Here is a 115,343-nt window from a genome sequence, read left to right on the forward strand (position 1 = left end):
CGAAAAATTCAAGCGCGTGGCAACAGCCCTGGCCCAAACAAGCAAAATGACTTTTCGGGAAATCATGCTGACATTTGGGATATGGACGTCCATCGCCCTTGGTACGTGGTGTATTGCCGCAGCGATACATCTACCCATCGCTTTTAAAGAAATCGTTTTTCTAATTGCGCTTCAACTGGTTATGCAACTCATGCCTATACAAGGGTTCGCCAATTCAGGAAATCATGAAAGCGGTTGGGTAGGTGCGTTGGTTCTTATGGGGGTTCCCGCCGATATGGCATTAAGGTTTGCACTCACCTCCCATGCCATTATATTGGTTTACGTTCTAATAATTGGTTTGATTGCACTGGTATTAAGACACACGTTTATCAGATAATACAAATCGGTTAGATTCGAGCAGACGCCCCGGTGAAAAAGCCCCGCAAATCCACCTTGACAAGTCCCCTTTTTCTGAATAGCTTTATAAAAGCTTAAAATTTAAAGGCAAAACCTTAAAATCATAACCTTTTCGTGCCGACCGAAAGCCTGCGCCCCGCAAGGGGAATCGCTTCCACCTTGGTAAACGCAGACAGCCGTTTTGTCTGTGTGGTTCTTGCAATACAGCATAATTTTCCCTATCCGCCGGACATCGCATCACTGTTTGACGGGGAGACAAAAAAAGAATGGGATCGGACCGTGGATATTACTGAAACTTGTCCCTCTTTGATCAATTGCCTTGAAACAGGTAATAATGGTTTGTTCCTCGATCTGAGTGAATCATCAGGTGGAGCGGCCGATTGGGTCGCATCGGCTTCGTGCATCAGTCCATTCTCCGAGACCATTCCCGGTAGCATCAACACCGATGGTGACAGCGTCGTTCAACAGGTTCTTTTGATCCTGCAGAGGGATCAATACGATGCGCCCGGTTCGCTTTCGCCGGTCAACAACCGTGGCGTGGAAGCCGCCTGGCAAAACGCGTATGCCTTTTACCGCAACCGCCGCCCCGCAAAAACACCGATCTTTTTCAAACACCAGATCAATACCAACGGTGAATTTGAGCCGTTTCAACCGTTGTTTTTCTGCCGTAAAACCGCTCACTGGTTTCATCCGGTCTGCCCGCAATGCGGCTTGGCGCTGACCCTTTGCCGGGATGACGCGCTGTTGAAAAAGAGGAAGTTGCCGACCTATTCTGAATCGCTGGAGCGCTTCTTGTATTGCGAATCCTGTGCGACGCTCTCGGATGCGTCCCCGTTTTTCAGTCGTGAAAAAGCGGCCGGCATGCCGGATAATGTCTTTGATGCAAGCGCTCTGGTGGCCCAATGGAAGCAGCTGCTTACCAAATTTCCCGACGATACGGACCTTCCCTGCAGGGGGTGCCCCGACAGGGAAGCGTGCTACGGCCCTGAATCCCTGGATTCCGGTCGTATCGTGCCATTCCGCTTCTTTCCGTTTTACATGATGATGGTGCCTGCACCGTCGTGCCTGGCTACGGATTTTATTCCCCTTATTTCAGGCGCTGTGGCAGCTTCGCCAGGCGCCGCAAACGCGGCCGCCCCGCCTGCCGGGGAAGGCCGGTTCCTCTTCCAGGACGCGGAACGGCAATTTCTTGAAATCCTCTATCTGAAGCTCACCTTTCTAGACCAGGTCTGCCGGCAGTTCATGACGGCAGACGAACAGGAGGCGATTCAGGAGGTCGACCTCTCCCTGGAAGGCATAGGCGTCGATCTTAACCCGTCCGGCACGGGACTTCCCGCCTACTGGAATTTCAGCGTCCGCATCCTGGATGCCGTTGGTGCGTTTCAAGTCAGCCCTTTTGCTCCCAGCATGCCAGAGGCACCGCGGCTTCATTTTATGGGTGCCCTCTGGTTTCGAACGCTGCTGGCCAATTCCGGCCAGGGGGTCGACGCGGTTTACACTGAAGTGGGGCGGGTGCTGCGCCAGATGGATAGTGAAAAAGGCATCCCTGCCCTTGGGATCGAGCCGTCTTCGCCGCTGGACGTGTTCGCTGGCAGGCAGATTTTCTGGACGCCGGATCAACGCACCCTTGACGATAACTGGCCGGTTCATTGGCAACAGGCCGTGCATATGGGCTTTGAATTGGTTCATGCCGGATTGAAAACCGGCGTTGCCTGGGATCACGGCCGCTTTCTCTCTACCCTTGACGCCTTGCGAAATCAGATTCGCGACGAGATGTTCTCCGGACCCGCCATCATCTCGGCAGGCAAAGAGAAGGACGTGGTTACGGAGAAGATGCGTACCGTCCTTCACGGTATCCTTCAAAAATGGAAGGCTGAGTCGGCGTCCGTCATTCGTCAACCCGGCCTTGAGGTGGACCCGGAACGTACGGGTGTCGACGAAACCGTCATATTGACATCCGCCGCGCAAAAGCCGATTTACCCATCAAACAACGGAACGCCAGCAGCTGCCGACCTGCATGCCAAGGATACACCCGGCATGCCGCCGCAGGGAACGGACTGGGATTCGGACGTCCAGGAAACCGTTGTTTTTTCGGCAGCCGGTGAGTCGCCGCCATCCGATTTCACACCGCGGGGTGTAGCACCGCCGCAGGAGCCGGCTTCGCAATGGGAAGATGATAGTGAAAAAACGGTGATCATACGAACCGAACCCACCGCAACTCCACCAAAGAAGGTGCCTCCCGATGACGACATGGAACCGACGGTGATCATTTCAGCGCCATCGATGACAGGCAACGCGGAGGATCTTTCCGCCACGATGGTCCAGAATACCCCCGTTCCGCCGCCGTCGCCACTCGGCGGTTTTGATGAGGATCTGGAGCCAACGGTTGTTCTCAACGCCGGCGTCATGCCGGATGCCAAAAAAGAAGCGTCACGGGGAGATGACGATCCGGCAGCCACCCTGTGTCAAGGTTCCACCGGACGTCAACCGGCGCCAACTCAGGGAACTGGCATTGCCGTTCCGCCTGCTTCAGCCGGCTCATCTGCTTCCGAACGATCAGACATTGATGACGCGCTCGAGGCCACGGTGATCATCAGTCCGTCCGGCAACCATCCGCCGGCGTATCCTTCAGCTGAAAAACCTTCCGGGCCGGTGGAAGAATACGTTGCCGCCACCCGGGTCACCACCCAACCCAGCGACACGCATTTCCGCGCTGAAAAGGCGTCCACGACAGGTGTACCATCCACAATGCCGGAACCACCGCATCTGCCGGCCGGGGCCGTGCAATCAGGGGCAGGGGATGATTCCCGACGCGTGGCGGCGGATCGGGCAGAAGACAGTGATGATATCATGGAGCAGACCATCATTATCCGATCCGACGTGAAAAAGGAGTAGCAAGGATATGGGCGATGAGACAATGATCAACCGCATTTCCTCCGGCCTCGCCGCCCGGGTTGAAGCCGATGAGGCGGTCTCCGCCGATGCGGTCGAGGCTTACCTGAACGAACAGCTGGCCGGGCTGGGCCGTCAGGCGCGGATCGATGCCCTGCAGGCGGTTGTTGACCGGTTGGGCGATTCCTGCCCGCCATGTCTGCCTGACGAGACCGACGAGGCGGTTTTGACGCAGGTCTGTTCCCTGCTGTTGGGGCGCAAGGTTTCTATGGACGACCTCTCTTCCAGCGAACTATTGGAGAAACTGGCCGAATCACTCAACACCATATTTAACACGCTGAACCAACTGATCAGCGTGATCAACATGACCTTTACCGGAGAGGGGACGCCGGAGCAGACGATCCGCCAGGTGATCGGGTACCGTTTGGAAGGGGAAGGGGAGGGGCGTTCGCTGGAAACCTATTTGGATCAGATCCGCCTTGCGTTTCTAACGGCTCAGCAGTCATTTAAAGAATCGGCCCACGCCACGGTCAAACAGGTGCTGACTGTTCTGGACCCCGAGCAAGTGGCTTCGGAGGTGGGAAAGGGACTTAAATTCGGGCCGATGAAAAAGGCCGAAATGTTTGACATATACGAAGAACGCTACGAGAAGATTCATAAATGGTTCAGCTCCGGCCGTTTCATGGAAGATTTTTTACGGGAATTTGAAAAGAACTGCCAGACCAAATTCGGAAAATAAGGAGGCTGATTTGAAACGATTGCTTATACTATTGACCGCCGGGTCGCTGTTCTGGCTAACCGCATGCGCCGCCAAACAACTGCCGCCGCCCCAGTGGGGCTACGAAAAGGAAGCCATCCGCATGCACATCAAGGCGGACAGCAAGCTCAACTTGGACGAGGGCGAAGCGCACACCTTGCTCTTGTGTGCCTACCAGTTGTCCGATCCCAACACCTTCAACCAATTGTCCAATGATCAAGACGGGCTTTATAAGTTATTGGAGTGCGGTCTATTCGGAAATGGGGCGGCTGCATCAAAACGGCTGATTCTGCAGCCCGGCCAGGATATCAACCTGACCCTGGATCGGGCGGAAGGCGCCCGCTATGTGGCCGTTGTGGCAGGCTATTATCTCCTGGAAAAGGACCGGATGGTCAGGATGGTAGAAATACCTGAAATAGTAGAAAAAAAAGGTGTTATCCGAGTGAAAAAGACCAGAAAGCCGGCTCATCTCGGTGTCGATCTGGTCCTGGGACCGCAACAGATTACCACGGTGACGACGTCAACGATAGAAGGGCAGTGATTCATGGATAAACCTCTTTTTTGGCATCAGGGCCTATTCCTTCAACCGCAGCATTTCCAACTGCAGGACCGTTATACCCGGTCATTGATCGAACCGCTTCACCGGATGCTGATGCCTCATTTCTGGGGGGTAGGCAGCATGGCGATCGAGCAGGCAGCACTGGGGACCCGCTCCTTCAGCCTCTCCGGGGGGAGTTTTTTGTTTGCGGACACCACGTATGCCGTACTCAACGAAAATGCGATCATTCACCCCCGGTCATTCGAAACCGCCTGGGAGGACGGCGGCAACGCATTCATGGTCTTTATTGGCGTCAGAAAATTCAATACGTCCAGTGAGAATGTAACGATTGTTGACAATCTGAGCGACCTAAGAGAGGTCCGGACCCGGTACGTCGCCACCAATGAGCCTGAAGATATCCGAGATTTACACGGCAATGGACCAAACGCCAATATTCGTCGCATGCGATTGGTATTGAAACTGTTCTGGCAAACAGAGATGGAGCAATTCGGAGACTATGAATCGATCCCCGTGGCGATGCTTGAGCGTGATGGAGAGAATGTGGTCCTGAGCGACCGTTTCATCCCGCCCTGTTTGACGATCGACGGATCCCAATTCTTGGCACGACTTATCAAGGAAGTACGTGACCAGATCTCTGCCCGTTGCCGCCAGCTGGAGGCTTTCAAAAGAGACAGAGGAATCCATAGCGCTGAATTCGGGTCCCGTGACATGATGTTCCTTTTGGCATTGCGGTCGCTGAACCGTTATGTTTCCCAACTGATCCATATTACTGAATCCACTCAGGTTCACCCATGGACCGCCTACGGCATCCTACGTCAACTCATGGGGGAGCTATCCACATTCTCCGAGCGGGTTTCCGTCACCGGAGAGGAAGCGGGCGGCAAGGTGCTGATGCCCGGCTATGATCATCAACAGCTCTGGCAGTGCTTTTCATCGGCACAAAGCCTGATCACCCGTTTGTTGGATGAAATTACGGCGGGTCCCGAATACATGATTGCATTGCATTTCGACGGCACTTACTATTCGACAGAACTGCCGCCGGCCATCTTCGAAGGCCGAAACCGATTTTTCATTGCCGTTGAAACGGAATCCGATCCGCAGCCTATTTTGCAGTCGATGGAGCAGATCGCCAAAATCAGTTCCCGGGAGTATTTGCCAATTTTAATCGCCAGGGCGTTGCCAGGCATTCGGCTTGAGCATCTGCAGGCAGTGCCACAGGAGCTTCCGCGCAGAGCGAACACCCTTTACTTTCAGGTTGATCATCACGGCGAGCAATGGCAACACGTGCAAAAAGGAAACAATCTAGCCCTTTACTGGGATAGTGCGCCTGATGATCTAAAAGCGGAGCTGATGATCGTAGGGAGAAACTGATATGCGCTTAGCCGACTGTTTCACCGATTTGATCGCCTACACCGCTTTCGTGACCCAATCTCCCGGCTCCGGCCAGGCCTCCTTCGAGCAGGTGGATGCCAACATTCGGCGATTGGTGGCCGACAGCGAATCCATGTGCGAAAAGGGAGGATTCCCACCCGGCGACTGCGACCTGGCGCGCTTCGCTGTGTTTGCCTGGGTTGACGAAACCATCCTGTCATCATCTTGGCAAGGCAGGGATCGTTGGCTGGGAGAACAGCTGCAACGCCGGTACTATCAAACCTCGGATGCCGGCAAACAGTTTTTTGAACGGCTTAACACCATCGGCCCCCACCAGATTGAGGTGAGGGAGGTGTATTACATCTGCCTGTCTATGGGTTTTTCCGGGCAGTACATCAACGAAGGGGATGATTACCTTTTGGATCAACTCCGGAATTCGAATCTCAAGCTGCTCACCGGCAGTTCCATGGGCGTCCCCGATATCCGCAAGATGAGGCTATTCCCCAACGGGTATCAGTCGGACAAGTCCTTCAGCGATTCACAGATGCCCAGAATGAGGCGCTTTACGCCTTTTACGCTGATGTGCGCGGTTGCACCGTTGGTGCTCTATGGTGTGCTGTTTCTCGTTTATCGTTTCATCCTTGGTAACATCGGACAATCACTCATCAACACGGTGCCGTAAATGCAATCACTCATCATGAAGACGCTCAAAGTGATTCTCCTGCTTTTTTTGGCCGCTTTGGCTCTTCTTTTTATCTTCGGATTGGTCTTAATGGCGGGTTGGCCGTGGTGGGTTGGATTTTTCTTCCTAATCGGTATCCTGGGCATCATCCTTTTTGTGATCTTCCTCAAAAAACTGTTGGCCAGAAAAAGTGAAAAAAATTTCATCCATCAGGTGATTGCCGCAGATGAATCGCGCATCAAATCGATGGATAAGGGCCAACAGGCCGGATATCACGAACTCCAGGACCGCTGGAAGGAAGCGATCAGCGCCCTTCGCAAGTCGCACCTCAAGAAGTACGGCAATCCGCTTTACGTGCTGCCATGGTACATGGTCATCGGTGAAAGCGGTTCTGGAAAGACAACCGCCATTCAGGGCGCCGACCTCTCCTCACCGTTTGCCGAAGTGAGTCGCGTCTCCGGCATCTCGGGTACACGGAATTGCGACTGGTGGTTTTTCGAACAGGCCGTGCTGATTGACACCGCCGGCCGTTACGCCATTCCGGTGGACGAGGGCAGGGACAAGGATGAATGGCAAAAGTTCCTCTCGCTGCTCGTGCGCTTCCGCAAAAAGGAGCCCCTCAATGGACTGGTGGTCACGGTGGCCGCCGATCAATTGTTGCAGGAAGGTGTTTCCGCTGCAGAGAATGCCGGAAAAAGCATCCGCAGAAGAATCGATGAATTGATGCGTGTGCTGGGTGCCAAATTCCCCGTGTTCATCATGGTGACCAAATGCGACCTGATCCAGGGCGCAGTGAAGTTCTGCGATCGACTGGAAGAATCCTCGCTGCACCAGGCCATGGGACGAATCAATGCCAATCTCACCGTCGACATGGCCGCCTTTTGCAAAGACAGTGTCGATGAAATCGGCGAACGGCTCAAGGAACTGCGTCTGCTGATGCTCAATCATAATCGTGCCAATGGAAAAGCGGCAGATCCGTCCCTGCTTCTGTTTCCCCAGGAGTTTGAGAAGATCGAGTCCGGCCTGGCCGCCTTCATGCGAGGCGCTTTTCAGGAAAACCCCTACCAGGAGACCCCGATACTCAGGGGGATCTATTTCAGCAGCGGACGCCAGGAAGGCACACCGTATTCCCATTTTCTCAGTCAACTTGGGCTCATCGGCGAAAACGAGGTCCTCCCGGGCACGAATCGCGGTCTTTTCCTGCACGATTTTTTCTCCACCATCCTGCCCGGCGACCGAAAACTGTTTGCCCCCACCCAGAAAACCATTCAATGGAGCCGGTTGACCCGCAGCCTGGGCCTTACCGCCTGGGTGGCGGTTGTGATTGCCGCCTGCGGTCTGCTCAGCTTTTCTTTTGTGAAAAATCTGAAAACACTGCGGGACGTTTCCCAATCATTTTCCACCGCACCGATTTTGCAAGGTGACATCACGACGGACACGCTGATCGTGGAACGATTCAAACAGGCGATCCTCAAGATCGAAGCCCAGAACGACAACTGGTGGATTCCCCGTTTGGGGCTTTACGAAAGCAATCGTGTCGAGTCCGGCTTGAAGCAAAAATATTGTCAGGTGTTCGAGTCCGGTTTTCTGAACAATTTCGACAAACAGATGAGTTATCGGATGACCCGATTCTCTGCGGCTACAGCCCCTGAGGCCATCGGAAGCCACGCCATGCATCTGGTCAGGCGCATCAATCTGCTCAAAGCGAGGTTGCAGGGAAAGGATAGGGACGCGTTGGCCGCGATGCCTGCGGTTGGTTATACGGGGGATCTGATGGGAACGGCGGTGATCGATGAAATTACCGACCAGATCGGTGGGCATTACCTCTATTACTTAATGTGGCGGCGCGAAAATTCCTTGCTCAATGACGAATTGAACGACCTGCAGACCTGGCTCAAGCATATTCTGACCCTATCAGGTGTCAAACTCAATTGGTTGGTCGATTGGGTGAACAGCAACGGCACCTTACCCGGCGTGTACGTGGAGGATTTCTGGAAGGGTCTTTCGCCTGATTCAAAAGCAGTCATTGTGCCTCCCGGTTTTACCCCTGAAGGCAGAGACGCCATCAATGGCACGATTGCCGAAATTGAATCGGCCCTGTTCGAGCCTCTCTCCATCGGATCGCAGAAGCTCGATTTTCAGATCTGGTATGCGAATGCCTACATCGACCAATGGGAAGCTTTCGCCAGGTATTTTCCCAATGGGCCCCTTCGACTGGATGGTCGTGAGGTGTGGCAGCAAATCGGAATGGATATGGCCACCGACGAGGGGCCCTATTCTCAGCTGTTGGCCAAGATGGCCGAAGCGTTGACCCCGGTCAAGGATCAGGAAAAGGTTCCCGAATGGGTCGATCTCATTTACCGGATTCGCGACACCCGGATCCAGGCAAAAGCACTAGACATCGAGGGTATCGCCCCGGGCGGAATCATCAAACGGACGACGGACCGGGTAAAGTCAAACCTCAGTCGTCTCGAAAACCAGACCGGGATTCAGACCGAAGGCACATTACCGTTCGAAGCGCGCCAGCAAGCCGCCAAGGCGTATAAACAATACCAGGACGCACTGAAGGCGATCAGTGTTGTTGCCGATTCAAGAAAGATAGCATTTAAGGTGGCAAGCGACCTGTACCGGGAAGATCAGCTCAACGAGGAAACCCCATTTTTCCTGGTACGCCAGGGCGAGAAGAAGCTGCGATTGATGCTGGGTAAAAAAAATAAGGAGACTGATCTCATTTGGGATCTTATCAACGGCCCGATCCAATTTTATCATGAATACGTGATCCGGGAAGCCCAGTGCCAGCTGCAAAGTATCTGGGAAAAAGAGGTCTTCCTTGAGGTTCAGTATATCCCCAGTGGGATGGACCTGAATAAACTCCTGATGGGCGATGATGGGGTCGCCATCAAATTTCTCAAAGGACCTGCCGCTCCGTTCATTGATCGAAGTCGCGGCAAGGGCTACCATGCCAAGTATGTTGACGGTCGAGCCTTGGATTTCAACACCAATTTTCTGACGTTTTTAACCCGCGGAGAAAGCGTTGCCAAACCCGTTGTTGCCAATTATCCGGTGACCATCAAGGCATACCCCACCGCCGCCAATGCTGAGGCAGCGATCAAGCCCCATGCCACGAAGCTGGAGCTTAAGTGCGGCAATGAACGAAATCAGCTGATCAACCTGCATTATCCGGTAAGAAAAACATTTAACTGGTCGGCACAAAGCTGCGGCGATGTGATCTTTAAAATCGAAATCGGGAACCTCGTGCTGACCACCGTCTATGACGGTTATCTCGGTTTTCCCCGATTTTTAAGCGATTTCAACACCGGGCAGCGAACCTTCCGTCCTGAGGACTTTCCTGAACAGGCCGCCGCACTGAAACGAATGCGGATTAAGAACATCACCGCAAAATATCAGTTCTCCGGGCATCGGCCAGTGCTCCGTTTTCTCCAAGCGTCTCCGGGTAGCGTCCCCCAGGAAATCGCCACATGCTGGGCAAACTGATCGGCGCGTCCAGGTGGAACTGGACGGTATTCGGCAAGCACCCCGTGGCCAAAGACTATTTTCAGATCAATCTGACCTCGCCGATGGCCAGCGCCTTTGCCCAATGGGTGGATGCCGGTTTTCGGCAGCTTCCTGAACACTCGCGCCGCACCACGGTATGCTCATGGCGTTTCTGGGCCAAGGGGCAGAAAAAAGGGACCACACTGTGTGGCTTGGGAAAAAGCAGCAGTGACAGCCTTGGAAGGCCCTACCCCATGATGATTATCGGGGAAGGTGCATTGGACCAATGGGAGAAATCCTGGCATTTAATGCTGGTTGGTCTGGGACCGACCTGGGAGACACTCGAGTATGCTTCCACACGACGGCTGAGAAGCCTTGACCAGTTGGAAGCCGATATCAACCACCTGGAGACGCCCCGCAAACAATGGCGGCGGGCAAGAGAGACGAACCACGAGGAGCCGTTCGAAGATCTGCCGGAATGGAAAAACAATAAAATCATCTTTTCCGGTGTCAGAGAGAAGGTGCAAGCGCTTGAAACAGACGGCAGGCTGTTGATTCCACTGGACAGCCAGGGCGTCACGGACCCCTTTCAACTGGCCCTGGCATGGCACCTGGCCTTGAAGGATTGTCTATCGCCGGTTCCGAGCACCGTGTTCATGGGCGGCAGTCCGGAAAAGACCCTTCTTGCACTTTACTGCCGACCGCTATCGTCGGACGACTTTTCCGTGCTGTGGTCGGTTTAACTTGCCATTTATGGTGCGCGTGAGAAATGATGGTCTTGCTTTCAGGATCGCCGAGGGGTGTTTTTGCCTGAATAAATCATTGTATCGATTCCAGCAATCAGGTCAACCGTCTCCTCGCCGTCACTTAGGCAGGCGGTCAATTCAGCAGCGACCCGCGCATCGTTGTGCTGTGGCCGGGATCGCAACAATCCGCGAAAAACCGAAGCGGCCTCCCCACGTTCAGAACCGGAATAGGAGGTGAAGAATAAAGGTTTACAGTTCGACCCCTAAATGATATAAATGATATAATAATAGTAAGTTATTTGATATTATCATGTTCGACACCCTATATCCATACGGAATCCTTGAAACCGATGGATACATGCCGCATCCTGATAGCCCTCGCTGACCTATATCCCTTTAGGTGAGAAAGGGTGGCAAAAGTCACATATTCAAGCAACAACGATCATCCATTCATAGAGGTTAGCCGTGACCCATTTCAGCGTTGACGCACTCCTCAGCGAAATTTCACCTGACGCCCCCTGCGGAGAGGACATTTCCTATGATGTTGCCTTTCTGGAACTCGAGCGAATCGCCCAGGGCAAGGCGGAGACACAGGTGGGTGACTATGTTCAGGAAAGTGAGGAACCCGATTGGAAGCAGGTCTTTCGCCGGAGTCTCGAACTACTCGCCCGCAGCCGGGATCTCAGACTAATCCTTTACTTGACCGCCGCGTCGCTCCGATTGACCGGTTTATCGGGTTTCCGCGATGGCCTCGCCTTGCTATGCGGTGTGCTGGAGCACAACTGGGAGCACGTCTTTCCACAGCTGGATCCCGAAGATGACAATGACCCGTTGGAGCGGATCAATATCATCAGTGCCTTGTCACCGCCATCGACGACGATGAGCGATCAGGACCCGATGAAATTCATTTCCCGGTTGATGGAGATCCCACTGTGCGTACCAAAGGACACGCGCCTACCCCGGGTGAGCCTGCGTCACATGCTGATGGCATCTGGTGAACTGCCGACCCCCGAAACAGAAGCCAATGCGATACCTTCACCGCAGATCATCGACGCCGCTTTCGAACAAACCGACATCGAAGATCTGCAGACCACGGGTCAGATGCTGCGCGGGTGTATCGACCATCTCGCCGCCTTGGATGCCCTGCTGATTGAGCGGGTGGGAACAGCAGCGGCTCCCAATTTCAGCAGGCTGGAGCATCTTTTGCAGCAGATGCAATCCAAAACAGCCATGTACATGGAGCGCAGGGGATATGGCCCGGATGCATCACTGCCCAAGCAGACCGAGGAAAAAATGGAAAGCGACGCAGACAGGAATCGATCCCGTTCAAGCGAATCCCAGGCAGGCACCGACGACCAGGCAGTTCCTACCGGTGATGCCTCTGGACGGGCGTTGTCCGGTCGGATCACATCGAATCACGATGTGCTTAGGGCCTTGGACATGATTATCAATCACTACGAACAGAAGGAACCATCCAGCCCGGTACCACTGCTGATCAAGCGGGCCAAGCGTCTTGTCGGTAGAAGTTTCGTGGACATCATTCGCGACCTTTCACCGGATGCCATGTCTCAAGTGCAATTGGTCAGTGGGGAGGCGGATCCGCCCGAAGATTGATTGACAATATCGGGGTTCGTAGACATCTTAAAAAACAATGCAACCCATCGGTATCAATGGGTACCGGGTAGATAAAAGAAGGGAGAAACCATCATGGCCAAAGGAAAAGCAAGCAGCCAGAAATTTATTGCACGCAATCGAGCACCGCGGGTACAGATCGAGTATGATTTGGAGACCTACGGCGCGGAGCAGACCATCAACCTGCCTTTCGTGATGGGCGTGATGGCCGATCTATCCGGAAAGCCGGAAGAGGCGCTACCCGCCGTTGCCGAACGAAAATTTTTGGAAATCGATGTGGATAATTTTGATGAACGCATGAAGTCAGCCAAACCGCGGGTTGCATTCCAGGTTCCCAACACCTTGACCGGTGAGGGCAACCTCAACGTCGACCTGACGTTTGAGAGTATGGATGATTTCTCACCAGCTGCAGTGGCCCAGAAGGTCGATGCCCTGAGCAATCTGCTCAAGGCCCGCACGCAATTGGCCAACTTGGTGACCTATATGGATGGCAAAGGGGGCGCCGAAGAGCTGGTTGCCAAGCTTCTCAGCGATCCGGCGCTCATGCAGGCGTTGTCCTCGACCCCCAAACCGGATGAAGGGTCTGAAAAGAAGGAAGGGGAAGGTTGATCATGGCAGAGTTAAAAAAAGATACTGCTGCAGAAGCGGCAGCCGCGCAACCCATGGAGATGAGTGAGTTTGAGGGGCTGCTTCAAAAGGAGTTCAAACCCAAGACGGATCGGGCACGCGAGGCGGTGCAAACCGCTGTGCAGACCTTGGCGGCACAGGCGCTGGAAAAGACGGCATTGATCTCAGACGATGCCATCCGGACAATAGAAAACATGGTCGCCGAAATCGATAAGAAGCTCAGCGAACAGATCAATCTGATCATGCATCATGCGGATTTTCAGCAGTTGGAAGGCACCTGGCGCGGCTTATCCCACCTGGTCAACAATACCGAGACGGATGAACAGCTCAAGATCAGGGTGTTCAACCTGTCCAAGAAAGATCTGGGCAAGACCCTTAAAAAATACAAGGGGACCGCCTGGGATCAGAGTCCCATTTTCAAGAAGTTGTACGAGGACGAATACGGTACACCCGGCGGCGAACCCTATGGTTGCATCATCGGCGACTATCAATTCGATCACACGCCAAAAAATGTAGAGATGTTAAGTGGCATGGCCCAGATTGCCGCGGCAGCCCATGCACCGTTCATTTCGGCCGCCGCGCCGGGACTGATGAACATGGATACCTGGCAGGAGTTGGGGAATCCCCGGGATTTGACCAAGATTCTACAAACCGCCGAGTATGCTTCCTGGCGTTCCCTCCGGGATTCGGATGACTCCCGGTACATCGGGCTGACGATGCCCAGGTTTTTGTCACGCATTCCTTACGGCGCAAAAACCGAGCCGGTGGAGGAGTTTGATTTCGAAGAAGACACCGAAGGGGCCGATCATTCCAAATACTGCTGGTCCAATTCGGCCTATGCCATGGGAGTCAACATCAACCGGGCGTTCAAACTCTACGGCTGGTGTTCGCGAATCCGTGGAGCCGAGAGCGGCGGCATGGTGGAGGGATTGCCGACCCATACGTTTCCCACGGATGATGGTGGCGTAGACATGAAATGTCCGACCGAAATCGCCATCACCGACCGTCGGGAAGCCGAATTGGCCAGGAATGGCTTAATGCCTCTCTCCCACTGGAAGAATACCGACTATGCGGTATTTGTGGGCGCCCAATCATTACATAAACCGGCGGAGTTCGATGACCCCGATGCCACGGCCAATGCAGCCCTGGGTGCACGGTTGCCGTATCTATTTGCGACCTGTCGCTTTGCCCACTACCTGAAGTGCATCGTGCGCGACAAAGTGGGATCCTTTGCGGAACGAAACGAAGTGGAATCCTGGCTGAACAACTGGATCACCAAATATGTCACCACGGACCCGACCGCTTCGGAAAGTGTCAAGTCCCGGTACCCCCTGTCTGCCGCGGAAGTGGTGGTCGAAGATATTGAGGGCAATCCGGGATACTACAGCGCCAAGTTCTTCTTGCGTCCCCATTATCAGTTAGAAGGCCTGAGCGTATCCCTGAGACTGGTCTCCAAGCTCCCATCGGCCAAGGGAGGAGCGTAATTCCATTTTTTTCCGAACCCGTTTCAAAAAACCTAACTTCTGCCGGAACCGGCCATGGTTCGCAGTTCAATCCTGAATTGCTGAATGTAATCCTGCGATTGAAATGATCGGCCACCTTGGCCGCAGCCGCCTGGCACCGTTCTGGTATGGGTTGATCACGTTTCTCATATTTAAGTGGGGGGGCTATGCAAGCTGAACACTATCTTCAAACCGGCGACCTTGAAAAGGCGCTGGCTGCCCTCACGGAGACGATCCGCAGTGACCCCTCAAAAGTGGAACTGCGTATCTTTTTATTCCAGCTGCTCAGTGTCCTTGGACAATGGGACAGGGCCATTACGCAGCTGAACGTTGCCGCCGAGATGGATTCAGACGCTTCGCTCATGGCCCAGGTCTATCGTCCTGCACTGAACTGTGAGGTGTTACGTTCGGCTGTCTTTCAAGGCCAACGAACCCCTTTGATTTTTGGTGAGCCGTTGGAATGGATGGTTTGGCTGACCCAGGTGCCCGGCCTTATCGCTGCCGGTAAACACGAAGCGGCAGCTGATCTGCGCGATCGCGCCTTTGAATCGGCCCCCGCCATCTCGGGCCGCATTGACGGTCAGCAATTCGCCTGGATTGCGGATGCCGACACAAGGCTCGGGCCGACCCTTGAAGCCATCGTCAACGGAAAGTATTATTGGATCCCTTTCGAGCGGATTCGAGAGATTCGGATCAACAAGCCGGTCAACCTCCGTGATGTAATCTGGGCCACGGCAACGTTCACCTGGGTCAACCAGGGGCAGGCGGTGGGCCTGATACCCAGTCGCTATCCCGGTTCGGAAGCCGCGGAAGACAGTTCTTATCGGATGGGTCGAAAAACCGACTGGCAGGATTCCGGAGACAATCTCATTTTTGGAATCGGCCAGCGCATGCTGGCCACCGACCAGGGGGAGTATCCGCTGTTGGAGATTCGGGAGCTGTTCCTCGACCCTTCCGACGGCCAATCTGAGGAGAAGCCAGCGCATGGCTGAATTGACGCCGTCGGAAAAACTGCAGCCATGCCTGCTGGACCGGTTGACTGACGATGAGCCTCACAAGCAGCAGGAGAGCAGGAATCAACGCGTGATGAGCACGCAACGATATCGCCAGGCGGTGCTTCGCGATCTGGCATGGCTGCTGAACACATACGCCAATGCGGAACAAGACGGTTTGGACGAGTTCGAGGAAGTCCCATCGTCGGTCTTGAACTTTGGGGTGCAGAATGCGGCGGGGTTGACAGCGTCCAGCCTGAGTGTAGATGAAATGCGCTATCGATTGGCCGAAGCGCTTCGACGCTTTGAGCCACGCATCATTCCCAATACCATCTCCATCGTCATGTCGGCTGACAAGGAGGAGATGAACAGTCGCTCCATTCGCTTCGAGATCCGTGGGAGCCTCTGGAGTCAACCCATCCCCGAATCGCTTTTTATCAAAACCGAATTGGATCTCGAAACGGGCAAGTGTAAACTCAATCGGTGAAACTGTGGACAGACGACTATTAAGGTATTACAACCGTGAACTTCAGCACTTGCGGGGTACAGCCGGCGAATTTGCACGGGAATTTCCCAAGGTTGCCGGTCGTCTCTCGCTAGATGAATTCGCCTGCGGCGACCCTTACGTGGAACGGTTGCTGGAAGGGTTTGCTTTTCTTGCTGCGCGAGTTCACTTGAAATTGGATTCCGAGTTTCCCCAGTTTACCCAATCCATGCTGGAGACGGTTTATCCCCACTACCTGTCGCCGACACCTTCGATGGGCGTTGTGGCGTTCAAGGTTGACCCGGCGCGGAGTGACCTGGAAAATGGGTTCGAGATTCCGCGTGGTACGGTGCTTCGATCGGTGATCGGCAATGATAACAGCACCTCGTGTGAGTACCGTCCGGGACATTCGGTTATGCTTTGGCCGGTCAAGGTCATCGACGCCGAGTATCTCGCCCGTGACCTTGGCACGCTGGCGCCTCCCTCCTCAATCGCCTCGCCCAAGGCAGCTATTCGAATTCGTCTTGAGACCCCGGCTGATTCTTCTTTTTCCAATTTCAACATCGACGCGTTGACCTTTTTCATTCGCGGTGCGGAAGATTTTCCTACGCAGGTCTATGAACAGATTTTTGCCCACGGGATGAATGTATTGGTCCAGCCGACAGAAAAACCCTTTGCCTGGCGGACGGTTCTGCCGGCTGCCAATATCTGCCAAGTTGGATTTACCGATGAAGAAGCACTCCTGCCCGTCGGGCCCCGTTCATTCATCGGCTATCGATTGTTGCAAGAGTATTTCGCTTTTCCCCAGCGGTTTTTATTCTTCCAAATTAAAGGCCTGCGTGAAGGGTTCAAACGTTGTGGAAGCAACGTTGTCGATCTGGTTATTCTACTTGATGATGAAGCGTTGGAACTTGAAAACCAGGTTGATGCCGGCAATTTTTTGTTGCACTGCGCACCGGTGGTCAACCTGTTTCCGAAACGGGCCGATCCCATTCACCTGTCCGATAAAGTCTCCGAGTTTCACGTCGTGCCCAGTCGGACACGCCCAATGGATTTTGAGGTCTACCAGGTGCAACGGGTCACCGGTTATGGCGTGCGCGCCGAAGAGAAGCGGGAGTTTACTCCTTTTTACGCGCTCAACGATATTGAAGAGACAAATGGCAGCGGCGCATACTTCACGGTAAACCGCATCCCCCGCTTGATGTCGAGCAAGGAAAAGCAGCAAGGACGTCGTTCCAGCTATGGGGGCAGTGAAGTATTTTTATCCCTCGTCGACGCTGCGTCAGCACCCTACCGGTCCGATTTGCGCCAACTCTCTGTAAAAACCCTCTGCACCAACCGTGATCTTCCCATCCAAATGAGTATTGGCCGGGGAAAAACGGATTTCAACCTCGACATCAGTTCGCCGGTGGATTCCGTGCGTTGTGTATCGGGACCCACCACGCCGCGCCCTTCCAATAGCGAGGGCGAGGTCAGCTGGCGAATGATCAATCACCTGAGCCTTAATTATCTCTCCCTGGTGGACAGCCCTGATGGCAAAGGATCCGGGGCAATTCGTAACCTTTTCAGCCTCTATTGTGACCCCAGCGACCATCAATCCAGAAAACAGATTGAGGGGGTGTTGGCGATCAACAGCCGGCCGATTACCCGCCGGATCAGCGACCGGGGGCAGATCGCTTTTATCCGTGGTCTGGAGATTGTCCTGGAATTTGACGAAGCGGCCTTCGAGGGAACCGGGGTTTTTCTACTGGGGGCCGTGATGAACGTCTTCTTTTCGAAATATGTCTCCATCAACTCGTTCACCGAAACGGTGATCAAAACCCGCGAACGCGGAGAAATCATGCGATGGCCAGCAAACCTGGGAACCAGGCACACCCTATAGATCTGCGGTTCCTCGAGAACCCTGCCGGACTCAGTTTTTATCAGGTCGCCCGACGGGTGGAATGCGGGTTCTCGGATAAACCCCGTCTGGGCTACGCGACCCGCGCGGCGGACGATCCCATTCAATTTTGTCAGGAGCCTTCCCTGAGTTTTGCACCCGCCACGCTCCAGCGCTTTGAACGTCATCAGAAGACCGGCAAGCCCCGTCTCTTGGTATCCTTCCTGGGTTTGCTCGGGCCCCAGGGTCCCATGCCGTTGCATGTTACCGATTACGTTCATGACCGTAATCTGAATCATGACGACCCGACGCTGGCCCGTTTTTTCGATATCTTCAATCACCGCATGATCAGCCTGTTCTACCGGGCGTGGGCCTGCAATCGTCAGGCGGTGAGCCACGACCGGCCCGATGAAGACCGCTTCGCTGCCTACATCGGAAGCCTGATTGGCATCGGCCATGACTCCCTCAATAATCGCGATGCGGTCCCCGATGCGGCCAAACTGCATTTTTCCGGGCACCTTGCCTGCCAGACACGCCATGCCGAGGGACTGCGCGCCATCCTGAAGAACTATTTCGGCATCGAGACAACCATTGAAGAGTTTATCGGCCTTTGGATCAGGGTGCCTGACCGATACCGGTGCCGATTGGGCCAATCGCCCGACACGGCCACGGTGGGTGTCAACGCGGTCGTCGGTTCGCAGGTCTGGAGCTGCCAGCAAAAGTTCAGGATCGTGATGGGCCCCATGAACCTGGATGACTACGAGCGGATGTTGCCCGGGAGCGAGAGCTTTGCCAGATTAAAGGCCTGGGTGAGAAATTATGTGGGCGATGAACTGAGCTGGGAATTGCAGCTGATCCTCAAGGCAGCCGAGGTGCCGGCGGTGCGTCTCGGAGAATCGGGAAGCCTGGGGAGGACCACGTGGCTCAAAAACCTGCCTTTTGAAAAAGACGTCGACGACCTGATCGTTGAAGCCGATGCGGCCTGAAAATAGGGCATTGGAAAAACAAATCACTGGCAACCCTTCCCGCACGGTTAAGGAATGAATGAACTTACAATAGGTTGAACAAAACAACAAAGGAGCCACTATGGCGGAGATAAGCCGTACAGCCCTGTTTGGTAAATTGAACAGCCTCGCCTACAAATCGATTGAGAGCGCTACGGTATTTTGCAAGATGCGGGGCAACCCCTATGTGGAGCTGCTGCACTGGCTGCACATGGTCCTGCAGCTGCAGGATTCGGACATGCATCATATTATCAACCACTACGATCTCAACCCGTCGCGGCTGGCGTCCGACATGACTGCGTCCCTGGACAGCCTGCCGCGGGGGGCCACATCCATTTCCGATTTCTCACCCCACCTGGAGGAAGCGGTCGAAAGGGCGTGGGTCTACAGCACGCTGCTCTTTAACGAATCCCAGGTTCGCACCGGACACATGGTGATCGCGCTGTTGAAGGCGCCGGGCCTGAAGGCCGTATTGCCCGGAATTTCTCCTGAATTCAGCAAGATCAAGCTCGAAGACCTGTCGGATAAGTTTGCCTCCATCGTTGACGGTTCACCCGAGGATACTCTGGCGGCCCAGGACGGTTCCCGGGTGGGAGGCGGTGTTGCCCCCGGAGAGGCCAGCGGTGCGGTGGCGCCGGCTGTCATGGGCAAACAGGAGGCGCTGGCCCAGTTCTCCGTGGACCTGACGGAGACCGCCCGCAAGGGGTCGCTCGACCCGATCCTGGGCCGGGATGATGAGATCCGGCAGATTATCGATATCCTCATGCGCCGCCGCCAGAACAACCCCATCCTCACCGGCGAGGCCGGCGTTGGCAAGACAGCGGTTGTGGAGGGCTTTGCCCAGCGTATCGTTTCGGGGGACATCCCACCGCCGCTGCGGGACGTCTCCGTGCGCACCCTCGACCTGGGACTGCTCCAGGCCGGTGCGAGCATGAAGGGAGAGTTCGAGAACCGGCTGCGCCAGGTAATTGAAGAGGTCCAGGGGTCGCCCAAACCGATCATTCTCTTCATCGATGAAGCCCACACCCTGATTGGGGCCGGCGGGGCCGCGGGTTCAGGGGATGCGGCCAATCTGCTCAAGCCTGCCCTGGCACGAGGGACATTGAGAACGATTGCGGCGACCACATGGGCCGAGTACAAAAAATATTTTGAAAAGGACGCCGCCCTGACCCGACGATTCCAGGTGGTGAAAATCGACGAACCGTCCGAAGAGAAGGCGATTATCATGATGCGGGGCCTGGCCGGCGTCAGTGAAAAACATCACCGGGTGCAGATACTCGACGAAGCGCTGGTGGCTTCGGTCAAGCTTTCCCATCGCTATATCCCCGCACGCCAGCTGCCCGATAAATCGGTCAGCCTGTTGGACACGGCTTGTGCCCGGGTTGCCGTGAGCCTGCATGCCACCCCACCAGCGGTGGAAGCATGCCGACGGCGCATCTCCGCCCTGGAAATGGAAAATGAGATCCTGGCCCGCGAAGAGGCCCTGGGGATGGTTCGCCAGGCACGGCGACGCGAGATTGACGATCAGTTGACCTGTGAGGTCGAGGCGCTGAAACAGCTTGAAGATGGATGGCAGAAGGAAAAGGACCTCGTCGACCAAATTCTTGAGTTGAGAGGCAGCCTTCGTGCCGGTACCGGGCAGCCCATCGACGGCAAGCTGGCCCAAGGCGATCCTGCGGAAGAGGGGACCGAGGTCGAACCGGAAATGGAGGGGACGGCGCAAACGAAAAATAAAAACGGTACGCTCAGCCCAGACGAACGCGAGGCCATGGTGGCTGAACTCAAGGGCCTGATGGCCACGCTCAGTGAACTCCAGGGCGAATCGCCGTTGATTCTGCCCAGCGTTGATGAACAGGCCGTGGCCTCCGTTGTCGCCGATTGGACCGGGGTTCCCGTTGGCCGGATGGTGAAAAATGAGATCGACGCCATTATGCACCTGGCCGACACGCTTGAGCAGCGCGTCATCGGACAGCGACACGCTTTAGACACGATCGCCCTGCGCATGCGGACCTCGCGGGCGAAATTGGAGAACCCGGGAAGGCCGATCGGCGTCTTTATGTTGGTGGGACCCAGCGGGGTCGGCAAGACGGAATCCGCGCTTGCCTTGGCCGAGGCGCTTTACGGGGGCGAGCAGAACGTGATCACCATCAACATGAGTGAATTTCAAGAAGCCCACACCGTCTCGACCCTTAAAGGATCGCCGCCGGGTTATGTCGGATACGGAGAGGGCGGCGTGCTCACCGAAGCGGTGCGCAGGCGGCCGTATAGTATCGTGCTGCTCGACGAAGTGGAAAAGGCCCACAAGGACGTTCACGAAATATTTTTTCAGGTTTTTGACAAGGGGCGCATGGAAGACGGAGAGGGGCGGATGATCGACTTCAAGAATACGATTATCCTGCTCACCAGCAATGTGGGCTCCGATCTGATCATCAACATGTGCAAGGATCCTGAACTCATGCCGAACCCCGAGGGGATTGGCAAGGCGCTGCGCGAACCCCTGCTGAAAGCTTTTCCCGCGGCATTTCTGGGCCGGCTGGTCGTGGTGCCGTTTTATCCTTTAGGTGACGAGGTGCTGCGTAAAATTGTAAGGCTACAACTGGGTCGCATTGAAAAACGAATCCAGGAGAACCACGGCATACCGTTTACCTATGACGATGCGGTTGTCGAGCTGGTCAACAGCCGCTGTACGGAGGTGGAGAGCGGCGCACGTACGGTGGATGCCATTTTATCCCATACCCTGTTGCCCGAAATCAGCAGTGAAATTCTTGCGCGCATGCTGGAAGGCCATCCGTTGACCCGGATTCACGTCGGGGTAGAAGACGCCGGCTTTGCCTATTCATTTACCTGAGCCGCAGGGCATGGTTAGTTGATCAATGGCCAAGGCGATTCAATGCTTAGCCGGCGGCCGGATCCCAGCGAAAATTCCTTAACACGCACAAAGGAGGTAACGATGGCAGCTTACATTAAATTCGACGGCGTGGACGGTGAGGCAATGGACAAGGATCATAAGGGCTGGAGTGATCTCCTCTCCTTCGGCCAGGGACTGCACCAGCCGGGGGGCGGCGCCGCTGGACCGACGCGACGCCGGGGGGATGTCATCCTCGAGGACATTGTTTTAACCAAAGCGCTGGATAAATCCGGCCCCAAGATTGCCGAGGGATTGTGCAAAGGCAAAGTCTACCCCAAGGTGGAGATTCACCAGACAGCGTCCTACACCGATGCCGGCCGGGTGACCTACTATAAATATGAGCTGAAGAACGCGTTGGTGACCAGCTACAACGTCAGTGGCAGCGGCCAGTCGGATGAGGTTCCGACGGAGCAATTTGCATTGAACTTCGAGGAGATCAAAGTCACCTACACCGAGACGGATAGAGCAGGCAAATCGAAAGGCAACGTGGAGTATTCCTGGAAGGTGGAGGAAGGCGAGGCCTAAGAAAATCGCGATTTTCGCTCCGCTGGGCGACAATGGTGACCTGGCTGTGGTTTCTGACCCGCACGTCCGATTGCCGCATCGACTAGGAAAAATGGTACCGGAGATCGTCAAGCAGGTGTTCAGCGATCGTGGATTCAGTGACATTCAGGATCGGCTTTCTGTCAGCTGCCGCACGTGGACCTGCTGCGTGCATTACTGCGAGACGGATTTCAACTTCGGCAATCGCTTGATGGAGCAGGAAGGGATATAGGATTACTTTCTGCACGAAAAAGATAAATGCACGATTTGAAATCTGTTCTGCCGTCCAATTCCGGCCGGCGCGCTCAGCCACGAAACCGTTGATCCATGGTGCCCAGACCGCCGTGGTCACGGGGGCGTGATATCGGTCACCTTGCCGGGCGGGTGACCACGGATATTCCATGTAATGAAAACGCACCAATCTGCTTGGATGGCCTTGCCTCCCACCGCGATACTTTCCACCTGATGATTACTTTAGCGAACCGTTGCTACCATCCGATGACGCGGCCATGGGTAACGTCGGTTGCCACCGGATGGCGACATTGATTACTTGAATAAACAACGGTGAAGGTACGATAACGGTTTTTAGGGCTTTGCCCAGTGAACCGTTTAGGAAGGAATCCGGCAGTCAGTCGTGAAATGCGTTTGCGCAAAAGGGAATACAAGGCTCAGGCCTGGATTGACGTTGGGGAAAATACGTTAAATTTGTCAATTCATTTGCATGCGCCATGAAACGTGTTTATTTTTTGTTTCAACTTAGCCTTTATCATCTGCAGCCTGCCATAATGCATCGGACGTCCCAATGCCAGGCATGACGGTTCTAAAAACTGCAGATGGCACAGTTCTATATATCTTTCGTTTACTGCTGTTGAGTAGGGACACAGTAAAAGCAACCAATCACAGATCTACCACCTAATATCGTTAGTGTTCGTGGCGCATTGCATGTTTCGAGTCAATGCGCTGCAACCAGCTCATCAATTGACGAACACGCAACAAACGACAAACAATAGCAATCCTTTTTGTTTGCCGCATGCATCTAACCAGTTCGCAGAGAAGGAGGAAAGCATGGCAGCTTTTATTAAATTTGATGGCGTGGACGGTGAGGCAAAGGATAAAGATCATAAAGCCTGGAGCGATCTGTTATCCTTCGGACAGGGACTGCATAAGCCGGGTGCTGCCGCCACCGGGGCGACGCGTCGCCGGGGCAGCGTCGTCTTTGACGACATTCAAGCAACCAAAGGGTTGGACAAGTCGAGCCCAAAAATTGCCGAGGCGGTATGCAAAGGCAAGGTCTTCCCCAAGGTGGAAATCGACGTGACGGCATCTTTCACCGATGCCGGACGAGCAACTTACTATCGATATGAACTGAAAAACGTTATGGTCACAAGCTACAACGTCGGCGGCAGTGGCCAGGCGGAAGAGGTGCCGGTGGAGGATTTTGCGTTGAACTTCGAGGAGATCAAAGTCACCTACACCGAAAATGACAGTGCGGGCAAGAAAAAAGGCAACGTCGAGTACAGTTGGAAAGTGGAAAAAGGCGAGGCCTAAGCAATAGGTGAACGCATTAAACGGCGGGGCGCTGTGATCCAGGCCCCGCAACTAAGTGCCCCTATTCGTCAACCATTCGTTGCATAACTGCTGCGGCTGTTTTTTTAAGGCAGCGCACCGCTGCTTTGTACCCCCGTGCCGGATTCCATTTTCTACATAGTAAAAATCGTCTGATTCAATCACCTTAGTTTCAGGAGGGTCGTATCATGCCGCAAGCCACTCAGGCCACTCGACATATCGCAATAGAGAGTCCTTTGGGCGAAGATGTGCTGCTGCTCCAGCGTTTTTCCGGCCGTGAAGCGATCAGTGGCCTGTTCGAATTCGATCTCGACCTGTTGAGCGAAAACCATGAGATCGACTTCGATGACATCATCGGTCAGAATGTAACCATCAGCATGGTCCTGAAGGAGGGAGGCAAGCGCTATTGGAACGGATTCATCAGCCGTTTCGTGCAGGGCGTGTCTACCAGCACCAAGTTCGCCCAATACCGGGCGACGATGGTGCCCTGGCTCTGGTTTCTGACCCGCACGTCCGATTGCCGCATTTTCCAGGAGAAAACGGTGCCGGAGATTGTCAAGCAGATGTTCAACGACCAGGGGTTCAGCGATATCGAGGATCGGCTCTCCGGCAGCTATCCAACATTGATCTACTGCGTGCAGTACCGGGAGACGGATTTCGCCTTTGTCAGCCGGTTGATGGAGCAGGAAGGCATCTACTATTATTTTAGGCACAAAAGGGGCAAATGCACCCTCGTCCTTTGCGATTCCCTGAGCAAGCATGACCCGTATGGCGGTTACGAACAGATCGATTTCGCGCCCGACGCAAACAGCTCGGCGATTCCGGAGCGGATCACGGCCTGGACAGTGGACAAACAGGTCCGGTCGGGGAAATTCGCCCACACCGACTACAACTTCACCAAGCCAAGCACCTCCCTGATGAGTGCCGAAGAGAACCCCAAAGGACATGCCCGGGCCAACTACGAAATCTATGAGTACCCAGGCAGGTATCCGGAAAAAGCCGACGGCGATAAATATGCCAAGGTGCGCATGGAAGCGCTGGCCCGACCTCACGAAGTCTGCAGCGGAAAGACGGACGCACGCGGCGTTTGTGCGGGCCATCTGTTTTCCCTGGCCAAGCATACACGCGGGGACCAGAACCGGCAGTACCTGGTTCTCTCCACCCACCACCAGGTCGCCGCCGAAGGCTATGAGACATCCGGCGGGCAGGAGGAGTCGTGTGCCTGCGCCTTTACGGCCATCCCGGGTAACGTCCAATTCCGGCCGGCGCGCACGACCCCCAAACCGGCCATCCACGGCACCCAGACCGCCGTCGTCACCGGTCCCTCCGGGGAAGCGATCCACACGGACGAACACGGGCGGGTCAAGGTTCAGTTCCACTGGGACCGGGAAGGCAACTTCGATGAGAACAGCTCCTGCTGGATCCGGGTCAGTCAGCAATGGGCCGGGGCCGGTTGGGGGGCCATGTTCATTCCGCACATCGGCCAAGAGGTAATCGTCGACTTCGAGGAGGGCGATCCGGACCGGCCGCTCATTACCGGCCGCGTCTACAACGGCAACAACAAACCGGCCGATGCCCTGCCGGATGAAAAGACCAAGAGCGTTGTACGTAGCAGGAATGACAACGATATCGTCATCGAAGACAAGGAAGGCGAGAAGTTCATCCAGATCAAACAGGCCAACGGCAACGAGATCTACCTGCACGAAGAGACGCCGGACATCGAGATCAAGCAGGAGTGCGGCAACAAGATCCACATGAAAGCCTCCGGGCCCGACATCGAAATTACCCAGGAGTGCGGCAACCAGATCCTCATGCGCGAAGAAGAGGGGATCCAGATCCGGGATAAATACGGCAACGAGGTGGTGTTGAATGCCGCCGACGGCTTTATGCGGCTGGCCTCACCCAGCCACAATTCATTTATCGAACTCGGCAAAAGCATTGTATTCTCAACCGACAGCAATAACGAAAGCCTGATATCTGGGGATGCAAAATTCACCGTTTTGGGTGCCACGAATGAAGTTTTTATTGGGGCAAAAGGATCACAGACGGTAGGGCTGCAATCGGAAATATTCGCGGGTGGCAAGCACGAGACGATGCTCGGGGCAAAGATCGGCTTGAACGCTGCCAAGGAATACACCTATAATATTCTAAATCGTACTAGGGAAGGGAAAGGAGATTTAACCTATAGAGCGATAGATGAATTGATACTGAGCGGTGGTGAAGGTACGTCTGAAGTGGTTTTAAATAAGCGTAAGGCCCGCATGAAATCAGGCTCAAATTCAATAAAAATCCGTCCGGACGGAGATCTTAAAATCAGGCATAAGGAAGGTAGTGGGGACCTGATGCTTTACAGCAATAACAATATTGTTATCGAAACGTCCAAGGAAATCCATATTAAAGGCAGCAAGGTTTACTCAAAAAAAGGCGAATTTCGTACCAAGAGTATTAAGAGTTCTTGAATGGTTGCAGAACTTTCAATGCGTTCAAACCGTAACCCTGCTCAGCAGCGAATTTGCCGGGGCGGCCGAACCTCCAGATCTTTCTGGTCAATCGAAGAAGGTATGCAGCATGGATGTCAAGGGAATTGCAGTATTGGTTATCGGTTTATTGGTTGCCGGCTCAGCTTTGTACGTTGGATTGTGGAAGTTTCTTTACATCGATTTGACAATGCGTGGGTGGACAGCCGCGAAAACCAACTACCCGCGACTGGCTGAAAAAATGAATCTGGCCTTTAAGCAAGCCGCCCTCAATCATCATATCGGCGAGATCAGCGGCGTGTTCAATGGCTGCCAGGTGGCAGTCAAACCAGACGAAAATGCAGCCATCGAAGTGCGTTTTCACGCCACACCGGATCTGTTCCTGTCATCGATCGATCCAGAAAATATGGATCCTTATCACGGAATGGTGCGTTTCGATAGCGACAATGCCGCGTTTAACCGGTATTTTCTTACGCGATTTGCCAATCCGGCCATTTCGTCGGCGTTAAGAGAACAATCCAGCGCCCTTGAGTTTGTGCATCTTTTCGTCAAAAAGTGGGCGCGACCCATTCAACGCTTCGATATTTCGCGCAATGGGATTGCGTGTCGCTTCAAATATGGTGGGCAAACCTATATCCCTACCACTGTACTCGAATCGATTTTACCGGAACTGTGCAGCTTCGCCCAATCATTTGAAGCACTGTTGCCACCAACAGATCACCCTGCACCGGCGCAACCGGATGCCGGCTCAGCCGGCGCACCCGTCAACGATTGAAAATATAGGGCCTCCCTTTGGATATATTCAACGACACCCCATTTTGTTTTGCCAACATTGCCGGGCGGATTCCCTTTCCGGGCCACTCGCTGACGCTGATCGTCAAGGCCACCTTCGACCTCGTGCCGGATGGCGCGGTGGTCCCTTCCCAAGAGCAGCAGATGACCACCGGCGACGCTTTCTATGAAGACGACGAGGAGATGCAGGGCAGCTTGCGCTATGCCTCCGATTTTGCCTATTTCAAACCGCTGGCCGACCTCACGCTGGTCGGCCACTGCCATGCGCCCAAGGGTCATCGGGCATCCGCGCGCCGGGTCGGCTTTGCCGTCGGAGATGTCGGCAGCACACTGACCGTCTATGGTGACCGGCATTGGATCGGCCCGGTGGCCAGCGATCCCGAACCCTTTTCCAAAATGCCGCTGCGCTATGAATACAGTTACGGCGGCAAGGAGTTTTCCAAGAATCCGTCGGGCCGGGGATACGATAAGCAAAAGGATGCCAACGGTGCTGCCAAACGCTATCTGCCCAATATCATGCGGCCAGGCGAGCAACTGCTCACGCCGATCTCCAGGCTGCAGCCGGCCGGCTTCGGGCCGATTCACATGCAGTGGGAACCGCGCAGCGCCAAACTGGGATCTTACACGGGGAAGTATCTCACGTCCCGATGGCCCTGGTTTGCCGAAGACATGGATTGGCGACACTTTAACGCGGCGCCCGATGGGCTTCAGACGGCGTACTTGCGGGGCGACGAAGACCTCTATTTTGAAAATCTTCACCCGACACACCAGGCGTATCGTTCCAAACTGCCCGGTCGACAGGTCCGCTGCTTCGTCAACCGCATTACACCTGAAAAGAAAGATGTCGCCCAGTTCGCGGAAGTGACCATGAACCTGGACACCTTGTGGGTGGACATGGATGATGCCAAGGTGGTGCTGGTGTGGCGCGGCTGGACGCAGGTGTTGTCCGAGGAGTTCGAGGAGATCCAACACATTCTGGTTGCTTCGGAATCGTTGACTCAGAAACCGGAATCCGTCGATCATTACAAAGATCGGTTACATCAACGAATAAAGGACGAAGAGGAATTGTGGGAAGAGGCGCCGCCGGTAGAGGAACCCGAAGCTGAGGCCGACGACGATTTTGACAAACAAATGGCCTTAGCCGAGGACCGATACCGAAAAGCGATGGTCGATGCAGGCATGGATCCGGACCATCCGCCTGAACCCAGTCAGGAAGACAAACGCAAAGAAGCCCAAATCCTTGAACAACTGGGGATCGATCAATTGGATACGCCGGCACCGGAGATGACCCGAGCGACCGTGGCGGCCCAGTTCGAGGCAACGCGGAATATATCCGGGCTCCTCCTGGAAGGCTTCGACCTGTCCGGCATGGATTTTAGCGGCGGCAGCCTGCAGGAGACGGTCTTCTCGAACGCCGACCTTTCCGGTGCCCGATTTGACGGCGCGGATCTGACCGGGGCGGTGTTTGCCAACGCCAAGCTGCCCGGGTGCAGCTTCGAAAGCGCCGAATTGAAGAATGCTGACTTCTCGTCGGCGGATTGCTCACAGACCAACCTGCGCCGGGCGAAAATGAAGGATGCCATTTTCGACAATGCCCGTTTGGCCGGAGCCAGGATGGAAGACGTGGATGCCGGCGGCGCCAGTTTTATCGAGGCCGACCTGACTGGAGCCAACCTGACCCGTTCGAGATTGACCGGTGCCGATTTTTCGGACAGCAAACTGGTTAAGGCCGATTTGACCGGGGCGAATTTAGCCGAAGCCACCCTTGAGGGCGCTCACGGTCCCGGGGTGGTGATGAATGGCGCCGATTTGACTGAATTGCGGGCGTCTGAAAAATGCGTATTTTCCGGCGGCAGTTTCAAACAGGTGTCGGCGAAAGAATCCATCTGGGAATCGGCTGATCTGAGGGGCGCCGACTTTTCGTACTCAACCATGGAAGGCGCCAGCTTTGCCAAAGCCAACCTGACCGGCGCGCGCCTGCGCGCGGCGAGCATGAAATTCGCCCGATTTGACAAAGCGATCCTCAGGGAGGCGGACCTGGTCCTGGCCAACGGCTTTGAAAACAATTTTGTGAATGCGGACTTGACCCGCTGCGATTGTCGGCAGGCCAATCTTTATGGATCGGAATTCTTAAACGCGATGGTTGGCGGTGCGCAGTTTGACGACGCCAACCTCAAGATGACCAAACTCGCATAGTGGTGGACAGGATGACAGTGGACGGTATCCTTGATTTTGAAGCATTGTTGGAGAAGTTAAAAGCGGGAAAGGCAATTGATGGCGCGCTATTTTCAGAGAAGACGCTGGCCGGGTTGCACCTGACCGGGGCGCAGATGCTGTATACCAAATTCGATGCCTGCGACCTGTCGGCAATCGATCTTACCGGTGCCTGCATGCCGAACGTGCTGTTCAGCAAAAGCGTGCTCGGTGAAGCCGACCTGTCCGGCGCCGATCTTTCCGATGCCATTGTCATCAACACCAACGCAGGCAATGCCAGGTTTATCCGCGCCATACTGACCGGGGTGAAAGTTTATTCAGACAACCTCCCGGTGAAGGATTCTTCTCAAGTGAAGGTCTCTTTCGAGCAGATGAAATTGCCTGATTTCATGATCGACCAGCTTAAAGGCCTCGGCATTCTGGGTTTTACGGTTGGCGCCAGCAGCTTCAGCCATGCGGATTTCTCGTCTGCTTCGGCTGAGCGCTGCGAGTTCGAAGATACGGAACTGAACCGGGCCCGGTTTGTCGAAACCAATTTAGAAAAAAGCCGCTTTTTTCATTGTGATTTATCCGCTGCCGATTTTAGCCGGGCGCATCTCAAGCAGACCGAGTTTGACCAGGTCAATCTGTCCAACGCCGGCTTTGCGACCGCACTCATGACGGACAGCCGGATGCTCGCCTGCGATCTGAGTGGCTGCGATTTCGGCAGCGCCAACTTCGATGGGGTGGTTTTTGAGAACACCGATCTGCGGCCCATCAAACAACTGCCCGCCAGCCTGCAGCGATGTCAATTCATCGAATCCAACCTGACCGGCGTCGACCTGTCCTATCGGAATCTGAACGATACGGTGTTTGACGGCTCGGACTTGTCCGATGTCATTTTTTCTCGATCCAATCTCGAGAATATCTCGATCATCAATTGCCGGCTGACCGGAATCGACTTTTCGGGGATGAATTTGTCCAATGCCGACTTTTCCGGCGCGGACCTCCAACAGGCCAAATTCGTCGGCTGCCAGCTAAATGACGCCGACTTTTCCGGCGCAGACCTCACCGGTGCCGATTTTTCGCGTGCGTTTATCGCCGATGCGATTTTTTCCGAAGCGTGCCTGAAGGCGGCCGACTTCAGCGGCGCCAGCCTCGATGGCTGTGACATGGACCAATGCGATTTGGAAGGGATGAACCTTTCCGATGCCAAGATCCGAGGCGTTGATTTCGAGGCCGTGGACTTCACCCGGGTGACCCTGTCGGCCACCATCATGAATCTGTGTGAGATGAAAAATTGCCGTTTCGAAGGCATGAATCTGGCTGGGTGTGATTTTACCGACTGTGATCTCGAGGGCAGCAATCTGAAAAATGCCATCCTGGACAATGCCAACTGCAGGCAGGTCAATTTTTCCAGGGCCGATCTGTCCGGCGGGAGCTTGAGACAGGCCAAATGCCACACGGCCAATTTCACCAACGCCGCTTTGGCCGGCACCGCATTTCAGGCTGCCGATTTAAGATGTGCCTGTTTCACCGATGCAAGTGCCACTGGCGCAGTTTTTGAAGCGGCACGAATGGACCGGGTGGAGTTCACCCGAACGAATCTGACGGGCGCCCGCTTCGTGCGCGCATTCGCACCCTACGCCGATTTTTCATATGCCCTTTTACAGGACGCCGATTTGTCCCACGCCAATCTGCTTCAGGCAACCCTGCACATGATCAACGATCAGGGTGCCCGTTGGCGGGGCGCCAAGCGAAAACGAATAGAAAATACAGACAAAGACCGGGCCGAAGCTGAAATGTGGGCACCGCCTGTGCCGCAGGCCTGATGTCGATAGCCGCTTAAGCACCGGCCGATATAACATGATTGTAAGCGAAAAGGAGGAGCAGCATGCCACAATCCGCCACCATCGTTCCCCTGAATCCCATAACGCCAACCATCCAGCCCGCCACGGTGACGGGGCATGCGGATCCGGATGGTTACCTGCGGGTATGCCGACAGAGCGAGTCAGCGGACCGTCATGCCCGCCTGGCCATATACCCGCGGCCGACGCTGGCACCCGGCGACGAGGTGCTGACCATGACAGACGGCAGTGGAAGGGACTATATCGTGGGCATCCTGACATGTGCAAATGAAAGGCAGGAAACCACGGCGGCGATTCGGTTAGGCGATGGGGCCGTTGCCCGCATCGATCGCACTTCAGACAACGAATCGCTGAAATTGTTTTCGCCGAAAAATGAACTGCTGATCGACTACCAGTCCCAGACCGGCACCGTGCGGGTCAACGCGGCGTCGGGAAACTTAGAATTCTCGGCAACCCATGGGAGCATCGCCTTTCGTTCCGCCGGGGATATTCATATTGACGGCAATCATGTAGCGGTGAATGGCAGAACCGATCTCCACCTGGGGGTTCAGGATTCCCCGGAGCGTGCCGGACCGGCCATCGCCATGCAAGCCCAACAGATGCGCCTGACCGCACCGATACTGGATCTGACAGCGCAACGGGCCCAGCTTTTTCTGCAGGAGACCCGGATCGCCGGCAAAAAACTCCTGGGACGCATCGGCAACGTCCAATTGATCTCCCGTAAAATCGAATCGGTGGCCGACACGGTTTTGGCCAGGGCCAAAAACGTCTACCGCACGATTTCCGAATTGAGCCAGTTGAAGGCGGGCCGCCAGCGCACGATCATCGAAAAAACCAGTCACACAAAGGCTCAGAAAACCATCTTTAAATCGGAGACCGACTTCAAGGTCAAAGCCGAAAAAATTCATCTGGGTTAAAATAAGGAGAGCCAACATGCCCGCCATATTCCCAGCATCGACCACCCAAGCTGGCAACACGTTTGCCATGCCCGACGTCTGTTTGACTCCGGCACCACCGGCACCTCCGGTACCCATTCCGTATCCCAACACGGGCATGGTCAACCAGGCCAAAAAGACGGCCACCAAGGTCAAATTCGCCGGTAAGCCGGTGGTGACCACTAAATCGGAAATTTCCCGTTCCATGGGCGATGAAGGCGGTCTTAACAAGGGCGTCATGTCCGGCATGAACATGGGCAAAGTGACCTACAAAAAGGGAAGCGCCAAGGTTAAAATCGAGGGTCAGCCCTGTGTTCATTTGACATCCATGTCCGGCCACAACGGAATGAATGCCAACATGCCGGCAGGTGCCCAAGTGGCACCCAGCCAGAACAAAGTGATTGTCTCGCCGTGATGCGTTGCCTTGGGTAGGAAGGCGGGCGGTACCTGACATATACCATGGATCAGAAATTAGAAAACCTGCTCCACCCGAACGAGACGTCACTCAAGCGCGGGAATGCCGCGGATGCGGTTAATTGTCTTGAAACGGCGCTAGCGCAATCACCCGATAGCCCCCGCATTCTTGAACGTCTGGCCGTCGCCTATCGGGAAAACGGCCAATACATACCGGCGCTCAAGACCTACGACCACATCATCGAGTTGAATGCGGCCACGGCAACGACTTGGCTGGCCACGGGAAATGCCTTGTCCGACTGCGGTGAGTACGCTCAGGCCATCGGTGCTTACGAGAAGAGCCTTGAACTGGATGAAGCCAACGCGGAAACGCATCACAACCTGGCAAAGCCTGGCAAGGTTGCTGCCCGGCTGGCCGGAGGCCGATCATGGCAAGCTTATCCGTTACCGGCGGCAATTCGCGAGAAAACTTGCCGAATACACTGGAACCATTTGGCGGTCCGAATCGGACCGGCCACCGCCGCGGTCGCACAAAGGGCCGCTGCGAATTGGCTATGTTTGCGCATTCTTTCACAACGCGAACGACACGAAGCCGGTTTGGGGGCTGATCAACAATCACGACCGATCCAAATTCCAGATTTTACTGTTCTCCGACAGTCCGCCCGATGGTGTTTTTCCGTGCGATGTGCCCCATGAGAAAGACACGGTTTACGATGTCCGGAAGCTGGACAATCAATAGTTGACCACGTTGATTCGGTCCGCAGAAATCGATATTCTCGTCGATCTAAATGCATACAGCTACGAAGCGCGTCTCGGCCTCTTTCTACGATATCCGGCGCCCGTCAATGTTGCTTGGTGGGCCATGTATGCGTCGTCGGGCCTACCCGGCATTGAGTACTTGATCGGTGACGAGGAGATGATTCGACCGGAGGAGATGGAGCATTACTCGGAGGCGATACGTCGGTTGCCCGTCAGCTACCTGACATTCACCATGGACTATCCCGTGCCGCCCGTTGTCGCCCCTCCCTGTGCGAGTAACGATTACTTCACGTTTGGAAGCCTGGTGACCCCATACAAAATCACGCCGCAAGTGATGGATGCCTGGTGTGAAATAGTGCGAGGGGTGCCACATTCGCACCTGGTATTGGCAAATCAAACGCGGAAGTCACCGAATAACCGGGCCTACGTGCGGGGTCAGTTTGAACGGCGTGGCATTGACAGCGAGCGGATCGAATTGCACGGCCCTTCCGATCACGCCACATACCTGCACCACTACGATCGTATCGATGTCGCTTTGGATTCCTTTCCCTACAACGGTGGAACCACCACCATGGAAGCGATGTGGCAAGGCGTCCCCGTATTGACATTCGACGGCGATCGCTGGATTTCGCGGACAAGCCAATCCCTCTTGCGACGGTGCCACCTGGGCGCGTTCGTCGGAAACGACCTTGCCGACATGGTCCAGCGGGGTGTGCATTGGGGTCGTTCGACCAAGGCGCACCAGGAGCTGGCTCGTCTGCGAAGTGACATGCGAAGTAAACTCTCCGGTTCATCGGCCTGCGACACCCCGGCCTTGGCGCGAGGCATGGAACCGCTTTACTCGCAAGTGTGGGGACGCGCCCAACGCCGAATCAGGCAGCAAACGCAAGCTGGTTGTTAGGCTTGCTGTGGGCGTCCCGTGATAATTAATAAGGATTTAACTAATTGAAAATAGACGAAGCAAAATCGGAACGGGCTTTGGCGCAAGCCTATGACATGACGCCCTATGCCGGCGATCCCTACTGCCTGACCCATCCCAGCCTGCTGGCGGCCTTAGGCAGCCTGTATGGCCTCTCACCCCCACCTCCCGATAACTGTCGCGTACTCGAAATGGGTTGCGGGGACGGCGGCAACATCATACCCATGGCTTACGAGTTCCCCGAGAGCACCTTCATGGGCATCGACCTGTCTGCCGTGCAGATCGGGATCGGACGCAAGCGCATGGATTCACTGGGACTGGGAAATGTCCGCTTAGAGACGCGCAGCATCATGGACATCGACGCCAGTGACGGAAAGTTCGACTACATCATTGCTCACGGGGTTTACTCATGGGTTCCTGATACGGTCAAAGGAAAGATCCTGGATGTCTGCAAAAACAACCTCGTGGAGCAGGGCATCGCGTATATCAGCTACAATGTTCTACCGGGCTGGCAGTTCAACAAATCCATGCGCGACATGATGCTCTATCGTACCCGTCATATCGAGGACCCCAAACAACGCACGGATGCTGCGCTCGAGCTGGTCAAGACCATGCTCGACGCCACGGCTGACAGCAATCGTTTCCACGATGTCCAGCTCCGGTTTTTCGCCAAAACCCTGCTAAGTTTCAAAGACGTTTCCAGCTACCTGCTTCATGATTACATGGAAGCGGACAATGACCCCTTCTACTTTCACGAATTCGCCGGTGCGTTGAAAAATAACGGTATGCAATATATCTGCGATGCCAAGCAGACGGAATTCGAGCTGGACAATCTGCCCGAAGCGGCCGCGGCAGCCTTCGAGAAGGTGTCTGAAAATGCCCTCGACGTCGAGCAATATCTAGATTTTCTATTGAACACACGCTTTCGGCGCTCTCTGCTTTGCCATGATGATATCGACGTCGGCTCGGATTACCATTTGGACCGGATCGCGCCGCTTTTTGCCGCCACGGATGTGGTACCGATTCTGGACTCACCGGATAGCCTGATCGAGGAAGCCACCGCCTTCAGGATGCCGGGAGGTCGACAATTCAGCACGCAGCATCTGCTGGCGCAGATCATCCTTCGGACGTTGAGCCAAATCAAACCGAGCACCATCGACATTCCTTACCTGATCCAGGCAGTCAAGAAGGAGGCACCGGCTGAACTGGATGGTGATTCGAAAAGCCAGGCCGATACCATCGGCCATGCCGTCTACACCCTGTTCTTCAACAGGGCCGTGGAACTGCTGGCTGCGCCGCGTCGGTGCGTATTGGAAATCAGTGACTGCCCGACCGCATCGCCCGTCGCACGCCTGCTTGCGCCCACGCGCCGCGTGACCAACCTGTGCCATCGGACGATCGTGATGGATGACGATATGGCCTGCTTCGTCCTGGTTCATCTCGACGGCACCCGCAACCGGGAAGCGCTTGAAAAGCTGATGCTGGAGGGTGTTCGCACCGGCCGCGTCCATCTCCCCAATCACGAGGCGGCAAATGAAGAATCGACCCGGGAATGGCCACGCGCCCAGTTGGATTCCATTCTCCAGCACTTTGCCCGATGTGGCTTCCTGGTCGGCTGAACGGGGATCAGATATTCCAGCGTCCGTTTGATTAAACCCTCACTGCGGCAAACCGCGGGGAATGTTCTGCCTGCAACGGTAGTGCTGCGCAGCACCATAAGGATAAAATCGCTTGGTCGATCACTCGCTAAACCCGCCTCAAGCGACAGGGAATGCGCTCGCTATCGCGGTTCAGTCACCGGGCCAGGTGTCTGCTTGACAACGTTATCAACCCGTTCAACATTAAGCGTCCAGTGTATGCCGCATCGCTACCTGTGGTGTACAACCGATATCTGTATCTTTTCGGCACTGTGGGTGGCTAAGTGGTATGATATTGTCGCTTTCCCAAGACCGATCATCCTGGAAGCACATTCAATGAAACGATTGTCGCCATGATCGATAAACCTGCCAGCGTGTTGCACATCACCCTTGCCGACGGAACGACCTTCAGTTTCTCTCAACGATTTACCGTGGGCCGCCACTCGCAATGTGCCCTCAGTATTCAGGACAGCGTCGTCAGTCGAAGACATGCCGACATGTTCTGGGATAATGGGCAATGGTGGATCCAGGACCTGGGCAGCGCCAATGGGGTCTTTATAGACGGGCAGCGCATTGATCGGGCCACGCTTTTCGGAACGGGACGCATTCAATTGGGGGCAGGGGGCCCGACCCTTTTTTACAACCTGGAAGGGCCTGCGCCGGTGTCACCGGTGGAACAGCCAGCGGCTGTTCCACCGCAAGCAGAAACCACTGCGACATCCATATCCTCTGGCGATCCGCCCAGCCTCGACCACTACAGGGACCACTATTTCGGCAAGACACTGGACCAGGGGGCCGGCGAGCATACCATCATGGTTCGCCGGGCCTTCGCCGAGGTGCAAAAAAAGCAGCGCATGACCTATGGCGCCATCATCGGCCTGGTGGTGCTGTTGCTGGTCGCCACCGGCAGCGTGGCCTGGTACAAGCACAGCCAGGTTGTCGAGCAGCGCAAGCTGGCCGCAGAGGTTTTCTATACCATGCGGGCGCTTGAGATCGACCTGATCAAACTGCGGGTGGAAGCCGAGCAGCGAAAATCCATGGAGGCCAAAGCGCAGATCGACGCGGTCAACGACCAGAAAAAAAAGCTCGAACAGAGTTACGACCGCTATGTGGACAGTCTGGACATCTACAGCAAGGGGTTGAGTGAGAAGGAAAAGATTATCATGCTTATGGCGCGTCGATTCGGCGAGTGCGAGATCAACATGCCCGATGGATTTGTGGAAGAGGTGTATGGTTTTATCGAGAACTGGCAGTCCAGCAAACGGCTTGCACGGGTCATTCATCGAGCCAAGCGGCAGGGCTATATCCCCAAGATCCTCGAGGCATTGAACGAAGCGGAACTGCCGGCGGAGTTTTTTTACCTGGCCGTCCAGGAAAGCAACCTCGACCACCACGCCGTCGGGCCGCCCACCCGTTTTGGCATCGCCAAGGGTATGTGGCAGTTCATCCCCTCAACCGCTGAACGATACGGACTTCGCATCGGCCCCCTCAAAGATGAAGAGGTAGTGGACCTTTTGGACGAGCGGCATAACTTTGACAAATCGACCCGGGCGGCCGCCACCTACCTGCGGGACATCTATACCACCGACGCCCAGGCATCCGGTTTGCTGGTGATGGCCTCATACAATTGGGGAGAGCGGCGGGTGGTCAAACTGATCCAGACCATGCCGGAAAATCCCCGGGAACGCAATTTTTGGCAGTTGATTTCCGCCTACCGGGATAAAGTGCCCGATGAAACCTACGATTACGTATTCTCCATTTTCACCGCCGCCGTGATCGGCCAAAATCCCCGCTTGTTCGGTTTCGATTTCGACAACCCGTTGATGATGACTGATGCATCTGCAAACAGCTGAGATGACTTGCCTGCGATTCATTGCCCGGGCTATCTGTTGACAATCCGGTCAGGGCAATCGGAACATACCCCATATGGTATGTTGATATAGTATATGTCACCATATGTAGTATGGTTTAGTGGGTTCGGTAAGCGCGTTGAAGGCGTGGTGAAGGACGAAATATCCGGTGAACGGGCGGCGGCAACGATTAATCTGGTGGGTTTGCTTAGCTGAAGAAATTCTTAAACAGCGATTTCTTTTTCGGTACTGGGGGCTGGCTGTCTGATCCCATGTGCTCGGATTCGGCATCGGTCTTTTCCATGGGTTCCACTACCACATCCTGTATTTCCGCCAACCGGCCGCCACCTAAAAACCTGAACTTGGGCCCCTTTTCGGTCAGTGACAGTTCTGCACCCTGGGCGATCACCGATTGCGTTCCAACCGGCCGGCCATTGATTGAAACCATGCTTCTTCCCGTCAGATCTTTTACATAGTACTCGTTTTCGTTGAAGAATATCTGGATGTGTTGTCCGGCCAGGGCATGGTTGGCGATCACGAAGTCGCAAGCCGGGTCCGTGCCGATGGTCACGGGCAGCAGGTTGTAACTCTGAAGCGTCGGGCCGAACTGGATGACCAGCGGAGCATTGGTGCTGATGACGGGGATTTCCAGGTCGGGACCGACGGTTAAGTCTGGTTCAGGACGATGGGGGGGGGGCGTCGCAGGGCCCGCAGGAGCGGGTGCCGGCATCTGCTCCTGCGCCACTGAAGCCGGTGACAAGGGGGGCATCGGTCGAGTCGGTTGAGCCGAGCGGGGATGAGGGACCGGAGCCTCGCCGGCTTCAATTTTGGTCAGAAAACTGGTTTTCGGACCATTTTCGGCAAAGGTGATCACATCGCCATCCCTCAGGTAGACGTCGGCGATTCGTTTTCCGTTGACGAAAGTGCCGTTGGTACTGGCGTCGATGATACGAAACCGGTTTCCCTGTCTATCGATACGGGCATGTCGTCTGGAAATGGTTGTCAGGTCTTTGTCAAAACGAACCTGGCATGTCGAGTGTCGGCCGATATAAACCGGAAATTGCGAAAAATCCTGGATCTGCCCTTTCAAGGGACCCTGGATGTGAACCAGTTGGACGGTGATGTTCGGCACCTGGGGCATATTGTCCCACCTGGATGTATCAGTTCTCGGTTTATGGTGTCGCAGTGACGCGGTGGCAATGAAATCGAGTCGACTATAGCCGATAACGTATGGCTGATGTCAAGGGGTTTTCATTGGCCCTTATTGAGAAGTGCTTTTCTTAATCCGTTCCAGTCGGTCGTTCAGCAGGATTGCCTTCTTGAGATTCTGCTGAACATCCTTGTAGTCGGGATCCACTGCCGTTACCTTCTCCCACGAAACAATGGCTTTTTTCAGCGCCTCCTGGCCGAAAAACACAATACCTTCGTTGTAGTGGAATTCCTTGTACTCGACCAGGCTGCTGTCAATATATCGCTTGCATTCACTGCAGTCCGGCTGAATCGCAGCTGCTTTTTCAAAACCGTTTACCGCGGCCAGATAATCCTGTTTATTGTAAAGCATCAGGGCTTTTTGAAAAAGCGTCTGAAACAGCAGGCCAGTCGCTGTTGCATCCGCCGGGTTCAGTGCCACAGCACGCTCGAGGGTCGAGATGGCTTTGTCGAATTGATTATTTTGAAAGAGGATGTCACCTTCTCGTGTCAGGGTTTCGGCTTCGATCGTGCGGCACCGGTCCAGCAGATCCCGGCAGTCCCTGCAGTTGTCATCGTAATCAAGGGCCGTGATAAATGCGGTCTTGGCTTCATTGAGACGACCCTGAGATAGATGCGTTTTACCCGTTTCGACGTATGCCCGTGAGATATAGCCGATGGCGTTGCTGTCCTCCGGGGCGGCGCTGAGCACCTTTTGCAATTCAACGATTGCCTCGTCGTACTTTTTTTCATTGAACAGGGCAATGCCTGTCTCGCGGTATTCCGCCACCTGATCAACCGGTTCCGATGCTTCCGGCTGGGGGGCTTCAGGTGTTTCGGCAACGGGTTGCACTGCAGGTGCTTCCGGTCGGTATGGGCTTGCGGCTGCCGGTTCAAGGGTTTTATCCAGTCGAGGGATTTTGACTTTCTGCCCCGCTCTAATGCTGGCGGGGTCCGAGATGCCGTTGAATGTGGCGATGACGTGGAACAATTGGTGATCGCCGTAATACATCTGGGCAAGCTTGGCCAGGCTTTCTCCCGGCTGGATTTGATGAACGGTGTATTCCTCTTTTACTGCTGACGGTTGTGCGGGCAAACCGGAACTGACACGAAGAAGGTCTTCGATCGATACGCCGTCGATGACCGGCACCATCACCCGCTGACCGACCCTGACCTGGGTGGCGTTGGACAGGTTGTTGAAATTGGCGATATGATGATATTTTTTGTAGTCGCCATAGTATTTGATTGCCAGTTTTGAAATGCTCTCACCCGGTGCGACTTCATGGGTGATGAACGCTCTTTCTCCCTCGGGCTGGCGCTGCTGAAGCATGGCGGCGGCTTTTTCATGATTCGGCCGGTATCTTAGCGCTTTGAGGAACTCTTTTTTTGCCAGATCCCATTTGCCTTTATCCCTGAAGCGTATGCCGGCCTGGTAGTGGGCCTCGGCCAGGTTGTTCAACTCGTTTTCGAGGCGGTTGATGCCGTCGGCGATGACCGGCTGCCCAGGGTCAATGGTCTGAGCCAGTTTATACTGCTCCAATGCCTCTACCAGATTCCCCTGACCTTCATAAGCCTGGGCCTGTTGAATATATGCGTTGGCCTGTTTGTCCATTTCCCGGGGCGTCTTGGATCCCTGACATCCCCACACGATCACTAGGAATAACCCCAATACGATAAACATGCATTTGCGTTTCATGGCATACTCACTTTAACGGAAAATAATTAAAGGTTTTCAAGCGGGAGGTAAACCGATCCATGTCCCGCTTCAAAATCTGGTCGCGTTTGATCATATAGGGGTCGGCAAAAAAAGGGTTGCTGCCCCGGTCTACGGTAACGGCGATGGTATACCCGGCCTGCCGGGCCAACGATGCGACTTTCTGGTTTTGTCTGCCAAATGGGTAGGAAAAAATGAAAGTCTCCTGGCCGAGCTTTTCATCAAGGATTTGCTTGGAGCGGAATATTTCATCTTTCAGCCGGGCCATGTAGGCCTTGCCATCCTCGTCTTTTTTGGGTTTGGAGAGATCGCTGTGACTAACCGAATGGGAGCCGATGGTAAAACCCTCGCGCTTCAATTCCCTTAACTGGTCCCAGGTGATGGCCTGGCTGGAAACCCCCACGTAGTCGATGTATATGAAAAGCGTGGCCGTAAAGCCGTATTTTTTCAGTATCGGGTAAGCCAGTTCATAGATGGAGCGATACCCATCGTCCACAGAAATCATAACCGCATTTTTGGGTATCGGTTTGCGGTAGTTCAGAAATTCAACCAAGGCTTCCGGGCCGATCACCCGGTAACCGTTTTCCTTTAGATACCGAACCTGCTGTTCAAATATTTCCACAGGCATGCACAGGGGCGAATCACAGGATGGTGCAAACCGGTGATAACACAAGATCGGAACGGTCTGGTATCCTTTTTCGGTGATGCCGGCACGGTTTTGAATGACCAGAGGAATCACTACCAACCGGTCTGCCAGAAAGCTTTCTTTTGGATTGGCATCTTCCACCATCCAGGCCAATCTTGGATCTCCCAGATATGTTTTTGCCAGCATTTCCGGAGTTTCACCGGGTTTGAGACGATGCAGAATCCGTTCATCCGAACGGTATGCTTCCGGCCGTGAAAGCGAAGGGATGGCGCTTGGGCCGGCACAGCCCAGAAAAGCGGCTGCAAATATCAGGTGCAGGAGGAACCCGACACAGTTAAGTATTGAACGTGAGCCAGTCAGAGACATGCTGATCACTCCGGTAACGGCTGAGAAAAGCAGCGAGAACCAGTGCCGTGATAGAAATAAGGACTCACGCTTGTTCTATCTTACAAGAAAATCCTTAGTTTATCTACCATAGCAGCTTTTTAAATTCAATAGCCGCTGCCCGTGCATAATCAGCGGTGGTAAAGCCTGAAAGGCCCGGTTTTTGCCGCACAAGGATGATACAAGGCGATGATGACGATCAAGCTCGTTGCCTGTCATGTCGTGCCGTAATGGACCGGCTTAAAAGGAGATGTTCCTTGACAATCCACTGGTATCATAATACTTTTATGCTCTATTGAAAGGCTGGCTGGCAGCGACGTGAATACCCGTAAAGGTTTTTTGGCGGGGTGGCGTTTCCAGCGACTGAAACACCGTGCAGGGTTCATATGCGGATTGCACCCGATAGTGGAGAATTGCATACGTGAAAACTGAGAACGCGCCTGGACGGATTAAAAAGACCCGCTGGTTTATCTGCCTGCTAATCTGGTGGGTGGCGGCCGTCTTTTTTTACCTGTTCATTGCCGCCCAGGAAAACAACCGGATCGACCGCGTGACGGCCGCGGGCATTAAGGTCGTCCTGTTAAAGGCCGAACAGGCCGGCCTGCCACTGCTCGAACAGAACGTTCCGGCCTTAACCCGTCTGGCGAAGGATGTCGCCACGGTGAAGGGGGTGGTCAATGTCTCCATCATTGATCACAAAAATAAAATTATCGCTTTCACCAACCCTGACCAACTGCTGGCGATGTCGTCAAAAACGGCAAAGCAGAAAGAGGGTGTCAGCTATTGGCTCAATACGCTTGATGACGGCACCCGTGCGGTATGTTTGTCGTCCGACATTATTTATGCCGGCACCAAGATCGGCGAAATTTTTCTGGCCATGAACGCCAGTGGTTCCGTCGCTCTGACCACCGTGTTTTTCTTGTCGGCGCTGGTCAGCTTGCTGATGATTGTATTCATCCTGCTGGTTCAGGATTTCCAGGGAGTGGACGCATTGAGATCGGCCATGGCAGCGAAAATCAGAGCCTGGAGCGCCGGTTTTAACGATCCGTCAGATGATCGGGAAATGATATGTCCGTTATGCGGAAGCCATAAGCCCTTGTCCCGAGCGTTCATGCTTCAGGCCAATTTGGAGCGGTTCACGGTCGTCAGACCGGGAATAAAGGAAAATGGACCGGCACAGATGTGGCAGTCCAGAGGGGTCAATCTTCGTGAACTTTCACGCCGTGACGATTTGGGGTGGTTCCGGCGGCAGATGATCAACCGATGCGCAGACATCATCAAGAAACTGTCCGGTGATTGAGAAGCCCCTTTAAACGAGCGAACCGGAAGGCAAGGAGAACACGCATGCCTGCCAGCGAAAAAGCGTCAACAACAATGATGTGGATGAAGCAGTTGTCCACAACAACCATCCATTCAATCACCGGAAAGGTAAAGGCGTTTATGTCCGGATCCCCGATCAAGCGGCATGTCGCCGTTGGTGTAGCCGTCTGGATGATCCTCAACCTGATTGTCTTTTTCATCCTTCAGGGGAAAATCGAAGACGCGGAAAAGACTTTTTTCAACAAGGGCGTCGATCTGACCCTTGGCCTTTCCGATAAGAGTGGGTCGCCTATTCTGTCTACTGATATCCTCTCTTTGACCGTTGCCATTCGGGAGGTGATGGAGAACCCGGAAATTCGATATGCCGCCATACTGGATCACCAAGACACCATCCTTGCCCATTCCGATCCAGCCAAAATCAACCTGAAGCTGAAGCCCGCTTCTGCGGAAAGCACGATGGACACCATCAACGGTGTTCAAATCACCTCCGGAATGGTTGATGGTCTGACACCGGTGATGATCTTTGAGAACGATGTCACCTATTCGGGGGTGAAAATCGGCAAGGTATCCATTGGCTGGGGGGCTCAGAAGCTGGCGGCGTCGGTCAAAAGCTACCACCTGTACATGATGGTGTCTCTGGTTATTAGCCTGGCAGTTATTGGCTGCACGCTTTTTCTCCTGGAGCGAACCCTTAAGCTACGAGAAGCCGCAAGGCAAAAAGCCATGGAAGGCATGACCCGGATCGGGCCATACCTGTTGACCCAAAAGATCGCCCAGGGGGGGATGGCTGAACTTTACCTGGCCGATTATCTTCGGGAAGACGGCTTCCGGAAGTCGGTTGCCGTTAAAAAAGTGCTGCCCCATCTGGCAGACAATCGTGACTTTATCGATATGTTTATCAGGGAAGCCCGTCTGGCAGCGCTCCTGCAGCACCCCAATGTGGTGCAAATTGCCGATTTCGGGAAAATTCAGAACGCTTATTTCATCGCCATGGAATATGTGAATGGCAAGAACCTCGCCGAGATCATGGGGTTTATTAAAAAGGGGTTGCCGGTGGATATGGCGGTGTTTCTGATCCTTAAGATCAGCAGCGGGCTTCACTATTCCCATACCCGCAGGGACGACAAGACCGGACTCCCGCTTAATATTATCCACCGGGACATCAGTCCCCAGAACATCCTGATATCCCTGAACGGTGAAGTCAAACTCAGCGACTTCGGCATTTCCAAGGCCACGTCAGAACCATCTCTGACCCAGGCCGGCGTGATCAAAGGCAAGCTTTCCTATCTATCTCCCGAACAGGCCATGGGGCAAGAGGTGAACCATCAGATAGACATCTATGCCCTCGGCCTGGTCTTTTATGAAATCCTTTCCGGCAGTCGCCTCTATCGTTTTGCCAACGACATTGAAGCCATCCGTACCATCCCGCAGATGACCATTCCGCCGATCATTACAAAAAGGCCGGACATTCCCCAAGCATTGAACGATATCGTTATGAAGTGCCTGGAGAAGTCAACTGTCAAGCGGTATCAGACCGCCCTGGAGCTGAACAACGATCTGCTGAAATTGAAAAACCACCTGGGAATTACCTACGATGCCTCGGACTTGGCGCTTTTCATGCGGGCCAACTTCGAAACACCGGAACCGGGACCGGGCCCGGTTGCCTGATCTCGGATGCGCATTGCATAGAACGTGCGCGGCCCGCCGGCAGCGGGATATTCAGTGATCTGTTATTAAAATTATCCGATAGGATGGGAAAGGTGGAACTCAGGTGTCACAGGAATCTCCGAAGATCAATTACCACGGTGGGACGGACGTGGGAAATGTCCGCACCAACAATGAGGATGTATTTTATATCAACGAAGCATGCCATTACTGCCTGGTTGCTGATGGCATGGGAGGCGCCGCCGCCGGGGAGGTCGCCAGTCGGATATTCGCCGAGACCGCCAAAGCCGTTTTTGACGGCCATGACGGTATGTCTGAAGAGAACACCATCGCCCGGGTACAGACCACCTATAAGCTGGCCAACGACAAAATACTCAAGCACGTCGGACGCCATCCCAGAGACCAGGGTATGGGGTGTACCGCCGACTTGCTGGCCTTTTCTCAGGATAGCTTCATTATCGGGCATGTGGGTGATTCAAGAACCTACCGGCTGAAAAACAGCACGCTAAAACAACTGACAAAGGACCACTCGCTGGTTCAAGAACAGCTGGATCAGGGACTCATCAGTCCGGACGAAGCGCGGCGGCACGCCATGCGCAACGTGATCCTCAGAGCGGTGGGGGTTAACGAAACCGTCGCCCTGGACATTCTGAAAGGCAAAAAGAATCCAGGCGACTTGTTTCTCCTTTGCAGCGACGGACTTACCGATATGGTCAGCGAGTCAGACGTTTTTTCAACGTTATGCGCCGATGGAACCCTGAGTGATAAGTCCGCAGCCCTGATTAAACTGGCCAAACAAGCTGGCGGAAAAGACAATGTGACCGTTGTGTTGTCGGTCGTTGCCTGATGATAACGAATGATCCTTTCCGCATGCCCTGGTCCCCATCACCGTCGTTTTTCAAAACCCTGCCGCGATTCGGTTTGTAACCGAACACCCTGGATGTTGAGGTGATCGATGTCGATACGCATCCAACATTCAACCATTCCACCCGGTCCAGGTGCGATTAGATCGGATCTTTTATGTTCTGTGGATGTTAAGAAATGGTTGAAGAACCGGGGGAGGACCATGGGCGTGGTCTATCCAGGCCCACGACCCACCATTCGTGTGCCGGTTCCTTTGCCGTAGTCGCCGAGGTGACAGTCGACAGGCCAGAATGACAGCAAATGTCGACATTTAAAACCTATCGGCGGTTACAACTGAGCGTGACGGTCCAGGCATCAAAAAACCGTCGGTCCCGCCAATTTATTGTTTTAACTCCGCGAGTCATTGTATGCTCCACCGATTAAGGCGGGAACCTGCGAGCCGGCGGATTGAAGCCTGTGGCCACACCCGGCCAACCCATGTTGCCGGGAGGCAGAACCGGCCTGTGGTCAAGCTTCATTAGGGTTTCTGCCAAGTTATGCCCCTTCACGAAAAATGCGCATCGCGGGCGGTTCACAGATGACACCGGGCATTCATTTCAATCCAAACCGGCCTTGAAAGCGTTGGGAAAAATTTCTGGCAAACTCCTTGCAAGCTGTCAAATGTCAAGCCCTATTCATTCGAAATCCTTAACCGATTATTTGCAGGGAGATCCCATGGTTGAACGGCGAAAGCATAAACGTTATTCCATGCCACGTGGCACATTTGTCATTTTAAGAAATAGATTCGATCCATTGCGCAATTATACAAATATGAGCATCGGAGAGATTGCCATGGTCCTTTATAAATCCGAACCGGCAGCCATGGGGCAAGTTACGAACCTGAGCATTGGGGGGATGGCCTTTGGTGGCGACACTATCAGCATAACTGATCCCGGAAGAGTCCAACTCGACCTGTTGATGACCGAAAAGGGCATCTATGTACACAACATTCCCTATGCGGTCGTTCCGATCAGGGCAAATGGTAATAATGCGAAGAATCCCCCGGAGACCCGAACCAATGCCCTTTGCTTCAAACACCTTGACGCGGAAACAAAAGGCCAGCTTCGAGAATTGCTGGACCACCGTGTTTGTAGTTAGCCGCAATGGGCCTTAATCCGTTAACCTGCCGGCGCAAGCGGAGAAAAAACGATGTCTACGGTAGAGTCAATCATTGAAGCGGTCGATCATCTAAAACCGGTATCGGAGGTTGCTGGGAAAGTCATGGCGCTTCTGGACGATCCGGATTGCGGTATGTCCGATCTGTCCGACATCATCCGCCATGAACCGGCATTGACGGCCAACGTATTGAAACTGGCCAACTCTTCATATTTTGGATTGCCGGGTAAAATTAATGACGCCAAGCAGGCCGTCGTCTATCTTGGCATGACCCAGGTGGTCGATTTGGTGCTTTTGGTCAGTTGTTCGGAGAATTTCAACGGGTCGCATGATGGATACGGATTAAACAGCGGAGAACTGTGGAAGAGTGCCGTCTCCGCTGCCATTTTGGCCAATGACCTGGCTGATATAAAAGGGGTCAAGCAGACCAGTCTCCTATTCACGGGGGCCTTGCTGCGTGACATCGGCAAGGTTGTTTTGAATCAGCATGTGAGATCGGCGATAGAGCCGATCATGAGCCGTGTAAAAACACAGGCCATGACCTTCAAGGAGGCGGAGCGACAGGTTTTGGGTTTCGATCACTGCCAGGTGGGAGCCATGGTAGCGAAAAACTGGCATTTCCCGACACCGCTTCAATGCATCATCCGCTATTCGCATACGCCATTGGAAGCAGCGGGCTGCTATCTGGAAGCGTCCATTGTCTATATGGCAGATGCCTTGTGCCGCAAAATGGAGATCGGGCTGGGGGTCGATGATCCGTCCTACCCAGAAGACGATCGGGTCGCCCGGTCAGTCGGTCTGCAACTCTCTCAGATCCAGGGGGTCATTGATGATTTTGATACAAAAATGGATCGTGTCAATGCGCTTTTTTCGATAGAATGAGCGCCGTCGGCCCGGCTGGATGACGTGCGTGATGGCCTTGTTGTCGACAAGGAACGTGTCGCCCTGTTTTTTTCAATAATTTACTAAAGAAACGAAGGCCGGAACCGATATTACTAATTCGAAAGCATTTGAAACCAGACGTTTAATTTTTAAATTATTCCGGAGGTAAGTGATGGCGTACAAGATCCTTACGGTTGATGACAGTAAAACCATTCGGATGATCGTCAAAAAGGCCTTTAAACCTTACAACTGTGAACTCTATGAAGGTGAGAACGGGGTAGAGGGCCTGGCTATCGCCGCCAAGGAAATGCCGGATCTGATAATCCTCGACATCACCATGCCGGTGATGACAGGAATCGAAATGCTTGGCAAGCTCAAAGCCGAAAATGATTTGAAGGACATTCCGGTGATCATGCTCACGGCCGAATCAGGCAAGGAAAATGTCATGCAGATCGTTAAAATGGGCGTCAAGGATTACATCGTCAAGCCGTTCAAGGGCGAACAGTTGATCGAGCGGGCTAAGAATATCCTGAAACTCAGGCCTGTGGAATAGACAGACGTCAGCGGTGCCGATCATCCATGGCGTATTGCCAGAATCGCATGGGTCACGTCTCCCGCCTCTTTTGTATTTTCTTGCGTTGAACGCACATGCTATCAAAACGCGACGAAATCAACGGTTAACACTCGTCCTGCAGCGCCTTTCAAAATAAGATGATCTCGACAGTCAACCCCCATCTTCCTTTCGATCTGAGATTCTCGGGTCCCTTGTTCAACCGAACCCATACTATCCGATCTTGATTGTGCCGGACAGTTCCTGTCCGGCCTTTTTTTGCGGATAATACGATCAAACTGCGAAAGCGGGCATACTTCCCTGGCTTGCGGCGGATCAATCCAGCGCATTCGATCTTAGGTCCACCATGAAGGATCACGGCTACCCGAAAAAATATAATTTTCGACCCATACGATCACCGCTCAAGAGCGGCAGCGCGCCTCATTTCCAGATGGATAGGCTGCCAGTGACAACGGTAGGGTAACTGTGTATGAAAAATTCGTCGTGCTTTTCATTCGGGTGGATTCTGCACAACGAGATGGCTTATCACCTGAGCCATTGCCGGCCAATCCGTCGAGAGGGTGGTGGTTATTCAGTAGCTGAACGGGTTCGGATGTGATGATCAGGTTGCGATTGTGAAAATTATAAAACGATGGTATTAATTATTGCTTATGCCGGTTGATTGAATCATTCGTGCGATCCCGATGCGGGGGCTATGCTTTGCTCCCACAAGTCTCGGGGAATGTTCCGAAGCATGAAAACCGATTCCCGATGCGTTCATTGTCTCGGCGCACTTTTGATCGGCACAAAAATGGCCGGTGAGGAATCCGGAGGGTGCAAAACAAAAAAATAAGCCTCCAGATTTAATCTCAAAGGCTTATAAATATTAGATAAGAGGAGTAACCGTGGCGCGCCTGGCAGGATTCGAACCTGCGGCCTACGGATTAGAAGTCCGTTGCTCTATCCAGCTGAGCTACAGGCGCGTAAACAGACGACACCCGTAACATAACGTCAGAGTCTTGTCCACACGAAAAACAGGCCTGGCAATGGTTGACGGCCATCATTGCCGATATGTAACTATTGCAGAGCCCGGGTAGGGGAATGAAAAAGGCAAAAATAAAAAAGGCGAAACCATCGGCGAAAAAAACAGCCCCGCTGACAGGTGGTCGGACCAGCGACAAATCACTTGTCAAATATGATCCGCTCCAGCGTTACCTTTCGGAGATCAGCCGCTACAACCTGTTGACCCGGGAGGAAGAGGTCTCGTTGGGAAAACGGGTGCAGGAGCACGGGGACCAGGAGGCCGCTTATCGGCTGGTTACTTCGAATCTGCGATTGGTGGTTAAAATTGCGTTGGAATTTCAGCGGGTTTGGATGCAGAACCTGCTGGACCTGATTCAAGAGGGCAATATAGGCTTGATGCAGGCAGTTAAAAAATTTGACCCGTATAAGAACGTCAAGTTTTCCTACTACGCCTCCTTCTGGATCAAGGCGTATATCCTCAAATTCATCATGGACAATTGGCGCCTGGTGAAAATCGGCACGACCCAGGGGCAACGTAAGCTCTTTTTTAAGTTGAAGAAAGAAAAGCAGAAACTCATCGAAGAGGGCTTTGATCCCAAACCAAAACTGCTTTCCCAGCGATTGGGCGTCTCCGAACGTGAAATTGTGGACATGGACCAGCGCTTGGACGGTTGGGACATCTCCTTGGATGCACCGCTCAAAGAGGATTCCGATACCGAGCGAATCGAATTCATGAGCACGGAGTCAGAATCGGCTGAGGATACGGTGGCAAAAAAAGAGATGTCCTCCCTGCTCAATGAGAAAATTGCCGAATTCAGAACCCAGATGACCGACCGGGAACTGGAGATATTTGACAAGCGGATCTTTTCCGACAGTCCAGTGACGCTCCAGGAGATCGGAGATAAATACGGTATATCCCGTGAGCGTGTGAGACAGGTAGAAAAAAATGTGGTCAAAAAGATGCGGGATTACTTTAAAAAGGAAATCCCCGACTTTGAGACATATACGGAGGGTGTCTCCTGATCGCTCTGTCTGCGACCGTGTATTCGACTGTTTCAGACGTATATCATTGGCCAAGCGATACGGCTGTCTGCTTGGCCATGTTTATTGGATGAGAGAATATTAAATGACAAAAATAGGTGTTAGACACATATTTTTAATCCTTTGCATGATTTTTCTGTCGGGGTGCGGCCTGACGGGCTTGGGATCCCGGGGCGCGGGCTGGAAGCCTCTGCCAGACGCCAAGGTTCGTCCGGTTAATGCCTATTATCTTTTTTCCGAGGCGCATCTGTCCCTTAAAAAAGGCAATGTGGATCGCGCCGTTGAACTCATGCAGCAGGCCTTGGCAAAGGATCCGGAGTCGGTGTATCTGAAGCGTGAACTGGCTGGGTTCTGGCTGCTGAAAAAAGACACGGCGGCTGCCATTAATTTATTAGACGACATTTTGGCCAGTCATCCTGATGATGTCGATACGCTAATTCTTGCCGGACGGATTCATCAGAATGTCAATCAGACTGAAGCTGCCATAGATGCCTTTTCACGGGTAATTGCCCTGGACCCGTCCCAGCAGAATATCTATCTCCAACTGGGCAGCATGCTCATGGACCAGGAGCAATGGGACCAGGCCGAACAGGTATATGAACAGCTCGTCAGCGTCTTTCCCGGATCCTATGCGGGCTATTTTTTCCTGGGCCGGATCAACGCAATCAAAGGCGATGGCAAAACAGCAAAAACCTACTTTGAAAAAACATTGGCTCTGGAACCCGAACTGGTGGAGTCTCGTTTCGAACTGGGCGCCTTGTATGAAACCGATAAAAAATATGACAAGGCCGCTTCCATATATAATGAAATCCTGAAGCAGAATCCCGGCAATGTCCAGGCTAGCATGGCCTTGGGCCATGCCTACTATCGACAGGGACTGAAAAAAAAGGCCCAAAACGTATTTACTTCCTTGGGAAAAAGGAGTCAGGAAGATCAGGAGGTCGTCCGAATTCTGGTGAGAAACTACCTGGATGCCCGGGATTTTGAAGCGGCAACGATCATTATCCGGGGAATGATCAAGGGTGCGCCGGATAATTCAGACCTCAACTACCTGGCTGGCGTGGCCCTGGATGGCCTGGGAAAAAAGAGCGCAGCCATCGACCAGTTAAAACAGGTTGCGCCGGGCTCGCGTTTTTTCCAAAACGCAGCGGTACACGCCGCACTGCTTTACCAGGAGATGGAGCAGCTTCAGGCAGCCATTGATTTTCTCTTGGAGACGATCGAAAAGGATCCGAAAAATCATGAATTCCGCCTCTATCTGGGATCCTTCTACGAACAGGTGGCGGCCTACGACAAGGCCGAAACGGCCCTTAAAGACGGCCTCGGCCTGGATCCTGAGAACCCGCGCCTATATTTCCGCTTGGGTGTGGTTTACGACAAGTGGGGAAAGAGGGAAGACTCTATCGCCGCCATGAAGCAGGTGATCCGTTTGGAACCGGACAACGCCAACGCACTGAACTATCTGGGATACACGTATACCGATATGGGTATCAATCTGGATGAAGCGGAACAGCTGATTCGCAGAGCGCTCGAACACAAGCCCGGTGACGGGTATATAACCGACAGTCTCGCCTGGGTTTACTTTAAGCGGGGGCAATATGAAAAGGCTTTGCCGCTGCTGGAGCAGGCCTCCAGCCAGGTCCCGGACGACCCCATCATTTTGGAACACCTGGGGGATGTCTACCACAAGCTTGGTCTGACTGAAAAAGCCCGGCAGAGTTACCGCCAATCCATTGAAAACGGCCACACAGACAAAACGGCCATAGAAGAGAAGATCCGCCTGCTGGAACCATGAACGTTGCGTTTTCCCGCCTTCGCCATCGGTTGTTATCCGATCACGCTCCTTTTTATTTGAGTGGGTGGTCAGTGCTGATCCTATTCATGACCGCCTGGCTGGCGGGCGGCTGTGCGCGGTTTTCAACACCGCATAGCCACCGCGATCTTGCGGCGGAACAGGTGGTGGCCGGTCTGAGGTTAACCAACGCCGATCTGACCCGATTCAAATGTGTCGGAAAGATAACCCTTTCCAGCCCAAAACAACCGGCACAATCCTTTAGAGCGGCTATGGCGGGCCAGTTATCCGACCGTTTAAGAATCGACATGTTCGCTCCCTTCGGCGGATCGGCCGGCACCGTTTCCAGTGACGGGAAACATCTCTTTCTTGTCATGCACCCATCCCGTGAATACTATAAAAGACGTTTCGGCAGCGGCAGCCTGCGGCAAATGATCCAAATTGACGTCAGTGTGGGTGAACTCCTGGAATTGCTGGTGGGGAGAATCCCCATGGATTCGGAATTCTCGGCCCGGCTGGTATTCGATGAGAATGAAGCGCAACGCCGCCTGATACTGGTCGATCGATGGGGCAGGATCCGTCAGCGGATCATCGTAGATGATTTCATGCATCCGGTGGCCTCAACGTGGTTCGATGCCCATCAGAATCCGGTCTATACCCTGACAACTGCCGGTAAGCAGACCATAGACGGATTTGTTCTGCCCAGGCGAATCGATTTATCGGGATCCTCCGGAGAACGGGTAACGGTAACTTTGGACCGGTATGAGGTCAATGCCCGCTTGGATGATAACCTTTTCATTCCGGCCAGGCCGTCATCATGAGGCCGGGCCCGCGCTTTGCAACGGATGCCACGCTCGGGAAATTAGGCCGGCATCTGCGGTCGGCCGGATTCGATACCCTGTGCCAGCACCAACATCGGGATGCGGACCTGTTTGAAACGATAGACGATGCGCGCATCATCCTTACCCGTACAAGGCGGTTGCGGTCGCGGTTTAGGAACAGGCCCCTGGTATTCATCCGCGATAACGAGCCGCTTCAACAGATGAAACAGGTGGTGCGGGAGTTGAATCTCGAGTGGGGCGACGCCAAACTGTTCAGTCGCTGCATCGTGTGCAACCAAACCGTTAAAAGGGTGGACCGGGAAGCGGTGAGGGGGCTGGTGCCTGCCTATGTCTGGCACTGCCACCTTGCCTTTCATGCATGCGCCAAGTGTGGTCGGATTTACTGGGCTGGAAGTCATCACGACCGCTTGGGCAAAACGCTTTCAACTATTTTTCAACAAAAAGACGAGAAATCCCATGACCATTAAACAATCCAGAAACAGCGGCTGCGGTGGTGGCAGTTGCGGTAGCAGCGCGGCACCGAATGCACAGGATCAGACCATCGCCACCGCCCTGTCCAAAATTAAAAATAAAATCATCGTCATGAGCGGTAAGGGCGGTGTGGGAAAATCCAGTTTCGCCTCCAACCTGGCCGTGGCATTGGCCGGCAAAGGCTTTTCGACAGGCCTGCTGGATGTCGATTTGCATGGCCCCAGCATTGCCGGCATGATGGGCATCAAAGGACTGTTGGATGTCAACGAGGACCAGCAGGTGATCCCCAAGACCGTCGGCGATAATCTGAAAGTGGTTTCCATGCAGTCCCTGATGAAGGATCCCGATCAGGCCGTCATCTGGCGCGGACCCGCCAAAACCGGCATTATCCGGCAATTCGTCGCCGATGTACGCTGGGAAACGCTGGATTTTCTCATCGTCGATTCCCCCCCGGGCACGGGTGACGAACCGTTGAGCGTCGCCCAGACCCTCACTGGTGCAAAAGCCCTGATTGTTACGACACCGCAGGATGTGGCGCTTGCCGATGTGCGAAAATCAATCAACTTCTGCCGGACCGTCAACCTGGAAATTGTGGGGCTGGTGGAAAACATGGGGCCATTTGCCTGTCCCTGCTGCGGAGAGACCGTCGAATTATTTAAAAGCCGCGGTGGTCAGGTCACTGCTCAAAACATGGGGGTGTTTTTTTTGGGTACATTGCCTTTCGATCCCCAAGTGGTCAAGGCCTGCGATGAAGGGACGCCCATAGCCGCCGGCGGCCATTCCGGCCCCTTTGTGAATGCCTTGGACCGAGTGGTCCGGGCCCTGGTCAGCAGCCTCTAGCCATGGTGCGGCAGGTTTTGGCGCTGGAGGCCCGCTTGCGCGCGTGCAGCAATGTCCGCACCATCGGTGTTCGTCCCAACTTCACGGACTACAGCCCAGAGGAAGTTCGTTGGATCCGAGACGCCCAAAAAATCTACTATCCCACTGCCTTCTATGCGGATCTGTTCGATGCCCTGGGCAAATCCACTTTCCCCAGTTACCATACCTACAAGTGCGTTCAGGACAAAATCAAGCAGAGCGCCCTGTTTCAACTGGCGGGGCTGCCCCATCCCAGAACCCGCGTGTTTTACGGCAAACGGCAGAAAGCAAAAATCCAGGAATATTTTTCCTATCCGTTCATTGCCAAAGAGCCGCGTGGTTCAGCCATGGGGAGGGGCGTATATTTGATCGGCGACGATGTCGATCTGGAGATCTACACCCGTGACCGGCACGTGGCTTACATCCAGCAGTACCTTCCGGCCGACCGTGACATCCGGGTCGTCGTGATCGGCAGCCAGGTGGTGCATGCCTATTGGCGGATCGCCGGGGAAGGGGAGTTTCGCACCAATGTGGCCAGAGGGGGGCGAATCAGCCTGGCGCCGGTACCCGAAGCCGCCATCGCCCTGGCCCAACGGGCGGCGCAAGTCTGCGGGTGGGACGATGTAGGCATGGATATCTGCTGTCACGACGGTCAATACACCATCCTGGAAGCCAATATGAAGTATGGACGGGAAGGGTTCCGGGTCGCTGGAATCGACTATTTCAAGATGATGGAGCGTATGATCGACGATGGACAAATTTAAGGGGTTATCCACACCCCCCACACTGGACCGAATCAAATCCGCCCTGAACCAACAGGAACGGGCAATCTTTTCGCCGGTGGCGACCTCCAGCGAATCCGGGGTGCGCCGCCACCCCATCATCGATACCGCGGCCGGTTACCGGCAGGCGTTCTCTCTGGATTCGGACCGGATTCTGCACAGCCGGGCCTATACCCGTTACATCGACAAGACCCAGGTCTTTTATCTTATTCCCAACGACCACATCACCCACCGGGTGCTGCATGTTCAACTGGTATCCAAAATCGCCCGCACCATCGGCAGGTTTCTAAGGCTCAACGAGGATCTTATCGAGGCGATTGCCCTGGGCCATGATATCGGCCACACCCCCTTCGGCCATGAAGGCGAGCGATACCTGTCCGAATTGTGCCAACAGGCAGGCATCGGTTATTTTTTGCACAATGTCCAGAGCATTCAGTTCCTGGATCGGGTGGAGCGCAAAGGCCGGGGATGGAACCTGTGCCTGCAGACCCTGGACGGAATTTTGTGCCATGACGGCGAGATCCACAATCGTCTGCTGACCCCCAATCCCGACAAGGATTTTGCGGCCTTCGAAGCGGAGATCGCTGCCAAGAAGGCCGATCCGGATTACCCGCTCATCCCCATGACCACGGAGGGATGTGTCGTGCGGATGGCCGACACCATCGCCTACATCGGCCGCGATCTTGAAGATGCCATCCGCTTGGGCCTTCTCGATCGCCGCGATATCCCCAAATCCATTTCCCGGATTCTGGGCAACACCAACGGTACCATTGTTTACCGCCTGGTAACCGATGTCATCCAGAATAGTTGCGAGAACCATTTCGTAGCCTTCAGCCCCACGATTTCAGATGCATTGAAAGCGCTCAAAGCCTTCAATCTGGAACGTATCTACAAGAACCCGAAGAGCAAGGTTCACTCGGCGGCCATTCAACGGCTCTTTTCGATGCTATTCGAAATGCGGTTGGCGGACCTGGTGACGAGCAATCGTTCGTCCGACATCTTTTCCGGGTTTTTGGCCGATATGTCGGACGCCTACATTGCCAACCACAGCAACCCGGAGATTGTCCGGGATTACATTGCAGGAATGACCGATCGATACTTTTTGCACCAGTTTCCCGAACATCTTCGACCGGTGGCTCGTTTCTGAACCAAAGACGTTGACCCGATGAAAAAACGCTCCGCCCAACCGCTGCGTTCGAATGCCAACGACCATGAACGAACCTATCGGCAGCGGGTAGGCCGTGTGGGCTTGCACGCCTTTCAAGTCGTCTGTCAGGAGACAGACCTGATGGTCCAGGCCGATCGTCTGCTCGAATACGAAACCCGTGAACAGGTTCTCGTCTGCCGAGGGCAGATCGATGGGTATATCCATCGCTATCCCGAATTTGCTGTAACGTTGGAGCCCTGGCGGGAACAGGCGTTCGCGCCTGAAATCGTCAGGAATATGATCGACGCAGGCAGCGCTGCCGGCGTGGGCCCCATGGCGGCTGTAGCCGGCGCAATGGCCGCAACCGTCGGTCGAAAATTGCTCGATTACAGTCGCCACGTGGTGGTGGAAAATGGCGGCGATATCTTCATCAAAGCCAACGGCCCGGTGGTGGCCGGAATATTTGCCGGTCAATCCCCCTTGAGCATGAAAATTGGGATTTACCTGCCGGATACGCATGAAGGTATCGGGCTGTGTACCTCCTCGGGCACAGTGGGCCATTCCTTGTCCGCCGGGTCGGCCGATGCCGTCTGTGTCGTTTCCCATTCTTGTGCCCTTGCCGATGCCGCCGCTACTGCCATTGGCAACCGGATCCGGTCGCCACGGGAAATAAAAACAGCCATTGCCTTTGGCAAACGTATCGCCGGGGTGTTGGGGATCGTGGTGGTCGCCGGGAGTGAAATGGGGGCGTGGGGTCAGATCGAACTGGTCCCGCTCAAAGGAAAAAAAGGTTGAGTTTTAGGTCGGAAAAGGATAAAGATGCTTGATAATCAAAGGGTTTCATGGACGTTGCGGTCACCCCGTAACCTACTCCACCAGGCCCGACGCGACGCTAACCCCCCAACGGAAACCAGGCGGAGGAGAAACACACAATGAAAAAGGTGAAAATCGCCTTCTGGATTGTCGTATTCGGCTTTGTCGGACTGGTCATCTTTCAGAACAAGGATTTTTTCATGTCAGAAAGCCGCCTGATGATCGACCTGGGATTTTTCTATTACGAAACGCCGTTTCTGGCCAACGCCGTTTTCTTTGTGGCCTTTTTCCTGGTGGGTATTTTGATCTCTTATTTTTCAAGCTTGTTTAAACATTTCAAGGACGCCAGAACTATAAAGACGTTAAAGGCCAAGGAGACCAGCCTCGTGGAAACGGTATCGTCATTGGAAAAGCAGCTCACCGCCCAAACGGTTCCCGTTGAGCCTTCGCCAACTGCAACCATTGAAAACGAACCCATTGAAGATGAACCCGTGGAAGCGGTTGCTGAATTGAAATGACCCGGATCGTGCCGTCGGCCGCGGCGAACCTGGAGCATTGCCCCGTCATCTGCCGCCCTGTTTGGGTGGCCGCCTCTGTCACCTGCCGCCTCACATCCTTAACAAATCGAAATTATTTCATGATTGATGGCCTCCGTTAAAGCTACACCCATGATGCAGCAGTACCTCTCCATCAAGGAGCGGTATCCTGACGCCCTTTTGTTTTACCGCATGGGCGACTTCTACGAGATGTTCTTCGAGGACGCCCAAACGGCCTCCCGTGTGCTGGAGATCACCCTGACGTCGCGCAATAAGCACGATGAGTCGCCGGTTCCCATGTGCGGGGTTCCCTATCGGGCGGCACAGGGCTATATCTCGAGACTGATTGAAAATGGTTACAAGGTCGCCATCTGTGATCAGGTGGAAGATCCCAAAGCGGCCAAGGGCCTGGTCAAGCGGGAAGTGGTCCGGGTCGTGACCCCCGGTATGATTATCGAGGATGAACTGCTGGATGCAAAGACCAACAATTTCATTCTGGCCCTGTCCCGGCACATGCATATGACGGGCCTGGCCAGTCTCGACATTTCCACCGGAACGTTCCGCCTAACCGAAACGGCCGATATGACGGCCATTATAGATGAAATCATGCGTGTGGCCCCCAGGGAGATCCTGCTGCCCGAATCCCTGAATGCCGATGCCGCGATAGCACCGTTTCTAAAGGCGGACCTCGTCGGCGCCGTAACCGTGATGGAAGACCGTACATTCGAGTTTGCGGGCAGCCGTCGCCGATTGCTCGAGCAGTTCGATACGCTTTCGCTGGAAGGTTTCGGATGCGAGTCCATGAAAGCCGGGGTGGGGGCCGCCGGGGCACTGATCCACTATGTCGGTGAAACCCAGCGCCAGAAGATCGAACACCTTGCCGCCGTCCAGACTTACTTTCTCGGTCAGTTCCTCGTCGTGGACGACCAGAGTTGCCGCAACCTGGAATTATCGGCCAACATCCGCACCGGCAGTCGCCAGGGAACATTGCTGGGGATCCTGGATCAGACGGTCACCGCCATGGGCGGAAGGCTCATGGCCCATTGGTTGCGATATCCGCTGCTGGATCCTGCCCGGATTCAGGTCCGGTTCGATGCGGTTGCCGAAGCGGTGGGACAGATGCAAACCCGAAAGGAGCTTCGGGAATCCCTCAAGCCCGTAAGGGACCTTGAACGCCTGGGCAGCAAGATCTCCATGGGGCATGGCAATGCACGGGACCTGACGGCGATGAAACGCTCCATTTTCGCATTGAATGATATATTCGCCGCTCTCTCCCTTCTCTCCGCCGCCCCTTACGTGTACGATCGTGACACCCGCGCACTGCATGCACTGGCCGACCTGATCGATCGGGCCATCCGCGAGGATGCACCGCCCGTGATCACAGAGGGAGGCATGATCCGGGAGGGTTACGATGCCGACCTGGATGAATTGATCCGCATCGGCAAGGACGGCAAGGGGTGGTTGGCCGAACTGGAGGCCAAGGAGCGCAGTGCTACCGGCATCAACTCTCTCAAAGTACGCTACAACAAGGTATTCGGCTATTACATCGAGGTTTCCCGCACCCACAGTGAATCGGTGCCTGACCACTACGTGCGCAAACAGACCCTGGTGAATGCGGAGCGATACATCACCGACGAGTTGAAGCATTTCGAATCCCGGGTACTCAACGCCGCTGATCGACGCAACGGTATGGAAATGGATATCTTTGTTTCCATCCGGGATCAGGTTAAGGCGCACCACGCCGATATCCGGCGGGTCGCCCGGTTCATTGCCCGGGTGGACTGTCTGTCCACGTTTGCCGAAATCGCCCATAACAACGATTATTGCCGACCGGAGATCAATACGGACGGCATTCTGGAGGTCCGGGAGGGACGGCATCCGGTGGTTGAAAAGCTGATCACCGGCGAGCGGTTCGTGCCCAATTCCATTGTCATGGACAATCGCAGCAATCAAGTGCTGATCATCACCGGCCCCAACATGGCAGGAAAATCCACTGTGCTCAGGCAGGTGGCGCTGGTAACCATCATGGCCCAGATGGGATCGTTCGTGCCAGCGGAGACGGCCAATATCGCCATTACCGACCGCATCTTCACCCGGGTAGGCGCGTTGGACAACCTTTCAGCCGGCCAGAGCACCTTTATGGTGGAAATGCAGGAAACGGCCAACATCGTCAATAACGCCACAGAAAAGAGCCTGGTGATTCTGGATGAGATCGGCCGCGGTACGTCAACCTATGACGGCTTGAGCATCGCCTGGGCCGTGGCCGAGCACCTTCACGACCTGAACGGCACGGGCACCCGCACCCTATTTGCCACCCACTACCACGAACTGACCGAACTGGAAAACCAACTCGACCGGGTCAAGAACTACAATATCGCCGTCAAGGAGTGGAACGACGAAATCATTTTCTTGAGAAAATTGGTCGAAGGAGGTACCAATCGCAGCTATGGCATCCAGGTTGCGAGGCTGGCAGGGATTCCCGAACCGGTGATCCGGCGTTCCAAAAAGATTCTTGCCCAGATCGAAACGGGAATTCATCCTCGAACCGCTGAAAACAAACCGACCGGCGCCGGCCGGAAAAAAAGAAATGGGCACGTCCAATTGGAACTGTTCAGTCCAATGGAACGGAAGCTATTGGAATCGATACAGATGCTGGATTTGCGCCGAATGACCCCCATCGATGCCCTGAATGTGTTAAACGAATTGCAGATCAAGGTACAATCCGTTTTGAATTGACTTTTGATTGAGTGAACATGCAACAACGCGCCAATAAATCGTTGTCTTCGACCATTATCCGCTTGTTAACCTTGACCCTGCTGACCCATATGGCCATGGTTTGGCCGGCCTGGGCGATGACTCCCAAGGAACAGTATTATCGAGCGGAAAAGGCCTATGCCGCGCTCAAGAAAAATGTCCGGCACCAAAAATACCGGGACCGGTGGCTGGCCTGTATCGAGAAATACCAAAACGTCTACCGGCTTGATCCTTCCGGGCCCTGGGCCGCCGCCGGACTCTATAAATCTGGTATCTTATACTTGGAACTCCACAGACGGTCTTTTTTGGACGCCGATCAAAAAGAAGCGGTGGACGCCTTCCAAAGGGTTATCCAACGATATCCCAAGAGCCGTTATACTCCGAAATCCAGATCTCAACTGGCCGATTTGGACAAACCGGCGGCACGACCCAGAAAGCCGGGGACTGCCCGGCATCTCAAGAAGGCCCATGCCGAGTATAATCAGTTGATGGCAAACGCCGAGAAACAGAAGTATCGGGATCAATGGGAAAACTGCGTCGATCGCTTTCAGACGGCCTACCGATCCGACGCCAGCGGTCCAGATGCGGCCGAATCCCTGTATATGATCGGATTGCTTTTCAAGGGCCTGTCGGACAAGTCTCATCGTGAGGCGGATCTTGACCAGGCCATGGAGTACTTCCGGCGGGTGAAAGCGGAGTTTCCAGGAAGCGCCTTTGCCGATAAAGCCGATGCCGAACTGGCCGGGAATGGCTCAGGGACCGCTGCAGCTATTGACGCGCCCGACCCGCTGGCCAGCATCATCTCCCAGAATCAAGAGGATCAAGAGGCGGACATGCCGGATTCGCCATTGCAGCCAGCCGGCCTGGTTACCGTGCAGGGACTGCGATTCTGGTCCAACCCCAGCTATACACGGATTGTTATCGATGCCGACCAGGAGACCCGCTTTTCCCACCGGCTGCTAAAAAAGGACCCCGCCATCAAAAAGCCCCAGCGGCTCTATATCGACCTGAGCAAGAGTCGGCTGGGAAGGGACATTCAGAAGTTTGTCCCCATCAACGATGAATTGCTCAGCGATGCGCGGGCCGGGCAGTACACCGGTGAGTCGGTCCGAATCGTCGTGGATATCAAGTCTTTTAAAACCTATAAAATATTCTCACTGAAAAATCCCTTTCGCATCGTATTGGACGTGTGGGGGGAGGATACGGACCGGCAGGCCGTCGGCCCGTCGACCTCACCCGCGCAGCCTTCAACCGGTAGGCTGCCGCCCGGTGCCATCGCCCGCCAACTGGCCTTGGGGGTGAGCCGCATCGTCATCGATCCGGGCCACGGCGGCAAGGATTATGGTGCGCCCGGCTATCTGAAGGGCGTTCATGAAAAGGACGTCGTCTTGCAGATTGCCAAGCGACTGGCTCGAAAAGTGGAGACCGAACTCAATTGCGATGCGGTCCTCACGCGAACGACCGACCGCTACCTGACGCTGGAGGAGCGCACGGCCATCGCCAACACGCAGAATGCTGACCTGTTCATCTCCATTCATACCAATGCGGTCAGAGACAAGCGGGCATACGGTATTGAAACCTTTTTCCTGAACCTGGCAACTGACGAGGATGCCATTCGGGTTGCCGCGCGCGAAAATGCCACATCGGCAAAAAATATCAGCGACCTGGAGACAATCCTGAACGATTTGATGCAGAACGCCAAAATCAGCGAATCGAGCCGCTTGGCGGCCATGGTCCAGCAGGAAATGTATCTGCATTTGAAAAATAATTTCAGCCACATTCGCAGCAAGGGCGTCAAACAGGCACCCTTTTACGTGCTTCTGGGCGCCCAGATGCCGGCGCTGCTTGTGGAAACGTCGTTTATTTCAAACCCAAGGGAGTGCAAGCGCCTGACAAGTGCCGAATACCAGGAGGAACTTTGCGACGGCATCATCCGCGGGATTCGAAAGTACATTAAGGAAACCAGTCCCACCGCCTATTTCTATCAACCGGCTGAGCGGGACAAAAACGGGTGAAGACCGTCACCGTGCTGCTGTCGCTGCCGGCCAACAACCCATCAACCAGAAATTTTCAGGAGGAAGCTGCAATGGATTACGAAAACATCATCTTCGATGTGGTGGAGGGTATTGCCACGATTACCTTCAACCGTCCCAAAGCGCTTAATGCGTTAAACGGCCATTTGCTCGACGAATTCTCAGCGGCGCTGGATGTGATCGAAGCTGACGAAGAGATCCGTGTGCTTGTCCTCACCGGCGCGGGTGAAAAATCGTTCGTAGCTGGGGCGGACATTACCGAACTGGCCACCTTCAACTCCCTGCAGGGAAAGATGTTTTCAAGAAAAGGGCAGCTGATCATCAGTCGGCTCCAGGAACTGGCTATTCCGGTGATCGCCGCAGTCAACGGCTTTGCCCTGGGAGGTGGCAGCGAGATGGCCCTGGCCTGCGATTTTATTTATGCCTCGGAAAACGCCATGTTCGGCCTACCGGAAATTACCCTGGGCATCATCCCCGGGTTCGGCGGCACCCAGCGCCTGCCCCGCCTTATCGGCAGCAACCGGGCCAAGGAGATGATCTTTACCGGACGGCTGATTCCTGCCGAAGAAGCCGAGAAGATCGGCATGGTCAACCGGATTTTTCCCCAGGAGTCGCTGATGGAGGAAACGCTTAAGACCGCCCGGGCCATGGCCACAAAAGGGAAAGTGTCCGTGAGAGCCGCCAAACAGGCGGTCAACAACGGTCTTAACGTGGATTTGGCCACCGGCTGCCAGATCGAGGTCGATGCCTTTGCCATCTGCATGGCCAGTGAAGATGGCAAAGAAGGTACCCGCGCATTTATCGAAAAGCGAAAACCACAATTCAAGGGGTCGCTCAAGGGATAGCGCACCTCAGTCATCCGGCAACGCCGATTTTAACACGAAGTGCTTGATATCTGGCGCGTTTTTACTTGACCCACGCGGCAAAATTATTTATCCAGCGATGTCCGGCGGAACGGGTACCAGCGAACTGCTTTTGAAAAGCGGGTGATGACCGACAACTGTCAACGGGTCGCGCAAAAGGCTCGATTCACCGGTGCCATTGGCGGTTTTGGCTCATTCCGGTCCATGCCAGGAACGGTGACACCGCTAGCGCAATTGCGCCCAACATGCCATGGCTGACGGCGCGTTCGTCCGATTGCCCATTGGCAAATGCATTAAAAGAGGCTGTGGGGTAATCCTCCCAGCCTTTTTTTTGGTCTGGCTGCCGACATATCAGCATGCTTGAGGATTGAACCGTCAGGTTCGACTGCCGCTATCTCGGCGAAAAGGAGAAGCGTACCATGATTTACGACATTGAATACGAAACCATGCCGCGCGAAGCGCTTGAATCGATACAGCTTCGTCGGCTTCAGAGTACCTTGGAGCGGGTCTATGCCAATGTCCCCTTTTACCGTAAGCAATTTCAGACGGCAGGGATCGTCCCAGCTGACATCAAAAGCCTGGACGACCTGCGCCGGATACCGTTTACCACCAAGCAGGACCTGCGGGACAACTATCCCTTCGACATGTTTGCCGTGCCCATGGATAACGTGGTGCGCATCCACGCATCGTCCGGTACGACCGGTCAGCCGACAGTGGTGGGGTATACGGCGAGGGATGTCGGCACTTGGTCCATGCTGATGGCACGTGCGCTTTCTGCCGGCGGCGCCGGGCGCGGCGATATCATCCACAATGCCTACGGATACGGGTTGTTTACCGGTGGACTGGGCGTCCACTACGGTGCGGAGCGACTGGGGGCATCCGTGATACCGGTTTCCGGCGGCAACACCAAACGTCAGGTGGTGATCATGAAAGATTTTGGCCCCACCATCCTGACCGCGACCCCGTCCTATACCCTGCATCTGGCTGAAGTGGCCGAAGAGATGGGCGTTGCCTTTGATTCGCTGAAATTCAAGTTCGGCATTTTCGGTGCCGAGCCCTGGTCAGAGAAAATGCGTGAAGAGATCCAGCAGAAGTTGAACCTTACTGCCGTTGACATATACGGCCTCAGTGAAGTGATGGGGCCCGGGGTGGCCATCGAATGCCATGAAGCCCAAAAAGGCCTCCACGTCTTCGAGGATCATTTCATACCGGAGATCGTCGATCCCCACACCCTTGATCCCCTGCCTTACGGAGAGGCGGGCGAACTGGTCTTCACTTCGCTGACCAAGGAGGCCTTTCCCGTGATCCGGTATCGCACGCGGGACATTACCGCCTTGAATCCTGAACCGTGCAGCTGCGGCAGAACCCATGTCCGCATGAACCGGGTAACCGGTCGCAGCGACGATATGCTGATTATCCGAGGGGTCAATGTCTTTCCTTCCCAGATCGAAAGCGTACTCATATCCACCGAGGAAGTGACACCCCACTATCAGTTGGTGGTTGACCGTGAAGACAACCTGGACGTGCTCACCATCAAGGTGGAAGTGGGTGAAGGAAGTTTTACCGACGAAGTGAAAGGCCTGCAACATTTAGAGCGACGAATCACCAAAAATATCAAGGAATTGCTAGGTGTCTCGGCCAGGGTCAAACTGGTTGAGCCCAAAACCATCGAAAGAAGCCAGGGCAAGGCGGTAAGGGTTGTGGATAACCGCTCGATTTGATAGTTTTTAAAAAAAGCATACCATCGCTCAAGTCGACCAATCTTATGACCGATTATAAAATGGAGAAACGCATGCATGTAGAACAGATTTCCGTTTTTCTGGAAAATAAATCCGGGCGGCTTTCAGAGGTCACCGCCATTTTAGCTGAATCGGATGTGAACATTCGTGCCCTGGCACTTGCCGATACGTCCGATTTCGGCGTCTTGAGATTGATCGTGGATGATACGGACAAGGCCCGCCATGCACTTAAGAAAAACGGATTTACGGTTGGTAAAACCAATGTGGTGGCGGCGGAAGTGCCCGACCGCCCTGGAGGGCTTCACGACATCCTGATCATGCTTCATGACGCCAGCCTCAACGTCGAGTATATGTATGCGTTTGTGCGGTCCTCCGGTGACAACGCCGTGATGATCTTTCGCATCGAGCGGGAGCAGGAGGCGATCCGGCTGCTTCAATCCAAGGGCGTCAAGGTTATCGACGGCAAGCACCTCTACACCCTTTGATGGCCTCATCAGTTAAGGGCGGCCGCTTTTGGTCAAGCCTGCGGCCAGGGAAAATTGTGGTGCTTTTTTGACAACGGATGTGCTATATAATTAACTATTCACGACCACTTAGGCGCTTATTGCAAAGGCGTTTTGGCGTTGCCAATGGTTTTCATTTGGTTTCAAGATGCGCTAAGCGGATCGGGGACACCCGTGTAAGGTTTACCGAAAAACAAAAAATGGACTGAGGGGCAAGCAATACATGGGTTGTTTGCTATAGCTATCCCTTCAGATCCCCTCAGGTTGATCAATGGCCGACAAACAGGTGAATCCGGCTCAGCTGATCTGGGCTGTCGCATTGATACTGGCTGGTTTAGGCGTTTTCTACCGCATCCCCCAAGTGATGCCGAGTATCGAACAGATACCGAGATTTGCCGCCGCCTCCGGCTTTATCCGGTTTTGTTTTTATTTCATGGGTCTGTTTCTTATCGGCGGAGGATGTAAAAAACTCTACCATCAGTACCGTAAATAGAGCGTCTTGACCAACATGATTGATTTGCACCACGCACGGACAACCCAATTACCCAATCAACAGCAGGATACGATTCATGGCCAATGCAGAGATTTCTTTTACGCTTGACGAGGATACGGACAGTGCGAGAATGTCTGACGCCAAATATAAATCCAGGATTCAGGCTATCGGCAATCGGCTCAATGAAGCCAACAACCTTGGTGAGGCACTGATCAACCTGAAGGATGAAATCTGCGAGTTGTTCGGAGCGGACCGAATCACCGTCTATGTGGTGGATGGCGTTAAACGGGAACTGGTATCGCGCTTCAAATCGGGCAGTGAGGTGGCCGAAATTCGAATTCCCGTGGCTCAGACCAGCATTGCCGGGTATTCTGCATTGAAGCAGACCCTGGTGAACATCAAGGATGCATATGACCAGAAGGAGTTGGCCGCCATCGCTCCGGATCTCCAGTTCGATTCAAGCTGGGACCGTCGCACCGGCTACCGGACCAAGGAGGTCCTGGCCCATCCGATCGTTTACCAGAAGTATCTGATGGGCACCATGGAACTGATTAACCGCAAAGGAGATGGTGTATTCGGAGATGCGGAGGAAAAGGCGGTATTGGAGCTGTCCAAAATCATGGGGACGGCCCTGTACAACCAGAAGCGCATCGCCGCCAGAGGCGGCCGCAACAACAAATACGACTTCCTGCTGGAAAATCACCTGCTCACCCAAAAAGAGCTGTCCCAGGCCATTGCCGCCGCCACCCAGCGCAAAGAACCGGTTTCCGCGGTGTTGATGAAGGATTTCAAGATCCCTAAAAAGGAGATCGGCAGCGCTCTGGAAAAGTACTACAAGACCAGCTTCATCGAGTACAACTCCAGCTATCCGATCCCCGGAGACCTCATGGCGGGCCTGAAGGTGCCCTTCATGAGAAACAACATCTGGGTGCCTCTGAAGTCGGACGGCAACAAGGTCGTCATTGCCGTCGACAATCCCCACGACCTGAAAAAGATCGACGAGATCAAGGCGCTCTTTCCGGGGCGTCCCGTTAATTTCTACGTGAGCCTCAAGCAGGACATCCTCGATTTTATCAAGCTGTTCACCCAGGATGAAAAAGAGTTGGCGGAGATCGATGATATCCTCTCCCAACTTCAGGTGGAATCCGAAGAGGTGGAAGAGGCGGAGGCCAGTATCGGCGATGAGGACAGCGCCGTGGTCCAGTTGGTCAACAAGATCATCCTGGACGCCCACAGCCGTGGCGCATCCGATATCCATATCGAACCTTATCCCGGCAAGCAGAATACCCAGGTCCGCATCCGGGTCGACGGTTCGTGCACCGTTTACCAGACTATTCCCTTTTCATACAAAGCCGCGGTCGTCTCCCGAATCAAGATCATGTCCGACCTGGACATCGCCGAACGGCGGCTGCCCCAGGACGGCAAGATCAAGTTTAAAAAATACGGCGGCAAGGATATCGAACTGCGAGTGGCCACCATCCCCACCCAGGGTGGCCTGGAAGACGTGGTCATGCGCCTTTTGGCTGCGGGGGAGCCGATACCTCTGGATAAGATGGGGTTTTCCAAACCCAACTATAAAAACTTTATCAGCGTGATCACCAAACCCTACGGACTGATCTTCGTCTGCGGGCCTACCGGTTCAGGTAAAACCACCACCTTGCATTCGGCCTTGAGCTTTATCAACAAAACCGAAACCAAGATCTGGACTGCGGAGGACCCGGTCGAAATCACCCAGCGCGGCCTTCGCCAAGTGCAGGTGAAACCCAAGATCGGTTTCGATTTTGCTGCGGCCATGCGCGCCTTTCTGCGTGCCGACCCGGACGTGATCATGGTGGGTGAAATGCGTGACAAGGAGACTACCTCCATTGGCATCGAGGCCTCCCTGACCGGCCACCTGGTCTTTTCCACCCTGCATACCAACAGCGCACCGGAGAGCATCACGCGTTTGCTGGACATGGGGATGGATCCTTTCAACTTTGCCGATGCCATCCTGTGCATCCTGGCCCAGCGGCTCGTAAGGACTCTATGCAAAACCTGCAAGCGCAATTATCACCCCAGCCAGGAGGAGTACGACGAGTTGGTCCGGGAATACGGGGAGGAGGAGTTCAAGAACAATCTGAACATCCCTTACACCGACGACCTGCAACTGGCCAAACCGGAAGGGTGCGACTTGTGCAACAACACCGGCTACCGGGGACGCATGGGAATCCATGAACTGCTGATGGGGACCGACGATATGAAGAAGTTGATCCAGACCAAGGCCGAAATGGAAAAAATCCGCAAGCAGGCTATTTTTGACGGTATGACCACCTTGAAACAGGACGGCATCGAAAAGGTTTTTCAGGGTCACTGCGATCTACTAGAAGTCAGAAAGGTCTGCATCAAGTAGCACCGTTTCACAATCGGCATCTTTTGGACCGGGCCGGTGTTCTCGCCAGGTTGAGATCCTCGACGTAGCGCTGCTACGCCTGCGGTTTCAAGCTGGCTGCGGCCTTGGCCTGAGCCAAAATCCACCAATTCTGAAACGGTGCTATCTGAGGGTTTGTTATCCCCCAGCAAATTATTTTATAACAGGATTGTCACGGGCAGCTTGGAATTTTTCCAGCTGCCCGTGGTAATAGGTGCGGTTGGTTTTGGCCAACCCCAGAGCGCTCGTGGCTGCATCGATGGCTTCGGTGATGCGGCCGTTGACATATAGGCTTTCGGCCAGGGTGTCCAAAATGTGAGGGGACTGCTCGATGGCGGCGGCCCTTTGCGCCAGGTCCAATGCCTGCTGCGGATTTCGGTATGCCGGATCCTCGCAGGTGGCCAGCAGCCACGCGTAGTTGTTCAATATGATGGCGCTATGCGGATCGATGTCAAGGGCGGTCCGATAGGCCGTCACCGCCTGGCCGAAGCTGCTGCGGCCGAGATACAGATCCCCCAACATTCCGTAAAGGCCGGCATTGGCGCCACCGTTTCGTGAGATCTCGTTCAATATAGCGGTTTCGAAAAACTTCTCGTTAAGCTGCTTGCCGGTCTGGCCAACATTGAGCTGGTAGCCGGCGACCCCCACCACCACCATGGTCGCCGCATAGATGGCGATGCTGGCCCTTACCTTGCGGTCGTGGCGTTGAACCCAGGTGCGGTCCGCTTCGCAGCGTTTTAAGAAATCAACCCGCTGACCGATGCTGAAGTGATGCCAGTTGGGCTTGTCCGGAGAATGACCGGAAACGGCCACAATCTTTTTAAAGGTCGAAATCAACGGCGCGGCACTGCCGAAAAGCCCATAAACCGAGGCGTCCGCCTGGCGTTCGAAGTTGCGCATGAAGTAGCCGAAGATGAAGCGGAAATAAACGAGGAAATTAATGATGATCGCCAGGCTGAGCAGCCCCGTGGTCACCGTGGTTCGGCTGATACCGGTCATGAACACAAAACGATAGATGGGTTCGGAAAAGATGATCAGGTAGACGATGAGATCGAAGGTCGCATAAGCGATAACCATGTAACCGATAAAGAAGAAGAGATAGAACAGCAGATGGTGTCTTTTCACGTGCCCGACTTCATGGGCGATGACGGCATCTATCTCTTCAGGGTTCAGGACACGCAGCAAGGCGTCGGTGACCAGGATATAGCGAAAACGGCTCACCAGGCCCATCACCCCGGCAGTGATCATGCGGCCGCCGAAGATCGGCCAGTACAGAATATCCGCATAGTTAAGGTCGGCCCGCCGGCACAGCGCTTCGATACGCTGGCGATTAAAGCCGGCTTCCAATGGGCGGCAGCGCCAGAATTTCTGGATGATCAACGGGCCGATTACCGCCACGGCAAACAGAAAAAAAAGAAAATAGGCCGTTTCGCCCTCGGGTGACTCAAGCACCTGACGGGGCAGGTCGAAGGGCAGCGCCAGAAGCAGGTCGGCGACGCCTGAAAGCAGCAGCCAGGGCAGCAATACGGGCACACTGAATGCGATGTTGGATGTCACATAGGCCCGGCGGGTGAGGTCGGCACCGTAAATGTGCCGGTAGGCCGCATGGGCGTTGGACCAGACAATCGCCAGGTAGCCAACGAAAAGGGACATGAAAATCAAGGCCTGAAGGGTGGGAATGGCTTCGAACAGCCAAATTCCCGCTAAAAACGAAGAGAGGTTGAGGCCGTAAATATCCACGGCAAACAGAGCGATGGCAAGGACGGATTGGCGGGTCAGGGCCGATGAAAACTGCTGGTCCAGCACATCGTGGCTGTGGATGGCGGACATCTGTGCGATCCGGGTAAACCGGCGCCTGGAAAAAATGAAAAAGAGCAGGATCAGCGACAAGAAGTAAATCAGCGTGTCCAGGGGCGCGAAGTTGGTCTGCTCCGACGGCTGGTAGGTCGAATAGATCAGCAGGGCGACGATGAAATAGATGAAGTTTCCGAACATGGTGTCAGCAGTCCTGGCGGGGTGGTATGGGCGTTGAGACAATCCAATTGGACGGTATAATCGGTCGTCGCACCAACACGTTATGGCTTTTTCCGTCTATTATGGCCAAACGAGCAGGCCTATGGCCGGTGTCATGGGGTCGCTGCGTCCGCGTCGCTGCGGGTTGCTTGGGCGTTTTTCTTCGGTTTGCGGTAGTAGCGTTCCTTTTCGCTGTAGATGCAACCGCAGTAGGGCTGACGGTACATGCCCAACCGACGGGATTCGTCGATTCCGGTTTTCCATCCGTCCCGAAAATCCTGATAAAAAAAAGGCACGCCCACTGACTTGCCAACGGCTTCGCCGATCGATCGGATCTGATCATGCTTTTGAAACCGGCTGTAGAGCAGCGTGGTGGTAAACCCGTCGAACTTGCCTTTTTTGGCGAGGTTAGCCGTGGTGGTCAACCGGTCGTGGTAGCAGTAGGTGCAGCGATCGGCCTCCCGGAAGGCCACCTGGCGTAAAAAAGCCTCCAGCGCATAACCGGACTGGTAAATCATTTTCAGGGAAATCGATTCCGCATAGGTTTTCAGGGTCTCTTCGCGCCGTATGCACTCGGTAAAAGGGTGGATATTGTTGCGATAGAAAAAACCCATGACATCACAATTGTCGTCGCGCAGCACCTGTACCGGGTAGATGCTGCAGGGGCCGCAGCAGACGTGAATCATCAGCTTCATCGGCGGGCTCCGAAAATGGCGGTGCCGATGCGCACCAGAGTGGCGCCTTCCTGGATGGCCACTTCGAAATCGCCGGTCATGCCCATGGACATTTCCTGCATGCTCACGCGGGGGATGTTGCGTTCGCGGATCCGGTCACGCAGCCGGGCCAACTGGCGGAAAAAGGGGCGCGCCTGCTCCGGTTCATCGAAAAAGGGTGGCATGGTCATCAGCCCCTTCACCCGGACGTTGTCGAGATCGCTGATCTGCGCGATCAGTTCAACGGCGCCGGTCTCCGCGATGCCTGATTTGCTCTCCTCCCGGCTGATATTCACCTGGATGAGAATGTCCTGCACCTTGCCGTTTTTGCGCGCTTCTTTGTCCAGGGCTTTGGCCAGTTTGAGGGATTCGACCGAATGGATCAGGTCGAACATGCGCACGGCATATTTGGCCTTGTTGGATTGCAGGTGGCCGATGAAGTGCCATTGCACAGGCCTGTCATACAGGGCATTGAACTTGTCGCGGGCCTCCTGGATGTAATTTTCGCCCAAAATTGCGGCACCGGCATCGATGGCTTGGGCAACCCGGTCGGCATCGACGGTCTTGCTCACCGCAACCAGGCGGACGGTTGCGGGGGCACGGCCGCAAGCGGTTGCCGCGTCGGCGATTCGTTGGTTGATCCGGTCCAGACGTTCCTTCACACCGCGAGTCCTTTCGGGTTTTCGGCATGCATCCTCACGACCCCCATCCTGATCAAGGTTTCGATCACCTCACACACGGGAAGCCCCACCACGTTGGTGTATGATCCATGGATACGCCGGACGAGGAAGGTTCCCATCCCCTGGATGGCGTATGCGCCGGCTTTGTCAAAGGGTTCGCCAGTCTGGATATACCAGGCGATCTCGTCCGCGGTCAAATCCTTGAATTGCACATCCGTTTTGATTGCTTCGCTGACGCCGGTACGCTTGTTTTTACAGACGATGGCATATCCGGTATATACAAAATGGGTCTGGCCGCTCAACCGTTCCAGCATCTGCCTGGCTTCGCGCGGATCATCGGGCTTGCCGAGAATGGCGTTGCCGATGGTAACGATCGTATCCGCGCCGATCACCCAACTGTCCGGATATTGCCGGGCCACCTCGTCGGCTTTGGCTTCGGCCAGTGTTTTGACATAGTCCGCAGGGTTTGCTAACAGGACCGAATCTTCATCGAAGGTGCTGGGGATCACCGCGAATGTCAAGCCGGCCTGTTCGAGCAGGTAGCGACGTCGCGGCGATTGGGATGCCAGAATCAGTTGGGGTGGTTTTACCGTCATTCAACCGTTTTTACCAAATGCCATGCACAATAACAAGGATCAAAGGGACATCCCGCTAAACGCCACGCGTTTCTGGATCATCGGTGCCGGCCGATTCGGGCGGATCGCCGTGGAGCGGATCACCCGGCATATTTCCCATGCTACCCTTATCGTGGTCGATCAGAAACCGTTGTCGATCGATGGAGCGGATATCACCACGATCCACGAAGAAGGCATCGAATGGCTCGATCGATCGCTCGTTCCGGATGCGCCGGTGGACATGATTGTCCCGGCCATTCCCGTTCATGTCGCCGCAGCATGGTTGAAGCGCAGGCTTAGGTATTTATATGAAATACATCCATATATAATCCAAGACGCCTGGCTGGATGAACTGCCCCATCCCATGCGGGGAGCAGCCGGACAGGCCTTTGTCAGCCACGCCGATTTCGTATGTCCGGACAACTGCAGCGAGCCGGCACGCACATGCACCCATACCGGAAAGCCCAGGCCCATGGATCTTTTCCGCTTGTTGGACAGCATGCCAATCGAGGATGTCCTGCCCGTCATCGTTCGCAGTCATCAACTGCTGCCCGGCGTAGGTGGCATTTACCCCTCAGAACTGCTGTCTGCATTGGACACGGTCTGTCATAACAGCCATCGACCGATAATGATCGCTACGGCCTGCCGCTGTCATGGTGTGCTGGATTTCATGCGCCTTGAAAAAAGGGCGGATGAGCCGGGCCACGATGAGCCATCTGCTTGACATTTCCCGGGATACCCGTTAATAGCAGCCTCACCAACCTGAACCATTCAATCCGCACGTCCCGCATCACGAGACAGCGACTGCCTGGGTGGCGGAATTGGTAGACGCAAGGGACTTAAAATCCCTCGGGGCTTAGCCCCGTGCCGGTTCGATTCCGGCCCTAGGCACCAATGAAAACAATGGGTCAGCCAAGATTGGCCGACCCATTGTCATTGGATGGTCGGCAATTGTTAGCACTACGATTCACCTTAAAAGTATTCTCCATGCCAGCGTTTCCAATTATTGCAACTCGGCATTTCAACCCCGGTCTAAAGATTGAGTTGGCAACCGGATTGTGTTAGGGGACTTGTCCTGAAACCGAAAACGACCGTTCTAAACAGCGGCGATTATCCCATTCACCCTGAGAGTCTGAAATGAAAAAAACCTACGATTTAAATGTCCTTAAAAGGACTACGATTATTACGCCGGACCAGCTTCGTGAAGAATTTCCGATGACTGAAAAAGCCACCCGGACCGTATTGGACAGCAGGCAGGAAATTAAAGATATCTTGGACGGCAAGGACAGCCGGCTGTTGATCATCACCGGCCCCTGTTCAATTATCAGCCAGCAGCAAGCCTTAAGATACGGTGAACTGCTGGCCGGACTGCAGGAGAAGGTCAAAAAGACCATCAAACTGGTCATGCGGGTCTATTTTGAAAAACCAAGGACCAATGTGGGGTACAAAGGGCTGATTTCCGATCCGCATATAGACAAGAAAACCTTCGATATCGACGAAGGGTTGAGAACGGCCAGAAGGATATTGATGGACCTGAATGAGATGGGTGTGGCCGCCGGAACGGAAATCCTGAGCCAAACGGCTGCCGAACGGCTTTCCGGCCTGATCTCCTGGGCCTGCATCGGCGCGCGGACCACCGAATCTCAAAACCACCGGGAATGGGCCAGTGCCTTTTCGATGCCTGTGGGGTTTAAAAACGGGACCGACGGAAACCTGAATACGGCCATCAATGCGCTGCTGGCGGCCTCCACCGCCCAGGTCTTCGTCGGAAACGATCCCTACGGCGTGACGTCGCGGGTCTTTTCCAAAGGCAACCGATATTGCCACATCGTCCTGAGGGGCGGCAAACGGCCCAATTACGACCCGGTCAGCATCAGCGAAGCATGCAGCATGTTGTCCAAGCATCCCTCGCTGCTCCAATCCCTCATTGTGGACTGCTCCCATAAAAATTCAGGTAAGGATTACCGCAAACAGGGGGAGGTCTTCAATCATGTGTTGATTCAGAGAGTCGGCCATACCAATGGCATTCACATCAAGCCCAATACGGCCATCCGTGGAATGATGCTGGAGAGTAATGTGGAAGCGGGCAAACAGCCCTTCGTATACGGGGAAACCCGCAAGGAGGACCTTAACCCGTTTGTTTCCATCACGGATCCGTGCATCGGGTGGGAGGAAACCGAAGCCATCATCCTTACCGCCCATCGCCAATTGTAATCCCGCTCATGGCGCGGGCGTAAACATCTTGTCCAGGAAAAAGGGATCGTCGAAATGGCGCTCACCGACAAAGGCCACGGCATGCCTTCCCCACTGGCGCATGGCCCCGGGCGACAGCACCCCTGTCGGCCAGAGGATAAACCGTTCCAGCCGCTGACTGCCGGGAACCAGCCCATACCGGTCGAACATGCTCTTTCGTCTGCCGTCGAGGCGCGGAAGCCGTTTCAATTCGCCATAATCGACAAGTGCGTAAGCCTCCGTTCCCGATCGAAAATCCCGGGGTACCGGGTAAAGGGACCTGACATAGTGCGTGCGCTGTTCCATTGCCACCACCATTATTTCCGATGCTGGCCGTATCTGCGGCGCCTTTAAAATCAACGGCGCCTCCTTGTAGTTGATTGTCTCACGCACCCGCAGACGATCGCTGGGATAGGCCTTGTAGTAGCATCCGCAGTTATGAATGGTTTCGTAAAGGATCGGATCCCCATCCCCATCCAGGGTGACGCGATAATTGAGTCCGTCAATCAGCCCCGCGTAGATGTCAACCATACCTTCACGGGGGCGGGAGGGAAACCAGATGATGTAGTTGAGCTGGGTAAGAATGGTATTGCCGTATCGGGTGAACGAGAGGAGGGTGTAGGTCTCAGGTCTGCCCGTATCGATCTCGATGCGGCCATCTGCACGCCAGGCGGGTGACCCGATACGGTCCGCATCGCCCTGTGCTTGGATTTCCCAAATCGGGGCAAATGCCTTAAAGAGCGCATGGCGATTCTCAGCGGAATAGTCGGGAATGCCCAGCGCATCACGTTCACCCCCGCGAATGATCCGATGGGCAGCCGCGGTGTCGTCGGCTCCCGCGGCTGGAAAATATCGAATGGGTTGCCAGTCTTTCGGCGATTCTATGGAAAAACCGTCGCGCGCTTCGGTATGCCATTTTTTTACGCCTTGCGAAACGAACATGCTGGTGATCGGGTAGAGTCCCAGGACCTTTCGAAGGGTAATGTATTCGTCGTTCACCGAAACAGCCATATGCCGCCGCGCTTTTTTGTCGGCGTTCAACAACTCGGCGTTTTTAAGCAGATTCCCACACGCCACGACCCTACGATACAATGCATTCCTGCCGCCCACCGAATCCACGGCAGCGATATCCGCGTCCGATAGATTGTCGATTTCGAATTGGCGGGCCGATTGATCCAGAGCCTGCATGTGATCGACCCAAGCCGCAAAAACCGGGTTGTCTTCAACTTCGTCTCGGAATGAAGCAATGAATCGGTCCGTTCTCAGGTAGGGATGTTGCTTCACCCGGGAATAACCGGCATCCACGGTATCAGCCGCTGCCGTTCGCGCGTCGAGCGATGCGAAAAAATCGGCACAGCTTCCCAGGGGACCGTTGCGGCCGACATGGGGTGAGCGAGTGGGTTCGGGCCACATGGCGCAACCGGTGTGCAGGATTACCCACAGCGTTACTACCAACACCAACCGAATGGGGGCGTATGGGCCTGCGTGGTCGGCGAAGTCATCGTGCTGCATTTTTTTCTTCACGGTAACGATCCTTCAAACGCATGGCGGTTTCCTGTTCCCACCTTGCTGTATAGGATAAAAAGTCCCGCATGCCACCGCTCCACGGATTGTAAACCCAAAATGCGGCCCCCCAAAAATCGAAATACGCAACCTGGGTGACGCGGGTGGTCTTGCCTTCAGGTACTAGCTGGATATACCCATGGTGGTATTTTTGCCCGCACGCTTCCGGGTTCAACAGGTGGAACGTCAGCCGAAACCGTTCTGGCAACAGGCGCGTCTGCCACCTGAAATAGACGTCAGGCCGGTAGGAGTACTGGGTTTCGGTAGTGGCGATATTGCCGTTTTGTCCGATAAAACGGTTATCACGAATGAATTTATTGGAAATAAGAAAGGTATTGTTGAAATCGGTCTTGAACCTCCAGTAGATGGACATGGGCACATTCACGCGGTACATGAGGCGGTAGGCTTGTCCGCCGTCGCGTTCAGGTGCGATTCTCTCAATAACCACCCTGTCGCTGTCCGCGTCTTCATGGTTGGCCGGCATGTCTTCGGGCGAGGCTGTCGATACGTGGCCGTTCACCAGGATCGCTCCAATAAGGGCGGCTATGTGGACAAATAAATGCCTGGTTGGGTTTTTCTGCATGGCTCTCTTTCGGCCAATTCATTATGATGGCAATATCCATTAAATTTGCCTTTCCGTCAAATGATTGTGATAAGAAATGCAGATGGGTACAGCGGATCCTATTGGATAACCAAAGATGGTCGGCCAGTTCCTGTTCGGGTGATCGAGAAAGCTTGTCATGCCGGGTTGGAACAGGTGTCCATAGAACGCGAAAACCATTTTATCATGACGTTGCTGGAATTTCTGGGGGGTGCAGCGGTTTTGCCATTGAGCCTTGGGATGGGGCGACCGCGCCTGATGGTAACGAATGCATGCGATGCATGACGAGGCAATGATGGAAGAATCTTCAGAAAAACGAGATGGCGAGCGCATCGAACCCTTGACCGTACCGGGTATGCGGTTGCTGATTCAGGGTGTCGCGCGTGACCTGATCAATATCAGCGACAACGGATTCGGCATCCTGATCGGCAAGGCCACGGATTTTCACCTGGGCCAGCGAATTACCGATATCCGCCTGGACGCAGTGGGTCAAACGCACCGGCTCCAGGGTGCCGTTGCCCATATTACCCGCTTGAAAACCGGCCATGTGCTCGGTATTCGGCTGGAATTTCGTTCCATCGAGGAGTATCGGTTTGTCGCTGATCTAAAGCATCGTTGTGCAGGGCAGACAGAGAGTCGGTAAACCCATGCAAGGCCTGCTTCGGCCAACCTGCTCATGCCGGAGAAGCGATTGCAATCCACGGGTGGCTTTTCGTCATGCCACCGTTTAACATACCGCCGGTCACGTCCGGTTCACTTCCCCGCTCGTTTTTCGGACCGGCCTTTTTCCCGATAGAGATGAACTTTTTCCAGCCGCCGGTGTCTATCGTTGCAACCCCAACAAAGGAGGCTGAAAATGAAAATCACGAAAAAGCTGATTATATCGGTTGCTATGGTTTTAAGCCTGGTATTGATATCCACATCGGTCTGGGCCGGTTCCAAACAGCAGCATCGCTGGGAGGGTGTCGCTATCGGCGTCGGTGCGGCGATGGTTGGAAGTGCGCTGATCCACCACCATGCATACGGTTATCATGGCGGGCCACCCGTGGCATTTTCATTCAACTTCCGGGAAAATCACCGACCGCCTTCAAGACATCACGGATACCGGAAGCCGCATCGAGGTGATCATCATGGCCATTGGCGCCCCTATGACCGCGGACACCAGCATACAGGCCATCGCCACCATGGAGATGTGCATGGCTCTAAACATCACGGTGACCGGCGAGAGCCTAATCGTTGCAACGGTGGTCGGAGATACTAAGTGCGCCAATGCGCAGCATGCGCCTAAAGGTTTAGGATGGACCATCCGGGGCATCCACAGGATGAATGCCCCGGATAATCCGTTAAAAAAAGCTTAGACATCCAGGCATTCCTGGCATACATTAGCGCCTGCTGGAGAAGCGTGTACGCTTTGTTTTTTATGATGACCAATAACTATACGTGACGATCGAGGGAGGAAATCGCAACAATGAAAAAATTGATCCTGTTCGCATTGATGGGGATGGTGGTGGTAAGTGGCTGTGCCACGCCCGAAACCAAAACCGGGAAGGGTGCCGCCTATGGAGCTGCCGGCGGTGCGGTGGCCGGTGCCGTATTGGGCCAGGCAATTGGCCGCGACACACAAGGGACGCTCATTGGTGCGGCGGCCGGCGCCGCTGTGGGTGCTGCCGCCGGTGCCGGTGTCGGCAAAATGATGGACAAGCAGGAGGCGGAAATGCGCGATGCCTTAGCGGCTTCAGAAGCGGCAGCCGTGAGGCGGGAAGGGGAGTTGCTGGCCATAACCCTTAAAGGGGACGTCAGTTTCGATCTAAATTCCGATGTCGTCAGACCCGGCCTGTATAATGAATTAGACCGCATCGCCCAGATCATGATCAAATATCCCCAGACCTCGATCCTGGTGGAAGGTCACACGGACGGTACCGGTTCGGACGCCTACAACCAGCAGCTTTCCGAACGTCGCGCTACCAGCGTGAAAAACCTCCTCGTCGGGCGAGGGGTTCCGGAATTCCGCATTAATACGATAGGATATGGGAAGAGCCGTCCGATTGCCACCAACGCCACACCGGAAGGCCGCCAGATGAACCGCAGGGTAGAAATCCGCATCAATCCCAATGCTTAGGGACTGCCATACATTTCCGTATTACCTGGCGTGCCGGATCGGTTAGTCGATCAATAAGAAAAGGGCGGCTTCTGGCCGCCCTTTTTCGCTTCATGCACGCATTCTGGTTCAAGCCTCTCTTCAAGCGTCCCTGTACTTGAATTTTCCCACCAGCGTATTCAACTCGTTTGCCAGGCGATACAGCTCGTCGGCGCTCTGGTTCACCTGCGTGCTGTTGCCGGAAAGCTGGGTGGAGACTTCATTGACCCCGGCGATTTCCTTGGCAATCTCACCGGATACCACGCTGCTCTGGCTCACGTTCTCGTTCACATCCTGAATACCCTGGGAGGCCTGGGCCACATTGCCGGCGATCTCCTTGGTGGTAACCGACTGCTCTTCCACTGCCGTGGCGATGGTGGACACAATTTCATTTACATTGTTGATGACCTGGGAAATCTTGTCGATCTGGATGATGGTTTCCGAGGTGGATCCCTGTATGCCTTCGATCTGATTGCGAATTTCAAGCGTGGCCGACGCCGTCTGCTTGGCCAATTCCTTGATTTCGTTGGCGACCACCGCGAATCCTTTGCCGACGTCGCCGGCACGCGCCGCTTCGATGGTGGCATTCAGGGCCAGCAGGTTGGTCTGGTCGGAGATTTCGGTGATGGTCTGGGTCACTTTACCGATGGATTGGGCCGCCTGGTCCAATCTACCCATGCGTGATGTGGCTTCACCGGCCTGAGCGACGGCCGCTTCGGAAATGGTTCGGGCTTTCTCGGAGTTCATCGCGATTTCATTGATCGTGGCGGTCATCTCTTCGGCCGCGGACGCGACCATGTTGACATTGGTGGCCGCTTCGCTGCTGGAGGCGGCCACTGTGTTCATGTTGACGCTCATCTCCTCGGCGGCCGATGCCACCGAGGATGACAGACCCGACATGTTCTGCGCGCCTTCGGACAATTTTCCGGAAAGGCTGGAAAGGGAATCCGACGAGGTTCCTAAAGCGCCTGCGGTGCCGGCAATATCGGCGATGATGCCCTGGAGCTTGTCGAGAAAAATGTTGAACCATTTGGACAGTTCCCCAACCTCGTCTTTGCTGTCGACATTCAGCCGGATGGTCAGGTCGCCTTCGCCTTCGGCAATGTCCTTCACCACGATCAAGGTCTGTTTTAAAGGCATGATCACCCGGTGAATGATAAAAAACAGGATGGCAGCCACCAATACGATGCAGATGATGCCCCCGGAAACGTTCACCTGTTTGGTTTTCAGGATCATATCCGCACTGGCCTGCTTGAGCGTGTCGGCGGTGGCTTCGGCAGTCGTCCGGTTCCTTTGGATAATTGCACCAACCGTGGTGCCGACACCCTCCTGGACTTTCTGTGCTTCGGTCTGCAAGACGGATGCGGACAACGATTTGTTGCTCTCCACCAGTTCGGCGAAGCGCTCGGACATGTCGTTGATCTTTTGCATCACCGATGCCTTGTCGATGCACAACTCGACCGAACCGAGCACATCGCCTTCAAAGTTGATGGTCTTGTTGACGATCATGACGGTGTTGTCGTTTTTCGCTCCAGTCAGAATCTTGTTGTAGCGATTTTTGCCTTCTCCTTTGAGGTACGTCTGGATTTTTTCATTTTTCTGATCGATGAATCGGGTCAACAACTGTCCATCGGTCCTGAAGTAAAAGGCATAGATCACATTCGGATTTTGAAGGGCTGCATTCACAAAACTGTTCAACGCTTGAAAATCTTTACCAATAATTGCATTGGGGGCGACTCTGGACATGAGCAGGGCGATTGATTCACCGCTTTCCATCATCATCGCCTCCCAGTCGTATTCAATTCGGGCTTTCTGCTTCTTCAGGGCCTTGGTGGTTGCCTGGGAGAGTTCGGTGCTCGACGCAGCGGACATGTCAGTCAGAGATCGGTCGATATCGCTTCTGAGTGTCGTCAAATCAGCGCTGATTTCCGCGTTTGCCGTGTCGAGCGTCTGTTCAATACCCTGGCGCATGGTTCGGTTGAGCCGCTGCTGCACCGTCACCAGCGTCAACGATAGGCCGACAATAACGATAATCAGTGTCGCGATGGTGGGTAACAAAAGCTTTCCGCGAACGCCGAGGTGAATCTGGCTGGTACATGATTGTATTTGTTTAAGCATGATTTGGCCTTTTTATCGTTTGGACGGAAGACGGGTTCGCTTAAAACCCTCCCGGGATGGGCCATGCGTGAGAATATCACTGGCCTTTTCCCGCTCGCGGGACATCGAAAACGGGAAAAAGCGACACTGACATTGGCTTCGCAAGGATCCCAACCAACCTGGACGGACGATCTAGCTGCCGGCGTAGGCGCCAATTTTAAGCTTTTTTTGGAGGTCTTCCACCGGACCATAATCCAGGGCTTCCGACCAACCGATGACCTTGGCGGCTTTAGCTGCAGGATCCTCCGGTTTGAGCTTCATCAGGGCGTCCACCACGTTGTCGGACAGATCGACAGGCGTCGCCGCAGTCCGCGCAAGGGGCCATTCCGGATAAAGGGCGGTGCTGCAAACAAAGGGAAAACCTGCATGAGCCTGTTTATTGACCACCTTGAAATCATCAATGAAAATGCTCCCGCCGGCTGCCATCCGCTCCAAGGTGTCCGTCCTTACGGTTCCAGCTTCCACACCGCCGTTCAGTACGGCCAGGACTACATTTTCGTGCTTGCCGCCAAATTCAAGCTTGCCGAAATCGGAGAACGGATCGACGCCGGCATCCAGGATCTCCTTGTAGGCCATCTGCCAGCCACCGAATGAGGATTTGGAAACGGCCATGAACGTCTTACCTTTCAGGTCGTTCAGGTCGTTGATGGCTTCGTTGTCCGCCGTGGTGATGATCACGCCGCCGAAGGCCTTCAATGGCTTTCCCTGTCGGGAATTGATCATAGTGGCCACTTCCACTGCGCCATAGCGCACTTTGGCTTCCACGAACATGGATGAGTTGACTAGAAAAAAGGCAACCGAACCCTGCTCGATGGCCGGATTGACATCCTTGAAATCTAGAGGAACGATTTCAAACTGGGTCCCGGGAAGCGATGCGGTCAGGTAGTCACCGGTCGCTTTCCACTGACTCAGCGCTTTTGCCGGTCCGTTTTTGGCCAGGACACCGATTTTGACGGTATCCCCGGCGACAGAAAAATTGACCATGCAAAAACAAATCATAAAACCGATTAGAGCTGAAAACCATCTGCGTTTCATCATAACCTCCACGAATTGTATTGGCATTGGAACGATTGACGGACACGCACCATGCGTCGACCTTAATTTAGCTTGCCTGCCGGATGGAACCGATTTCGAAATCAATAAATAATCCCATATGCAGCTGTTATCGGTAGACTGCTTGACAGCTTTAATTTTTTAATTGAAACTCCCTTCGTTTTTATCTGTTTGGTTGACCTGGTTGGGAAATAAATTTACTATTCAGCACTTTTTGACGCATGAATCAGATCGGCCGGATCTCGCCGCTCCGTATGCGGTGCACCAATGGCCGATAACTGGAGTGACGCCGGTTCCTGCCGCCGCCATAAAACCTAAAAAATATTGAACTTATTTCCCTGACCGGTGTCTAAGACCATACATAACCGAATTGTGCATGACCACGAGCTGATCCTGCGGCTGCAGCGGGGCGACGAATGGGCCTTCCAGTTGATGGTTCGCCGGTTTCGTAAGAAGATATTTTCCATCGCTTTCGGAATCACGCTCGACGCCGAGGAGAGCCAGGACATCGTGCAGGAGGTCTTCTTGCAGGTTTATCGCACCATCGGCGATTTCAGAGGGGATGCGTCGCTGGCCACCTGGCTGCACCGCATTACGGTCAACCGGTCCCTCAACTGGAAACGGCGGTGGGCCCGGCGGTTCAAATGGCTGCACGTTTCAACCGACAGTACCGATGGGTTGCCGGCAAAAGAACCTGAAAGTGAGTTGCCTTCACCGGAGATCCGGGTGGCCAACGTGCAAACCCGTCAACAAATCGACAATGCCCTGAAAATGCTTCCGGATCAGGCCAGGACCGTCTTTGTGCTTAGGGAACTGGAGGGCCTCTCTTACGAAGAGATAGCCGATGCCGTCGGCATTAAACTGGGAACGGTGCGATCCCGGCTGTTCCACGCGCGCAAACGGCTCAGAGAGATCCTTCAGCCGCTGGTGGAGGAGGAAGAATGAACCATCCCTATTCAAACGCCTGTGATGAAAACCTGCTGGATCGATATCTGGAAGGGGACCTGGAGGCCGGTGAATTGGCGCAGATGGAGGTCCACATGGCAGGGTGCCGGCAATGCCGCAGCCAGGTCGCCTCGCTCAGGGCGTTTTCACAGGATTTTCGCGTGCGGGTCCAGCAGGTTGCGGATTCAGTGGATTTTGTGGCCCTTGAAAAACAGGTGTTGAACAAAGCCCTTCGGCAGTATCGTACGCGGGGAGGTTTCACCAGGTTTGTCGCTTCGCTGAAATATACCCTTCCAGCCACATTAACTGCCGTTCTGCTGGTCTTTTTTGCCTATACCAACTATGTGCGCCGACCGCCGTCGGCACCCAGTGCAATTATAAATTCTTTTACAGGATCGATGTCATCTGTTATGATTTTCGAAACTCCCGAAACCCGACAAACCATCCTCTGGTATACTGAAGAGACCAACGTGGAAAGTGAAACCGATGCGGTATAGATTTAGCTGGTTGCTGGTGCTTGCGGCAGTGACGCTCGCCTGTTTGGGTGCCGCCGACTTCGTGTCGGCCCAAGAAAGCTGCCGTATCAGCGTGGATACCATCCTTGCCGCGCGCAATGACACCGTGGTCGATCCGCAATTGAAACGCCACATCGCTGAGTTGCAGTCCATGTTCAGCTATACCTCCTACCGCCTGCTCAGCAGCGAAAGCCTCAACCTGAGGTTGGGGCAGTCGGGCATGGTCTCCCTGCCCGGTGATCGACGATTGAAGATCACGCCCCAGAGAATCCACGGCAGCAGGGCTGACATCGCTTTGCAGATGATGAAGCAAAAACGGACCGTTTTTGAAACCCAGGTCCAACTACTCAACCGGGGCAGCCTGTTCGTCGGTGGACCCACCTACCAGAACGGCAATCTTATCTTCAAGATTTCCAATTCGTATTAAGCGCACCGGCGACATATAATTTACTAAGATTGGGACGGATTTGAAATTATACATTACCGGGACCGTTAATTGCCTCGATCCTATGTCGGGATCAACCTTCCGGATCGTAAGTTAGACAAATCATGGAATGACAAGATGTTACATCTGTTTATCGGCGGTTCTGGGTTCACCGTAAGGATGAAAATCGATTTTCAGTCCGCTCGTTATCGCGGTTCAAAAAAAGACCACTCCGGATGAACTTTTCTGGAGATGCGGTGTCTAATGGGCTAACGACAACGCAAAAGGAGATTCACCATGAAAACGAAAATGCTGCTGATCAGTCTGGTGATTGCCTCGTTCGCTAGTGCGCTGGTCTCTTCCTCCGCGCTGGCGGGAAGCAAGCAGAGACATCGATGGGAAGGGGTTGCCATCGGCCTGGGGGCGGCGATCCTGGGTCATGCCATATACCAATCCCACAAGGCCGAGCAGGAACCTCAGGTTGTCTATGTCGAGCCGGAATATCGGCATGGCCACGGCCCCAAGCACCGGCATGGTCATTGGGAGTGGCAGGAAACCTGGATCCCCCCGACTTACGAAAGGGTCTGGAATCCGGGGCATTATAATCGAAAGGGCCACTGGGTTCCGGGACATTGGATGGAGGTGGAAACCTCAGATGGTCACTGGACACGGGAACGGGTATGGGTCGCCAACAGTCGTGCCCCCTACTGACGCGGGCCCGGGGTTCCTGATAAAAAAAAGATCCCCCGACGGATGAATTTCCCGAGGGGGATTGGTTTAATCCGAAACCGCGCGGCTTGGGGAAATAAGGAAAAAAAGTCACAACGCAGTGGCGCTTTTTTTCAGTCTGTATGGCTGACTGAAATCATAAATATTTGAAAACTTATGATAATCTATCTGTTGTAAGTTCATGCGATAGTGGCATGACTCGTGCTAAATAATGCGTCGAAATGAATCGACATGCAGTTGCCGATCATGCAGCCGGATGCACCGGCAAATCAATGTCAATCAGATTCAGCACAGGGTGGAGGCCTGTCCATATGAAACCGTTTACAATCAAGAAGCAAAATGGAAACCTGGAGGTTGTGGCCAAAATTACCGACAGCATGGTTCAGGAATATGGGTGCCGCATTAAATACAACAAGGAAAGCGGTCAGGTCGATCTCATCGGCGATGATTACTGCGAGGATGTCGTGACGGCAGTGGTCACAGACATGATGGATGATTGATCCACTGCCATCGCGCCGGCCGGTCGAATGTCGACAGGCGGCAGGCAGGATGAAGGTGACTTGTCATGCATGGCCGGCCATCCGCGGTACCCATCCCGCTTCAAACGCTATTCCCCGCTTTAGGCATTTTCCGTGAGAATCCCGAACAAATGAAAATTGCAAAAAACAGCCTGCCCTGATAGTTTGAGGCCGCTTGGCAAATCGCATTCGTTGCTCACCGCATGGCTGAAGCGGCTGGGCTACAAAAGGTTCATCAGACATTGAATCGTTAGGCCAACTTTACGTATTCTAGGTTAAAACGGCCGCCCCCGATTATATTTGTCGATCGAGCCTGCTCAAAATAAGACACTTTTCGGAAGATTCGGCCCATGGGCGTTGAACTCTATTTCAGCAATCAGCTGATGCCGCTGGCAGACAAGCTCCACGACAATCTCAGTCCGGAGGGCATCGGTGCCAACATTCTGCACCCGCCGATGGTGATCGTCCCCAACATGAACCTCTCCAAGTGGATCAAACTCACCCTTTCCCGCAAAGCCGGTATTTTTATGAATGTCGAGTTTGAGTACCTGGAAACCGGCCTCTGGCAGATGATCCAAGCCTTGGACCGCCAGGCGGTCCCCGGCCCCAAATTGGTGGACAGGAACAGCCTGAAAATCATCCTGTTTTTTATCCTCATGGGCCAGGACGATGAGACACCGGATCTGGTTCCCCTCAATCCATACCTTCGATGGGGCGAGGGAAACGCGCGAAACGACATTGAAATACGCTGCTGGCAGCTCTCCGGGGAGCTATCCCGGCTGTTCCAGGAATATGAATACCACCGTTCGGATATGGTTCAGCGATGGCTGACCGACAGCCAAACGACCGATGCCATGGAAACCTGCCAGCGCTGGATTTACCGGAAGATGCGTTCCCTGAAAGATCAACTGGGACGGTTGACCGGGCAGCCGCTCTGTTCTTTGGCCGAGTATGCCGAAGCGATCCTTTTTCCTGCAGCCGCAGAACAATCAAACCGCCGTCACCTGTCCACACGGGTCCATTTCTTTGGACTGTCGCAGATATCCCCGCTGCATCTGCAATTGCTGTCCGGGCTCAAATCCTTTTTCGACATCAGTATATATAGTCTTAACCCGTCCCGTGAATATTGGGAGGACATCAAGACGCCCTTTGAAAAAAGGTGGATCGAACGGAAGCAGGTCAGCGGCCTGATTCCCAGCCAGGATGAATGGTCGACCGGCGACCTTTTTTCGGAGGTGGACCATGCCCTTCTGTCCGCCTGGGGAAAACCCGGCCGGGAGAGCATCCGTTTGCTTTGCCAGCTGACCGATTATGATTTCCAGGCGGGCTTTTCAGAAATTCCGCAAGCGGAAACTGTACTGGCTGCCATCGGGCATGGGCTGCTGACCCTTGAGGGGCATGGCAACAGCCCGGCCTCGATGGCGCAGGACACCTCGCTTCAGATAGTGGCCTGTCCAGGCATACGACGGGAAGTGGAGACCGTTTACAACAGCATCCTGCATAATCTGGAAACGCAGCCGGGCCTGTGCATGACCGATATCGCCGTGATGGTATCCGACATGGCACGTTACAAACCCGTTGTGGATTCGGTGTTCAGCCGGCAGCCGGCCCGGATCGCATACAATCTGGTGGATTCGAACGCCCGGACCGAAAGCGTTTTTGCCCAAGCGGTACTGGCCATGATGGAACTGTGCCGGGGTACCTTTTCCCGAAAAGAGGTGTTCGCCCTTCTGCGCAACCCGTGTGTCATGCAACGCTGGGGCTACGGGCCGGAAACGCTGTCGGTATGGATCGGGTGGGCCGATGCGCTGGGCATCTTCCACGGTTATGAAAACCAGGCAACCCACGCCGGAATGACCCCTTCCGGAGGACTGTTTTCCTGGCGTCAGGGACTCGAACGGATGCGCATGTCCCGGATCATGACGATGCCGGCCGCCGATGCCGGAACTCCCCGACCCCATTTCAACGGTATCGTGCCGTTTAGCGATATCAACACCGGAGACGACCGACTCCTGGAAAAATTCTGCGGGCTGGTGGAATCGCTTCACCGGGCTGTGGCGTCTCTCCAGATGGCCTCGGCCCCGGCGCAAAAGTGGCGGGACGTCTTTTTTGACGTGCTGGGCCAGTTCATCGTGATTTCTGCGGAGATGCGGGGGGAGGAAACTGTTTTCCAATCCCTGGTGGGTGCCTTCGACCATTTCGTGCGCTACGATGAGTTAGGCCGGATTGAATCCGGCCGCCCGCTGACGGCAGATGCGCTGTGGTTGTTCGTGCAGGCTCACCTGGAAGGGATCACCGGCGGGCAGGGCGACTATTTGACCGGCGGTGTGACTGTTTCCGCACTGATGCCCATGCGTCCCATTCCGTTTCGCGTGGTCTATGTGATGGGGCTGGAAGAGGGGCGCTTTCCAGGGCGCGTGCACGACAGCCTGCTGGATTTGCGTTGCAGGAAACGCCGCATCGGCGATATCAACCCTGCCGAACGAAATCGCTATCTTTTCCTGGAAATCCTCGTGTCCGTGCGCGGTAAGCTATACCTGAGCTATGTGTCCCGGGACCTTCAAAAAGACCGCGATCTGGCGCCCTGTTCCGTGGTCCACCAATTGCAGCGATACGTGGAGCAGCAGGTCTTGGGCGGGCAATCCTTCAACGTCCAGCAGATCCCCATCAAGGCGGACAGCCCGCTTTACCTTGAACCGGATGCGATCAACGACTGGTCAGATGTGATGGTTAACGGAAGTGTTGTCCAACGGCTCAGCTGCTATCGCCGCAGCGGACAATGGCGTGCATTCATGGACCAGGCGACGTCCTCAGATATGAAGACGGCCGCCCAATACAACCCGGATTTCGCTTTGCCGGACCCTGCAACGGATCAGGCGTCCGACGAAGCCATCACCCTGAGCATCGGGTTGCTGCGGCGCTTCCTTCTGGATCCGGTCGACGTGGTCGGGCGCTATCACCTGGGAATCGGTGAAGAGGTCGATCCAACTGCCGAACTGGCTGAGATGGCGGATGAACCCCTCTCGTCCCGATTTCCTGTCGATTATGAAATCCGCACTGCTCCGGTGCAAAACTGGTTGGAATCCCAGGTAAACGGTTCGTGCAGCCAGCCGACCATGGCGCGGCTGGACACCGAATTCGAGACGGTCTATGCGGACCTGTCCCGCAAAAGCAGGCTGCCGGCCGGTGCTTTCGCCGTTCATGACAAATCCAGACTTAAACAGCAGGTACGGGTCATCGGAGAGAATCTCTATCCTTTCGTCGAACAGATGCGAACGGCCCGACGGTGCTTCTCCGCCGTTTTGGCGGGAGCAGTTATGGACGATTTCGTTGAGACCGGCGGGGTTCATCTCAGTTTCAATCCGATACCCATCGATCGGTCGGGTTCAGACGTCGACGGTTTTCCGAAGACGATTCACCTCATCGGCGGCCTGCCCTGGGTCTGGCAGGCCGCCGATGGATCCTGGCACTGCCTGGTGGTCACCGGTTCCAATCGGCGATCCAGGTTCCCGGATAAATATGTCGTCGGTCCGCTTCTGACCCTGATGGCCATATCCACCGGCGGCGAACCCTATCCATGGTCGGATGCCAACCGCATGAGTGTGCATGTCGTTTACCTTGAGCATGTGCTGAATCTCGACTACACGTTGGACCCGATGCGCTGCGCAGACTATCTTTCCGGGCTGGTAAAAGACTTCTTTTCACCCTCGCCGCTTGAATGGCTGCCTTTTGAGACGATATTCACCGACGCCAGCCTGCGGGCACTCATCGGTCAGGATGAGGTGGACGATGCCGGCCGGATAGCGTTTCACCAATCAATGGCCGAAACCATGCAGGAGGCGGCTGATGTGCGAACCGAACTGACCGGGGCGGTGGTGACCCCGGAAATCCTGGACCGGGCCAGGCGGCGATTCAGGGTGTTTTTACCATGACCGGTTCATCACCCGTCACTTTTCATCCCATCGACGACATCGACGCGGTGGACCTCTCCCGTCATGCCCTGGTGGAGGCCTCTGCCGGTACGGGAAAGACCTATACCATCGAGAACCTGGTCGTTCGCCTGCTGAAAGAAGAGCCGGATCTGAGTCTGGAGAACATCCTACTGGTTACCTTTACCGAAAAGGCCACCAGTGAATTGAAACTGCGCATCCGCCAGAAAATCGAACAGACCCTGGACGGCGGCCAGCGTCTGGAAATCGACGTCCGGAAGAAGCTGACCCAGACCTTAGACGGTTTTGACAATGCCGCCATCTATACCATCCACGGATTCTGCCATACGCTCCTGAAGGAATTTCCCTTTGAAACCGGAAACCTGTTCCAGTTGGAGGTGATCGACGACGGCCCGCTGCTGGAGAAACTGCTCCGGGTGCAAATGCGTTCGGACTGGCCAGACCGGTACGGCCGGCGACTCGATGTGCTGCTGGCCCTGTCCAATTTTTCAGCCAACACGGATGAATTCATCAAGACTGCCGTCAGCCTTGCCAACCGGCTTTCAGGTGTTCCCGGCCGGGAAATACTGATCCCCGATCCGGCCGGGTTGGAGCTTGACGGCCTGTGGCAGGCAGCCCGGCAGACGGTTCTGGCGCTCAAGTCCATGGTCGGGTCACCGCCACGGCTCTCGGACGGCTATGGCCGGCTCAACATCAACGCGCGAACCAAAACGGCCGTCATCCGGGATATGATCGAGCCGATTGAACAGGCCCTGGAACGGGTGGGTGTCGATGCCTGCCCGCTGACCGAAGTCATGGCGGTGGTTGCAACCCTCGGTGCACGCCATTCGTCCGGTGAGCGGAACGTCGACCGCCTGGTACCCAAAAAATGGCTGAAGGCCGGCGAAAACCTGCATGAATGCCCCGGTCTGTCGGCGATAGCGGAACGCTTTGCGGAACTTGTCGATTTGTTTTCACGCCTTTCCCATGTGCTGCTGCTGAACGCGGTCCGCCAATTGCAGACCGATGCCCGGGCCATGAAGGTGCGAAACGGGTGGCTCAGCTATCAGGATATGCTGACCCGAGTGGCCGAATTCCTGGCAGGGGAGGAGGCCGACGAAGGTATCCGTAAAATCCGTGACCGATACAAGGTGGCCTTCGTGGATGAATTCCAGGACACCGATGATGTGCAGTGGCAGATTTTCAGCACCCTGTTTCTTGAGGGCCAGGGCGATCCGCCGACCCACCGGCTTTTTCTGATCGGCGACCCCAAGCAGGCCATTTATGCCTTTCGCGGAGCCGACGTGTTCAGCTATCTGGCTGCCCGGCAGCATATGAAATCCCTGGCCAGGCGAGGATGGGCCAACTTGTATGACCTGAGGGTGAACTGGCGCAGCACACCCCAACTGGTGGTGCGATTCAACCGACTTTTCTCCCAAGACGCCTGGTTCGGCAACCGGGAAGAAACCAACCCCTTCGAGATCGGCTACCTGCCGTCAGCATCGCCGGATCTCGACCAGCGAACCGCATCAAACAACAGTGATCGGTCGCAACGGCCGCCGTTCAATGTCATGGACCTGACCGGTGCCACAAGCCATGCGACGGCCAAAACGCTGCTGGCCCACTTTGTTTGCCGGGAAATTCGCTACCTGGTGGAACAGGGACAAATTCGCATCCCCGGTCGTGAGGCTCAGGATAGGGCCCTTCATTTCGGCGATATCGCCATTTTGGTGAGAAGCCAGTCAGAATTCACCCTGATCGAACCCCTTCTTAAAGAATCGTCCATCCCATATGCCTACTATCGAAAGCCCGGGCTGTTTCAATGCAGGGAAGCCCACTGGTTGAGCATGGTGCTTCGCGCGGTCTGCAATCCTGAACAGGCGGCTACCGTCAGGCTGGCGTTGCTGACGCCTTTTTTCGACGTCGACCCGGCTGATCTGGTGTCACGGCGGGAACTGCCGGCCGACCACGCCAGCCAGCAGTTGCTGGGGCGCTGGCACGTCCAGGCCAACAGGCGACGCTGGGGACCGCTGTTCCAATCGCTGGTGGAAGATTCAGGCCTGACCCTTCGTCACTGCATGGATGCGGGATGGGATCGCACCGAAACTAATTTTCAGCAGCTTTTCGATTATCTGGAGGCTGCGGCCTACACGAGGAATCTGGATGGGGGGGGGCTGGTTGCCCTGCTGGACAGCCTGCGCCTGTCCGACATAGGGGCCGGATCCGACGACGATATCCACCAGGTCGAGGACGAGGGCGACAAGGTCCAGATCCTGACCATGCATGTCAGCAAGGGCCTTGAATTCCCGGTCGTGTTCATCGCCGGAGGACTGACCGTCCGCAATGACGGCGGCATGCACGTGTATCACACGGCGGACCCGACCCATCCCGAACAAGGCTTTCAAAAGGTGGTCGACCTGACGGCAACGACCGGAAAAGCGCAGACTGAAAAGGAAAAAGATGATGAAGACAAACGCATATATTATGTGGCACTTACCCGCGCATGCATAAAGCTTTACGTTCCCTATTATCCTGACAGCCGGAGCTACAGCTGGCGTGGACCGATCTGCCGGTTTGTCTCCCATTGCATCGGCCAGTTGTTTCCGAAGGCCGGGGAACCGGTGGATTCTGGCAGCGGTTGGCATAAACTCAGTTTCCACGCAGGCACTGCACACGGCGCCGCATCCGCCCGCGACGACAGCGGGGAGACTCCCGCACGCTTGGCAGCCGGACACGTGCTGCCGGTGCAGACCGATTTCAGACCGCGAAAAATCTCCCTGGAATCCTTTTCCAGCATCGGCCACCGGATGGTTCAATCGCGCGAGAGCGCCGGCCGGGCAGACGCTTTTCGCCTGGTCGAGGCGGTTCGGCGGGAAGATGATGAACCGCCTGACGGCGCCCCCATCGAATTCGTAGATCCAGACCTGCCCGATGGGCTTCCCGGCGGTACCCGAATGGGGTCCATGTTTCACCACATTTTCGAGCGCATCGATTTTCAGACAGTCATGGACGGTCCAGATGACCTCCTGGCCGATGACGGTGTACGCAAGGTTATCGAATCGGCGCTTGCGCTATTCCGGATCGAACCGCAATGGGCAGCGCCGATTGCCCGCATGGTTGCCGCGACGTTACGAACGCCCATGGATGCCAGTGGTACGTCGCTGTCGCTGGGCCGACTTGATCCGGACCATCGACGGCATGAAATGGAATTTTATTTTCCCCTGGTGGAACCGATACCGACGCGCATACGGGTCCCCGGGTTTACCCTGTCCGGGGATCCCTGTGGGGAAATGATTATCCGGGGATTCATCGACCTGGTGTTTTTGTGGCAGGGCCGCTACTACATTGCAGACTGGAAATCCAATCGGTTGAAGAACGGATATGGTCAATCCGCCATGGCCGAGGAGATAGCGCTGGCCGGTTATGAACTCCAGTATCAGTTATACACGATCGCCGCCTTGAGATGGCTCCGACGATACCTTGGGGACCGTTTTGACCCGCACCATCATTTTGGCGGTGCATTCTACATTTTTATCCGCGGCATGGGGACCGGTGGCCAGAACGGCGTTTTTCACGTAACCCCGGAACAACTCCTGCCCCTGGAAGCCCTTGAGGAATCCATCCAGAAAAAGATTGCGGGCCTTCAATGGTAGACCATCAAAATGAAACCCAGCGCGACAGGCTCAGGCGCTTCGGAATCGATGCGGGGCGCACGGATAGGAGCGGACTGCCGATCCTGTTCGCCGACCTGGCACTTTCGGACCTGGACCTGATGACCATTCGGGATCTGTCGCGGTATGGTCCGGATCCCCTTGATCACCGTCTGATCGGAATGCTTGGAATGCTGTTTTCAGCCCTTGCTGAAGGCAGTTTGTGTCTGGTCCTGGACACGGATCGTCTTAGGGCGTCATTTCCGCAGGCCGCCGATCCGATGGTGCAGGAACTGGTCACCGGATTTATGCATCGGCTCGATGAAGGATGGTACGACGCGTTGATCGACCGGACCGGCGGCGGAGATTTCAAGCCGATGGTCCTGGACGACACATCCGGCGGGCGGCTGCTCTATTTCCAGAAATTTCATTATCACGAAAGGCGGCTGAAGCAGCGGCTAAAATCCTTTTTAGCCCTGCACGGGGACGACAAACCATCCGACGAAACCATCCGGAGGGTGATCGATGAATTATATGGTGAGGCGGCAGTGATCCGCAAAGGTGCCGACGGTACGCCGATCACCAGGGATCCGTTTCAGGTCGACGCCATCCGGTCGGCCCTGGCCGTCCCGCTGCTGATCGTTTCCGGTGGGCCGGGAACCGGTAAAACCTCTTTGTTGGTGAATATTCTCAGGGCCTTGGTTCGAACCGGAACCGACCCGTCACGAATCGTACTAGCCGCTCCTACGGGTCGCGCTGCCCAGCGGATGAGCGAAACACTGATGTCTAATCTGGCCACCATCGCCCACCCTGGGGACAGCGACCGGCAACTGGGGCGTCTGCGCGGTTCCACCCTGCACAAACTGTTGGTTTATCGAAGCCGCACCGGCGGCTTCCTATTCGGTGAACGGCGTTTTATTCCGGCCGACGTGATTGCCGTGGATGAGGTGTCCATGGTCGATGTGGTGATGATGAACCGGCTCCTCCAGGCCATCGAACCGCATCGAACCCGGGTGATCCTGATCGGTGACAAAGACCAACTGCCCTCGGTGGAGGCCGGATCGGTGCTGGCAGACATGAGCCCGGCTGCCGGTAGCCCATTCGCCAACAATTTTGTGGAACTGCGCCATGTCTACCGCTCGGCCGGGCAACTGCTCGATCTGGCGCAAGCCATCAAGGCCGGCCATCCGGTCTCTCCGATACCCATCGGCTTCGATCGGGCCCTGAGCGTAAAAGCCCGACAGTGGGCCTTTGTAACAGCAGGAGATGGGGATACGATGAACCGGCATCTGGATCAGTGGGTCATGCACCAGTACATCCGGAAAAAAAACAAAAATGCGGATAGTTACCTGGATTTGGTGCAGCAACTGATTCGACGGACGGATGCGCCGGAATCTTTATCGGCTGAGAACAGAGCGGATCTGCTCAACAGGCTTTTCACCTTCGCATACCAATGCCGCATATTGACCGTCCTTCGCCATGGCCGCACCGGTGCCCGGTGGGTCAACGACCACATTGCCGCCGGTTTGCGCCAGATTCTCGATCCAGACGGCAACCCGGACGATCACCTGTTCAGCGGTGCGTTGATCATGATCACGCGCAACGATTACGCCCGGGAACTGTTCAACGGGGATGTCGGGTTGGTCATGCGTGGTTCAGACGGGTTGTATCAGGTTTATTTCAAGCGCACAGATAGGTGGGTTGCCTTTCCCGCTTCGGGACTGACCGATTGGGATCTCGCTTTTGCCATGACCGTTCACAAGAGTCAGGGGTCCGAATTTGAGGATACCCTGCTGGTCCTGCCCGAAGATGCCAATCATCGGCTGCTGACCCGGGAAATCGTCTATACCGCCGCCACACGAGCCTCGCGTCGTCTGATTGTCTACGGGACGATTGCGGCTTTCCAAACAGCCCTGAATCGAAAAATTCATAGACAATCCGGACTGACAGTGTAACCGTCCAGGATGGACGGCGACGGATAGATATGTTTGGGTCCGATATTAAAACGGGTGAAAAAAGTTCGCCGGTAAAGGCGCCGGTTGTGGGAAAAATTTTACCCATTTTTTGTGAGAAGTGGGGGCTGAGAAACGTTTTCGTAAAACCGAAACGTGATTAACCGATTGAAAATAAACGTATTGAATAGATATTTGAAAAACTGGCCCATGAATTGCTGGGTAAGGCGTCGTTTCAACGCAATCGAAGAAAGGCAACTCATGGGAATCAAAAAATGGTTGGTGAATGTGGGCAGGCTGTTGGGTGTGAAACCAGATTTCGCAATGCTTCATGACCGTTCAGACATCCGCAACCAATGTCTGATCGCTTCAGAGTTCAGCTATTTTGGAAATGTGGATTCGGCGCTGATAAGAAATTTGAATGGATCTGGAGCCTTTGTTGAAACCCGAAAACGATTTAGCGTCGGCGAGGTGGTGCGGCTGAAATTTCCGCTGCACTATCTCGATCCACCGGTGGAGCTTACCGGTGTAATTGCATGGACGGGTTCGGACGGCGTTGGGGTTAAGTTCAACCCGGATGATTGTTAGGCACTACCGCTCCAACAAAAATGGAAATCGACGCATACGCCCGTTGACAAGCCGTCGATAAACTTTTACGATGCTGATATAATTCATGATACCAAGGGGGCGAACATGAACAAAGGGGATCTGATCGAAGCATTGAAAAGAAAAAACGGCTTTACTCGAGAGAAAGCTGAGCAGGTTATCGATCTTTTTTTCGGGGAAATGACCAACGCGCTTGCCAATGGTGACCGTGTCGAAATCCGAGGATTCGGGAGCATTTTTGTAAAGCAGTATGGTTCCTACAAGGGGCGAAACCCAAAGACGGGTGAATCGGTAACCGTCAAATCCAAACGCCTGCCTTTTTTCAGGTGCGGAAAAGAACTGAAAGAGCGGGTGGACAATCTGAGCCGCTGATTGGCTGCGTCGGCAAACCCCTTCCCATCGTCGATTGGCTGCAGAGGCAATCCATCCTCGGAAAAAAAACCTTGCAGGCCTGGCTTGCACCGCCTGTTCAAGGAGGGTCATGCACAGCCCCGCAACCCATCCGTCACGATCCGCCCAGCCGGCTCAAGACCTTAATGCAATGATGAATATACGGCTCGTAAGGGCAGATCGCTGCCATCACTCCGGGCTCAATCCAAATCGGCTCCAACACCTTTTACGACCTGGCCCCAAGCCGGTAAAGGCGGGGGGCGATTCCTTGACCGCACCCCATGACAAGAAATGGGCATCGACCGAGGACAGTATCGTCTGTCGCCAGTGCCTCCACGAAATTACGTCATCCACACAGCGCACCATGATTGACGGCGCACACGCGCACACGTTTGCCAACCCGGAAGGTATCGTTTTTGAAATTGTTTGTTATCGAAATGCCAGTGGGTGCGCCTATATTGGACCCAGGTCGCCCGAATTCACCTGGTTTGCCGGCTACGTGTGGCGTATTGCGGTGTGTGCCAATTGCCTTGTTCACCTGGGTTGGCGCTTCTCGGCGCCTCAGGGCAATTATTTTCACGGATTGATCGCCAACCGGCTCACCGGCAAGGATGTCTGACCGGTGGGCCATAACTTGTGCCGGAACGGCTGTTATAACACCACCGAGTGTGTTTTCACGTGAAACGTTTCGTATTAATTTCATTGGCTTATTCTCAGTCGGAACCTGAATGCCATTTATGCTTTTGACACAAGGCCCGCATTCGCCTATAATGCAAGTGCTTTTTTTCAGTGGATATCCTACATGTGAAGATGCTGAACTGACCAACTGAACAGGGGACCCCTGGCGATGAAGCTCCGCGATATTTCCGACTGCTGTGTTCATCTGGATGTTCATGAAAAACGCTGCGACCGTGAGGACCTTTTTGAGCTGGTCTTTTTTCAAAATGATCTGGCGGAGTGGGAGCGGATTTTGTCTGCTTTCCTTGAAAACCCGGTTAAGCCCAGTGGAAAGTCTCCGACGCCGAAGGACCTGGAGATCACCGAGGGCACCGGCAGTATTCGTATCGAACAGACCCTTTTCGAAAAAAGTTTTGAAAACGGAGTGATTATCGCCAAATTCTGGCCGTGGAAAGACGGTCGTCACATTACGTTGAGAATGGCGTTGCTTCCCAACGCATCCTCTTGATCCCACCACAGGAGTTTGTTTCCGGCTATGTCCATCCTAAAAGCAATTCCGATTCTGGTCGCTGCATTTTTCCTGGGCAACTGGTTTCTTTCGGAAGTCAGAAAAGCCAAATCCGCCGGGAAACCCTGGTATGCCCCGTACCTGACGATTCCGGGTATTTTGATCATGATTACCTTCATGATCCCCGTCTACCTTCGCTTCTTTCATTGACAGGCGCCCATCCAGAAACGGTTTTTATATCCGATCGATGGTAGTTGCATCAAATGCCCACAATATGTCACGCATAGGTACCCCGAATGCACCTATATCAGAGCGACGGCAATAAAATGGTTTCGCAGGCCTTGATTGCGGTCTACATTCCTTGTTTTTGACAGACAACCATACCGTGCGAGGCTGCTTTGTGTGCTTTAATGATTGAAAATGGTGAATTGAAAATCACCATCGCTGATTCCCTCAAGATCAATCATCTGCCTGCCAAGCTCCTTGAAACGCTGGTGGATCGGTTCCAAATGCTCAACCCCAAATGGCTGGAGAACGAACGCATGGGGCGCTGGAACCGGGGAACCAAAAAAATACTTCGCTTTTACCGACGTTCCGGTAAAAACGGGATCATCATCCCGCGTGGATATGCCCGTCAACTGATTCTCCTGTTGAAGCGAGAGAATCTTTCCTATTGTATCGATGATCGGCGCCGGTTGTTGCCGGATGTAAACTTTTCTTTCAACGGTTCACTCAAAGCCTTCCAATCCGCTGCAGCGGCAGAAATGATAAAAAAGGATTTCGGTACATTGAGTGCCCCCACGGGCAGTGGAAAAACCGTTGTTGGGCTCTTTTTGATCGCCCAACGACGTCAGCCGACCGTGGTGGTGGTGCACACCAAGGATCTTGCTTTTCAGTGGATCCAGCGCATCGAACAGTTTCTGGGCATTCCTTCCGATCAAGTGGGACTGATCGGCGCTGGCAAAAATAGAATCGGTGAACAGATTACCGTGGCGCTCGTTCAAACCCTCTACCGATGTAAGGATCAAATCGTTCCCCACACGGGCCATCTCGTCGTGGACGAGTGCCACCGGGCACCCAGCCGAACCTTCACCGAGGCCGTCACCGCCTTCGATTGCCGCTTCATGCTGGGCCTTTCCGCCACTCCGTGGCGGCGGGACAAGCTGTCCAAGCTCATATTCTGGCATCTGGGGGATGTCCACCACGAGGTGGACAAGGTCCATCTCGAGGAAAGAGGCCATATCCTGAAAGCAGACGTGGTGGTTCGGACCACAGCATTCGAACCCTATTTCGACCCGGTCAACGAATACTCCCGCATGCTCTCGGAACTGACCGCCGACGATGACCGCAACCGGCTGATCGCTATGGATGTGGCCAAAGAGATCCAGGCTGGCAAGGGTGTCTGCCTGGTGCTGTCCGACCGCAAAAAGCATTGTGAAACGCTTCAGGGTATCCTTCACTACAAGTTAGGCGTTCATTCGGACCTGCTCACCGGCGACCTGAGCGATGACGTGCGCAAGGCCGTGCTGGAGCGTCTCAGGAACGGCCAGGTCAAGGTGCTGATCGCAACCGGTCAGTTGGTTGGCGAAGGCTTTGACTGCCCGGACCTGTCCACCTTGTTCATGGCCACCCCGATCCGGTTCAGTGGACGGGTGTTGCAGTACCTTGGGCGGATCCTGAGGCCGGCCCAGGGAAAATCCAGGGCGCGGGTTTATGATTACGTGGACGAACGGGTGGCACCGCTGGTTGCGGCGGCCAAGGCCCGGCAACGGGTCTATGGCGGCGGATCAGGGGAGATTTTCCAGAATGGTTGAAACAAGCGCGGGATGCAGAAACCGTCGGATTCCACAGCAATGATGGAAAAGCGTTTCCTCCGCGTCCCCGAAAAAGGAGGAAAGATTCCCGCAGCTGTTCACCGGGCCGCACTGTGGGCGAAACCGGTTCCCGCGCAGGGAAAAGGGGAGCTTGGTGTTCGGTAAAACCTTCCGCTATCCCACGCCTGTTTGCCATGATCGATGCGCCGCATCCTGATTGGATTGACATGCACATGCGGTGAAACCGGTTTGTCTTAGAAAACTGCTGAGTTGTGCCGGCGTCAGAGAGAAAGATCCGCACAAAAGAATGTGGCGTGCTTTAAGGCTAAAATAGACCTCATCCGTTGTCAAGCATAAGGGGGCGCGGAAGAAAATAATTGGCCCGACCGAGATGGGTTACAGTTAATCTGCCGATGCCTTTATTTTACCTGTTGGGTCGCAACCACCGTCGCCTGCACGATGACCACAGGCGTTATGGGCACGTCCCCCATTCCCGACCGGGACGTGGTGGGCACGCTTTCGATCGCCCGCACCACTTCCATTCCTTGCACCACCTTGCCGAATACGCAATATCCCCAGCCTTGTGATGTTTTTTCCCGGTGATCCAGAAAAAGGTTGTCCTTGACATTGATGAAGAACTGGGCGCTGGCTGAATGGGGATCCGGCGTCCGGGCCATGGCGATGGTGCCGGTAAGATTGGACAGACCGTTGTCGGCTTCGTTGAAAACCGGTGGCCTCGGCGTCCTGCGCTTCATTTGTCCGTCAAATCCGCCGCCCTGAATCATGAAGCCTTTGATCACCCGGTGAAAAATGACGCCATCGTAAAAACCGTCTTTGACGTAGGTCAGAAAGTTATCCACGGTTTTCGGCGCGGCGGCGCTGTCCAACTCCACCACGATATCCCCCTGGGTGGTGGACAGTTTCACCCGGGGCAGGGGATCGGCGGCAATGGACGGCGACGCGCCCACCAAAAAGACCAGAATCATTGTCACTATGCATTTTTTCATTTCAACCTCTATCGAATCGGTTTGCCTGCTACCACAATTGGAACACCCGTCGGGGTTTGTCCAGGCGGGTGATGCCTGCAGCCTTCGCCTCGCGGACAGCCTGATCATATTCAGCCGGGGAGAGGGCGACTGCCAGTGCCGGTATCTCTCGGGCCCGGCCGCAGGGGCGATATTGGGACATGACATTGACATAGGTGTTCCGGGACAGTGAGTCGGCCAGAAACTCCATAATCTTTGCCGTTCCGGCCAAGCCACCGGGCAGCACCAGATGACGTACCAAAAGACCTTTGTAGGCCAGTCCGCTGGTTTTGTCGATGGCCAAGTCGCCGACCTGGCGGTGCATTTCGATAAGCGCCTGCTTGGCCGTTTCAGGATAATCGGGAGCATTGCAGGTGTCCCGGGCCACGTCGGGATGCCAGAATTTGAAGTCCGGCATGAAGATGTCCACGATGCCGTCCAGCAATTGCAGGGTCTCCAAGCGATCGTATCCGCTGCAGTTATACACCAGCGGCACGACCAGTCCTCGTTGGGCAGCCAGGTGAACGGCAGCGAGAATCTGGGGCACCACATGGCTTGGGGTGACCAGATTGATGTTGTGACACCCGGCGTGCTGAAGTTCCAGCATGATTGCCGCCAAGCGTTCGTCCGACACGGTGCGGCCTTCTCCCAGGTGACTGATCTCGTAATTCTGACAGAACGTGCACCGCAGGCTGCAATGCGAAAAAAAGATCGTCCCCGATCCGTTGGATCCCACCAGGGGAGCCTCTTCTCCAAAATGGGCATTGTAGGATGCCACTACGGCCCGGCGACCGGTTTGACAGATGCCGGTTTCACCGGTCGTCCGGTTCACACTGCAGCTGCGCGGGCAAAGGGTGCAGTCGGTCAACGCGTCAAGCCCCTGGTTTGCGCGACGTTGCAGGATTCCGGTTTCAAGGGCTTTCAGATATGCGGGGGCAGGGGTCGCCATGGATTCCTTTAGTTGCGCATCATCTGTTCCAGTTGGGTGACACTTTTAGCTCGGCCGACAACGACCAGCGTGTCGTCGGTTTCGATGCGGGTGTCGGCCTTGGGGTTGAAAATCATGGTCCCGTCGGCCTTTTTGATTGTAAGAATAATCAGGTCCAGTTTCTGGCGGATGCCCGAATCCTTGAGTTCCACATTGAGCAGTTGAGAGGTGGAGCGCACCCGGATTTCCTCCACCTGGATGTCGGTGCTGTCGTCGGCGAAAGCCAGTTCAAGGAACTTGATCACCGTCGGCCTCAAGATGGCGTGGGCCATTCTCCGGGCGCCAAGGTCGTAGGGAGAGATGACCTTGTTGGCCCCTGCAGCCTGAAGGGTCCGCTTGGCGGTGTTCTGGATCGCCCGGGCGACGATGAACAGGCCGGGATTGAGCTGTTTGGCGATCAGCGTCAGAAAAACATTGTCCGCATCGGTGGCCACGGCGGTGATCAGACCTTTTGCATCTTTGATGCCGGCTCTGATCAAAAGGCTTTCATCCGTGGCTTCGCCCACCAGATAGAGCACGCCGTCTTCATCCATGGCCGCCTGGCGAGACTCATTTTTCTCGATAACGACCACATTAAGGTACCGCTCGGTCAGATAGCGGGCCAGCACCCGACCGATTCTGCCATATCCGCAGATAATATAGTGATCTTTCAGTTTGGCGATCTGCTTATCCAATTTGCGCCTCCCGAGAATGACCCGTATGCGGTCTTCGACCAAAAACTGTACCAGCAGACCGACCACATACATGAAATATCCGACACCTGCCACGATGAGGAAAATGGTGAAAATCCGGCCGCCGCCGCTGACCTGGTGGACTTCGCCGTAGCCGACGGTAGCCAGGGTGATGATGGTCATGTATATGGCATCATCAAACGTCCATCCCTCGATGATCATGTACCCGCTGGTACCGATGAGGACAAGCGCCACGGTCAGTATCAAGCTGAAGGTGAAATGGCTTTTACGCTGCATGGTCGCTCATTTGGTTATCCGACAAGGTGATCGGAGCGTCAGTGGGGTTGCCACGGCCGGTGGCTATTTTTCGATCCGGCTTGATTTGCGCAGTTCTTGCGACTATAAGAAAACCACTGTTGCCTGTCAACTGTCAATCGGATGCAACCCCTTTTTATTTAATAAGATATTTCAACTTTCAATGACATGTCCAATTCTCCCATGCAAACGACAGCCCCAATGAAATCGCTCCTGGAACTCATTGACATCCACAAACATTACCGGCGCCTCAGAGCCGTCGACGGGGTGAGCATGACCATCGGTCAGGGTATCTGTTTCGGCCTTTTGGGACCCAATGGCGCCGGAAAGACCACCCTTATCGAGATCATCGAGGACATTATCGACCCCACTGGCGGGACGATCCTCTACAAAGGCGCGAGCAGGTCGGCGCAGTTCCGGCAGGAGGTGGGGATCATGTTTCAACAGACCGCCCTGCTATCGTTTTTGACCGTGGCCGAAACCCTGGAAACCTTCAGCCGGTTGTATGACCACACGGAGTCCATCGACCACTTGATTCACCTATGCCACCTCGAGGAGGTGAGGGCGCAGTTGAACGATAAAATTTCCGGTGGGCAGAAACAGCGGTTGTTGCTTGCCCTTGCCTTGTTGAACCGTCCCGAACTGGTGTTTCTCGACGAACCCTCCACCGGTCTGGATCCCCAGGCCCGGCGGAATTTGTGGGACATCATCAAAACGGTTAAGTCCCAGGGGCGCACCATCGTGCTCACCACGCATTACATGGAAGAGGCGGAGAAACTGTGTGACGACGTCGCCATCATGGACAAAGGCAAGGTCATTGCACGCGGTGCGCCCATGGAGTTGATTGAAACCCACTGCCGCCGGGCAACCCTGTCGGTGCCAAAAGACCAGTTTCCCGAAACGGCGGAAGACTTGCAGGGGATCGCCAACCAGCGGGGAGACCGGATACAGATTCGAACGGAAAACGTCAATGCGGCTGTCTCAACGCTGTTGTCAATGGGGGTGGATATGCGTGGCGTGAACGTGCAGACGCCCTCACTGGAGGATGTTTTCCTGAAACTGACCGGGCGAAGCCTGCGGGAATGATCGGGAGGATACATGCGATTCAAGCGACTGTGGGCTATTTTTCAAGCCAGAAATCGTGAATTTTTCAGAGACCGCGCAGCGTTCGGATGGAACTTCCTTTTTCCTTTCCTGATCATCCTCGGATTTGGCGTCATCTTCAAAGGCGACTATCAATCGCAGTTCAAGGTAGGCCTTTTCCCGGTCTTCCCGGGTGCATCCCTTAACCAGTCGATTGATCTGATTCCCGATTCGTTCACCCAATTCAAAGCCGTCTCCCTGGTGGGCTTCGAATCCCAAGCCCAGGGGATGGACAAACTCAAGCGCCATAAAATAGACCTGTTGATCGAGACGGGGACCCAACCGGTCCGTTACTGGGTCAGCGATTCGTCCCCTTCCGGTGCGATTGTCGAAAGGCTTCTGAAAGGGGCCCTGGTGCCGCCGGATTCAGAAGAACGATTCGAGAAAAAGGACATTCAGGGGGTACAGATTCGATATATCGACTGGCTTTTCCCCGGTGTGCTGGGTATGAACATGATGTTCAGCGCATTATATGGCGTCGGCTGGGTGGTGGTTCGCTATCGCAAAAACGGCGTGCTCAAGCGGCTGAAGGCGACGCCACTGACCGCCTTTGAGTATCTTGCCGCTCAGTTGCTGTCCCGGATTTTTCTGCTCATGTTCACGCTGGTTATTGTCTGGGTGGGATGCGATTGGATTCTCGGCTTCAGGGTTTACGGCAGTCTGGCTAACCTTTTCGTGGTGTTTCTGGCTGGCAGTACCTGCATGACATCGCTGGGCCTGGTCATCGCTTCACGTGGGACCAGCGAAGAGTTCACCAACGGCCTGCTCAATTTCATATCCTGGCCGATGATGTTTTTGTCCGAAGTGTGGTTTTCTATCGAGGGGGCACCGGCATGGCTCCAGGCATCGGCGAAGATTTTTCCATTGACCCACCTGTTGAAAGCGGCCCGGCTGGTGATGAACGAGGGCGAGGGGTTCTTTGCGGTGATGCCGGAGATAACTATCCTGTGCGCCATGAGCCTGGCCTTTCTCCTGGCCGGAGCGGCTCTTTTTTCATGGAATAAATGAAAACCGAATTGGGGGACGGGGAATGCTGGAATTGTTAAACACTTAATTCCTCAATCCTCGAATTCCTTAATTCACCAAACTGTGGATGGGGGACGGAATCAGTCCGCCTCGCCGCAGGAAGCGGTTTTCACCGGTGGCGTTGTTCACCGGCATGATGATGGATTCGCCCAGAAGGCCGCCGAAAAAGGCGTGGTCCCCGGCCTTTTTGCCGGGAACGGGTATCAGGCGGGTGGCGGTGGTTTTCTTGTTGATCACACCGATGGCCATTTCGTCGGCCATGATCGCCGCCAGGGTCTCTTGGCTGGTGTCACCGGGTATGGCCACCATGTCCAGACCCACACTGCACACGCAGGTCATGGCTTCGAGTTTTTCGATGGACAGGTGCCCCTGGGCGGCCGCCTGGGAGATGTTCAGGTCCTCGCTCACCGGTATGAAAGCGCCGCTCAAGCCCCCGACTTTTGAACTGGCAAAGGCGCCGCCCTTTTTCACCGCGTCGTTTAACAGGGCAAGCGCCACCGTGCTGCCAGGCACGCCGATGCTGGCCAGTCCCAGGCTCTGGAAAATCTCTCCCACGCTGTCGCCCACGTTGGGGGTGGGCGCCAGAGAGAGGTCTACCACGCCGAATTTGATGCCCAGTCGCTGGGCCACTTCGCGGCCGATCAGTTCGCCGATGCGGGTGACCTTGTATGCGGTGTGCTTGATGATTTCGCTGATCTGACCCAGGTTGAGATCCGGGGTGGATGTCGTTGCACGGTCGATGGCTTTTTTGACCACGCCGGGCCCGCTGACACCCACGTTGATCACGGCATCGGCTTCACCCACGCCTAAATAGGCGCCGGCCATGAACGGGATATCCTGGGGGATGTTGGCAAACACGCACAGTTTGGCGCAGGCCAACCCATCGCGATCAGCGGTGAGCCGGGCCGCCTCTTTGATGGTTCTGCCCATGAGCAATACGGCATCAATATTGATGCCCGCCCGGGTGGAGGCTACATTGACAGACGCGCATACCCGCTGAGTGCCGGTCAATGCCTCGGGGATGGCCTCGATCAGCGCCCGGTCGCCCCTGGCGATGCCCTTTTCCACCAGCGCGGAAAATCCGCCGATAAAATCCACACGGGCGTCACCGGCCGCTTCGTTCAGCGCAGTGGCCACGCTCAGCATCTGCCGGGAATTGAAGGGGGCGCCGGCCACAGCAATCGGGCTTACCGAAATACGCTTGTTTACCACCGGGATTCCGTATTTGTCCCCGACTTCATCGCATATCTTCACCAGATTTTTGGCTGCACCGGTGATGCGGGCATAAATGTTGTCCGTGAACCGACCGATATCGTCGCTGGCGCAATCCAGCAGGTTCAGGCCCAGGGTGACGGTACGAACATCCAGGTTTTCATTTTTAAGCATCTCAACGACGGAGAGGATTTCTCGTTCACTGAACATGGCAACAGTCCTTATACGCGCCTAAACGCGATTGATCGCTTCGAAAATCAATTTATGCTGGATGGATATGTCCAGGGACAACGCCAGGGCCTTTTCACGTAGATCCCGTCGAAGGGCCTGGTGGTTGGCATCGCTGGGGATGTCGACCTCATAGATCATGATGTTGGCATTGGGGTCGTCTCCGCCTTTGAAGATCGCCTGCAAGTTGGTCACATTGACCCGGTGGGCGGCCATGATGGCAGTGATGGCCGCCACAAGCCCTTTACGATCCGGTCCCTTGGTAACCACCACGAAGGGTTCGCTGTCCACGACCGCCTGAGATCCATTGTCCGTGGATAGGCGTTTTTCATAAACGTGCAGCCCCATGGGGGCAAGCCCGGCCTCCAGGTGCCGGTGCAGGTCGCCTTCGGACAGCGCCTTGGGGACGCCGACAATAAAAATGCCGGAGAACTCGTTTTGCAGGATGGTCTGGCTGACGTTTTCGATATTGCAGTCCTGTTCGAACAGAATATGGGTGACGGCGGCGATAATGCCGGGCCGGTCTTTGCCCAGTACGGAAACGATCATTTTCTTCATGAAGCGGGCTCCAAAGGAAGGTGACGGGTGGCAATGAAGCCTCCTTATGGAACAATTGGGGGTGGCTGTCAATACACGGGGAATGAACACCACCATCAAGCGGCAATGAAAAAGGATTGTGCACCGAAGCACCGCTGTGGTAACTTGTCCGTTCAATTTGAGCTCCCGTAGCATGGGTTGAGCATAGAAAGTCAACCATCGGAGAAACTGGAACGCAACCATCCGCCGCACCTTGCGGTGCCCGTGAAGGGGTTGCCGGGTAACCCGCTGTGAAAACGACGCACATCAGTAATTTAATCCAGGAAAACAAAACCCTTTTCATCATCATCGTTGTCGGGCTGTTTCTGCTGGAACTGGAGATCTTCGCCCTGGCGGCTATGAAATCCGGTCGTAAATCGTGGCTGCAGGTCATCGACACCAACGGCAACGTCATCCATGAGACCAGCGGCAAGAACCTGAGCGAATTCAACAAGTACTATTTCGAAAAGACATTCGGTCCCTTCGAGAACTATCAGGTGCGCCTTGAAACCAGGGATCACCCTTTTCCGTTCAGGGCCTGGTTCGTGGCGGCAGTCGGTATTCCCGTCGGCGCCATGCTGCTCTTCGGCTTCGTGGTGAAGGCTTACGTGGCTATTTTCCACGGCAACGAACTGCAAGGGGATGAATCCACGACCGCCTGCCAACCGGGGTATGAATCCCGTCTGGAGTCAATCCTGGTCCGCATCAGCCGGATGAATATTTTCATCATCGGGTTTTTAATCTTTGTCGGCGTGATCTCCTATTGGATCATCCCCAATATGATCACCTATATCGGGCGGACCGGCATCGACGCCATCATCCGATTCAAGTGGGTGTTCATCGCCGTTGGGGCGGCGGCGGCGGCCATTGGCGTCTGGATCATCTATCTTCGTTATCTGCTGGCTAAAAAGAGCATCGAGAGCCATGCGGAAATTGAAAAGCACCGACTGGCGCTGGAGTATAAATCCCAACACGCTTTGCCGCTGCAGTTGGACGCCCCCTCTGCGGATAACGCACCCCGTATTTCCCCAAAGTGGCGTCGTTCCGCCAACAAACCGTCTTCGTCCGCCGACAAAGATTGACGAACCCATCCTGTCGAGGCGATCATCCGGGGGGGAGACAGAGTACGGTGTCGGCTGATCGGACAACAGCCGGTTGCGTTGATACAAAAAACAGATTGCATCTTCGGATTCATGACGCAGATCATCACTACCCATAAGAATGCAGACTTTGATGCATTCGCTTCACTGGTGGCCGCCACATTGATCTATCCCGAGGCGGTTGCCGCCATTCCCAAAACCATGAATCCCAATGTACGCGCCTTCATGTCCATCCACAAGGACCTCTTCAACTATGTGGACCGCTGGAGCATCGAGACCGGCAAGGTGACCCGCCTGATCGTTGTCGACACGGCAGACTGGTCCCGGTTGGGTCCCATTGCCAAGCTTAACAAGCGGGGCGGCCTCGAGGTGCTGGTGTGGGATCACCACACCGGGGGGGATATCGATGCGACATGGAAATGCCGGGAAAGCGTCGGTGCAACCATCACCTTGTTGGTGCGCCAGCTCAAATCCATGCGAAAACTGGTTACGCCCATCCAGGCCACCCTTTTCCTGGCAGGCCTTTATGAAGACACCGGCAACCTGTCTTTTTCCTCCTGCACGGCTGAAGACGCCTATGCCGCCGGTTGGCTGCTGGATCGCAAGGCGGACCTCGCCCTGGTCTCGAAATTCCTGCGTCCCGCATACGGCGAAAAACAGCGGGATGTACTCGCCGAAATGCTGAAAAATGACAACCGCTTGAAATTAAATGGGTATTCAGTAAGCATCAGCCGGATTCACATTGACGGACACGTGGGCAACCTGGCCTTGGTGGTAGGCATGTACCGTGACATCGTTAACGTAGATGCCGCTTTCGGCCTGTTCGTGAGCGAAGAAAAAAACGGCCGGCAAAAATGCATGGTCATCGGCCGGAGCGACAACGAAGGGCTTGACGTGGGCAGCCTCATGAAAAGCATGGGCGGCGGCGGTCATCCCGGTGCCGGAAGTGCCATGCTGAAAGGCGTCAATCTCGAGATCGCCGAGCAGATGATCGTCGATCTGATCAAAGGCAACCAGCAGTCATCGGTTCAAATCAGCGATCTGATGTCCTTTCCCGTCTTCTCCGTTCCCCCGGACACACCCATGGCCGAAGTGGCCAAGGTTCTTCGCCAGCAGGGCTGCACCGGCGTGCCGGTGGTGGACGATGGTATGCTGGTGGGCATCATATCACGGCGGGATTTCAAGAAGATCCGCAAGGAAGACCAGCTTCAGGCACCGGTCAAAGCCTTCATGAGCAACCGGGCGATCAGTATCCAACCGGGAAAAAGCCCCATCCAGGCGGCCCGGACCATGGTTCGCCACGATATCGGCCGGCTCCCCGTGGTAGAAGACGGCCGGATCATCGGAATCATTACCCGTTCGGATGTGATGATGTATTTTTACGACCTGCTGCCGGATTGACCTGGGGCCAACCCAAATCAGCCAGGAGAAAATCCCCGTCATTCCATCCGATTAGAACGGGCAAGCGGGGGCAATAATGGCTTGACGCCCCTGTGTCTCCCCGTATAAGGATTGGCTGTTTTTTTACCTGCGGCAATGGGCCAGAAAGGCCGTCGCCTGATGACTCAACGAAGGGATCCGCATATGCATACCCCCGCTGTCATCGATCATATCGTCAAATGGCTCACCGCGTATCTCGACGAATCCGGCATGAAAGGCTTTGTGGTGGGCGTGTCCGGAGGCATTGATTCGGCGGTAACCTCAACCTTGTGCGCCATGACCGGCTATCCGGTCAAGGTGCTGAACATGCCGATATGCCAGGCAGCGGATCAGGTGAGCCGGGCCGCCACGCATGTTCAGTGGCTTACGGCGCGTTACCCGACCGTGGAAGGTGTCCGCGTGGATCTGACCCCGGTGTTCGAATCCCTGAAGAGGGCCCTTCCCGAAGCCATCCAGGACGACTTGAGCATGGCCAACACCCGCAGCCGGCTGCGCATGCTTACCCTTTATGGCTTTTCCACCCACCACCGCCTGCTGGTGGCAGGCACAGGCAACAAGGTGGAGGATTTCGGCGTGGGCTTCTATACCAAATACGGTGATGGGGGGGTGGACCTGTCGCCCATTGCCGACCTGATGAAATCGGAAGTCTATATACTGGCGGAAGCGATGGGCATCGTCGACGACATTATCCAGGCGCCGCCCACGGACGGGCTGTGGAGCGACAACCGTTCCGACGAGAGCCAGATCGGGGCCACCTACGATGAACTGGAATGGGCCATGGCCTTTGAAGCCGGCAATGGTGACGAAACTTCTCTTGATTCAAGACAGCGGGAGGTGCTGGGCATCTTCAGGAGATTCAACCGGATCAATCGGCACAAGATGGTGCCGATTCCCGTATGCACCATCCCCACCCGTTTCAAGCAAACCAAAGATTGAGCCAAGCTATCGAGCGCAGCGCGGGCACCCGGCAGGTGCTACACGTGGCAGGTGATCCGCAGAATCAACCGTGGGAAACGATGGCCCGATGAGAGGCGCAACCGATGACCGAAAAATACCGGGAGCGAGTGTGCAACGGTTACGATCATGTATTGACCATTGATGAAAGGCTTTACGACGTTCGCACGGACCATCAACACCTGCTGATTTTCAAAAACCGGGCATTTGGCCGCGTCCTGGCCCTGGACGGCGTCATCCAGACCACGGAAGCGGACGAATTCATCTATCACGAGATGATGGTGCATGTGCCTGTCCTGGCGCACGGCAGTGTCAGGCGGGTGCTGATCCTCGGCGGCGGCGACGGTGCCACTCTCAGGGAGGTGCTGCGCCACCGCACCATCCAACAGGCGATCCTGGTCGAAATCGACCCGTCGGTCATCGACCTGTGCAGGCAATATCTGCCGAACCACTCCATGGGTGCCTTCGATGATCCCAGGGCCACCATCGTGCTCGACGACGGCCTGCATTTTCTGCAAACGACCCATGAACGCTTCGATCTGATCCTGACCGACAGCACGGACCCCGACGGGCCGGCCGAGATGCTTTTCAGCAGACCGTACTATGCCGCCTGTAAAGCCAGCCTGGCCCCCGGCGGTGTGCTGGTTACCCAGAACGGAGTGGCCTTTTTGCAGTTGGATGAGGTGCGCTCTTCGGCCAGGCATTTTAACGCCTTGTTCCGGGACTGGCATTTTTTTACCGCGGCCGTTCCCACCTACGCCGGGGGCATCATGGCTTTCGGGTGGGCCAGCGACAACCCGGAACTGAGGCAACAGGAAGCAACGACATTACAGCGTCGGTTTTCCCAAACCGGCATGACCACCCGCTACTACACCCCCGAGATTCATCGCAACGCATTTGCCCTGCCACAATATATCCTCGACGCCATTGGCAAAACCTCCCCATGATCAGGCGTTGGTAGCAGATGGCCGCCGTTTCGATGCAAGCATTGTTTTTCAGGGCCGTCGCCCCTATTATTGGATAGACGCCTGCCGATTCGTTGTCACTTATCACTAAAGGAGGAATCCATGAAACTGGAAGCAGCCATTAAATCAGCATTGGAATTTGAGAGCCGCATCAGGGATTTGTACATCGAGGCGGTGGCCCGCACCGATGAACCTGCCGGAAAAAAAATATTTCAGACCCTGGCAGACGATGAACAGCGCCATGTGGATTACCTGGAAAGCCGGCTCGGCGAATGGCAGAAGCATGGCAAGATCAGTGCCGACGTGCTGGCGTCGATGATTCCCGACAAAACGGCCATCAGAAAAACGGCTGCCGCCCTTCAATCGAAATTGAGCGAAGACGCCCGCGGGTTGAAGCAGCAGATGCTCTCACGAGCGCTGGAGATGGAAATTGAGACCAGCCGTTTCTACAAAGAAATGGTCGACCAGGTAGCATCCGACCACCGGGCCATGTTTGCGCGATTTCTGGAAATCGAGGACAACCACATCGAAGCGGTTCAATTCGAACTGGATCATCTGAGCAACACGGGTTTCTGGTATGGGTTCGAAGAGTTCGATATGGAGAGTGTTTGAGAGTCAGGCGCAACAGCGCCCCCTGAACGGTCCGTCTGCGTGGCGATCGTTTGTTTCGAACGGTATGCAGACGGAGGGCTGCCGATTTCGTGTAATGAAGCACACCTATACCATATGTGGTATGGGCTATAATCAATAAATACAATAAGTGGTAGTCAAGCTATTGATTCGCGATCGTGGGCGCATTACCGATTGCTTGTAACGTCGGGGTGGCGCGCATTCTTTAGGACCCCTTTCGAAACGCTGTACTTCCGATACCGCTGCCGACCCAGAGGGTTGACTCGCGTCTGAGCGGAAAGTGTCCAAGACCTCATTACAGCACCGATCAACTTCCTATCGTCAACAGGCTTGACTGTTTGTGGATTCGGATCGATAAAATACCAAATATAGAATCCTGTGCCAATCAACTATACCAGATATGGTATCGATTCTTGCCATCAGTACCAACCGCCAAGTGACATCGATGTTTTCTGCAGCACATGGCCTGCACGGTGGTTTAACTGCCGGTGGCGCCGGGGGCCGGTTGATCGGATGAAGGCCTTACCTTGGCTTGCTTTCAGCCTTGGCATGTCGACGTTGTCGATCGATCGGATCAACCCGTGCGGAAGCCGTCGGGCACATGGCTGTCAGGTACGGCGAGTACCGGGGTGATGCCGTCTGAATAACCGATGCCGAAGAGCATGCCGTCGTACATTTCGCCCATCATCGTTCGGAGTTCAAGGTTAATCACGAACAAGGCCTGCCGTCCCTGAATTTCGGCCGTACCGGAACGCTCCTGTTTGACGCCTGCCAGAATCCTGCGAGTGTGGTCGCCGAAATTGACGGTCAGCCGCAGCAGTTTGTCGGTTCCCCGGATCTCCTCGACACAGGCGATGGTGTCTACCCGGACATCCATTTTTTGGAAATCACCGAATGAGATCATCGGTTTGACGGGTGCAATATCCATTTTCAACCTCTGCAGGGGTCAGTTCCAACGGCCGGACCTGTCGCGAGCCATGCCGGCCAATCCTGCCGGTGACTGGCCAAAGGACCCGATGCCTTGCGGCGGCCGTCTCCATATACACCAGGGCAATGCGGCAGGTCTTGCCGTACACTAGGACCTCGTCGACGTATTTTTCAACAGGTGCGGCAGGGCGAACCCGCTCGGGGGGACGTGATAGATGATGATGTCCGCCCGTTTCAGTTTGCGCATTTCGTCATCGACGTCCCACAATCCTGCGACGGTGTCGCTGACCGGGATCTCATGGTGATATTACCGGATATCCGGAACAGGGCCTCGTTAATTACCCCATGGCGTCATACCCTGTCGGGTTGGCCCTGACGCGCAGGATCGCCATGCAGCCCTCACCGGTTGGAGGGAAGGTGGTGGGGTGCGCCTCTGACCACGGCCCTCTCCTTGTTTACGTCTTCATCGAAATCAATAGCCGGTGGTGTCAAAAGCGGGCCGTAGTGTCGAATCAGGCTGTCGCGGATTCGATTCAGGGGAATGTCCGAAAATTCCCCCCGGTAACGCACGTACTCCATGTGCGCATTTCCCAATCGGTCAAAGGGGTGGTAAATGGCGTCGGCGGCACCGTCAAAATCAAGGGGCATCAAATGAAACCGCTCGCACAGCTCGAAATTGAATGCCGGCGTGGCCTTGACCCATTGCCCGTCGATAAAAATGGACGTGTACCCGTGCCAGAAAAAGATGTCCGTTTTCATCAGGTTTCGCAAACGTTCGGTGGACAGGTGGTTGCGTACGTCAGCAAAACCGAGCCGTGCGGGAATTCCCACAGCCCGGCAGCAAGCGGCCAGCAGCACTGCCTTGGGTACACACCAGCCGCGACCGGACGCCAGGGTCGTGCTGGCCCGCATGCCTTCCACCGACAGGTCGATTGCATAGGGATCGTAGCGGATCCCGTCACGAACGGCATAGTAGAGGCTGACTGCCTGGTCTCTGGCAGTTGCCGCACCGTCCACCTGTGTGCGTGCGAAGGCCGTCACGCGGGCATGGGCACTGTCGATGACCGGTGTGGGGCGAAGCGTTTCTTGAGAACAAGGGGGCATGGCGCATCCATCCGCTTGGCGGTCAGTCTGGTTTAGGGTCAAATGCCATGGCGGCTTCGCTTGCCACCGGCGGTGTCCGGTTTCGGCACATGGTGCCGTGCAAGGACGGATCAGGCGTCGGATCTGTCCGGCGTGGCTTTCGGATGGCTGATTTCGTTGGAATTCGCAGCGGCCGGCAGTTTTTCGCTGACATTGGCTGCCAGCCCCATCGCCCTGGCCCGCTTGGCCCATTGACGCCGAGCCATGGCCTGCATGTCTTCGACTGTGTCCATCTCGTCGACGATCTCCATGCCGAGCAGGGTCTCGATGATATCCTCGATTGTCACCAGCCCTTTGGTCCCACCGTATTCATCGATCACCACGGCGATTTGCTGGCGTTCGTCGAGCAAAAATTCGAGCAGGTTCGTCAGCGACAGATTGCCGGGAACCGTTTTGATTGCCCGCTTCAGGGTTTCGATTTTACTGCCTCCGCCATCGTGGGCCTTGGAAATCAGCAAGTCGTCCCGTAGAACGAAACCGGTGATGTGATCCAGGTCGGTTTGGAAGATCGGCAGGCGCGAGAAGGCAGTCGATGCCTCGGCATTCAGGGCGTCGTTGACGGACAGGCTCTCCGCCAGGCCCGTGATCACGGTCCGCGGCGTCATGATGTCGCTGGCTGTCAAGGAACCGAAACGAAACAGATTGCGGATGATCCGTGATTCGTGCGGGTCGATCATCCCGGCGCGTTCACCGATGCCGGCCATGGCGATGAATTCCTCCCGGCTGAATATGCTGGTGGTTTTTCCGCGTGCGATCAGGCGGGTCAGTGTTTCCGAAAACCAGATCAGCGGATAAAGCGCCCAAATCAATCCCCGGACAAATTGAGCCGTGATTCCGGCCAATGATCGCCAGTACACGGCGCCGATGGTTTTAGGGATGATTTCGGAAAGGAACAGGATCATCAAAGTCATTACGGCGGAAAACAGCCCGAACCAGGCGCTGCCGAACACCACTGTCGCCTTGGAACCCGAGCCGATCGCCCCCACGGTATGGGCGATGGTATTCAAGGTCAAGATGGCGGCCAGGGACTGGTCCACCTTTTCCTGCTTCAACTGTTTCAACAGGGCCGCGCGTTTCGGGTTTCTGCTTTTTAGGCCGGCGATGTAAGCAGGTGTTATGCTCAACAGGACCGCTTCGGCTACACTGCAGAGAAAGGAGAAGACCAAGGCCAGCAGGATGTACGACACCAGCAGGATTAGATCGGTGTTTGTGTGACCGGCCGTCGTCGCCGCTGCCCCGCTGGCCAGACCGGCGGCAAAAACAGCATCGGCTGAACACAGCACGATCATCGATATGACCGGCCTGCAGACTCGTTTGGGTGACAATTGCAATATCCTAATCAGAACACCTCCCGGTCAGGGGTGAAAAAGCGTCCACAATGCGACGGTCAGTCCGATGTAGCGGCAAATGGGTTCAACAGTGGACGGCGAACATCCATTCGTTGCTGGCATGGGTTTCATTGTCCGGTTTAGCAGACCTGATGCAACACCGGACATTACCAAACCTAAACGCCGCCGTTTTTTCGGATAGGGTGGCGGCTCCACCTATCAGTTAAGCTTTACTGGTGCTCCTGGCAAAGTAATCCATTCGTTGGGATTTTGCAGCGAAAATCGTATTCGTTAGAAAAATTCATTTTTTTCTTTCAATTCCGAGGTGTTCACTGCCAAGGCGCTTCTTGGTCGGCTTCGGTTCACACATAGGGATGTTGTTGCGTTTCATTTTGTTGACATGCGGGCTCAACGATCCTGTGGAATTTTCATCGCCATGGCGGATGCTGCGAGCAATCTAATTGGCATCGGCTCCGATTGTCAAGAAAACCATAATATCATTCCATTTTTTATGATTCCAAAACCAACAGGCCAACTCAGTCGGCGTTGAACCGCGATAGCCAGCGCATTCCCCGCGGCTTGCCGCGGGGAGTATTCAATAGGTAAATCCGGAAAATTGTCCCGTTGCCCGGGCGTCCCCAACACTGGCGGCCTTCACTCAGAAGCATCGCCGAAGTCAGTACAAGATTGCGTTAAAACGATGGTCATGTTCGTGGATGGCCGCTGGTTTCTCACTAATCATGGTTCCGGTATTCCGGTTATTGAGTCGGGAAGATATGCCGAAATGGATTATCGAGGTGGGACCATGGATTGTGCTATGTGCAGGATTGTGGATATCGACCGCCATAGTATGAGGGAAGCATCACGGCCGGCAGGGTAGCACCTTTTTCAGTTATCAGTACGGGGC

Annotated in this window: 97 protein-coding genes and 2 tRNA genes (1 of these 99 running past the window's edge); 78 read left to right on the plus strand and 21 right to left on the minus strand. The window is 54.8% G+C overall.

Translation table 11 applies throughout. The annotated features are described in order from the left end of the window. From ACZCED_RS01170 to ACZCED_RS01310, 29 genes are all read left to right on the plus strand, one after another. A partial coding sequence (locus ACZCED_RS01170) for a lysylphosphatidylglycerol synthase domain-containing protein (RefSeq protein WP_464860033.1) occupies window positions 1-376 on the plus strand: 376 nt, incomplete at its 5' end. A 359-nt stretch (window positions 377-735) separates the two neighbouring features. After that, entirely contained in the window at window positions 736-3,291 is a 2,556-nt protein-coding gene (locus tag ACZCED_RS01175) for a hypothetical protein (RefSeq protein WP_464860034.1), read from the plus strand. A gap of 7 nt (window positions 3,292-3,298) precedes the next feature. Continuing rightward, window positions 3,299-4,027, plus strand: a complete 729-nt coding sequence (locus tag ACZCED_RS01180) for a hypothetical protein (protein WP_464860035.1) — start codon at window positions 3,299-3,301, stop codon at window positions 4,025-4,027. A 10-nt stretch (window positions 4,028-4,037) separates the two neighbouring features. Then, window positions 4,038-4,586, plus strand: a complete 549-nt coding sequence (tssJ, locus tag ACZCED_RS01185) for a type VI secretion system lipoprotein TssJ (protein WP_462968929.1) — start codon at window positions 4,038-4,040, stop codon at window positions 4,584-4,586. Window positions 4,587-4,589: 3 nt separating this feature from the next. Then, window positions 4,590-5,975: a type VI secretion system baseplate subunit TssK gene (gene tssK / locus ACZCED_RS01190; protein WP_462968928.1), complete on the plus strand. Its 1,386-nt coding sequence runs from the start codon at window positions 4,590-4,592 to the stop codon at window positions 5,973-5,975. Window position 5,976: 1 nt separating this feature from the next. Beyond that, on the plus strand, window positions 5,977-6,657 hold the full coding sequence (locus ACZCED_RS01195; protein ID WP_462968927.1) for a DotU family type IV/VI secretion system protein: 681 nt from the start codon (window positions 5,977-5,979) through the stop codon (window positions 6,655-6,657). Next, window positions 6,658-10,152: a type VI secretion protein IcmF/TssM N-terminal domain-containing protein gene (locus tag ACZCED_RS01200; RefSeq protein WP_464860036.1), complete on the plus strand. Its 3,495-nt coding sequence runs from the start codon at window positions 6,658-6,660 to the stop codon at window positions 10,150-10,152. Beyond that, complete coding sequence (gene tagF, locus ACZCED_RS01205) at window positions 10,137-10,895, plus strand: type VI secretion system-associated protein TagF (protein WP_462968925.1); 759 nt, start codon at window positions 10,137-10,139, stop codon at window positions 10,893-10,895. The genes ACZCED_RS01200 and tagF overlap by 16 nt, the downstream gene beginning before the upstream one ends. 468 nt (window positions 10,896-11,363) lie before the next feature. After that, window positions 11,364-12,512 (plus strand): type VI secretion system protein TssA, encoded by a 1,149-nt coding sequence (tssA, locus tag ACZCED_RS01210; RefSeq protein WP_462968924.1) that lies wholly within the window; start codon window positions 11,364-11,366, stop codon window positions 12,510-12,512. Between the two features lie 93 nt (window positions 12,513-12,605). Then, window positions 12,606-13,139, plus strand: a complete 534-nt coding sequence (gene tssB / locus ACZCED_RS01215) for a type VI secretion system contractile sheath small subunit (RefSeq protein WP_462968923.1) — start codon at window positions 12,606-12,608, stop codon at window positions 13,137-13,139. A gap of 2 nt (window positions 13,140-13,141) precedes the next feature. Beyond that, window positions 13,142-14,641, plus strand: coding sequence for a type VI secretion system contractile sheath large subunit (gene tssC / locus ACZCED_RS01220; RefSeq protein ID WP_464860037.1), 1,500 nt, complete (start codon window positions 13,142-13,144; stop codon window positions 14,639-14,641). Window positions 14,642-14,826: 185 nt separating this feature from the next. Then, window positions 14,827-15,651, plus strand: coding sequence for a type VI secretion system accessory protein TagJ (locus ACZCED_RS01225; protein ID WP_462968921.1), 825 nt, complete (start codon window positions 14,827-14,829; stop codon window positions 15,649-15,651). Further along, window positions 15,644-16,138 (plus strand): type VI secretion system baseplate subunit TssE, encoded by a 495-nt coding sequence (tssE, locus tag ACZCED_RS01230; protein WP_462968920.1) that lies wholly within the window; start codon window positions 15,644-15,646, stop codon window positions 16,136-16,138. The genes ACZCED_RS01225 and tssE overlap by 8 nt, the downstream gene beginning before the upstream one ends. Window positions 16,139-16,142: 4 nt before the next feature. Continuing rightward, on the plus strand, window positions 16,143-18,017 hold the full coding sequence (gene tssF, locus ACZCED_RS01235) for a type VI secretion system baseplate subunit TssF (RefSeq protein WP_464860109.1): 1,875 nt from the start codon (window positions 16,143-16,145) through the stop codon (window positions 18,015-18,017). Continuing rightward, a complete protein-coding gene (gene tssG, locus ACZCED_RS01240; RefSeq protein WP_464860038.1) occupies window positions 17,981-19,000 on the plus strand; it encodes a type VI secretion system baseplate subunit TssG in 1,020 nt (339 codons plus the stop codon). Before tssF ends, tssG begins: the two co-directional genes overlap by 37 nt. A 100-nt stretch (window positions 19,001-19,100) precedes the next feature. Then, complete coding sequence (gene tssH, locus ACZCED_RS01245) at window positions 19,101-21,866, plus strand: type VI secretion system ATPase TssH (protein WP_464860039.1); 2,766 nt, start codon at window positions 19,101-19,103, stop codon at window positions 21,864-21,866. 102 nt (window positions 21,867-21,968) lie between these two features. Then, window positions 21,969-22,451, plus strand: coding sequence for an Hcp family type VI secretion system effector (locus ACZCED_RS01250; RefSeq protein ID WP_462968916.1), 483 nt, complete (start codon window positions 21,969-21,971; stop codon window positions 22,449-22,451). A gap of 91 nt (window positions 22,452-22,542) precedes the next feature. Beyond that, complete coding sequence (locus ACZCED_RS01255) at window positions 22,543-22,701, plus strand: contractile injection system protein, VgrG/Pvc8 family (RefSeq protein WP_464860040.1); 159 nt, start codon at window positions 22,543-22,545, stop codon at window positions 22,699-22,701. Window positions 22,702-23,411: 710 nt separating this feature from the next. Then, window positions 23,412-24,017, plus strand: coding sequence for an Hcp family type VI secretion system effector (locus ACZCED_RS01260; RefSeq protein ID WP_464860041.1), 606 nt, complete (start codon window positions 23,412-23,414; stop codon window positions 24,015-24,017). Between the two features lie 206 nt (window positions 24,018-24,223). Next, window positions 24,224-26,494 (plus strand): type VI secretion system Vgr family protein, encoded by a 2,271-nt coding sequence (locus ACZCED_RS01265; protein WP_464860042.1) that lies wholly within the window; start codon window positions 24,224-24,226, stop codon window positions 26,492-26,494. Between the two features lie 4 nt (window positions 26,495-26,498). Continuing rightward, complete coding sequence (locus ACZCED_RS01270) at window positions 26,499-27,287, plus strand: hypothetical protein (protein WP_462968912.1); 789 nt, start codon at window positions 26,499-26,501, stop codon at window positions 27,285-27,287. Window positions 27,288-27,304: 17 nt separating this feature from the next. Next, on the plus strand, window positions 27,305-29,500 hold the full coding sequence (locus ACZCED_RS01275) for a DUF2169 family type VI secretion system accessory protein (RefSeq protein WP_464860043.1): 2,196 nt from the start codon (window positions 27,305-27,307) through the stop codon (window positions 29,498-29,500). Between the two features lie 11 nt (window positions 29,501-29,511). After that, complete coding sequence (locus ACZCED_RS01280; protein ID WP_464860044.1) at window positions 29,512-31,329, plus strand: pentapeptide repeat-containing protein; 1,818 nt, start codon at window positions 29,512-29,514, stop codon at window positions 31,327-31,329. Between the two features lie 62 nt (window positions 31,330-31,391). Continuing rightward, window positions 31,392-32,282: a DUF3540 domain-containing protein gene (locus ACZCED_RS01285; protein ID WP_462968909.1), complete on the plus strand. Its 891-nt coding sequence runs from the start codon at window positions 31,392-31,394 to the stop codon at window positions 32,280-32,282. 16 nt (window positions 32,283-32,298) lie between these two features. Then, complete coding sequence (locus ACZCED_RS01290) at window positions 32,299-32,715, plus strand: DUF4150 domain-containing protein (RefSeq protein WP_462968908.1); 417 nt, start codon at window positions 32,299-32,301, stop codon at window positions 32,713-32,715. A 44-nt stretch (window positions 32,716-32,759) separates the two neighbouring features. Continuing rightward, a complete protein-coding gene (locus ACZCED_RS01295) occupies window positions 32,760-33,410 on the plus strand; it encodes a tetratricopeptide repeat protein (RefSeq protein ID WP_464860045.1) in 651 nt (216 codons plus the stop codon). A gap of 43 nt (window positions 33,411-33,453) precedes the next feature. Continuing rightward, the gene (locus ACZCED_RS01300; protein WP_462968906.1) at window positions 33,454-34,374 is read left to right on the plus strand and encodes an O-linked N-acetylglucosamine transferase, SPINDLY family protein; all 921 of its coding nucleotides are present in this window, start codon (window positions 33,454-33,456) and stop codon (window positions 34,372-34,374) included. 44 nt (window positions 34,375-34,418) lie between these two features. After that, a complete protein-coding gene (locus ACZCED_RS01305) occupies window positions 34,419-36,011 on the plus strand; it encodes a methyltransferase regulatory domain-containing protein (RefSeq protein WP_464860046.1) in 1,593 nt (530 codons plus the stop codon). A gap of 371 nt (window positions 36,012-36,382) precedes the next feature. Then, a complete protein-coding gene (locus ACZCED_RS01310) occupies window positions 36,383-37,882 on the plus strand; it encodes an FHA domain-containing protein (protein WP_464860047.1) in 1,500 nt (499 codons plus the stop codon). A gap of 205 nt (window positions 37,883-38,087) precedes the next feature. Here ACZCED_RS01310 and ACZCED_RS01315 read toward each other — a convergent pair whose 3' ends face one another. From ACZCED_RS01315 to ACZCED_RS01325, 3 genes are all read right to left on the minus strand, one after another. Then, window positions 38,088-39,020: an FHA domain-containing protein gene (locus ACZCED_RS01315; protein WP_462968903.1), complete on the minus strand. Its 933-nt coding sequence runs from the start codon at window positions 39,018-39,020 to the stop codon at window positions 38,088-38,090. A 120-nt stretch (window positions 39,021-39,140) separates the two neighbouring features. After that, window positions 39,141-40,763, minus strand: a complete 1,623-nt coding sequence (locus ACZCED_RS01320; protein WP_462968902.1) for a tetratricopeptide repeat protein — start codon at window positions 40,761-40,763, stop codon at window positions 39,141-39,143. Window positions 40,764-40,770: 7 nt separating this feature from the next. Then, complete coding sequence (locus ACZCED_RS01325; RefSeq protein ID WP_462968901.1) at window positions 40,771-41,613, minus strand: polysaccharide deacetylase family protein; 843 nt, start codon at window positions 41,611-41,613, stop codon at window positions 40,771-40,773. Window positions 41,614-42,232: 619 nt separating this feature from the next. Between ACZCED_RS01325 and ACZCED_RS01330 the strand changes: the two genes are divergently transcribed. The 6 genes from ACZCED_RS01330 to ACZCED_RS01355 all read left to right on the plus strand — a co-directional run bounded on the left by ACZCED_RS01330 (window position 42,233) and on the right by ACZCED_RS01355 (window position 48,250). Further along, window positions 42,233-43,111, plus strand: coding sequence for a hypothetical protein (locus tag ACZCED_RS01330; protein ID WP_462968900.1), 879 nt, complete (start codon window positions 42,233-42,235; stop codon window positions 43,109-43,111). 44 nt (window positions 43,112-43,155) lie between these two features. Then, window positions 43,156-44,799 carry a protein kinase domain-containing protein gene (locus ACZCED_RS01335; RefSeq protein ID WP_464860048.1) on the plus strand — a complete coding sequence of 548 codons (1,644 nt, stop codon included), beginning with the start codon at window positions 43,156-43,158 and terminating at the stop codon, window positions 44,797-44,799. A gap of 103 nt (window positions 44,800-44,902) precedes the next feature. Continuing rightward, complete coding sequence (locus tag ACZCED_RS01340) at window positions 44,903-45,643, plus strand: Stp1/IreP family PP2C-type Ser/Thr phosphatase (protein ID WP_462968898.1); 741 nt, start codon at window positions 44,903-44,905, stop codon at window positions 45,641-45,643. Window positions 45,644-46,116: 473 nt separating this feature from the next. Continuing rightward, window positions 46,117-46,797 (plus strand): hypothetical protein, encoded by a 681-nt coding sequence (locus ACZCED_RS01345; RefSeq protein WP_462968897.1) that lies wholly within the window; start codon window positions 46,117-46,119, stop codon window positions 46,795-46,797. Window positions 46,798-46,848: 51 nt separating this feature from the next. Further along, entirely contained in the window at window positions 46,849-47,697 is an 849-nt protein-coding gene (locus ACZCED_RS01350; protein ID WP_462968896.1) for an HDOD domain-containing protein, read from the plus strand. A gap of 172 nt (window positions 47,698-47,869) precedes the next feature. Then, window positions 47,870-48,250, plus strand: coding sequence for a response regulator (locus tag ACZCED_RS01355; RefSeq protein WP_319410053.1), 381 nt, complete (start codon window positions 47,870-47,872; stop codon window positions 48,248-48,250). A 903-nt stretch (window positions 48,251-49,153) separates the two neighbouring features. On the opposite strand, the gene ACZCED_RS01360 is transcribed toward ACZCED_RS01355, so the two are convergent. Beyond that, a tRNA-Arg gene (locus ACZCED_RS01360) sits at window positions 49,154-49,230 on the minus strand. A gap of 118 nt (window positions 49,231-49,348) precedes the next feature. Between ACZCED_RS01360 and ACZCED_RS01365 the strand changes: the two genes are divergently transcribed. The 16 genes from ACZCED_RS01365 (at window position 49,349) to ACZCED_RS01440 (ending at window position 68,326) form a co-directional block, all read left to right on the plus strand. Further along, window positions 49,349-50,293 (plus strand): sigma-70 family RNA polymerase sigma factor, encoded by a 945-nt coding sequence (locus ACZCED_RS01365; protein ID WP_462968895.1) that lies wholly within the window; start codon window positions 49,349-49,351, stop codon window positions 50,291-50,293. A 103-nt stretch (window positions 50,294-50,396) separates the two neighbouring features. After that, the gene (locus tag ACZCED_RS01370) at window positions 50,397-52,106 is read left to right on the plus strand and encodes a tetratricopeptide repeat protein (protein ID WP_464860049.1); all 1,710 of its coding nucleotides are present in this window, start codon (window positions 50,397-50,399) and stop codon (window positions 52,104-52,106) included. A 71-nt stretch (window positions 52,107-52,177) separates the two neighbouring features. Next, window positions 52,178-52,924: a LolA-like protein gene (locus ACZCED_RS01375; protein ID WP_464860050.1), complete on the plus strand. Its 747-nt coding sequence runs from the start codon at window positions 52,178-52,180 to the stop codon at window positions 52,922-52,924. Continuing rightward, complete coding sequence (locus tag ACZCED_RS01380; RefSeq protein WP_462968892.1) at window positions 52,921-53,412, plus strand: Mut7-C RNAse domain-containing protein; 492 nt, start codon at window positions 52,921-52,923, stop codon at window positions 53,410-53,412. The genes ACZCED_RS01375 and ACZCED_RS01380 overlap by 4 nt, the downstream gene beginning before the upstream one ends. Continuing rightward, window positions 53,402-54,256: a P-loop NTPase gene (locus tag ACZCED_RS01385; RefSeq protein ID WP_462968891.1), complete on the plus strand. Its 855-nt coding sequence runs from the start codon at window positions 53,402-53,404 to the stop codon at window positions 54,254-54,256. Before ACZCED_RS01380 ends, ACZCED_RS01385 begins: the two co-directional genes overlap by 11 nt. A 2-nt stretch (window positions 54,257-54,258) precedes the next feature. Continuing rightward, window positions 54,259-55,038 (plus strand): ATP-grasp domain-containing protein, encoded by a 780-nt coding sequence (locus ACZCED_RS01390; protein ID WP_462968890.1) that lies wholly within the window; start codon window positions 54,259-54,261, stop codon window positions 55,036-55,038. After that, a complete protein-coding gene (locus ACZCED_RS01395; RefSeq protein ID WP_462968889.1) occupies window positions 55,025-56,203 on the plus strand; it encodes a deoxyguanosinetriphosphate triphosphohydrolase family protein in 1,179 nt (392 codons plus the stop codon). The genes ACZCED_RS01390 and ACZCED_RS01395 overlap by 14 nt, the downstream gene beginning before the upstream one ends. Window positions 56,204-56,221: 18 nt before the next feature. After that, window positions 56,222-56,998, plus strand: a complete 777-nt coding sequence (locus tag ACZCED_RS01400; protein ID WP_462968888.1) for a UPF0280 family protein — start codon at window positions 56,222-56,224, stop codon at window positions 56,996-56,998. A gap of 137 nt (window positions 56,999-57,135) precedes the next feature. Continuing rightward, window positions 57,136-57,534 (plus strand): hypothetical protein, encoded by a 399-nt coding sequence (locus ACZCED_RS01405; protein WP_462968887.1) that lies wholly within the window; start codon window positions 57,136-57,138, stop codon window positions 57,532-57,534. A 150-nt stretch (window positions 57,535-57,684) separates the two neighbouring features. Next, window positions 57,685-60,288 carry a DNA mismatch repair protein MutS gene (mutS, locus tag ACZCED_RS01410; protein WP_464860051.1) on the plus strand — a complete coding sequence of 868 codons (2,604 nt, stop codon included), beginning with the start codon at window positions 57,685-57,687 and terminating at the stop codon, window positions 60,286-60,288. Window positions 60,289-60,305: 17 nt separating this feature from the next. Then, window positions 60,306-62,321 (plus strand): N-acetylmuramoyl-L-alanine amidase, encoded by a 2,016-nt coding sequence (locus ACZCED_RS01415; protein WP_464860052.1) that lies wholly within the window; start codon window positions 60,306-60,308, stop codon window positions 62,319-62,321. Then, window positions 62,318-63,184 carry an enoyl-CoA hydratase/isomerase family protein gene (locus ACZCED_RS01420; RefSeq protein ID WP_464860053.1) on the plus strand — a complete coding sequence of 289 codons (867 nt, stop codon included), beginning with the start codon at window positions 62,318-62,320 and terminating at the stop codon, window positions 63,182-63,184. Before ACZCED_RS01415 ends, ACZCED_RS01420 begins: the two co-directional genes overlap by 4 nt. 437 nt (window positions 63,185-63,621) lie before the next feature. Next, a complete protein-coding gene (locus ACZCED_RS01425; RefSeq protein ID WP_462968883.1) occupies window positions 63,622-64,923 on the plus strand; it encodes a phenylacetate--CoA ligase family protein in 1,302 nt (433 codons plus the stop codon). A gap of 71 nt (window positions 64,924-64,994) precedes the next feature. Continuing rightward, on the plus strand, window positions 64,995-65,426 hold the full coding sequence (locus ACZCED_RS01430) for an ACT domain-containing protein (protein WP_462968882.1): 432 nt from the start codon (window positions 64,995-64,997) through the stop codon (window positions 65,424-65,426). 289 nt (window positions 65,427-65,715) lie between these two features. Beyond that, window positions 65,716-65,937, plus strand: coding sequence for a hypothetical protein (locus ACZCED_RS01435; protein ID WP_462968881.1), 222 nt, complete (start codon window positions 65,716-65,718; stop codon window positions 65,935-65,937). A gap of 76 nt (window positions 65,938-66,013) precedes the next feature. Continuing rightward, window positions 66,014-68,326 (plus strand): ATPase, T2SS/T4P/T4SS family, encoded by a 2,313-nt coding sequence (locus ACZCED_RS01440; protein WP_462968880.1) that lies wholly within the window; start codon window positions 66,014-66,016, stop codon window positions 68,324-68,326. 171 nt (window positions 68,327-68,497) lie between these two features. On the opposite strand, the gene ACZCED_RS01445 is transcribed toward ACZCED_RS01440, so the two are convergent. From ACZCED_RS01445 to ACZCED_RS01460, 4 genes are all read right to left on the minus strand, one after another. Further along, window positions 68,498-70,339: a M48 family metallopeptidase gene (locus ACZCED_RS01445; protein WP_462968879.1), complete on the minus strand. Its 1,842-nt coding sequence runs from the start codon at window positions 70,337-70,339 to the stop codon at window positions 68,498-68,500. Between the two features lie 131 nt (window positions 70,340-70,470). Continuing rightward, complete coding sequence (locus ACZCED_RS01450; RefSeq protein ID WP_462968878.1) at window positions 70,471-71,052, minus strand: epoxyqueuosine reductase QueH; 582 nt, start codon at window positions 71,050-71,052, stop codon at window positions 70,471-70,473. Beyond that, the gene (locus ACZCED_RS01455; protein WP_462968877.1) at window positions 71,049-71,732 is read right to left on the minus strand and encodes a YggS family pyridoxal phosphate-dependent enzyme; all 684 of its coding nucleotides are present in this window, start codon (window positions 71,730-71,732) and stop codon (window positions 71,049-71,051) included. The genes ACZCED_RS01450 and ACZCED_RS01455 overlap by 4 nt, the downstream gene beginning before the upstream one ends. Beyond that, the gene (locus ACZCED_RS01460) at window positions 71,729-72,346 is read right to left on the minus strand and encodes a Maf family protein (RefSeq protein WP_462968876.1); all 618 of its coding nucleotides are present in this window, start codon (window positions 72,344-72,346) and stop codon (window positions 71,729-71,731) included. Before ACZCED_RS01460 ends, ACZCED_RS01455 begins: the two co-directional genes overlap by 4 nt. Window positions 72,347-72,368: 22 nt before the next feature. Here ACZCED_RS01460 and ACZCED_RS01465 point away from each other — a divergent pair, with 22 nt between their 5' ends. The 3 genes from ACZCED_RS01465 (at window position 72,369) to ACZCED_RS01475 (ending at window position 74,578) form a co-directional block, all read left to right on the plus strand. Next, window positions 72,369-73,088: a potassium transporter gene (locus tag ACZCED_RS01465; protein WP_464860054.1), complete on the plus strand. Its 720-nt coding sequence runs from the start codon at window positions 72,369-72,371 to the stop codon at window positions 73,086-73,088. Between the two features lie 82 nt (window positions 73,089-73,170). After that, window positions 73,171-73,258 (plus strand) — tRNA-Leu (locus tag ACZCED_RS01470). Between the two features lie 243 nt (window positions 73,259-73,501). Further along, window positions 73,502-74,578 (plus strand): 3-deoxy-7-phosphoheptulonate synthase, encoded by a 1,077-nt coding sequence (locus ACZCED_RS01475; protein WP_462968874.1) that lies wholly within the window; start codon window positions 73,502-73,504, stop codon window positions 74,576-74,578. A 6-nt stretch (window positions 74,579-74,584) separates the two neighbouring features. On the opposite strand, the gene ACZCED_RS01480 is transcribed toward ACZCED_RS01475, so the two are convergent. Beyond that, window positions 74,585-76,120, minus strand: coding sequence for a hypothetical protein (locus ACZCED_RS01480; RefSeq protein WP_464860055.1), 1,536 nt, complete (start codon window positions 76,118-76,120; stop codon window positions 74,585-74,587). After that, a complete protein-coding gene (locus ACZCED_RS01485) occupies window positions 76,095-76,742 on the minus strand; it encodes a hypothetical protein (RefSeq protein ID WP_462968872.1) in 648 nt (215 codons plus the stop codon). The genes ACZCED_RS01480 and ACZCED_RS01485 overlap by 26 nt, the downstream gene beginning before the upstream one ends. 313 nt (window positions 76,743-77,055) lie before the next feature. On the opposite strand from ACZCED_RS01485, the gene ACZCED_RS01490 reads away from it, so the two are divergent. From ACZCED_RS01490 to ACZCED_RS01500, 3 genes are all read left to right on the plus strand, one after another. Continuing rightward, window positions 77,056-77,403, plus strand: coding sequence for a PilZ domain-containing protein (locus tag ACZCED_RS01490; RefSeq protein ID WP_464860056.1), 348 nt, complete (start codon window positions 77,056-77,058; stop codon window positions 77,401-77,403). A 487-nt stretch (window positions 77,404-77,890) separates the two neighbouring features. Further along, window positions 77,891-78,118 carry a hypothetical protein gene (locus ACZCED_RS01495; RefSeq protein WP_464860057.1) on the plus strand — a complete coding sequence of 76 codons (228 nt, stop codon included), beginning with the start codon at window positions 77,891-77,893 and terminating at the stop codon, window positions 78,116-78,118. A 110-nt stretch (window positions 78,119-78,228) separates the two neighbouring features. Further along, window positions 78,229-78,879 (plus strand): YiaD family glycine zipper/OmpA-like lipoprotein, encoded by a 651-nt coding sequence (locus ACZCED_RS01500; RefSeq protein WP_462968869.1) that lies wholly within the window; start codon window positions 78,229-78,231, stop codon window positions 78,877-78,879. Window positions 78,880-78,999: 120 nt separating this feature from the next. Here the strand turns inward: ACZCED_RS01500 and ACZCED_RS01505 are convergent, their stop codons facing one another. Next, window positions 79,000-80,955, minus strand: coding sequence for a methyl-accepting chemotaxis protein (locus ACZCED_RS01505; protein ID WP_464860058.1), 1,956 nt, complete (start codon window positions 80,953-80,955; stop codon window positions 79,000-79,002). 231 nt (window positions 80,956-81,186) lie between these two features. Beyond that, window positions 81,187-82,038: a phosphate/phosphite/phosphonate ABC transporter substrate-binding protein gene (locus ACZCED_RS01510; protein WP_464860059.1), complete on the minus strand. Its 852-nt coding sequence runs from the start codon at window positions 82,036-82,038 to the stop codon at window positions 81,187-81,189. 441 nt (window positions 82,039-82,479) lie between these two features. On the opposite strand from ACZCED_RS01510, the gene ACZCED_RS01515 reads away from it, so the two are divergent. The 14 genes from ACZCED_RS01515 (at window position 82,480) to ACZCED_RS01580 (ending at window position 98,765) form a co-directional block, all read left to right on the plus strand. Then, window positions 82,480-83,052 (plus strand): sigma-70 family RNA polymerase sigma factor, encoded by a 573-nt coding sequence (locus tag ACZCED_RS01515; protein ID WP_462969569.1) that lies wholly within the window; start codon window positions 82,480-82,482, stop codon window positions 83,050-83,052. After that, the gene (locus ACZCED_RS01520; RefSeq protein WP_462969568.1) at window positions 83,049-83,549 is read left to right on the plus strand and encodes a zf-HC2 domain-containing protein; all 501 of its coding nucleotides are present in this window, start codon (window positions 83,049-83,051) and stop codon (window positions 83,547-83,549) included. The genes ACZCED_RS01515 and ACZCED_RS01520 overlap by 4 nt, the downstream gene beginning before the upstream one ends. Continuing rightward, window positions 83,539-83,994, plus strand: coding sequence for a hypothetical protein (locus tag ACZCED_RS01525; protein ID WP_464860060.1), 456 nt, complete (start codon window positions 83,539-83,541; stop codon window positions 83,992-83,994). The genes ACZCED_RS01520 and ACZCED_RS01525 overlap by 11 nt, the downstream gene beginning before the upstream one ends. Before the next feature lie 294 nt (window positions 83,995-84,288). Continuing rightward, window positions 84,289-84,702, plus strand: coding sequence for a hypothetical protein (locus ACZCED_RS01530; RefSeq protein ID WP_464860061.1), 414 nt, complete (start codon window positions 84,289-84,291; stop codon window positions 84,700-84,702). 329 nt (window positions 84,703-85,031) lie between these two features. Continuing rightward, the gene (locus tag ACZCED_RS01535; RefSeq protein ID WP_462969565.1) at window positions 85,032-85,220 is read left to right on the plus strand and encodes a hypothetical protein; all 189 of its coding nucleotides are present in this window, start codon (window positions 85,032-85,034) and stop codon (window positions 85,218-85,220) included. A 368-nt stretch (window positions 85,221-85,588) separates the two neighbouring features. Next, a complete protein-coding gene (locus ACZCED_RS01540) occupies window positions 85,589-89,170 on the plus strand; it encodes an exodeoxyribonuclease V subunit gamma (protein WP_464860062.1) in 3,582 nt (1,193 codons plus the stop codon). Beyond that, window positions 89,167-92,820 (plus strand): UvrD-helicase domain-containing protein, encoded by a 3,654-nt coding sequence (locus tag ACZCED_RS01545; RefSeq protein ID WP_464860063.1) that lies wholly within the window; start codon window positions 89,167-89,169, stop codon window positions 92,818-92,820. The genes ACZCED_RS01540 and ACZCED_RS01545 overlap by 4 nt, the downstream gene beginning before the upstream one ends. Beyond that, window positions 92,814-94,772 (plus strand): exodeoxyribonuclease V subunit alpha, encoded by a 1,959-nt coding sequence (gene recD, locus ACZCED_RS01550; protein ID WP_464860064.1) that lies wholly within the window; start codon window positions 92,814-92,816, stop codon window positions 94,770-94,772. The genes ACZCED_RS01545 and recD overlap by 7 nt, the downstream gene beginning before the upstream one ends. Window positions 94,773-95,030: 258 nt before the next feature. After that, window positions 95,031-95,357 carry a PilZ domain-containing protein gene (locus tag ACZCED_RS01555; RefSeq protein ID WP_462969561.1) on the plus strand — a complete coding sequence of 109 codons (327 nt, stop codon included), beginning with the start codon at window positions 95,031-95,033 and terminating at the stop codon, window positions 95,355-95,357. 105 nt (window positions 95,358-95,462) lie between these two features. Next, the gene (locus ACZCED_RS01560) at window positions 95,463-95,747 is read left to right on the plus strand and encodes an HU family DNA-binding protein (RefSeq protein WP_462969560.1); all 285 of its coding nucleotides are present in this window, start codon (window positions 95,463-95,465) and stop codon (window positions 95,745-95,747) included. 286 nt (window positions 95,748-96,033) lie between these two features. Further along, window positions 96,034-96,384, plus strand: coding sequence for a cereblon family protein (locus ACZCED_RS01565; protein ID WP_462969559.1), 351 nt, complete (start codon window positions 96,034-96,036; stop codon window positions 96,382-96,384). A gap of 228 nt (window positions 96,385-96,612) precedes the next feature. Further along, window positions 96,613-96,951 (plus strand): hypothetical protein, encoded by a 339-nt coding sequence (locus ACZCED_RS01570; protein WP_462969558.1) that lies wholly within the window; start codon window positions 96,613-96,615, stop codon window positions 96,949-96,951. A gap of 27 nt (window positions 96,952-96,978) precedes the next feature. Then, window positions 96,979-97,161: a hypothetical protein gene (locus tag ACZCED_RS01575; protein ID WP_462969557.1), complete on the plus strand. Its 183-nt coding sequence runs from the start codon at window positions 96,979-96,981 to the stop codon at window positions 97,159-97,161. A 200-nt stretch (window positions 97,162-97,361) separates the two neighbouring features. Then, window positions 97,362-98,765: a DEAD/DEAH box helicase gene (locus ACZCED_RS01580; protein WP_464860065.1), complete on the plus strand. Its 1,404-nt coding sequence runs from the start codon at window positions 97,362-97,364 to the stop codon at window positions 98,763-98,765. 419 nt (window positions 98,766-99,184) lie between these two features. Here ACZCED_RS01580 and ACZCED_RS01585 read toward each other — a convergent pair whose 3' ends face one another. From ACZCED_RS01585 to ACZCED_RS01595, 3 genes are read right to left on the minus strand one after another with little or no spacing between them, the layout of a single operon-like run. Continuing rightward, complete coding sequence (locus ACZCED_RS01585; protein WP_462969555.1) at window positions 99,185-99,772, minus strand: peptidylprolyl isomerase; 588 nt, start codon at window positions 99,770-99,772, stop codon at window positions 99,185-99,187. Between the two features lie 28 nt (window positions 99,773-99,800). Then, window positions 99,801-100,739 carry a radical SAM protein gene (locus ACZCED_RS01590; RefSeq protein WP_462969554.1) on the minus strand — a complete coding sequence of 313 codons (939 nt, stop codon included), beginning with the start codon at window positions 100,737-100,739 and terminating at the stop codon, window positions 99,801-99,803. Window positions 100,740-100,747: 8 nt separating this feature from the next. Continuing rightward, complete coding sequence (locus ACZCED_RS01595; RefSeq protein WP_462969553.1) at window positions 100,748-101,746, minus strand: potassium channel family protein; 999 nt, start codon at window positions 101,744-101,746, stop codon at window positions 100,748-100,750. A gap of 219 nt (window positions 101,747-101,965) precedes the next feature. On the opposite strand from ACZCED_RS01595, the gene ACZCED_RS01600 reads away from it, so the two are divergent. Next, window positions 101,966-102,850, plus strand: a complete 885-nt coding sequence (locus tag ACZCED_RS01600; RefSeq protein WP_464860066.1) for an ABC transporter ATP-binding protein — start codon at window positions 101,966-101,968, stop codon at window positions 102,848-102,850. A gap of 12 nt (window positions 102,851-102,862) precedes the next feature. Then, window positions 102,863-103,915, plus strand: a complete 1,053-nt coding sequence (locus ACZCED_RS01605; RefSeq protein ID WP_462969551.1) for an ABC transporter permease — start codon at window positions 102,863-102,865, stop codon at window positions 103,913-103,915. A 66-nt stretch (window positions 103,916-103,981) separates the two neighbouring features. On the opposite strand, the gene ACZCED_RS01610 is transcribed toward ACZCED_RS01605, so the two are convergent. Together ACZCED_RS01610 and ACZCED_RS01615 are read right to left on the minus strand one after the other, a co-directional pair. Then, on the minus strand, window positions 103,982-105,355 hold the full coding sequence (locus tag ACZCED_RS01610) for a DUF711 family protein (protein WP_464860067.1): 1,374 nt from the start codon (window positions 105,353-105,355) through the stop codon (window positions 103,982-103,984). A 21-nt stretch (window positions 105,356-105,376) separates the two neighbouring features. Further along, window positions 105,377-105,931, minus strand: a complete 555-nt coding sequence (locus ACZCED_RS01615; RefSeq protein ID WP_462969549.1) for a glycine cleavage system transcriptional repressor — start codon at window positions 105,929-105,931, stop codon at window positions 105,377-105,379. Window positions 105,932-106,200: 269 nt separating this feature from the next. On the opposite strand from ACZCED_RS01615, the gene ACZCED_RS01620 reads away from it, so the two are divergent. From ACZCED_RS01620 to ACZCED_RS01640, 5 genes are all read left to right on the plus strand, one after another. Next, window positions 106,201-107,031 carry a hypothetical protein gene (locus ACZCED_RS01620; RefSeq protein ID WP_464860068.1) on the plus strand — a complete coding sequence of 277 codons (831 nt, stop codon included), beginning with the start codon at window positions 106,201-106,203 and terminating at the stop codon, window positions 107,029-107,031. 111 nt (window positions 107,032-107,142) lie between these two features. Further along, entirely contained in the window at window positions 107,143-108,450 is a 1,308-nt protein-coding gene (locus tag ACZCED_RS01625) for a CBS domain-containing protein (protein ID WP_462969547.1), read from the plus strand. A 183-nt stretch (window positions 108,451-108,633) separates the two neighbouring features. Then, on the plus strand, window positions 108,634-109,425 hold the full coding sequence (gene nadE / locus ACZCED_RS01630) for an NAD(+) synthase (protein WP_464860069.1): 792 nt from the start codon (window positions 108,634-108,636) through the stop codon (window positions 109,423-109,425). A 104-nt stretch (window positions 109,426-109,529) separates the two neighbouring features. Further along, complete coding sequence (gene speE, locus ACZCED_RS01635) at window positions 109,530-110,390, plus strand: polyamine aminopropyltransferase (RefSeq protein WP_462969545.1); 861 nt, start codon at window positions 109,530-109,532, stop codon at window positions 110,388-110,390. Between the two features lie 120 nt (window positions 110,391-110,510). Beyond that, window positions 110,511-111,020: a hypothetical protein gene (locus tag ACZCED_RS01640; RefSeq protein WP_462969544.1), complete on the plus strand. Its 510-nt coding sequence runs from the start codon at window positions 110,511-110,513 to the stop codon at window positions 111,018-111,020. 592 nt (window positions 111,021-111,612) lie between these two features. Here the strand turns inward: ACZCED_RS01640 and ACZCED_RS01645 are convergent. The 4 genes from ACZCED_RS01645 to ACZCED_RS01660 form a co-directional block, all read right to left on the minus strand. Further along, a complete protein-coding gene (locus ACZCED_RS01645; RefSeq protein ID WP_464860070.1) occupies window positions 111,613-111,966 on the minus strand; it encodes a hypothetical protein in 354 nt (117 codons plus the stop codon). A 398-nt stretch (window positions 111,967-112,364) separates the two neighbouring features. Beyond that, on the minus strand, window positions 112,365-113,069 hold the full coding sequence (locus ACZCED_RS01650) for a transglutaminase-like domain-containing protein (RefSeq protein WP_464860071.1): 705 nt from the start codon (window positions 113,067-113,069) through the stop codon (window positions 112,365-112,367). Between the two features lie 110 nt (window positions 113,070-113,179). Then, a complete protein-coding gene (locus tag ACZCED_RS01655; protein WP_464860072.1) occupies window positions 113,180-114,433 on the minus strand; it encodes a hemolysin family protein in 1,254 nt (417 codons plus the stop codon). Between the two features lie 891 nt (window positions 114,434-115,324). Then, window positions 115,325-115,343, minus strand: the 3' end of a protein-coding gene (locus ACZCED_RS01660; RefSeq protein WP_462969540.1) for a hypothetical protein. 287 nt of this gene lie beyond the right edge of the window; only the last 19 of its 306 coding nucleotides appear in the window; its start codon lies beyond the right edge, outside the window; the stop codon is at window positions 115,325-115,327.

The sequence above is a fragment of the Desulfosarcina sp. genome, assembly GCF_055467485.1.

Excerpts from the sequence above, each read along its gene's own strand:
- ACZCED_RS01425 (WP_462968883.1), top strand. The coding sequence starts at position 63,622 with ATGATTTACGACATTGAATACGAAACCATGCCGCGCGAAGCGCTTGAA.
- ACZCED_RS01370 (WP_464860049.1), top strand. The coding sequence starts at position 50,397 with ATGACAAAAATAGGTGTTAGACACATATTTTTAATCCTTTGCATGATT.
- ACZCED_RS01615 (WP_462969549.1), bottom strand. The coding sequence starts at position 105,931 with ATGAAGAAAATGATCGTTTCCGTACTGGGCAAAGACCGGCCCGGCATT.
- ACZCED_RS01590 (WP_462969554.1), bottom strand. The coding sequence starts at position 100,739 with ATGGCGACCCCTGCCCCCGCATATCTGAAAGCCCTTGAAACCGGAATC.
- ACZCED_RS01295 (WP_464860045.1), top strand. The coding sequence starts at position 32,760 with ATGGATCAGAAATTAGAAAACCTGCTCCACCCGAACGAGACGTCACTC.
- ACZCED_RS01405 (WP_462968887.1), top strand. The coding sequence starts at position 57,136 with ATGAAAAAGGTGAAAATCGCCTTCTGGATTGTCGTATTCGGCTTTGTC.
- ACZCED_RS01520 (WP_462969568.1), top strand. The coding sequence starts at position 83,049 with ATGAACCATCCCTATTCAAACGCCTGTGATGAAAACCTGCTGGATCGA.
- ACZCED_RS01525 (WP_464860060.1), top strand. The coding sequence starts at position 83,539 with ATGCGGTATAGATTTAGCTGGTTGCTGGTGCTTGCGGCAGTGACGCTC.
- ACZCED_RS01285 (WP_462968909.1), top strand. The coding sequence starts at position 31,392 with ATGCCACAATCCGCCACCATCGTTCCCCTGAATCCCATAACGCCAACC.
- ACZCED_RS01595 (WP_462969553.1), bottom strand. The coding sequence starts at position 101,746 with ATGCAGCGTAAAAGCCATTTCACCTTCAGCTTGATACTGACCGTGGCG.
- ACZCED_RS01640 (WP_462969544.1), top strand. The coding sequence starts at position 110,511 with ATGAAACTGGAAGCAGCCATTAAATCAGCATTGGAATTTGAGAGCCGC.
- ACZCED_RS01625 (WP_462969547.1), top strand. The coding sequence starts at position 107,143 with ATGACGCAGATCATCACTACCCATAAGAATGCAGACTTTGATGCATTC.
- ACZCED_RS01540 (WP_464860062.1), top strand. The coding sequence starts at position 85,589 with ATGGGCGTTGAACTCTATTTCAGCAATCAGCTGATGCCGCTGGCAGAC.
- ACZCED_RS01545 (WP_464860063.1), top strand. The coding sequence starts at position 89,167 with ATGACCGGTTCATCACCCGTCACTTTTCATCCCATCGACGACATCGAC.
- ACZCED_RS01585 (WP_462969555.1), bottom strand. The coding sequence starts at position 99,772 with ATGAAAAAATGCATAGTGACAATGATTCTGGTCTTTTTGGTGGGCGCG.
- ACZCED_RS01260 (WP_464860041.1), top strand. The coding sequence starts at position 23,412 with ATGTTTCGAGTCAATGCGCTGCAACCAGCTCATCAATTGACGAACACG.
- ACZCED_RS01430 (WP_462968882.1), top strand. The coding sequence starts at position 64,995 with ATGCATGTAGAACAGATTTCCGTTTTTCTGGAAAATAAATCCGGGCGG.
- tssK (WP_462968928.1), top strand. The coding sequence starts at position 4,590 with ATGGATAAACCTCTTTTTTGGCATCAGGGCCTATTCCTTCAACCGCAG.
- ACZCED_RS01365 (WP_462968895.1), top strand. The coding sequence starts at position 49,349 with ATGAAAAAGGCAAAAATAAAAAAGGCGAAACCATCGGCGAAAAAAACA.
- ACZCED_RS01435 (WP_462968881.1), top strand. The coding sequence starts at position 65,716 with ATGGCCGACAAACAGGTGAATCCGGCTCAGCTGATCTGGGCTGTCGCA.
- ACZCED_RS01380 (WP_462968892.1), top strand. The coding sequence starts at position 52,921 with ATGAGGCCGGGCCCGCGCTTTGCAACGGATGCCACGCTCGGGAAATTA.
- mutS (WP_464860051.1), top strand. The coding sequence starts at position 57,685 with ATGATGCAGCAGTACCTCTCCATCAAGGAGCGGTATCCTGACGCCCTT.
- ACZCED_RS01225 (WP_462968921.1), top strand. The coding sequence starts at position 14,827 with ATGCAAGCTGAACACTATCTTCAAACCGGCGACCTTGAAAAGGCGCTG.
- ACZCED_RS01445 (WP_462968879.1), bottom strand. The coding sequence starts at position 70,339 with ATGTTCGGAAACTTCATCTATTTCATCGTCGCCCTGCTGATCTATTCG.
- ACZCED_RS01385 (WP_462968891.1), top strand. The coding sequence starts at position 53,402 with ATGACCATTAAACAATCCAGAAACAGCGGCTGCGGTGGTGGCAGTTGC.
- ACZCED_RS01560 (WP_462969560.1), top strand. The coding sequence starts at position 95,463 with ATGAACAAAGGGGATCTGATCGAAGCATTGAAAAGAAAAAACGGCTTT.
- ACZCED_RS01350 (WP_462968896.1), top strand. The coding sequence starts at position 46,849 with ATGTCTACGGTAGAGTCAATCATTGAAGCGGTCGATCATCTAAAACCG.
- ACZCED_RS01320 (WP_462968902.1), bottom strand. The coding sequence starts at position 40,763 with ATGAAACGCAAATGCATGTTTATCGTATTGGGGTTATTCCTAGTGATC.
- tssB (WP_462968923.1), top strand. The coding sequence starts at position 12,606 with ATGGCCAAAGGAAAAGCAAGCAGCCAGAAATTTATTGCACGCAATCGA.
- ACZCED_RS01440 (WP_462968880.1), top strand. The coding sequence starts at position 66,014 with ATGGCCAATGCAGAGATTTCTTTTACGCTTGACGAGGATACGGACAGT.
- ACZCED_RS01310 (WP_464860047.1), top strand. The coding sequence starts at position 36,383 with ATGATCGATAAACCTGCCAGCGTGTTGCACATCACCCTTGCCGACGGA.
- ACZCED_RS01180 (WP_464860035.1), top strand. The coding sequence starts at position 3,299 with ATGGGCGATGAGACAATGATCAACCGCATTTCCTCCGGCCTCGCCGCC.
- ACZCED_RS01645 (WP_464860070.1), bottom strand. The coding sequence starts at position 111,966 with ATGGATATTGCACCCGTCAAACCGATGATCTCATTCGGTGATTTCCAA.
- ACZCED_RS01415 (WP_464860052.1), top strand. The coding sequence starts at position 60,306 with ATGCAACAACGCGCCAATAAATCGTTGTCTTCGACCATTATCCGCTTG.
- recD (WP_464860064.1), top strand. The coding sequence starts at position 92,814 with ATGGTAGACCATCAAAATGAAACCCAGCGCGACAGGCTCAGGCGCTTC.
- nadE (WP_464860069.1), top strand. The coding sequence starts at position 108,634 with ATGCATACCCCCGCTGTCATCGATCATATCGTCAAATGGCTCACCGCG.
- ACZCED_RS01390 (WP_462968890.1), top strand. The coding sequence starts at position 54,259 with ATGGTGCGGCAGGTTTTGGCGCTGGAGGCCCGCTTGCGCGCGTGCAGC.
- ACZCED_RS01510 (WP_464860059.1), bottom strand. The coding sequence starts at position 82,038 with ATGGTCAATTTTTCTGTCGCCGGGGATACCGTCAAAATCGGTGTCCTG.
- ACZCED_RS01500 (WP_462968869.1), top strand. The coding sequence starts at position 78,229 with ATGAAAAAATTGATCCTGTTCGCATTGATGGGGATGGTGGTGGTAAGT.
- ACZCED_RS01200 (WP_464860036.1), top strand. The coding sequence starts at position 6,658 with ATGCAATCACTCATCATGAAGACGCTCAAAGTGATTCTCCTGCTTTTT.
- ACZCED_RS01450 (WP_462968878.1), bottom strand. The coding sequence starts at position 71,052 with ATGAAGCTGATGATTCACGTCTGCTGCGGCCCCTGCAGCATCTACCCG.
- tssE (WP_462968920.1), top strand. The coding sequence starts at position 15,644 with ATGGCTGAATTGACGCCGTCGGAAAAACTGCAGCCATGCCTGCTGGAC.
- ACZCED_RS01335 (WP_464860048.1), top strand. The coding sequence starts at position 43,156 with ATGCCTGCCAGCGAAAAAGCGTCAACAACAATGATGTGGATGAAGCAG.
- ACZCED_RS01605 (WP_462969551.1), top strand. The coding sequence starts at position 102,863 with ATGCGATTCAAGCGACTGTGGGCTATTTTTCAAGCCAGAAATCGTGAA.
- ACZCED_RS01600 (WP_464860066.1), top strand. The coding sequence starts at position 101,966 with ATGAAATCGCTCCTGGAACTCATTGACATCCACAAACATTACCGGCGC.
- tssG (WP_464860038.1), top strand. The coding sequence starts at position 17,981 with ATGGCCAGCAAACCTGGGAACCAGGCACACCCTATAGATCTGCGGTTC.
- ACZCED_RS01325 (WP_462968901.1), bottom strand. The coding sequence starts at position 41,613 with ATGCTGGCAAAAACATATCTGGGAGATCCAAGATTGGCCTGGATGGTG.
- tssC (WP_464860037.1), top strand. The coding sequence starts at position 13,142 with ATGGCAGAGTTAAAAAAAGATACTGCTGCAGAAGCGGCAGCCGCGCAA.
- ACZCED_RS01575 (WP_462969557.1), top strand. The coding sequence starts at position 96,979 with ATGTCCATCCTAAAAGCAATTCCGATTCTGGTCGCTGCATTTTTCCTG.
- ACZCED_RS01400 (WP_462968888.1), top strand. The coding sequence starts at position 56,222 with ATGAAAAAACGCTCCGCCCAACCGCTGCGTTCGAATGCCAACGACCAT.
- ACZCED_RS01355 (WP_319410053.1), top strand. The coding sequence starts at position 47,870 with ATGGCGTACAAGATCCTTACGGTTGATGACAGTAAAACCATTCGGATG.
- ACZCED_RS01485 (WP_462968872.1), bottom strand. The coding sequence starts at position 76,742 with ATGCAGAAAAACCCAACCAGGCATTTATTTGTCCACATAGCCGCCCTT.
- ACZCED_RS01570 (WP_462969558.1), top strand. The coding sequence starts at position 96,613 with ATGAAGCTCCGCGATATTTCCGACTGCTGTGTTCATCTGGATGTTCAT.
- ACZCED_RS01465 (WP_464860054.1), top strand. The coding sequence starts at position 72,369 with ATGCACAATAACAAGGATCAAAGGGACATCCCGCTAAACGCCACGCGT.
- ACZCED_RS01650 (WP_464860071.1), bottom strand. The coding sequence starts at position 113,069 with ATGCCCCCTTGTTCTCAAGAAACGCTTCGCCCCACACCGGTCATCGAC.
- tssH (WP_464860039.1), top strand. The coding sequence starts at position 19,101 with ATGGCGGAGATAAGCCGTACAGCCCTGTTTGGTAAATTGAACAGCCTC.
- ACZCED_RS01265 (WP_464860042.1), top strand. The coding sequence starts at position 24,224 with ATGCCGCAAGCCACTCAGGCCACTCGACATATCGCAATAGAGAGTCCT.
- tagF (WP_462968925.1), top strand. The coding sequence starts at position 10,137 with ATGCTGGGCAAACTGATCGGCGCGTCCAGGTGGAACTGGACGGTATTC.
- ACZCED_RS01610 (WP_464860067.1), bottom strand. The coding sequence starts at position 105,355 with ATGTTCAGTGAACGAGAAATCCTCTCCGTCGTTGAGATGCTTAAAAAT.
- ACZCED_RS01195 (WP_462968927.1), top strand. The coding sequence starts at position 5,977 with ATGCGCTTAGCCGACTGTTTCACCGATTTGATCGCCTACACCGCTTTC.
- ACZCED_RS01395 (WP_462968889.1), top strand. The coding sequence starts at position 55,025 with ATGGACAAATTTAAGGGGTTATCCACACCCCCCACACTGGACCGAATC.
- ACZCED_RS01490 (WP_464860056.1), top strand. The coding sequence starts at position 77,056 with ATGGAAGAATCTTCAGAAAAACGAGATGGCGAGCGCATCGAACCCTTG.
- ACZCED_RS01580 (WP_464860065.1), top strand. The coding sequence starts at position 97,362 with ATGATTGAAAATGGTGAATTGAAAATCACCATCGCTGATTCCCTCAAG.
- ACZCED_RS01495 (WP_464860057.1), top strand. The coding sequence starts at position 77,891 with ATGGCCATTGGCGCCCCTATGACCGCGGACACCAGCATACAGGCCATC.
- ACZCED_RS01315 (WP_462968903.1), bottom strand. The coding sequence starts at position 39,020 with ATGCCCCAGGTGCCGAACATCACCGTCCAACTGGTTCACATCCAGGGT.
- ACZCED_RS01535 (WP_462969565.1), top strand. The coding sequence starts at position 85,032 with ATGAAACCGTTTACAATCAAGAAGCAAAATGGAAACCTGGAGGTTGTG.
- ACZCED_RS01290 (WP_462968908.1), top strand. The coding sequence starts at position 32,299 with ATGCCCGCCATATTCCCAGCATCGACCACCCAAGCTGGCAACACGTTT.
- ACZCED_RS01460 (WP_462968876.1), bottom strand. The coding sequence starts at position 72,346 with ATGACGGTAAAACCACCCCAACTGATTCTGGCATCCCAATCGCCGCGA.
- ACZCED_RS01530 (WP_464860061.1), top strand. The coding sequence starts at position 84,289 with ATGAAAACGAAAATGCTGCTGATCAGTCTGGTGATTGCCTCGTTCGCT.
- ACZCED_RS01555 (WP_462969561.1), top strand. The coding sequence starts at position 95,031 with ATGGGAATCAAAAAATGGTTGGTGAATGTGGGCAGGCTGTTGGGTGTG.
- ACZCED_RS01280 (WP_464860044.1), top strand. The coding sequence starts at position 29,512 with ATGACAGTGGACGGTATCCTTGATTTTGAAGCATTGTTGGAGAAGTTA.
- speE (WP_462969545.1), top strand. The coding sequence starts at position 109,530 with ATGACCGAAAAATACCGGGAGCGAGTGTGCAACGGTTACGATCATGTA.
- ACZCED_RS01250 (WP_462968916.1), top strand. The coding sequence starts at position 21,969 with ATGGCAGCTTACATTAAATTCGACGGCGTGGACGGTGAGGCAATGGAC.
- ACZCED_RS01475 (WP_462968874.1), top strand. The coding sequence starts at position 73,502 with ATGAAAAAAACCTACGATTTAAATGTCCTTAAAAGGACTACGATTATT.
- ACZCED_RS01255 (WP_464860040.1), top strand. The coding sequence starts at position 22,543 with ATGGTACCGGAGATCGTCAAGCAGGTGTTCAGCGATCGTGGATTCAGT.